87 protein-coding genes and 1 pseudogene (1 of these 88 running past the window's edge) are annotated in these 115,343 nt (G+C 69.6%); 53 read left to right on the plus strand and 35 right to left on the minus strand.

The genetic code is table 11. The features are described from left to right. Positions 1-205: 205 nt before the first annotated feature. From FRAEUI1C_RS10320 to FRAEUI1C_RS10330, 3 genes are all read right to left on the minus strand, one after another. Positions 206-688 carry a DUF456 domain-containing protein gene (locus FRAEUI1C_RS10320; protein ID WP_013423240.1) on the minus strand — a complete coding sequence of 161 codons (483 nt, stop codon included), beginning with the start codon at positions 686-688 and terminating at the stop codon, positions 206-208. A 93-nt stretch (positions 689-781) separates the two neighbouring features. Then, positions 782-2,026 carry an ammonium transporter gene (locus tag FRAEUI1C_RS10325; protein ID WP_013423241.1) on the minus strand — a complete coding sequence of 415 codons (1,245 nt, stop codon included), beginning with the start codon at positions 2,024-2,026 and terminating at the stop codon, positions 782-784. 409 nt (positions 2,027-2,435) lie between these two features. Continuing rightward, the gene (locus FRAEUI1C_RS10330) at positions 2,436-3,608 is read right to left on the minus strand and encodes an ABC transporter substrate-binding protein (RefSeq protein ID WP_232425369.1); all 1,173 of its coding nucleotides are present in this window, start codon (positions 3,606-3,608) and stop codon (positions 2,436-2,438) included. A gap of 578 nt (positions 3,609-4,186) precedes the next feature. On the opposite strand from FRAEUI1C_RS10330, the gene dnaN reads away from it, so the two are divergent. Beyond that, positions 4,187-5,365, plus strand: coding sequence for a DNA polymerase III subunit beta (gene dnaN, locus FRAEUI1C_RS10335; RefSeq protein WP_013423243.1), 1,179 nt, complete (start codon positions 4,187-4,189; stop codon positions 5,363-5,365). Here dnaN and FRAEUI1C_RS10340 read toward each other — a convergent pair. Beyond that, positions 5,362-6,435 carry a LysR family transcriptional regulator gene (locus FRAEUI1C_RS10340; protein ID WP_013423244.1) on the minus strand — a complete coding sequence of 358 codons (1,074 nt, stop codon included), beginning with the start codon at positions 6,433-6,435 and terminating at the stop codon, positions 5,362-5,364. The genes dnaN and FRAEUI1C_RS10340 overlap by 4 nt on opposite strands. A gap of 41 nt (positions 6,436-6,476) precedes the next feature. On the opposite strand from FRAEUI1C_RS10340, the gene FRAEUI1C_RS10345 reads away from it, so the two are divergent. From FRAEUI1C_RS10345 to FRAEUI1C_RS10355, 3 genes are all read left to right on the plus strand, one after another. Beyond that, entirely contained in the window at positions 6,477-7,199 is a 723-nt protein-coding gene (locus tag FRAEUI1C_RS10345; RefSeq protein WP_013423245.1) for a succinate dehydrogenase cytochrome b subunit, read from the plus strand. A 66-nt stretch (positions 7,200-7,265) separates the two neighbouring features. After that, positions 7,266-9,200, plus strand: a complete 1,935-nt coding sequence (locus tag FRAEUI1C_RS10350; RefSeq protein WP_041260568.1) for a fumarate reductase/succinate dehydrogenase flavoprotein subunit — start codon at positions 7,266-7,268, stop codon at positions 9,198-9,200. Further along, the gene (locus tag FRAEUI1C_RS10355; protein WP_013423247.1) at positions 9,197-9,946 is read left to right on the plus strand and encodes a succinate dehydrogenase/fumarate reductase iron-sulfur subunit; all 750 of its coding nucleotides are present in this window, start codon (positions 9,197-9,199) and stop codon (positions 9,944-9,946) included. The genes FRAEUI1C_RS10350 and FRAEUI1C_RS10355 overlap by 4 nt, the downstream gene beginning before the upstream one ends. Before the next feature lie 141 nt (positions 9,947-10,087). Here the strand turns inward: FRAEUI1C_RS10355 and FRAEUI1C_RS10360 are convergent, their stop codons facing one another. Then, positions 10,088-10,597 (minus strand): GNAT family N-acetyltransferase, encoded by a 510-nt coding sequence (locus FRAEUI1C_RS10360; protein WP_013423248.1) that lies wholly within the window; start codon positions 10,595-10,597, stop codon positions 10,088-10,090. A 631-nt stretch (positions 10,598-11,228) separates the two neighbouring features. On the opposite strand from FRAEUI1C_RS10360, the gene FRAEUI1C_RS10365 reads away from it, so the two are divergent. The 10 genes from FRAEUI1C_RS10365 to FRAEUI1C_RS10410 all read left to right on the plus strand — a co-directional run bounded on the left by FRAEUI1C_RS10365 (position 11,229) and on the right by FRAEUI1C_RS10410 (position 23,138). Further along, complete coding sequence (locus FRAEUI1C_RS10365; protein ID WP_013423249.1) at positions 11,229-12,086, plus strand: SCO2525 family SAM-dependent methyltransferase; 858 nt, start codon at positions 11,229-11,231, stop codon at positions 12,084-12,086. 19 nt (positions 12,087-12,105) lie between these two features. Continuing rightward, positions 12,106-13,950, plus strand: a complete 1,845-nt coding sequence (locus tag FRAEUI1C_RS10370; RefSeq protein WP_013423250.1) for an SCO2524 family protein — start codon at positions 12,106-12,108, stop codon at positions 13,948-13,950. 3 nt (positions 13,951-13,953) lie between these two features. Beyond that, on the plus strand, positions 13,954-14,874 hold the full coding sequence (locus FRAEUI1C_RS10375; protein ID WP_013423251.1) for an SCO2523 family variant P-loop protein: 921 nt from the start codon (positions 13,954-13,956) through the stop codon (positions 14,872-14,874). Between the two features lie 35 nt (positions 14,875-14,909). Continuing rightward, on the plus strand, positions 14,910-15,950 hold the full coding sequence (locus FRAEUI1C_RS10380; RefSeq protein ID WP_232425370.1) for an SCO2522 family protein: 1,041 nt from the start codon (positions 14,910-14,912) through the stop codon (positions 15,948-15,950). Next, positions 15,950-17,014 (plus strand): SCO2521 family protein, encoded by a 1,065-nt coding sequence (locus FRAEUI1C_RS10385; protein WP_013423253.1) that lies wholly within the window; start codon positions 15,950-15,952, stop codon positions 17,012-17,014. Before FRAEUI1C_RS10380 ends, FRAEUI1C_RS10385 begins: the two co-directional genes overlap by 1 nt. Before the next feature lie 32 nt (positions 17,015-17,046). After that, the gene (locus FRAEUI1C_RS10390; RefSeq protein WP_157734886.1) at positions 17,047-17,994 is read left to right on the plus strand and encodes a DUF6879 family protein; all 948 of its coding nucleotides are present in this window, start codon (positions 17,047-17,049) and stop codon (positions 17,992-17,994) included. Positions 17,995-18,210: 216 nt separating this feature from the next. Beyond that, complete coding sequence (locus FRAEUI1C_RS36090) at positions 18,211-20,307, plus strand: LCP family protein (protein WP_013423255.1); 2,097 nt, start codon at positions 18,211-18,213, stop codon at positions 20,305-20,307. A 142-nt stretch (positions 20,308-20,449) separates the two neighbouring features. Continuing rightward, entirely contained in the window at positions 20,450-20,764 is a 315-nt protein-coding gene (locus FRAEUI1C_RS10400; protein WP_013423256.1) for a 4a-hydroxytetrahydrobiopterin dehydratase, read from the plus strand. Between the two features lie 254 nt (positions 20,765-21,018). Beyond that, positions 21,019-21,906, plus strand: a complete 888-nt coding sequence (locus FRAEUI1C_RS10405; RefSeq protein WP_013423257.1) for a 3-hydroxybutyryl-CoA dehydrogenase — start codon at positions 21,019-21,021, stop codon at positions 21,904-21,906. Between the two features lie 68 nt (positions 21,907-21,974). Beyond that, positions 21,975-23,138, plus strand: coding sequence for an acyl-CoA dehydrogenase family protein (locus FRAEUI1C_RS10410; protein WP_013423258.1), 1,164 nt, complete (start codon positions 21,975-21,977; stop codon positions 23,136-23,138). 21 nt (positions 23,139-23,159) lie between these two features. Here FRAEUI1C_RS10410 and FRAEUI1C_RS10415 read toward each other — a convergent pair whose 3' ends face one another. Then, positions 23,160-24,812 (minus strand): tyrosine-type recombinase/integrase, encoded by a 1,653-nt coding sequence (locus tag FRAEUI1C_RS10415; RefSeq protein ID WP_013423259.1) that lies wholly within the window; start codon positions 24,810-24,812, stop codon positions 23,160-23,162. Between the two features lie 84 nt (positions 24,813-24,896). Between FRAEUI1C_RS10415 and FRAEUI1C_RS10420 the strand changes: the two genes are divergently transcribed. The 6 genes from FRAEUI1C_RS10420 (at position 24,897) to FRAEUI1C_RS10445 (ending at position 29,450) form a co-directional block, all read left to right on the plus strand. Continuing rightward, a complete protein-coding gene (locus FRAEUI1C_RS10420) occupies positions 24,897-25,274 on the plus strand; it encodes a polymorphic toxin-type HINT domain-containing protein (RefSeq protein ID WP_157734887.1) in 378 nt (125 codons plus the stop codon). Positions 25,275-25,521: 247 nt separating this feature from the next. Then, positions 25,522-25,929: a hypothetical protein gene (locus FRAEUI1C_RS39440; RefSeq protein ID WP_157734888.1), complete on the plus strand. Its 408-nt coding sequence runs from the start codon at positions 25,522-25,524 to the stop codon at positions 25,927-25,929. A 136-nt stretch (positions 25,930-26,065) separates the two neighbouring features. After that, positions 26,066-26,896 carry a hypothetical protein gene (locus tag FRAEUI1C_RS10425; protein WP_041259158.1) on the plus strand — a complete coding sequence of 277 codons (831 nt, stop codon included), beginning with the start codon at positions 26,066-26,068 and terminating at the stop codon, positions 26,894-26,896. A 558-nt stretch (positions 26,897-27,454) separates the two neighbouring features. After that, positions 27,455-28,627 carry a hypothetical protein gene (locus tag FRAEUI1C_RS10430; protein ID WP_013423260.1) on the plus strand — a complete coding sequence of 391 codons (1,173 nt, stop codon included), beginning with the start codon at positions 27,455-27,457 and terminating at the stop codon, positions 28,625-28,627. Beyond that, positions 28,585-28,782, plus strand: coding sequence for a hypothetical protein (locus FRAEUI1C_RS10435; RefSeq protein WP_013423261.1), 198 nt, complete (start codon positions 28,585-28,587; stop codon positions 28,780-28,782). The genes FRAEUI1C_RS10430 and FRAEUI1C_RS10435 overlap by 43 nt, the downstream gene beginning before the upstream one ends. Positions 28,783-29,204: 422 nt before the next feature. Next, positions 29,205-29,450 (plus strand): hypothetical protein, encoded by a 246-nt coding sequence (locus tag FRAEUI1C_RS10445; RefSeq protein ID WP_013423263.1) that lies wholly within the window; start codon positions 29,205-29,207, stop codon positions 29,448-29,450. Between the two features lie 70 nt (positions 29,451-29,520). On the opposite strand, the gene mihF is transcribed toward FRAEUI1C_RS10445, so the two are convergent. Both mihF and FRAEUI1C_RS10455 read right to left on the minus strand, forming a co-directional pair. Further along, positions 29,521-30,453 (minus strand): integration host factor, actinobacterial type, encoded by a 933-nt coding sequence (gene mihF / locus FRAEUI1C_RS42295; protein ID WP_013423264.1) that lies wholly within the window; start codon positions 30,451-30,453, stop codon positions 29,521-29,523. Further along, positions 30,450-31,334 (minus strand): RNA polymerase sigma factor, encoded by an 885-nt coding sequence (locus tag FRAEUI1C_RS10455; protein WP_013423265.1) that lies wholly within the window; start codon positions 31,332-31,334, stop codon positions 30,450-30,452. The genes mihF and FRAEUI1C_RS10455 overlap by 4 nt, the downstream gene beginning before the upstream one ends. Before the next feature lie 204 nt (positions 31,335-31,538). Here FRAEUI1C_RS10455 and FRAEUI1C_RS10460 point away from each other — a divergent pair, with 204 nt between their 5' ends. The 3 genes from FRAEUI1C_RS10460 (at position 31,539) to FRAEUI1C_RS10470 (ending at position 34,170) form a co-directional block, all read left to right on the plus strand. Continuing rightward, positions 31,539-31,769, plus strand: coding sequence for a hypothetical protein (locus tag FRAEUI1C_RS10460; RefSeq protein WP_013423266.1), 231 nt, complete (start codon positions 31,539-31,541; stop codon positions 31,767-31,769). Positions 31,770-32,722: 953 nt separating this feature from the next. After that, positions 32,723-32,920: a hypothetical protein gene (locus tag FRAEUI1C_RS10465; protein WP_013423267.1), complete on the plus strand. Its 198-nt coding sequence runs from the start codon at positions 32,723-32,725 to the stop codon at positions 32,918-32,920. Positions 32,921-33,735: 815 nt separating this feature from the next. Next, positions 33,736-34,170: an HAD family hydrolase gene (locus tag FRAEUI1C_RS10470; protein WP_232425371.1), complete on the plus strand. Its 435-nt coding sequence runs from the start codon at positions 33,736-33,738 to the stop codon at positions 34,168-34,170. A 31-nt stretch (positions 34,171-34,201) separates the two neighbouring features. On the opposite strand, the gene FRAEUI1C_RS10475 is transcribed toward FRAEUI1C_RS10470, so the two are convergent. Next, positions 34,202-35,368, minus strand: coding sequence for a helix-turn-helix domain-containing protein (locus tag FRAEUI1C_RS10475; RefSeq protein WP_049806870.1), 1,167 nt, complete (start codon positions 35,366-35,368; stop codon positions 34,202-34,204). A gap of 595 nt (positions 35,369-35,963) precedes the next feature. Here FRAEUI1C_RS10475 and FRAEUI1C_RS10480 point away from each other — a divergent pair. The 7 genes from FRAEUI1C_RS10480 to FRAEUI1C_RS10510 all read left to right on the plus strand — a co-directional run bounded on the left by FRAEUI1C_RS10480 (position 35,964) and on the right by FRAEUI1C_RS10510 (position 45,615). Next, positions 35,964-36,659, plus strand: coding sequence for a TetR/AcrR family transcriptional regulator (locus FRAEUI1C_RS10480; protein WP_232425372.1), 696 nt, complete (start codon positions 35,964-35,966; stop codon positions 36,657-36,659). Between the two features lie 134 nt (positions 36,660-36,793). Next, the gene (locus FRAEUI1C_RS10485; protein WP_013423270.1) at positions 36,794-37,252 is read left to right on the plus strand and encodes a 2,4'-dihydroxyacetophenone dioxygenase family protein; all 459 of its coding nucleotides are present in this window, start codon (positions 36,794-36,796) and stop codon (positions 37,250-37,252) included. Continuing rightward, positions 37,249-38,439 (plus strand): cytochrome P450, encoded by a 1,191-nt coding sequence (locus tag FRAEUI1C_RS10490; protein WP_013423271.1) that lies wholly within the window; start codon positions 37,249-37,251, stop codon positions 38,437-38,439. The genes FRAEUI1C_RS10485 and FRAEUI1C_RS10490 overlap by 4 nt, the downstream gene beginning before the upstream one ends. A 442-nt stretch (positions 38,440-38,881) precedes the next feature. After that, a complete protein-coding gene (locus tag FRAEUI1C_RS10495) occupies positions 38,882-39,802 on the plus strand; it encodes a metal-dependent hydrolase (protein WP_013423272.1) in 921 nt (306 codons plus the stop codon). 10 nt (positions 39,803-39,812) lie between these two features. Further along, a complete protein-coding gene (locus tag FRAEUI1C_RS10500; RefSeq protein WP_013423273.1) occupies positions 39,813-41,783 on the plus strand; it encodes a flavin-containing monooxygenase in 1,971 nt (656 codons plus the stop codon). Positions 41,784-41,785: 2 nt separating this feature from the next. Continuing rightward, the gene (locus FRAEUI1C_RS10505) at positions 41,786-43,486 is read left to right on the plus strand and encodes an N-acyl-D-amino-acid deacylase family protein (RefSeq protein ID WP_013423274.1); all 1,701 of its coding nucleotides are present in this window, start codon (positions 41,786-41,788) and stop codon (positions 43,484-43,486) included. After that, complete coding sequence (locus FRAEUI1C_RS10510) at positions 43,483-45,615, plus strand: alpha/beta hydrolase fold domain-containing protein (protein ID WP_013423275.1); 2,133 nt, start codon at positions 43,483-43,485, stop codon at positions 45,613-45,615. Before FRAEUI1C_RS10505 ends, FRAEUI1C_RS10510 begins: the two co-directional genes overlap by 4 nt. Positions 45,616-45,808: 193 nt before the next feature. Here FRAEUI1C_RS10510 and FRAEUI1C_RS10515 read toward each other — a convergent pair whose 3' ends face one another. After that, a complete protein-coding gene (locus FRAEUI1C_RS10515; RefSeq protein WP_013423276.1) occupies positions 45,809-46,720 on the minus strand; it encodes an alpha/beta fold hydrolase in 912 nt (303 codons plus the stop codon). A 268-nt stretch (positions 46,721-46,988) separates the two neighbouring features. Here FRAEUI1C_RS10515 and FRAEUI1C_RS10520 point away from each other — a divergent pair, with 268 nt between their 5' ends. Beyond that, the gene (locus FRAEUI1C_RS10520) at positions 46,989-48,014 is read left to right on the plus strand and encodes an alcohol dehydrogenase catalytic domain-containing protein (protein WP_013423277.1); all 1,026 of its coding nucleotides are present in this window, start codon (positions 46,989-46,991) and stop codon (positions 48,012-48,014) included. Between the two features lie 35 nt (positions 48,015-48,049). On the opposite strand, the gene FRAEUI1C_RS10525 is transcribed toward FRAEUI1C_RS10520, so the two are convergent. Both FRAEUI1C_RS10525 and FRAEUI1C_RS10530 read right to left on the minus strand, forming a co-directional pair. Next, entirely contained in the window at positions 48,050-48,247 is a 198-nt protein-coding gene (locus FRAEUI1C_RS10525) for a hypothetical protein (RefSeq protein WP_041259166.1), read from the minus strand. A 273-nt stretch (positions 48,248-48,520) separates the two neighbouring features. Further along, positions 48,521-49,735: a beta-ketoacyl-[acyl-carrier-protein] synthase family protein gene (locus tag FRAEUI1C_RS10530; protein WP_013423278.1), complete on the minus strand. Its 1,215-nt coding sequence runs from the start codon at positions 49,733-49,735 to the stop codon at positions 48,521-48,523. Positions 49,736-50,049: 314 nt separating this feature from the next. On the opposite strand from FRAEUI1C_RS10530, the gene FRAEUI1C_RS38170 reads away from it, so the two are divergent. Beyond that, positions 50,050-50,331 (plus strand): sigma factor-like helix-turn-helix DNA-binding protein, encoded by a 282-nt coding sequence (locus FRAEUI1C_RS38170; RefSeq protein WP_083819480.1) that lies wholly within the window; start codon positions 50,050-50,052, stop codon positions 50,329-50,331. Here FRAEUI1C_RS38170 and FRAEUI1C_RS10535 read toward each other — a convergent pair. The 9 genes from FRAEUI1C_RS10535 to FRAEUI1C_RS10575 all read right to left on the minus strand — a co-directional run bounded on the left by FRAEUI1C_RS10535 (position 50,323) and on the right by FRAEUI1C_RS10575 (position 63,421). Then, a complete protein-coding gene (locus FRAEUI1C_RS10535) occupies positions 50,323-51,213 on the minus strand; it encodes a Crp/Fnr family transcriptional regulator (RefSeq protein WP_232425374.1) in 891 nt (296 codons plus the stop codon). The two genes, FRAEUI1C_RS38170 and FRAEUI1C_RS10535, sit on opposite strands and share 9 nt — an antisense overlap. Beyond that, a complete protein-coding gene (locus tag FRAEUI1C_RS10540) occupies positions 51,213-52,100 on the minus strand; it encodes an RNA polymerase sigma factor (protein WP_083819484.1) in 888 nt (295 codons plus the stop codon). The genes FRAEUI1C_RS10535 and FRAEUI1C_RS10540 overlap by 1 nt, the downstream gene beginning before the upstream one ends. A gap of 728 nt (positions 52,101-52,828) precedes the next feature. After that, positions 52,829-53,725: an alpha/beta hydrolase gene (locus FRAEUI1C_RS10545; protein ID WP_157734889.1), complete on the minus strand. Its 897-nt coding sequence runs from the start codon at positions 53,723-53,725 to the stop codon at positions 52,829-52,831. Positions 53,726-53,790: 65 nt separating this feature from the next. Next, positions 53,791-54,867, minus strand: a complete 1,077-nt coding sequence (locus tag FRAEUI1C_RS36095) for an LCP family protein (protein WP_013423282.1) — start codon at positions 54,865-54,867, stop codon at positions 53,791-53,793. Beyond that, positions 54,864-56,624: a PKD domain-containing protein gene (locus FRAEUI1C_RS41600; RefSeq protein WP_157734890.1), complete on the minus strand. Its 1,761-nt coding sequence runs from the start codon at positions 56,622-56,624 to the stop codon at positions 54,864-54,866. Before FRAEUI1C_RS41600 ends, FRAEUI1C_RS36095 begins: the two co-directional genes overlap by 4 nt. Before the next feature lie 14 nt (positions 56,625-56,638). After that, positions 56,639-59,017, minus strand: a complete 2,379-nt coding sequence (locus FRAEUI1C_RS10560; RefSeq protein WP_013423284.1) for a transglutaminase TgpA family protein — start codon at positions 59,015-59,017, stop codon at positions 56,639-56,641. Between the two features lie 43 nt (positions 59,018-59,060). Next, positions 59,061-60,176 carry a DUF58 domain-containing protein gene (locus FRAEUI1C_RS10565; RefSeq protein WP_013423285.1) on the minus strand — a complete coding sequence of 372 codons (1,116 nt, stop codon included), beginning with the start codon at positions 60,174-60,176 and terminating at the stop codon, positions 59,061-59,063. Continuing rightward, positions 60,173-61,177 (minus strand): AAA family ATPase, encoded by a 1,005-nt coding sequence (locus FRAEUI1C_RS10570; RefSeq protein ID WP_013423286.1) that lies wholly within the window; start codon positions 61,175-61,177, stop codon positions 60,173-60,175. Before FRAEUI1C_RS10570 ends, FRAEUI1C_RS10565 begins: the two co-directional genes overlap by 4 nt. A gap of 315 nt (positions 61,178-61,492) precedes the next feature. Next, positions 61,493-63,421 (minus strand): toll/interleukin-1 receptor domain-containing protein, encoded by a 1,929-nt coding sequence (locus FRAEUI1C_RS10575; protein WP_013423287.1) that lies wholly within the window; start codon positions 63,419-63,421, stop codon positions 61,493-61,495. Positions 63,422-64,128: 707 nt separating this feature from the next. Between FRAEUI1C_RS10575 and FRAEUI1C_RS10580 the strand changes: the two genes are divergently transcribed. Then, positions 64,129-64,500: a hypothetical protein gene (locus FRAEUI1C_RS10580; RefSeq protein WP_013423288.1), complete on the plus strand. Its 372-nt coding sequence runs from the start codon at positions 64,129-64,131 to the stop codon at positions 64,498-64,500. Positions 64,501-64,869: 369 nt separating this feature from the next. On the opposite strand, the gene FRAEUI1C_RS10585 is transcribed toward FRAEUI1C_RS10580, so the two are convergent. Beyond that, positions 64,870-65,244: a hypothetical protein gene (locus FRAEUI1C_RS10585; protein WP_198318740.1), complete on the minus strand. Its 375-nt coding sequence runs from the start codon at positions 65,242-65,244 to the stop codon at positions 64,870-64,872. A 540-nt stretch (positions 65,245-65,784) separates the two neighbouring features. On the opposite strand from FRAEUI1C_RS10585, the gene FRAEUI1C_RS36100 reads away from it, so the two are divergent. Next, positions 65,785-67,095, plus strand: coding sequence for a hypothetical protein (locus FRAEUI1C_RS36100; protein ID WP_232425375.1), 1,311 nt, complete (start codon positions 65,785-65,787; stop codon positions 67,093-67,095). A 219-nt stretch (positions 67,096-67,314) separates the two neighbouring features. Here FRAEUI1C_RS36100 and FRAEUI1C_RS41605 read toward each other — a convergent pair. Further along, a pseudogene (locus FRAEUI1C_RS41605) lies at positions 67,315-67,551 on the minus strand (transposase); the annotation flags it as partial. A 128-nt stretch (positions 67,552-67,679) separates the two neighbouring features. Beyond that, positions 67,680-69,425, minus strand: coding sequence for a lytic transglycosylase domain-containing protein (locus tag FRAEUI1C_RS36105; RefSeq protein ID WP_013423290.1), 1,746 nt, complete (start codon positions 69,423-69,425; stop codon positions 67,680-67,682). An 842-nt stretch (positions 69,426-70,267) separates the two neighbouring features. Between FRAEUI1C_RS36105 and FRAEUI1C_RS10600 the strand changes: the two genes are divergently transcribed. The 7 genes from FRAEUI1C_RS10600 (at position 70,268) to FRAEUI1C_RS36115 (ending at position 88,284) form a co-directional block, all read left to right on the plus strand. Next, positions 70,268-80,218, plus strand: coding sequence for a DNRLRE domain-containing protein (locus FRAEUI1C_RS10600; protein ID WP_013423291.1), 9,951 nt, complete (start codon positions 70,268-70,270; stop codon positions 80,216-80,218). 9 nt (positions 80,219-80,227) lie between these two features. Beyond that, positions 80,228-80,872, plus strand: a complete 645-nt coding sequence (locus FRAEUI1C_RS39450; protein ID WP_157734892.1) for a hypothetical protein — start codon at positions 80,228-80,230, stop codon at positions 80,870-80,872. A gap of 784 nt (positions 80,873-81,656) precedes the next feature. After that, complete coding sequence (locus FRAEUI1C_RS10605; protein ID WP_013423292.1) at positions 81,657-83,093, plus strand: FAD-binding oxidoreductase; 1,437 nt, start codon at positions 81,657-81,659, stop codon at positions 83,091-83,093. Positions 83,094-83,348: 255 nt separating this feature from the next. Continuing rightward, positions 83,349-84,470 (plus strand): hypothetical protein, encoded by a 1,122-nt coding sequence (locus FRAEUI1C_RS10610; protein ID WP_013423293.1) that lies wholly within the window; start codon positions 83,349-83,351, stop codon positions 84,468-84,470. 278 nt (positions 84,471-84,748) lie between these two features. Continuing rightward, positions 84,749-85,891, plus strand: coding sequence for a saccharopine dehydrogenase family protein (locus FRAEUI1C_RS10615; RefSeq protein ID WP_041259171.1), 1,143 nt, complete (start codon positions 84,749-84,751; stop codon positions 85,889-85,891). Positions 85,892-86,270: 379 nt separating this feature from the next. Next, positions 86,271-87,056 (plus strand): phosphatase PAP2 family protein, encoded by a 786-nt coding sequence (locus FRAEUI1C_RS36110; RefSeq protein WP_013423295.1) that lies wholly within the window; start codon positions 86,271-86,273, stop codon positions 87,054-87,056. 94 nt (positions 87,057-87,150) lie between these two features. Continuing rightward, positions 87,151-88,284: a pentapeptide repeat-containing protein gene (locus FRAEUI1C_RS36115; protein ID WP_013423296.1), complete on the plus strand. Its 1,134-nt coding sequence runs from the start codon at positions 87,151-87,153 to the stop codon at positions 88,282-88,284. Between the two features lie 16 nt (positions 88,285-88,300). On the opposite strand, the gene FRAEUI1C_RS39460 is transcribed toward FRAEUI1C_RS36115, so the two are convergent. The 4 genes from FRAEUI1C_RS39460 to FRAEUI1C_RS10635 all read right to left on the minus strand — a co-directional run bounded on the left by FRAEUI1C_RS39460 (position 88,301) and on the right by FRAEUI1C_RS10635 (position 93,760). Next, a complete protein-coding gene (locus FRAEUI1C_RS39460) occupies positions 88,301-88,654 on the minus strand; it encodes a hypothetical protein (protein WP_157734895.1) in 354 nt (117 codons plus the stop codon). Positions 88,655-88,744: 90 nt separating this feature from the next. Then, positions 88,745-90,109, minus strand: a complete 1,365-nt coding sequence (locus FRAEUI1C_RS10630) for an MGMT family protein (RefSeq protein ID WP_013423297.1) — start codon at positions 90,107-90,109, stop codon at positions 88,745-88,747. 52 nt (positions 90,110-90,161) lie between these two features. Next, the gene (locus tag FRAEUI1C_RS36120) at positions 90,162-91,163 is read right to left on the minus strand and encodes a phosphotransferase family protein (protein WP_049806872.1); all 1,002 of its coding nucleotides are present in this window, start codon (positions 91,161-91,163) and stop codon (positions 90,162-90,164) included. Between the two features lie 35 nt (positions 91,164-91,198). Continuing rightward, positions 91,199-93,760 (minus strand): AAA family ATPase, encoded by a 2,562-nt coding sequence (locus FRAEUI1C_RS10635; RefSeq protein WP_083819495.1) that lies wholly within the window; start codon positions 93,758-93,760, stop codon positions 91,199-91,201. Between the two features lie 220 nt (positions 93,761-93,980). Here FRAEUI1C_RS10635 and FRAEUI1C_RS10640 point away from each other — a divergent pair, with 220 nt between their 5' ends. Together FRAEUI1C_RS10640 and FRAEUI1C_RS37165 are read left to right on the plus strand one after the other, a co-directional pair. Further along, positions 93,981-94,349 (plus strand): TraR/DksA family transcriptional regulator, encoded by a 369-nt coding sequence (locus tag FRAEUI1C_RS10640; RefSeq protein ID WP_157734896.1) that lies wholly within the window; start codon positions 93,981-93,983, stop codon positions 94,347-94,349. 208 nt (positions 94,350-94,557) lie between these two features. Then, on the plus strand, positions 94,558-95,358 hold the full coding sequence (locus FRAEUI1C_RS37165) for a metallophosphoesterase family protein (protein WP_013423299.1): 801 nt from the start codon (positions 94,558-94,560) through the stop codon (positions 95,356-95,358). 24 nt (positions 95,359-95,382) lie between these two features. On the opposite strand, the gene FRAEUI1C_RS10650 is transcribed toward FRAEUI1C_RS37165, so the two are convergent. Both FRAEUI1C_RS10650 and FRAEUI1C_RS40905 read right to left on the minus strand, forming a co-directional pair. After that, entirely contained in the window at positions 95,383-96,579 is a 1,197-nt protein-coding gene (locus FRAEUI1C_RS10650; protein WP_232425376.1) for a diacylglycerol/lipid kinase family protein, read from the minus strand. 339 nt (positions 96,580-96,918) lie between these two features. Then, positions 96,919-97,728 (minus strand): nuclear transport factor 2 family protein, encoded by an 810-nt coding sequence (locus FRAEUI1C_RS40905; protein WP_013423301.1) that lies wholly within the window; start codon positions 97,726-97,728, stop codon positions 96,919-96,921. Positions 97,729-97,834: 106 nt separating this feature from the next. On the opposite strand from FRAEUI1C_RS40905, the gene FRAEUI1C_RS10665 reads away from it, so the two are divergent. Beyond that, on the plus strand, positions 97,835-98,434 hold the full coding sequence (locus FRAEUI1C_RS10665; protein WP_013423302.1) for a TetR/AcrR family transcriptional regulator: 600 nt from the start codon (positions 97,835-97,837) through the stop codon (positions 98,432-98,434). A gap of 86 nt (positions 98,435-98,520) precedes the next feature. Here FRAEUI1C_RS10665 and FRAEUI1C_RS10670 read toward each other — a convergent pair whose 3' ends face one another. Then, the gene (locus tag FRAEUI1C_RS10670) at positions 98,521-98,982 is read right to left on the minus strand and encodes a MarR family winged helix-turn-helix transcriptional regulator (RefSeq protein ID WP_013423303.1); all 462 of its coding nucleotides are present in this window, start codon (positions 98,980-98,982) and stop codon (positions 98,521-98,523) included. 64 nt (positions 98,983-99,046) lie between these two features. Here FRAEUI1C_RS10670 and FRAEUI1C_RS10675 point away from each other — a divergent pair, with 64 nt between their 5' ends. Continuing rightward, positions 99,047-99,415 (plus strand): VOC family protein, encoded by a 369-nt coding sequence (locus tag FRAEUI1C_RS10675; RefSeq protein ID WP_013423304.1) that lies wholly within the window; start codon positions 99,047-99,049, stop codon positions 99,413-99,415. Positions 99,416-99,508: 93 nt separating this feature from the next. Beyond that, positions 99,509-100,144, plus strand: coding sequence for a DinB family protein (locus tag FRAEUI1C_RS10680; RefSeq protein ID WP_232425377.1), 636 nt, complete (start codon positions 99,509-99,511; stop codon positions 100,142-100,144). 600 nt (positions 100,145-100,744) lie between these two features. On the opposite strand, the gene FRAEUI1C_RS10690 is transcribed toward FRAEUI1C_RS10680, so the two are convergent. After that, positions 100,745-104,191, minus strand: a complete 3,447-nt coding sequence (locus tag FRAEUI1C_RS10690) for an effector-associated domain EAD1-containing protein (protein WP_013423306.1) — start codon at positions 104,189-104,191, stop codon at positions 100,745-100,747. A 177-nt stretch (positions 104,192-104,368) separates the two neighbouring features. Here FRAEUI1C_RS10690 and FRAEUI1C_RS37520 point away from each other — a divergent pair, with 177 nt between their 5' ends. Continuing rightward, positions 104,369-106,342: a lamin tail domain-containing protein gene (locus FRAEUI1C_RS37520; protein WP_013423307.1), complete on the plus strand. Its 1,974-nt coding sequence runs from the start codon at positions 104,369-104,371 to the stop codon at positions 106,340-106,342. A gap of 114 nt (positions 106,343-106,456) precedes the next feature. On the opposite strand, the gene FRAEUI1C_RS10700 is transcribed toward FRAEUI1C_RS37520, so the two are convergent. Next, entirely contained in the window at positions 106,457-107,155 is a 699-nt protein-coding gene (locus FRAEUI1C_RS10700) for a hypothetical protein (RefSeq protein ID WP_157734897.1), read from the minus strand. Positions 107,156-107,278: 123 nt separating this feature from the next. On the opposite strand from FRAEUI1C_RS10700, the gene FRAEUI1C_RS10705 reads away from it, so the two are divergent. The 5 genes from FRAEUI1C_RS10705 to FRAEUI1C_RS10725 all read left to right on the plus strand — a co-directional run bounded on the left by FRAEUI1C_RS10705 (position 107,279) and on the right by FRAEUI1C_RS10725 (position 112,354). Beyond that, positions 107,279-107,863, plus strand: a complete 585-nt coding sequence (locus tag FRAEUI1C_RS10705) for a dihydrofolate reductase family protein (RefSeq protein ID WP_198318741.1) — start codon at positions 107,279-107,281, stop codon at positions 107,861-107,863. 361 nt (positions 107,864-108,224) lie between these two features. Beyond that, positions 108,225-108,797, plus strand: a complete 573-nt coding sequence (locus tag FRAEUI1C_RS10710; protein ID WP_157734898.1) for a hypothetical protein — start codon at positions 108,225-108,227, stop codon at positions 108,795-108,797. Between the two features lie 984 nt (positions 108,798-109,781). Then, positions 109,782-110,690, plus strand: a complete 909-nt coding sequence (locus tag FRAEUI1C_RS10715; RefSeq protein ID WP_157734899.1) for a hypothetical protein — start codon at positions 109,782-109,784, stop codon at positions 110,688-110,690. A 19-nt stretch (positions 110,691-110,709) separates the two neighbouring features. Continuing rightward, positions 110,710-111,564, plus strand: a complete 855-nt coding sequence (locus FRAEUI1C_RS10720) for a class I SAM-dependent methyltransferase (RefSeq protein ID WP_041259176.1) — start codon at positions 110,710-110,712, stop codon at positions 111,562-111,564. Positions 111,565-111,814: 250 nt separating this feature from the next. Then, entirely contained in the window at positions 111,815-112,354 is a 540-nt protein-coding gene (locus FRAEUI1C_RS10725; protein ID WP_232425378.1) for a dihydrofolate reductase family protein, read from the plus strand. 31 nt (positions 112,355-112,385) lie between these two features. On the opposite strand, the gene FRAEUI1C_RS10730 is transcribed toward FRAEUI1C_RS10725, so the two are convergent. Then, positions 112,386-113,867: an MFS transporter gene (locus tag FRAEUI1C_RS10730; protein ID WP_013423314.1), complete on the minus strand. Its 1,482-nt coding sequence runs from the start codon at positions 113,865-113,867 to the stop codon at positions 112,386-112,388. 102 nt (positions 113,868-113,969) lie between these two features. On the opposite strand from FRAEUI1C_RS10730, the gene FRAEUI1C_RS10735 reads away from it, so the two are divergent. Next, a complete protein-coding gene (locus FRAEUI1C_RS10735; protein ID WP_013423315.1) occupies positions 113,970-114,539 on the plus strand; it encodes a TetR/AcrR family transcriptional regulator in 570 nt (189 codons plus the stop codon). A 179-nt stretch (positions 114,540-114,718) separates the two neighbouring features. Here the strand turns inward: FRAEUI1C_RS10735 and FRAEUI1C_RS10740 are convergent, their stop codons facing one another. Further along, positions 114,719-115,343: the 3' end of a serine/threonine-protein kinase gene (locus FRAEUI1C_RS10740; protein ID WP_198318742.1), read on the minus strand. Its footprint extends 758 nt past the window's final position; only the last 625 of its 1,383 coding nucleotides appear in the window; its start codon lies off the right edge, out of view — the gene reads right to left on this strand; its stop codon occupies positions 114,719-114,721.

Genomic DNA, 115,343 nt, shown 5'->3' on the forward strand with positions numbered 1-115,343 from the left:
GAGCCCGGCTGGACCGGATGCCGAGGTCAGCGACCGGTACGACCCCGACCGGCCCGGCCGGACGATTCTCCGGGCTGCCAGCGGATCCCGCCCGTCGAGGGCGCCGTTCACCGCGGCCGGATGGGTCCCTGGGTGGGGCGTCGACCGTGGGTCTGACGCCTGATGATTATGCCCCGGAATGTCGGGACGGCCCCGGGCGGGTGGCTCAGAGCACGAGGGCGCCGACGAGCCAGGTGAGCGTCGCCAGCACCCCGGCGGTCAGCTCGACGAGCATGCCGATGCCGATGCCGACGAGGGCCGCCCAGGTCGAGGCGAGGGCTTCCTTGGCGTCCTTGAGCCGGACCAGCTCGGCCAGGTAGATGCCGAGCAGGCCGCCGACGATCAGGCCGACCACCGGGATGACGAAGAACCCGACGACCGCGCCGACGGCGCCGATCAGCAGCGTCGTCCAGGGCGCGCCCCGGCCGGCGGTGGCCCGCGCCGGCAGCACGTACTTGGCCACGGTGCCGAGGATGGCGAGCACGACCATCACGGCGAAGAAGACCCACCGCGCCCCGCCGCCGTCGGCGATGGTCCACCACAGGCCGGCGCCGAGGATGATCAGCTGGCCCGGCAGGACCGGCGCGACGATCCCCACCAGCCCGACGAGCATGAGAATGCCGACGACGACCTGCGGACCGACGCTCATCGACAACCTTCCCCGTCCGGCTGGAACGCCGCCGAACCTACCGGTTGCGCCGAGCGCCGGCCAGACCGGCCGAAACCGCCGAGGCGGCCGGGGTCAGAAATCGTAGGCGCGCTCGCCGTGCAGCGCGATGTCCATGCCTTCCTTCTCCTCGTCGACGGACAGCCGCATCCGGACGAACATCCGGATCACCGTGCCGATGACCAGCGTGACGACGAACGAGTAGGTGACCACGGCGGCGACGGCCTCCGCCTGCTTCCCGAGCAGGGTGAACCCGCCGCCGTAGAAGAAGCCGTCCACGCCGCCGGTGTCCGTCGAGCCCCAGAAGCCGATCAGCAGCGCCCCCAGGCTCCCGCCGACCAGGTGCACCGCGCCGACGTCGAGCGCGTCGTCGATGCCGATCTTGCCCTTGATCCCGGTGACGGACGCGCACGCGATGCCGGCGATGAACCCGATGAAGATGGAGCCGACCGGCGTCACGAAGCCCGCGGCCGGGGTGATCGCCACCAGGCCGGCGACGGCACCGGACGCGGCGCCGAGCGTGGTCGCCCGCTTGTCGCGGATCTTCTCCAGCAGGATCCAGCCGAGCAGCGCGCAGGCGGTCGCGGTGTTGGTGTTCATGAACGCGTAGCCGGCGAGCTCGTTGGCCTTCAGCGCGGAGCCCGCGTTGAACCCGAACCAGCCGAACCAGAGCAGCCCGGCGCCGAGCAGCACGAACGGCACGTTGTGCGGCCGGAAGTTGCCGTCCGGCCAGCCCCGGCGCTTGCCGACCACGATCGCGATCGCGAGCGCCGCCGCGCCGGCGTTGGCGTGCACCACGGTCCCGCCGGCGAAGTCCTCGGCGCCGTGCTTGAACAGCCAGCCGGTCGGCGAGAAGACCCAGTGCGCGACCGGGGCGTAGACCAGGACCGACCACAGGATGATGAAGGTCGCGAACGGCCCGAACCGGAACCGGTCCGCCGGGCCGCCGGTGATCAGCGCCGGGGTGATGATGGCGAACATGAGCTGGAACGCGGCGAACACGATCGGCGGGATCGTCTGCGCCGCCGCGCCGGCGTACCCGGGGACCTGCTCGTTCATGTGCTGCAGCCCGGCGAAGTGCAGGCCGCCGAAGTACGCGTTCTGCCCGCCGAACGCGATGCTGTAGGTGCAGGTCACCCACAGCAGGCTCACGATCCCCATACAGAAGAAGTTCTGCATGAGCATGCCGAGGACGTTCTCGACGCGGACCATGCCGCCGTAGAAGAACGCAAGACCGGGCGTCATCACGAGCACCAGTGCGGAGCTGGCGAGCAGCCACGCCGTGTCTCCGGAGTCGATCGCGCCGATGTTGAACGGCATGTCCCGCCTGTCCCTGTGCTGGATCGGAAGCTGGCGGCCTCCTGGGCGGCGCGGTACCAGAGCGGAGCTGGGCACCGGCGGGGGAGAGGCCCAAGGCGGCAGGTTCCGCATCACCCGTTCCGCCGTGGTGTCTCGCGTATTTCCACGGAGTAACGGCGGAGATTTGAGCCTGGTTTGTCTGAACCGTCGGCCCGTGGTGGGACGCAGGGGTGGGCTGGTTGCGCCACGGTCAAATTCCGCCAGCGATCCGCCACTTTCCGTGACGATCGCTCGTGTGTCCCGCGTCACGTCGGCGGGCCGGGCCCCGGAACGGTCGCTGGCTGGTGCCGACTGGTCGCGGTGGCCGCTCGGCCTGCCACGTACCGTCAGCCCATCGTCCCGGATGGCGGGCCCAGGCGCGAGCGCTTGGCTACCTGGAGATCAGCCGGCCGCACTGGGGCATCGGGTCCACCGGCGTGAAGTGCCGGCCGTCGGCGCTGACCTGAACGAAGCTCAGGCAGCGGGTGAGCTTGCCGAAGTCGGCGCGGAAGTCGATCGGCTGCGTCAGCAGCCCGTCGGCCGTGTAGCCGTGTACCGCCCGCAGCGCCGAGATCAGCCCGGCCCTGGTCGGGCAGTCGCCGGACGCCTGCAGGCCGCGCAGCATGATGTCGCCCGAGATCCAGCCGGCGAGCGCGGCCTGCTGGTTCGCGGGCTGGGTCTCCGGGGCGTACTGCGCCATCGCCGCCAGGAACTCGCGATGGGCCGGTTGGTCCGCCTCGAAGGGCAGGAAGTCGACGACGAAGTACGCCCCCGCGATGACCGTCTTGAACAGGTTGAGCATCCGTGCGTCGTAGCCGGCGGGGGACAACGAGACCTTGATGCCCGCCTGGGCGCCGATCGCGGCCAGCACGGACTGGCCGAAGGCGGGGCCCGCGACCGAGCCGACCAGGGTGTCGGCCCCGCTGTCCTTGATCTGCTTGCCCAGGTTGACGTAGTTGATGGGCGAGGTCGCGTCGACGGTCGCCACGACGGGAATGCCCACGGACTTCAGGCTCGCGGTCAGCTCGGCGGCGAAGGCCACCGAGGTCGGGACGAACCGCGAGACGACGATGACGGCCCGGTGTCCGCCGTGGCTGGCGATGAAGTCGCCATAGGTCGACACGGAGCCCGACGCCGCCAGCAGGTTCGAGTAGCTGAACATGTTGTCGTAGACCGTCCACGGCTCCTCCAGGGACGAGCCCACCACCGGGATTCCCTGGCTGTGCAGGTACGCGGCCGAGCCGGTCGCGACCGACGTCGACTCCAACATGGCGAAGACACCGCTGTTGACCAGCGAGGACGCCGCTGCCAGGTTCATCTGGAGGGTCGACTCGTCGTCCTGCCAGCTGTAGGTCACCTTCCGGCCGCGCACCCCGCCGGCGGCGTTCGCCACGCCGAGGCGGGCGTCCACGCCGGCCCGGAACGAGCCGAACAGCGACTCGGCGTTGCCCGAGTTCGGGTAGACCATGCCCAGCTGGATCTGGTCGCGGCTGACCCCCGGCGACGTGCAGCCGCCGTGCCCGGTGTCGGCCTGGCTGGGGGTGGCGCACCCGTCCAGTGCCACGAGCGCGACGAGACAGGCCACGACCGACAGTGCCGCGGCCGGGTGGGGTCGCCGCCACCGTCGGGGCCGATTACCGACCGTGTGGCGACGGGCCGAGGGGACAGGTGGCCGAGCGGCAGAAGACTCGGACGCCGGGGGCTGGGGCAGGTGGACCGGGCTCGTCCTCACGTCACCCACAATGACGACGATTCGGGCCAGGCGGCGCCGATCTGTTGGGCCCGTGTGGTCCGGACGGCGACAAGTGGGATTTGGGTGTTCCTATAGTGGCTTCGCCCAGCGTGTTCCCTGTGATCCAGGAGTGATGAAGGTAGACCGGCGCGGCGGTGAGCAGATCCGTCGATCGCCGCCACCCGCCCGCGCCCGTCGCCGCCGCCCGGTGGCCCCGGCCGGCGCCGGGGGTGGCCCCAGGGTGGTGGTGGCGCAGCGTGGTCGACGACGCCGGTGGCCGACACGGGCGATATACCGGGAATTCGGTTCGTGACGCGGGAGAATCCGACCATGACGGTCAGCATGGTGGCCTCCGGTCGCACGATTTCTGGGGCCACGATTTCCGGGGCCGAGGCCGGGCGAGTCGGCCCATGAGGGTCACGGTGCCGCGGGCGGAGTTCGCGGAGGCCGCGGGGTGGGTGGCCCGCCATCTGCCCGCGCGGATGGCGCCGGGCATCGTGGCGATCGCCGGGATGCGGGTGGACGCGGGGGAGCGGCTGACCCTGTCCGCGTTCGACTACCAGGTCGCGGTGACCGCGACCGTCGAGGCGTCCGCCGCCGTGCCGGGTGGGGCCCTGGTGCCCGGCCGGCTGGTGGCGGACATCATGCGCAGCCTGCCCGACGAGACGGTGCGACTGTCCGTCGACGAGGGCTGGCTGCTCGTCCGCGCGGCCGGAGCCCACTACCGGGTGCCGATCCTGCCGCTGGAGGACTACCCGGCGCTGCCGACCTTCCCGCCGCCGGTCGGTGAGGTGGACACGCTCGGGTTCGCCGCGGCGGTCAACCAGGTCGTCCCGGCCGCCGCGCGTGACGAGACGTTCCCGGTCCTGACCGCGCTGCGCCTCGAGCTCGCCGGCCGTGGCCTCACCCTGGTCGCGACCGACCGCTACCGGCTCGCGGTGCGCACCATCCCCTGGCAGCCCTCGGTACGGGACCCGGAGGCTGTCGCGCACGTCCCGGCCCGGCTGCTCGCCGAACTCGCCCGCATCCCGACCGCCGCGTCGCGGCTCGCGCTCGGCCTCGGCGCCGACGACGACGGCGGCCCCCGGTTCGGGCTGTCGACCGGGGCGCGCCGCATCGTCGTCCGCCTCGTGGACGGGACGTTCCCGCACTACCGGCGGCTCTTCCCCGAGAGCGTCGGGCTCTGCGTCGGCGCACAGATCGCGCCGCTCGCCGCGGCCATCCGCCGCGTCGCCGTCGTCGCCCCGCGTACCGGTCCGGTGGTACGCCTGACGTTCTCGGCCGGCGTCCTCACGGCCGACGTCGGTCCGGACGCGGGCACCACCACGGCGGGCGACTCCGGCCCGCTCAGCCTCGCGGCGGCGACCGACTCGGTGCCGATCGACTACGACGGGCCGGACCTGGTCGCCTGGTACAACCCCACCTACCTGCTCGACGGGCTCGGTGCCGTCGACGGCGACGAGGTGACCATCGGCTTCGCGGCCTCCGACCCGGACGAGGCGGCCCGGCTGCCCGCGATCATCACCGGCAAGGACGACGACGGGTTCCGCTACGTCCTGATGCCGGTCGTCCGCAGCGAGGCCGGTTAGCTGGCCCGCGGAGTCGGTGGATCGGCGACCGCGCCCTCGAGACCAGGCTGGCGGTCGAGGCCCGCGGTCCACATGTGGCCGTCGGCGCCGCGCCGCACCCCCGGCGCCGGGCGGACGCCCGGCGGCAGCATGTCGGCCGCGGCGGCGTTGGCGACGAAGTCGACCAGCGTGGCCCGCAGCTCACGGGCCGCCCGCGGTGGCTCGACGTCGCGCCGGTGCGCCAGCCCGATCGTGCGGTGTAAACCGGGCGCGGCGAACGGCGTCGTCCGCAGCGGCTGCCGGAACGCGACCATGCTCGGGATCACGGCGATGCCCAGGCCCGCCATCACGAACCCGCAGACCGCGTCCATCTCGCCGCCCTCGATCGCGAACGTCGGCTCGAAGCCGGCCGCCCGGCAGGCGCCGACGGTGAAGTCGCGCAGGTCGTAGCCGCGGCGGAACATCACCAGCGGCCGGTCCCGGAGGTCCTCCACCGCCATCTGGGCGGTGCGCACCGGCGGCGGCCCGTCGGGGGAGGAGATGACGACGAGGTCCTCGCGCAGCAGCGGGGCGGTCGCGAGCGCCGGGTCGCTGCCCTGCAGCGGCAGGATGATCAGGGCGAGGTCGAGGGCGCCGACCGCGAGCTCGCCGACCAGGTCGCGCGAGCCGCCCTCCTCGACGAGCAGCTGGATGCCGGGATAACGCTGCCGGAACAACCGCAGCACTTCGGGCAGCATGCCGGTGCACAGGCTCGGGGTGGCGCCGACCCGGACCGTTCCTCGCCGCAGATCGGTCAGTTCCTGAACCTCACGGCGAGCCATGTCGGCGTCCGCGAGGATCTTTCGGGCCAGCGGAAGGAGCGCTTCACCCGCCGCGGTGAGTGTGATATTCCCCCTAGCCCGGTTGAACAGGGGGCTGCCGAGCTCCGTCTCCAGGGCGCGGATTTGCGCGGAGAGTGATGGCTGGGCTACGTGAACGCGCGCGGCGGCCCTCGTGAAGTGCTTTGTCTCGGCCACGGCGACGAAGTAGGCCAGCTGCTGGAGCTGCACACCCGCACCATAGCCCTGGGCTATTGAGACGAGCATCTTCATGTCTTGGACCATTGGCTCGCGGCGCCCGTACGGTCGCCGCCGTGGCAGTAGAGACCGCGGCGACCCGGGTAGGTCGCCCCTCAGCCGTGACGGCCCTGTGGCGGTCGAACATCGGCAAGAAGGCAGTCATGGCCACCACCGGCCTGCTCATGCTGCTCTTCCTCATTGTCCACATGTTGGGCAATCTCAAGATCTTCTTTGGGCGGACGGACTTCGACGCTTACGCCGCCTGGCTGCGCACCATCGGCCACCCGATCCTGCACAACGCCTGGTATCTGTGGATCCAGCGGTTCGGCCTGGTCGTGATCGTCGTCCTGCACGCGGTCAGCGCCTACCAGCTGAGCAAGCGGGACCTGCAGGCCCGGCCCGCGAAGTACGCGCACCGGCTGCGCCCGACCGCGAGCTACGCGACGAACACCATGCGGTTCGGCGGGATCATCCTCGGGCTGTTCATCATCTACCACATCCTCGACCTGACGGCGCTGGTCGCGAACCCGCACGGGGTCGAAGGAAAGCCCTACGACAACGTCGTCGCCGACTTCTCGCCGTCGCACTGGTACATCGCCGTGGCGTACATCGTCGCGATGCTGGCGCTGTGCCTGCACATCGCTCACGGCTTCTGGAGTGCCGCCCGCACGCTTGGCGCCGTCTCCAGTGCCAGCAAGGCGACCGCCTACAAGGCGACGGCCGGCGTGCTGGCGGCCGTGATCACGCTCGGCTTCCTGTCTGTCCCGATCGCGGTCCTCGCAGGGCTGGTGAGGTAGTCAATGTCCACAGAGAACGACTCGGCGGAAGCGGCTCCGGTGAGCATCACCGGTGCCGAGGCGGCGATGCCCTTCACGCTCGGCGAGGACCTGGTCGACAAGGCCGCTCCGGACGGCCCGATCGAGACGCGCTGGAGCCGGCGCAAGTTCGAGGCGAAGCTGGTCAACCCGGCCAACCGCCGCAAGCACAAGGTGATCGTCGTCGGCACCGGCCTGGCCGGCGGCTCGGCCGGCGCGACGCTGGCCGAGCAGGGCTACCACGTCATCCAGTTCTGCTTCCAGGACTCGCCGCGCCGGGCGCACTCGATCGCCGCGCAGGGCGGCATCAACGCGGCCAAGAACTACCGCAACGACGGCGACTCGGTCCGCCGGCTGTTCTACGACACCATCAAGGGCGGTGACTTCCGCGCCCGCGAGTCGAACGTCCACCGGCTCGCCGAGGTCTCGGTCCAGATCATCGACCAGTGCGTCGCCCAGGGCGTCCCGTTCGCCCGCGAGTACTCGGGCCTGCTCGACACCCGGTCGTTCGGCGGCGTGCAGGTGCAGCGCACCTTCTACGCCCGCGGCCAGACGGGCCAGCAGCTGCTGCTCGGCGCCTACCAGGCGCTGTCGCGCCAGATCGACGCCGGCAACGTCGAGATGCACGCCCGCCACGAGATGCTCGACCTGGTCGTCATCGACGGCCGGGCCCGCGGCATCATCGCCCGTGACCTGGTCACCGGCGAGGTCTCGACCTACATGGCCGACGCCGTGGTGCTCGCCTCCGGCGGCTACGGCAACGTGTTCTACCTGTCGACGAACGCCAAGAACTCCAACGCGAGCGCGATCTGGCGGGCGCACAAGCGGGGCGCGTACCTGGCGAACCCCTGCTACACGCAGATCCACCCGACCTGCATCCCGCGCTCCGGCGACTACCAGTCGAAGCTCACCCTGATGTCCGAGTCGCTGCGTAACGACGGCCGGATCTGGGTGCCGAAGGAGACCGGCGACACCCGCAGCCCGGACCTGATCCCCGAGGAGGACCGCGACTACTACCTGGAGCGGATCTACCCGGCGTTCGGCAACCTGGTCCCGCGTGACATCGCCTCGCGTGCCGCCAAGAACGTCTGCGACGAGGGCCGCGGCGTCGGCCCCGGCGGGCTCGGCGTCTACCTGGACTTCGCCGACGCGATCAAGCGGCTCGGCGAGGACAAGGTCCGCGAGAAGTACGGCAACCTGTTCGACATGTACCAGCGGATCACCGGCGAGAACCCGTACAGGGTTCCGATGCGGATCTACCCGGCGATCCACTACACGATGGGCGGGCTCTGGGTCGACTACGACCTGCAGTCCACCATCCCGGGCCTCTTCGTGATCGGCGAGGCGAACTTCTCCGACCACGGCGCGAACCGGCTCGGCGCCTCGGCGCTCATGCAGGGCCTCGCGGACGGCTACTTCGTCCTGCCGCCCATGCTGGGCAACTACCTGGCCTCGACCAAGCTCGCCCCGGTCGACGCGGCGGCCCCCGAGGCCGTCGCGGCGCACACCGAGAGCAGCGAGCGGCTGACGAAGCTGCTCGCGGTGAACGGCGACCGGACGCCCGACTCCTTCCACAAGGAGCTCGGCGACCTGATCTGGGACAACTGCGGCATGGCCCGCAACGACACGGGCCTGCGCAAGGCGCTGGCCCGGATCGCCGAGCTGCGCGAGGAGTTCTGGACCCGGGTCAAGGTTCCCGGCACCGGCGCCGAGCTCAACCAGTCGCTGGAGAAGGCGAACCGCATCGCGGACTTCATCGAGTTCGGCGAGCTGCTGGTCCTCGACGCCCTGCACCGCGCCGAGTCGTGCGGCGGCCACTTCCGCGAGGAGAGCCAGACCCCCGACGGCGAGGCGCTGCGCGACGACGAGAACTTCGCCTACGCGGCCGCCTGGGAGTTCACCGGCGTCGGCAGCCAGCCGGTGCTGCACCGGGAAATCCTCCAGTTCGACGAAGTGCACCTGGCCCAGCGGAGCTACGCATGAAACTCACCCTGCGCATCTGGCGGCAGACCGGCCCGGAGGCCCCGGGCGAGCTCGTCGACTACCAGCTGGACGACGTCAGCCCTGACATGTCGTTCCTGGAGATGCTCGACGTCCTCAACGAGAAGCTCATCCTCGACGGGGCGATCCCGGTCACCTTCGACCACGACTGTCGCGAGGGCATCTGCGGCTCCTGCGGCATGGTGGTCAACGGTGCCCCGCACGGCCCGCAGACCCTGACCACGACCTGTCAGCTGCACATGCGCTCGTTCTCCGACGGCGACACGATCGTGGTCGAGCCGTGGCGGTCGGCGGCGTTCCCCGTGGTCAAGGACCTGATGGTCGACCGGTCGGCGTTCGACCGGATCATCCAGTCCGGCGGCTACGTCAGCGTCTCCACCGGCGCTGCCCCGGAGGCGCACTCCCAGCTGGTGCCGAAGCCGGACGCGGACCTCGCGTTCGAGAACGCGGAGTGCATCGGCTGCGGCGCCTGCGTCGCCGCCTGCCCGAACGGGTCGTCGATGCTGTTCGTCTCGGCGAAGATCTCGCACCTCAACGTGCTGCCCCAGGGCCAGCCGGAGCGGGCGAGCCGGGTGCTGAACATGGTCGAGCAGATGGACGCCGAGGGCTTCGGCGGCTGCACGAACACCGGCGAGTGCACGAACGCGTGCCCCAAGGGCATCCCGCAGTCGAGCATCGCCCGGCTGAACAAGGAGTTCCTGCGCGCCTCCCTCACGGGCAAGCGCTAGTCCCGCACCGCGCCGGGACCGCACAGGTCCTGGCGCCCGCGCGACACACCGGCTGGGCCGGGTCCTCGGACCTGGCCCAGCCGGTCTGCGTTGGAGGCTCCGCCGTAGCCCGATGTGCTGGTCCCGGTGGGCTCGGGCGGGTCAGGCCTCGACGTGGTCGGTGGCGCCCGGCGTCGGCCGTCCGGTCAGTGCCGGGACGGACGCCTCCAGCAGCAGGCGGGACTCGCCCGGGCCCAGGTAGTTCTCCACCTCGCGCAGCAGGGTGAAACCCAGCTTGCGGTAGAGGCCGACGGCCGCCTCGTTCTCGCCGTCGACGGTCAGCCGGACCCGGTCCACCCGGTGGGTGGCCAGCCGCTCGAACGAGGCCCGCATCAGGCGCTCGCCGTAGCCGCGGCCACGCGCCGCCGGCTCCACGCCGAGCCCGAGAATCCAGCCGAGCCCGGCGACCGACCCGGTGACCCCGAACGAGTAGCCGCGCAACACCCCGTGCTCCTCCAGCACCAGCAGGTCGTCCTGGTGCACGTCGGACAGCTGGCGCAGCACGAAGAACGGGTAGGCGAGGCTCCCGAAGATCTTCTGGTCCAGCTCGGCGACCACGGTGATCTCGCTCGGCCGCAGCGCCCGGATCTGGGATGGCGGCGCCCAGGCCACCCGCCCACCCGTGGGAGGGGGCGCCTTCCTATGGTCCGGCTGTGGCCCGTCCGGCCCACCACGGGCGCGTGCCGGGCCGCGGCCGGCTCCGTCCTGAGGCTGCCCCGTCCAACTACTCAGTCTGTCCATTGCGCGGTGTCCCGTTCCCTGCCGACGGCCGAGCTGCCCAGCCGATCACGGTGATCGGCGTGTTACGTACCGTTCCCGGTGCTGGGGTCATCATGAGGCAGATGTCGATTGTGTTTCGGCGATCCGCAAAATTCGCTAACCGAGCTGACGGCGGCCGGCGGTGTCAAAACGTGCCTGACCTGCTGCCGGGGGTCGATCCGGGCTATGCAAGAATGACCCAATCCGGTCGCCCAGAGCGGTGGTCGGCGTGGTCGGTGGCGTTGGGGCATGGGGGGATGTCATCCTGACACCATCAGGATCCAAAATCGTGACCGTCCGTGCACAACACGCGTAGCCTGTTGACGTAGCCTGGGTTGTACGGCCACCGCCGGAAGCCGGGGTGTCGCCCGGAGTCTGCTCCAACTCCGCCGTGGTCCGTGGCGCACTCCCCGCCGGCGGACCTGTTCGTGAAGCGGCGCATGTCAGCTGATCCCTGTCCCCGCAAAACGAGAAGGCAGTTCCCATGTCCACAACGGCGCGAAGCTCGTCCAACGGTCCCGCACGGCCCGCGGAGCGGACAAGCGGCGCCCTGCCGGAGCAGGAGCGGCGCCACTCCGAGCGAGCGGGCGACCTCCTCGGTAATGCCGACTTTCAGTGGGACCGGTTCGACCCGACCGCCTATGTCGACCACAACTACAAGACGTTGCGCGCCGACGACCAGCAGATTCTCGAACGGGTGCGGGACCATTTCGCCACCCACTTCGCGGCGCGCGGTGAGGACCCGCGGGATTCCGGTCTCGTCGGCGCCGATCTCGGCGCTGGGCCGAACCTCTACCCCGCTCTCGCCATGCTGCCCTGGGTCGACCATCTGGAACTCGTCGAGTACTCACCCAGCAACTGCGAATGGCTGCGCGGAGAGGTCAAGGAGTTCGGCCGGAGCTGGGATCCCTTCTGGGAGCTGCTGACCCGGCGGCCCGCGTACGCCGCGGTGGCCGACCCGAGGGCGGAGCTGGCCCGGGTGACCTCGGTGGTGCAGGGCAGCCTGTTCGACCGCCGTCACGAGCGCTGGGACCTGGCGACGATGTTCTTCGTCGCCGAGTCGATCTCGTCTCGCCGGCAGGAGTTCGCGGCCGCCGTCGACGGGTTCGTCGACGCGCTGCGCCCCGGCGCGCCATTCGCCGCGGCCTTCATGGAGAGGTCGACGGGCTACGAGGTCGGCACCGAGCACTTCCCCGCGGTGCCGGTGAGCCTGGAGGACGTCAGGACCCGGCTCTCGGCCCGGACCGAGGTGGTTGTGGAAAGAATCGCGCTGGCGGACAATCCGCTTCGCGAGGGCTACACCGGAATGATCGTCGCGCTCGGCACAAAGACCGCTCGGTAGCAGGGGAAAGGCCAGGACAGTGCGGGTAGAACCGCGGCAGCGCCTGCTGGAGCTGTGGAAAGCGGCTGCCGAGTACTCCTATGAGGCACCCAAGTGGCAATGGGGCGGCCGAGACGCGGAGAACTCCATCAGCGACGCGGAGCAGCTGCTCTGCCTGATGTATCCGGCGTCCATCGTCGACGGTTTCCGGCTTGACCAGCCGGACCACACCGCGTCGGACGTGCTGGAGGCGTTAACCACGCTCGGCGACTCGGTCGAGATCCCGAAGATGCTGGTCCGCCGGCTGGGCGAGTACCTGGAGCGGTACACCAATGCGGACGGGACCCCGACCTTCGCGGGAGGCAGCTACTTCCGGTCCCGCAACTCCAGCGAAGCACTGACCGCGCATCAGCGCTCGCTGGACGTGGTCGACTCGTTCTCCATGTCGATCACCCTGATGCTCGCGGCGATCGGTTTCGTCCGCGGCTTCCGCGCCACCGTCCGGCGCGGCCGGCTGCTCGACGAACTGCGGGCCGTGGAGGAGGCGGCGAGCCTGCGGCTGACCGCCGCGATGGTCGGCCTGATGCGCAGCTTCTCCATCCAGGCCTTCCCGGCCGGCTCGGAACAGGGCGAGGCGCTCGTCCGAACCGCGAACCAGGCCGGAGTGCCGCAGTCCGAGCTGGAGCGGGACCTGCGCAACGCGCTTCGGCAGGTACGAGCCGGCCTGCGCGACCTGAACGTCGGCTCGGGCCGTGGCGAGGTGCTCGACAACGACAACCTGCTGTTCGAGTGCGGCTGGTCCTGGGGTGTGATCGCAGGCTCGCCGGCCGTCGACGTCCTGGAGACACTGCGCCCCTCGATCGCGCAGCCGGAGGGCGTCGCCGAGGACCGTCCGTTCCTGTACTTCACGGTGACCGCTCTCGACGGCCTTGAGGACCTCTTCTCGGCGCGCACCCAGATTCTCAACCTGCTCAACGACGAGCAGCAACGCATCGCGCGGCTGCTGCAGCTGAGGTGGGAGCTGACCCAGCGCTACTGGGGAACGGTCGCCATGTTCGGCGCCGGCCGCTGGCCGCTGGAGGACATCCCGTGGCGGACCACCGACGGCCGCGAGTCCGACTACTACTCGGTCCTGGTGTCCTCCGTCGTCTCCTCTGAGCTGATCCGCCGCCGGGCAGTCGACTCCGAGCTCGGCCGTGTCGGTGAGATCCTGCGCGAGCTCGCCGGCCGTGGCCGCGTCACCCGGCGCGCGGTCACCGACGACCCCGCCATCGACCTGCACGTCTCCGGCGTCGAGCTCAACCTCTACGGCGCGGAGGAGTTCGGCCCGCAGGTCGTCTGGCCGGTGACGGACTTCTCGACCGCCCTGCTCAAGCGCTCCACCAGGCTGGCCACCGTCGCCCGCGGCACCGACCTGCGCAACCGGCTGCTCGACCTGTCCGACGACGTGTGGGACCACCTGGCGGTCCGGCGCATCGCCGGTGGTCCCGGCTCCGGGCTGTGGGACGACCCGGCTCAGGCGTTCTCGGGGGTGGAGAGCCATCACGAGCTGCCGTCCTGGTACCTGACCGAGCGAGTCGCCGAGTGCCTGTGTGTCTCCGCCGGCGCGGTCGAGGCGGAGCCGCTGCGCGGGCCGGGCCTGGTCGCCGACTGTCAGGACCTGCTCAACGAGGCCGACCACCTCTACAACCAGGAACTGCTCTTCGGCTCGATGACGGCCGGGCAGGCGATGCTCAACGAGCTGGAGCTGATCGGTGACCAGCTCGACCGGGCCAAGGAGCTGAGCACGAACCGGCCGGGTACCGCCATCGCGATCCTGAACCAGGTTCTCCTGGAGATCGACCGCCTGGTCGTCGCCCGGCGCCGGGTCACCAGGAGCGGCTGACGCGTGCTGGTGTTCGCGGTCTCGGACAAGGGCGGCACCGGCCGGTCGGTCACCGGCTGTAACGTCGCCTACCGCCTCGCGCTGCGTGGCCATGACGTCTGCTACCTCGACTTCGACTTCGGCTCGCCGACGTCGGGCGCGATCTTCGGTATCGAGATGGCCAGCCATGGCACGGCGTCCGGCGCCGGCCTGCACTCCTACTTCGCCGGGCAGGCCAGCGAGCCCGAGCAGATCGACATCTGGTCCCGGTCGGACCGTCGTGAGCTGCGCCGCCACCCGCTCTCGTCCGGCCGGCTCGTGCTCGTGCCGGGAGACAAGGGTGGCGGGGAGTTCCCGGCGAGCAACGGCCTGGCCGACCAGTGCCGGCGGCTGTTCCTGCGGCTCGACGACGAGTTCGACGTCATCTTCGTCGACCTGAGCGCCGGGCGGTCCTACGCGGCCGAGATGTCGCTGGCGGCCACCGCCAGTGACGCGCTCGCCGCCGTCCGGGCCCGCTGGCTGCTGTTCCACCGCTGGACCCGCCAGCACATCATCGCCGCCGCGGGGCTCGCCTTCGAGGAGAACGGGCTGCTCGACGTCGGCAAGCGCTGCGGCCACGACCGGGTCGAGCTGGAGGACGCGATGCGGTTCGTGCGCACGGCGGTGCTCGACCCCGGCTCGGCCCAGCTGGCCGGCCTGCGCCCCACCCAGGCCGCCTGGCTGCAGGACTGCAACCGTGACCTGCAGGAGCTCGCGGCGAAGCTGGGCGTCGGGCGCACCGCGCTGCTCGCCGAGGTGCCGCTCGACCCGCTGCTGCAGTGGCGCGAACAGCTGATCACCGACAACGACGTGCACCTCGCCGGTGTCGCCAACACCGAGACCACCCAGGCGTTCGACCAGGTCGCCCGCCGCCTGGTCGACGACGTGTTCTGGAGCGGGCTCTGAGCGAGCACGCGCCGGACGGTCTGGTGGCGGGCGGCGTGGACACCGTGTTCCGCGAGACGAGCGCCGAGCCGCGGGTCGAGGCCGTGCCGCTCGCGCACCTGTCGGTCGAGCTCGGCCACCTCTACATGGAGGACCTGACCGCGCCGGACGCCGATCTCGGGGCGCATTTCGCGCGGATCGCGCCCTGGGTCGACCCGCCACGGCTGGCCGCGGTGGCCCGGGTACCGCAGGCCCGGCTGCGGGTGAGCACCTGCCTGCTCATCGACGACTACTTCAGCGCGCCGGGCTCCCCGGCCGACGTGATCGGCCAGCTGGTCACCGCCGCGGCCGGCGCCGGGCTGCGGGTCGACTACGTCGCCCGCGAGTCGGCGTGCGCCACCGCGCCGCGCCCGTCCCGACCGGGCCCGGCGTCGCGGCCGGCCGCCGGCGGCGCGGGTTCGTACCCGGCGGACGACGACGGTGAGGTCTCGCTTGCCGCGCTGGTCGAGGCGGCCCTGGTGGCCGATCCGCCGTTCGGCGCGACCGGCGTGCGTCCCACGCCCGCGCAGATCGGCTGGCTGTCCAACGGCGAGCGGACACCCGGCGCGGACGGCGCCCGCCCGGCCGCCGCGATGGCCGGCGAGACGCCGTGGGCCCCGCCGCGGGAGAACGCGGCGCGCCGGCACTCGGTGTTCGTCGACGTCGAGCTGTGGGACGTGCCGCGCGACGCGCGGGTGTGGTCGTGCCCGATGCTGGCCGGGGTCTGGCAACTGCTGCGGCTCGGGCTGCTGCGGGTCGAGGGGCGCGGCGCCGTGAACCCGGTCCGGATGGATGTCGAGGCGCTGCCGAACCGCTGGGCCGAGCTGCCACCGGTGATCCAGCTGGCCGACCGGGTCGCGCCGTTCTGCGCGTACCGGGCGATGTCCGTGCTGGACTCCCGGTTCTTCCCGGTCGAGCACGCGGTGCGCACGATCCTCGCCCAGGTCGCCACCGACCCCGTGGTCGCCGAGCAGGCGCTGACGCGCGCCGGCCAGGAGGGGACGCCGTTGCCGCGGGCCGTTCCCGACAGGCTTTCGTACGTCTTCCTGGGCTCCTGATGCCGCGGGCCGGCCAGTCGCCCACTCAGGGCGCCGTTCCGGTCGCCCGGGGCGCCGCGCCGGCGCCGGGGCGGCTCGCGGCGCCGGAGCCCGGCCGGCCCTGGCTGCTGCTCGGTGAGGTCCGCACCACGGTGTTGCGCAACTCGGTGCCGATCACCGGGGCGACGGCGCAGGAGGTACTGCGGCTGAAGCCGGCGGGCCGGGTCCGGCTCGCCACCCGGCCGATCGCGTACGCCCGGTCGCCCGAGCTGGTCACCGGGGTGCACTGCCTGCTGGCCTCCGGTCAGCGCCGCCGGGTCGAGACCGTCGGCACGGTGCTGGCCGGCGCGGCCGTCCTCGGGGGGCGGGTGCTCCAGGCCAGCGCCTGGACCGCGGTCGCCACCCGGGACTGGGACTTCCGGCCGCCCTGGTCGGACTTTCTGGCCACTCCCGGTGTCGTGTACGCGTCAGCCAAGGCCGCCCCGGACGACCTCGCCGCCGGCTTCCTGCGGCCCGAAGCGGCGCCCGGCGGCCCGGAGCTCGACCTCGGCGGCGCGGCGGCGGCGGTCCTTGACCAGGTCCAGGGCCATCCGGCGCTCGACCGGGGTCTCGGACTGCGCGCGCAGCGTACCCGGCTGCGCTTCGCGATCCGCGTCGATGACCAGGATGGCCCTATTCGGGCGGATTCCGCGATATTCGCGATTCACGATGATGCGTTGCGTACTATTTCGCTCACCGTGTCGGGTCGTGACCCGGCGCCAGCGGTCCGGCTGTGTGAGGACGTGGCGCTGCACGACTGGCTGCTCACCACCGTCGGCCGCGTCGTCGACGGTGCGCGGGCGGGCGGAACGTCGGGGGAGGAGCTGATACGCCGGTCGCGCCCGGTGGTGACGCATCTGCTGCCGCTGTGGATGCCCGGGGCCCATGTGGCCGAGGAGCTGGCGCCGGTCTGGGCCGGCCTCGACCGCCGTCCCGGATTCAGCCGGCAGTGGACGAGCCTGGTCGACCAGATCAGGGACCAGCTGGCGCTCTCGATGATCGGTCTGCTCAGCCGTGGATGGGAAGGACAGACAGATAGGTTATGAGTTCCGAGGGGTCGCCACCGCGGTTTACGGCAGTGCAGAGCGTGGTCCGACGGGTGATCGTGGCCGCGGCCACCGGGTTTGTCGCTTTTCTCATCACCAACCTCACCGACCAGCCGCTGATCTGGCAGCTCACTCTCTCCGCGTTTCTCGGCGGCGTGGCGCTCGTCGTCCAGTTCCTCATCGATTTCGAGCAGCGGATCGAAGGGGTGGAACGGGGGCTGCGCGAGCACGGCGACCGGATGACGGCGCTGATCGAGCGGCGCATGACCGGGGTCAGCCAGGTGGTCGACCTGTTCGAGCGGACCTCGAACCGCGAGGAGCTGATCGAGTTCTTCCGCAACGCCGTCCAGATCGGCCCCGAGGCGCGGCTGCGCTACGACTTCGCGCACGGCGAGATCCGGCGGATGTCCCGGCTGCTCAAGGAGCTCGGCAACGGGCACGTCTCGTATCCGGCCGAGGAGAACGAGTGGCTGCTCAGCCTGACCAGGGCCGCGCGCGACACCATCGACGCGACCAGCCTCCCGAGCGTCGACGCCGGGACGCAGGGTTATGAGGACGGCTTCTGGGAGAGCGAGCCGGGCCTTCGGTACCTGGAGTCGCAGCAGGACGCGGTCGGCCGGGGGGTGCGGATCCGGCGGATCTTCGTGCTCAACCGCGCGATCACGTCGGATGACCCGTCGTTGCGGGCCGTGTGCCGGCAGCACACGGCGGTCGGCGTCGAGGTCCGCATCCTGCCGTCGGACCTGCTGCCGTCGGTGCCGCCCAGCACGGTGACGGACTTCATCCTGTTCGACAACGAGGTCTGCTACCAGGTGGCCACCATCTCGCGGATGGACCCACGCGGCGACGGCCGGCCGACGATCGTCGGCACCCAGCTGGTCCTTCGCGACGACATGGTCGCGGAGCACCGCCACCACTTCGAGCAGTTCTGGGACGCCGCCCAGACCGTGCCGGACCCGGACGCCCAGCCGACCGCCTGACCGGCCGCCGCCAGGGCCACACCGCGCACGGAGGCGGGCCGCTGACGTGCGGATTGAGACGGCCGTCACCATGTCGCGGCGACCGGCGGTGAGCCGGCCGTAAAAGGCGGTGGGTAGGGTCGAAGTTCTTAACAATTGTCGGGTAGAGATCCCGGGTAGCCGGGCCGCGCGCCTGGTCCCGCCCGGTACCCGTCAGTCGGTCGAGAGGTCGTCCGTGTGAGCGGTCCAGAGGTGCTCTCCGGCGATCAGCCGACGGAGCCGGCGGACGCGCCGCGGACCGCTGAGGCCGCCCAGAAGCCCGCAGCCGCGCAGGAGCTCGTGGCGGTCCAGAAGCCGGTGGCCGCCCAGAAGCCGGTGGTCGCGCCGGAGCGGGAGCCGGCGGGCGACCGCGTCCCGAGCAGGGCCGGCGACCGCGGGCCGGGTGACCCGGGGACCGCCAGGCGCCGGGCCGCGCCGCTCGGCGCCGCCCATCGTGGTGACCCGGCGGGGATCGGCCGGATGTCGCCGCGCGCTCGCCTCGCGCAGCTGGCTGGCGAGCCCGAGCCCGCGCAGGCCGTCCCCGCGCCGCCGCCCACCGGGGCGGACCAGCCGGTGGACGCGCCCGCCACCACGGCACTCCCCAGACCGCGTGACGGCGGACGACCCACGACGGTCGCGGTGGCCGAGAGCGGTGGCGCCGCGGAACCGGCGGCCGTCGCGGCCAGCGAGGCGCCGACGGCGGTGATCGAGCTCGACGGCGGCGGGGAGCTGCCCCCGGAACTGAGCCCACGGCCCGAGGCGGACGGCGGCTCGCCTCGTCGACCGCGAGGCCTCGTCAGGGCGCTGATTGTCGGGCTCGCCGGGATCGTGTCGTGCGCGTTGTTCCTCGTCATCGGGCTCGGCTACGGCGCCACGAAGTACTACGAGACGCAGCTGAGCCGCACCGACCTGAGCGCCGGGCGGGTCGAGGGGACCCGCCCGCCGGCGATCCCGCACGGGCGGGAGACCTGGCTGCTGGTCGGCTCGGACGTGCGCACCGGCGCGGACTCGGCCGAGGTCGGCGGCGCCCGCTCGGACACGATGATGATCGGTTATCTGGGGTCCAACGGCTCGACGACCCTGGTCTCGGTCCCGCGCGACCTCAAGGTGACCATCCCGGCGTTCACCGACTCGAAGGGAAAGCACCACTCGGCGCACACCGACAAGATCAACTCGGCGTTCAACCTCGGCGGCCCGGCGCTGTTGCTGCGGACCCTGGAGAACGTCACCAACGTGCGCATCGACCATTTCGCCGAGATCGACTTCAGCGGCTTCAAGCAGATGAGCGACGTGCTCGGCGGGGTCGAGGTCTGCATGGTCAAGGACCCGTTCAAGGAATACGTCGCCGAGGACGGGAAGACGTCGACCAACCTCAACGACCCGATGTCCGGGTTCCGCGGGCAGGTGGGCGCCAACCTGCTGGAGGGCGACAACGCGTTGGCGTTCGTGCGGCAGCGGCACGGCTTCGCCAACGGCGACTACTCCCGGATCCAGCGTCAGCAGGCGTTTCTCGCGGCGGTCTTCCGGAAGGTCAACAGCGGGAACCTGCTCACCGACCCGGCGAAGCTCGCCGGGTTCCTGAACGCCGTCACCGGCGCGATCACGGTCGACTCCGGCACGAGCCTGACCGATCTGCGGACCCTCGCCGAGCGGCTGCACGCGATGAACGCCGGGCAGGTGCACTTCACCACGATCCCGCTGTCCGGTGCCCAGTCCGCCCCGGTCTACTACGCCCTCTACGACCCGGGCATGGTCCGCGCGTTCATCCAGCAGATCATCGCCGGCGACGACACCGCGCCCGCCGCGGGATCGCCCACGCCGTCGGTGGCGCCGAGCCCGACCGTCGCGCCGAGCCAGATCCGGGTGACCGTGCTCAACGGCAGCCCGACCGGCGGCACCGCCAACAAGGTGGCGACCAAGCTGCGCGCCGCCGGCTACCAGGTGGTCCGCGTCGGCACCAACTCCTCGCGCGCGGTCGCCAGCACCGAGGTGCTCTACCCGCGCAGCCAGGCCGCCGCGGCCAGCCGGCTGCTCGCCGACATCCCCGGGGCCCGCCTGGTCCCGAACACCGAGGACGCCGGCGCTTCCGGCGGAGTCCCGACGACGTCGCCGGCCAGTTCCTCGGCCACCGCCTCGGCCACCAGCGGGATGCTCACCCTGGTCGTCGGCGAGGACCTGGTCACCGGTGACACCTCGGTCATCGCCACGCCGACCGCCGCGGCCCGGACACCGGGCGCCACGGTGCCGTACTACACCCAGGCGCCCGTGTCGGCCGCCGCCGGCTGCGTGAAGTAGCCGCGGGCTGTATCGGCTAGTGGGCGGCGCCGCCGCCGGCCAGTGGTCCCGCGGGCGGGTGGATCCTGGCGGGCGTCGCACTAGGCTGGACAGGGCCGTCCGGCGTGGGCGGCGACCGTCCGGTCACCCCCGAGGAGTCCGCATGGCACGCCCGACGCCGCTGTCCACGGACGAGATCACCGAGGGGCTGCGGGGCCTGCCCGCCTGGGCCCTCGCCGACGGCGCGATCCGGCGCACTGTGACCGCACCGAGCTTTCTCGCCGGCATCGAGCTCGTCCGGCGGGTCGCCGCGGTGGCCGAGGAGATGGATCACCATCCGGATATCGACATCCGGTGGCGACGGGTCACGTTCGCCCTCAGCACCCACGACGCCGGTGGGATCACCGTGCTCGACCTCGAACAGGCCCGGGCCATCGACGGCCTCGCCGCCGCGCTCACCGCTTCCGACGATGCCTGACGCGTCCGACCAGCCTTCCCGGGCGCCACGTTCGGCGGGCGGTGGGATCGCTCGCACCGGATCGCGCGGCCTTCGTAGCGGTTCGCGGTCTAGGGTGGACGAGCGCCAATTTGCACTCGGTACTAATCCGATCTCGTGACGTCCAGCCCATTTAGCTGGACGTCCTACAGTTCGGTTCGTACCAGGAAAAGATGGCGTGTCGGGCCGCCCCTGACACCCGGCAGCTGGGCGGCAATACGGAGAGGGGACTCGTGATGGGCGAGCAGGTGGGCGCCGCCGCGCCGACGGTGCGGCGGCTCGGCGTCATCGGCTGCGGACTGATGGGCTCCGGCATCGTCGAGGTCGCCGCCCGCGCCGGCCTGGACGTGCTGGTACGCGAGATCGACGCGCGCGCCGCCGACGCGGGGCGGGCCCGGCTCGCCAGCTCGCTGGAGCGGGGCGTCACGCGCGGGAAGCTCTCCGCCGAGGACCGGGACGCGGCGCTGGCCCGGATCGCCTTCACCACGGACCTGGGCGACTTCGGCGACCGGCAGCTCGTGGTCGAGGCGATCGCCGAGAACGAGCAGCTCAAGACCGAGATCTTCGCGACGCTCGACAAGGTCGTCGCGGACCCGACGGCGATCTTCGCGTCCAACACCTCCTCCATCCCGATCATGAAGCTGGGCATGGCGACCAGCCGGCCCGAGCAGGTCATCGGGATCCACTTCTTCAACCCCGTTCCGGTGCTGCCGCTCGTGGAACTGGTGCCGTCGCTGCTGACCAGCGAGTCGACGATCGAGACCGCGCGGACGTTCGTCACCGGCCCGCTCGGCAAGCAGGTCATCACCTCGCAGGACCGCGCCGGCTTCATCGTGAACGCGCTGCTCATCCCGTACCTGCTGTCCGCGATCCGGATGTTCGAGTCCGGCTTCGCCTCCGCCGTGGACATCGACAACGGCATGGTGCTGGGCTGCAGCCACCCGATGGGCCCGCTGGCGCTGTGCGACCTCATCGGCCTGGACACGGTGAAGGCGGTCGCCGAGTCGATGTACGACGAGTTCAAGGAGCCGCTGTACTCGTCGCCGCCGCTGCTCGCCCGGATGGTGGACGCGGGACTGGTCGGGAAGAAGGGTGGTCGTGGGTTCCACGACTACCGCGGCTAGCCCGCCGGTAGACCAGGCATCCTGACCAGCCAGCCATCCCGACCAGCAAGGTAGGAAGAAGGCGCACGGTGGACTCCGGTTTCGATCTGTACCGGCTTCCCGAGGAGCACGACGCGCTGCGCGCGGCGGTCCGTGATCTCGTCGAGTCCGAGATCGTCCCGCACGCGGCCGACGTCGACGAGCACGAGCGGTTCCCCCAGGAGGCGCTCGACGCGCTGAACCGGGCCGGGTTCGCCGCCGTCCACGTCCCCACCGAGTACGGCGGCGAGGGCGCCGACTCGGTCGCGACCTGCATCGTGATCGAGGAGGTCGCCCGCGGCTGCGCGTCGAGCTCGCTGATCCCCGCGGTGAACAAGCTCGGCACGATGCCGATCCTGCTCGCCGGGTCGGAGGAGCTGAAGAAACTGGTGCTGCCGTCGATCGCCGCCGGCGAGGCGATGGCCTCCTACGCCCTGTCCGAGCGGGAGGCCGGCTCGGACACGGCGTCGATGCGGGCGCGGGCCAGCCGGGACGGGTCCGACTGGGTCCTCAACGGCACCAAGTGCTGGATCACCAACGCCGGCATCTCGACCTGGTACACCGTCATGGCGGTGACCGAGCCGGACGCGGCCCGCAAGGTCGACGGTGTCTCCGCCTTCGTCGTGCACAAGGACGACCCGGGCTTCGAGGTCGGCTCCAAGGAGCGCAAGCTCGGCATCAAGGGCTCGCCGACCCGCGAGATCCACTTCTCCGACTGCCGGATCCCGGGCGACCGGATCATCGGCGCTCCCGGCAGCGGGCTGCGGACCGCGTTGCGCACCCTTGACCACACCCGGCCGACGATCGGCGCGCAGGCGGTCGGTATCGCCCAGGGGGCGCTGGAGGCGTCGATCGCCTACACGAAGGAGCGCAAGCAGTTCGGCCGGCGGATCGCGGACAACCAGGCCGTACAGTTCATGCTCGCCGACATGGCGATGAAGATCGAAGCAGCCCGTCACCTCGTCTATGTCGCCGCCGCTCGCGCGGAGCGCGGCGAGCCGGATCTGGGCTTCGTCACGGCCGCCGCCAAGTGCTACGCCTCCGACGTCGCCATGTCCGTCACCACCGACGCGGTCCAGCTGTTCGGTGGCGCCGGCTACACCCGCGACTTCCCCGTCGAACGCATGATGCGCGACGCCAAGATCACCCAAATCTACGAGGGCACGAACCAGATACAGAGGGTAGTCATGTCTCGTCAGCTGTTGAAGGGCTGATCAGGCCGCTGTTTACGCTGGTCAGAGGCCCCGGGAGTCGTCTGCGAGGTCGGCGGCCGGGCTGGGTTCGGTGACGCTGGGTATCCGGTTTTGTCCGGCTGCGTCCGGTCGTATCCGGGTGTCTGTGGATTTTCCGTGGATTTCTGCGGCGCTCACGCTCTGTGTGGGTGCCGGTGTGGCAGGGGACTCGTCGGGTTCCTGCTCGGTGGCGAAGGAGGCGTCGATGAGCCGGAGGGCGCGTTGTTCTTCGCCGACGATGCACTTGGCGTAGACGGTGAGCAGCACGCGCACGCTGTGCCCGGCCCATTCGGCGACCTGGGTGGGCGGTACGCCGGCGTTCAGCCAGCGGGACACCGCTGCGTGCCGCAGGTCGTAGGGCCGGCGCGCGAGCGGCGAGGCCGCCTCGGCGGGTGTCAGCGCCTGCTCGCGTGCTCTGCGCCAGACGGTCAGGTAGGTCGACATCCTGATCGGGCCGCCGGTCGTCGACCGGAAGATCCGGCCGTCGGGGGCGATTCCGAACTCCTCGATGTGCCGGCGCAGGAGGGCGACCAGGTCAGGGTGCAGCGGTACTGGCCGGACCTCGCCCTGCTCGCGGTGTTTGAGCTGGCGGGCCTGCCGGGGCTTGTCTGGCTCGTCCGACCAGCGCGGCGAGACCTCGGGATTGTTGCCTTCGAGCGCGGCTTCTCCCCAACCGGTCTCCGGGAGCTGTAGCTGGTTGATGTTCAGCTCGTTCGTCTCGCCGGGTCGGGTCGCCGCGTAGTAGATGCAGGCGAAGAACGCTTCGAGGTCAGGCCGCTCGTCGGCGACGGCGGCGAGCAGTCGCAGTGCCCGCCGGTGGTCGACGACGGCGCGCCGGTCGACGACCACAACTCTGCGTGGGGGCGTCCACTGCGCACCCTGCAGCGGGTTGGATTCGAGGTCGCCCCGGGCGACGGTGAAGTTCAGGACCTGGCCGAAGTACATGCGTCGCGAGCTGATCGTGTTCGGTGCGGCCTGCTTCCCGTCACGGCGGTCGGAGAGCGCCACGAGTGCCGCACGCGCGACATCGGGGTCTGCGAGGTCGGCGATGGGCCTGCTGTGTGCCTCCATCCAGGTGAGTACCGCCGCCCAGGTGTCGGGCGGCTCGTTTTCGACCCGTCGTCCGCTCGGAGTCAAGGTTGACCGTTCTCCGGTCAGGAAGACCCAGCCCGCCAATGCTTCGTGGACCAGATCGGCGAGCGCCTTCGGTGGTCGTTCGTCGAACAGAGCTGGGGTGACCGCTCCCAGGACCGTGGCGATGGTGCGCCTTGTGCCAGGAGCCTGGTGTTCCGCCCACTTCGCGTCGACGTAGTCCCGCGCCACCGCGAGCCAGGTCCGTCCCAGAGCTGGCCCTGGCGCTGGCGCCGGGACCGGACGCGGGATGGCGAGCCACTCGGACAGGGGGAGACCCGTTTCGACGTCGAACGCCTGGCCCTTGCGCACCGCGGTGAGGATCTCCGCATGACGCGACTCGGCGGCCGCCTTCGACGCGAAGGTGCGGGTGTTCGCCCGCGGCCTGCCTGCGACCTGCCAGCGGGTCTGCCAGCTGAAGCCACCCCTCTTGAGCGCGATCTTCTTGACGGACCAGACGCGGACGTCGAACGTCGTACGCCGGTTCTCGTCGTCGGGGCTCACGGCGCTCTGGCGAGGGCTCATCGGGTCGACGGGTCGTGGGTCAGGCTCTCCAGCGAGGCGTTCAGGTCGTCGCGGGCGACCCGGACCTGGCCGTTGGGCAGCTTGATGACCTTCGGTCCGAACGCGATGGTTCACCACGACACCGACCTGTTCGACCTCACGGTCCGGACCTCGCACGGCACAGCGGTCATCCACACCACCGAGCACCATCCGTTCTGGGATGAAACGACCCATATTTCGACCGACGCGGACAGGCTTCGCGCGGGCCATCGCCTTCACACCGATGACGGCACTCTTGCCTCTGTCGTTGCCGTGGTCGTCCTCCCGGGCTCCGCTCCCATGTGGGACCTCACGGTCAACCACACTCACACCTTCTACATCCGCACCGCGAGCACGTACGTCCTGGTACACAATGCCGACCCGGGGATGAAATGCGATCTTCTCCTCGGGGCGGGGCCTAACGCTCGTGAGGGGTGTCTCTAATCAGGGGTGATATAAACGATCCTTTCGTCCGCGATGCCGTGAACGATGCGGGTACCAAGTTCGGGTGCCATACATGCGGCGCCACTGACCCAGGTACCGTGTCAGGAGCTTGGATCCCAGATCATCAGCCGCCGAAAGCTCTCGTACCCGTGGGGATTTACCAAACCGCCTATCTGCACTGTATCTTCTGTGCGCGAATACAAGGTGGCGTGGTCTCCACCGTGGCGAGAGAGGTGGCGGAATTCTGATGGCGAATCTGTTGGCGGCCTCCCGGGCCGAAGTTCATCACGGCTGTCTGGTCGTGCGCCGCAGTGATAGCACAGGCGACCTTTCTGGTTGGGATCCCAGGAATGCGTCCTTTCACAACGCCGGTGACTCTCTCATATTTGGCGTCGCCCCTGCGGTCGACGGTCCGATCAATCTCGAAGTCTGGGACGCGACTCCGCCGACTTCTCACTCTGGTCCGTTCTTCTCGGAAATCGTGGAAGGAGGAACCGGGGACATCGTTATCGAAGATCCGAATGGTGATATCCATATTGTGGTCCCATGGTCCCGGAGTGAATTCGTCCTTGAAGCGTACGTTGACGATGCCAGGTCGCCGAGGGAGATACAGGTGGTCATTGATCCACTTTCGCCGCCGTTCCTAACATCTTGAGAATGACGCTTCGCGTGTAACGCGCGGGGCAATCCCGGTCGACCCCGTCGTCGAACACGGTGCTCGACGACGGCCGGGAAGCGTCATCGAAGGTGTACTCGACCCGTCCGGTCGCACTCGTGCCCGCAGGCGAGGCTTGGCTGGCGGTGAGGCTGTCGGCCGCGTCGTAGGTGAGATCGGTCCTGCGGGCGGCCGCGACCGGGGCACCCGCGCCTACACCTACGACCACGCCGGCCAGCTGACCAACGTCGACTACCACGGCGGCACGGGTGCCAAGCGCCAGCTCGCCTACGACCAACTCGGCCGCGTCACCTCCGACACGCTCACCGGCGCGTCCAGCAGCACTCTGCGCGCCCAGACCTACGCCTACGACTCCGACAACAACCTGACCTCGACCACCATCAGCGGGACCGGGGTCGCCGGCGCCGGGACGCAGAGCTACACCTACGACTGGGCGAACCGGGTCACGTCCTGGACCAACGAGGCGAGCACCACGACCAACTACGGCTGGGACGCGGCTGGGAACCGGACCTCCGCGGGCGGAACCACGGCGACCTACGACGCCCGCAACCGGCTGACCTCCAACGGCTCGACCTCGTACACCTACAGCGCCCGCGGCACTCGAGCCACCGCCACGACCGGGTCGACGGTCACGACGACAACATTCGACGCGTTCGACCGGCTCGTCTCATCGACCACCGGCTCGGCGAGCACCAGCTACACCTACGACGGCCTCGATCGGATCGCCGCACGTACCCACACCGGTGCGGGGTCGTTCAACTTCCTCTACGACGGAGTCCGGAAGGAACCCGCCAAGGACGGGACCTCCAGCCTCGCCCGCGGCCCGGACGGCACACTGCTCGCCACCCCCGCCATCCGGCGGTGCTGGACAGGCGCGCCCACCCATAGCCGGATCACCATCAGATGGTGCCCCGAACCCCTGGGCCGACGTCGGTCCGGAGCTTGATCTCTGACGGCTGGGCCGGCGGCCGGACGGCCTTGTCACGGCCCTCACAGGCGACCTCGTGCCTGGCCTGAGCCGGCGCGCGGTTGGTCTCCAAACCCATCGGTGGCAGCGCGAGAATCGGGTCACGGCCGCGACCGCCGTGAGGCGGGTTGCCCGGCGCCGCTGGCCTGCGGACTCGCGCCTGAGGCCTGCAAGGTGACCGACACCGGGACCGCCACTGGCAGCGACACTCGCCCAGCTCGCCGGTCGCGAGGTCGCCGGCGAGGGCCTCGCTTTCGGTCGCCTACTTCTACAACATCGTCTGATGGTGTTGGGCGAGCCCTGCCTCGCGGTACTTCGTACTTCGACTTCGGCTCTCCGCCGGCGGCGACCTGCCGCGTAGGTCAGCAGTCCGGCCGGGGCTGTCGGATCCACGCCCTACCGTGATCGCCAGGGGCGCGGAGATCAGCCGAGCGGCCCCGCGAATCTTTTCAAGATTTTTTGTCGTTTCGGCTGGCTGCCGCCGACTAAGGGGTGACGCGGTCATCCCGGCCGCCAGGAAAGAAAGGCCCCCCACCGATGACCGAGAGCACCGCCCTTGAGCCCCAGCCGGCTCCCGAACCCGTCCCCGACGTCGTCATCGATGACGACCTGAACCTCGACACCGCGCTGGCGCAGGTCCTGTGGACCGGGCTGTCCGTCGGCGAACTGCTCGACATCGGGTCGCCGGCCCGCGCGTTCCAGGAGGCCGCCGCCGCCATCGTCACTCCCGACCTTGGCCGGTCGCTGACGAGAGGGTTGTACCAGGAGATGGCGGGGCTGAAGGACGCCTTCTCCACCGCCCGGCTGCTCGGGTCCGCGTTCGACGACGCCAAGGCGGTGATGGCGCCGATGCTCGGCCTGAGCGACTACCTGGCGAAGGCGTTCACGCCGGCGAAACCGCTCGGCGACGCGTTCGGGCTCACCGACGTCCAGACGGCGCTGATGAAGCCGTCGGTGGAGACCGGCGCCCTGGGAGTGTCGTTCCTGCCGGACGCCGTGCTGCGTGACGCGTTCCGGTTCGACGACGTCCAGTTGATGCTGACGAAGCCGCTGCTCGACCTCGACGACCTGTGGGTGAAGACGTTCGAGTTCCACCAGATCGGCACGATCCTCGGCTCGTTCAGCGACGTGTGGACCTCGACGCTGTTCGACCAGGTCCACCTCTGGATGGAGGACTTCGAGTCCGGGCCCAGCCGGGCCCGTGCCTGGGCGCGCCGCGCGCTCGCCGCGGTCCGGCGGGCCCGGCGCGCCGCCCGGGAGGGCAGGCCGCGCGAGGTCGAGCGGCTCATCGAGAACTACCTCGACGACGAGGTCAAGGCATACCTGGTCCAGGTCGGCCGGTACGAGGGTGGCGTGGTCGCCGGCTTCGACTACCGGCGTCGCGAGGCGGTGACCGCCGTCGCGATGGCGCTGCTGGCCCTGCCACCGCTGCCCGCCGACAGCGAGGCTGACGCCCAGGCGGTCCTCGCCGACCTTCGCGGGGAGCTGCGACGCCAGCAGAGCGACTTCCGGCCGACCTTCCGCCGGATGCACCGCGGCCAGTTCGTGCAGACCTTCGCCGACCTGCCCGCGTCGTCGGCCGACCAGCTCGCCGAGATCGACCCGATCCCGGCGAGTACGGAGACGACCGGCTCGACCACCTCTCCGGGATGCTCGAGCCCGCCGAAATGGCCGTCATCCAGATGTATGCCGCCAACCTCGGCACCCTGACCTGGACCGAGGCGGCCGTTGCCGCCGGCTACTCCGAGGCCTTCGGCTCGCACGTCCGCCGCAAGCGCAAGACCCTCCTTCCCGAACTCGATCGGCGCGCGGCCGCCCAGGCCCACACCGAGGCCCGCCTTGCGCGTCAGCCTCTCGGCGGATGAACCCCGCCGCCTGCGGTGGTCGGCGGCCCGCCTCGGCGAGCCGCAGACCCCCCACCCACGCCCGGCCGAGACCCCCGCCAGGACACCTGCGGCCCCACGGCCGACCCCTGGACGTCCCCGGCGCGGCCCACCCGGACCGTGCCACCACTCCCGCGAAAGGAGCACCCCCGTGGAGAAGGGAAGCCACCGCAGCGCGATCACCGGCCGGTACGTCACGGCCGCGACGGCGTCCCGCCACCCGCGGACCACCCTCACCGAGCAGGGCTGATCCCCGCGCGGCCGGCACGGGGCCGCTGGCCCCCTGCGGACTCGTGCCTGAGGGCCAGCGAGGCGACCGACATTGGCCAGTCGACACCGGGGCCGGCGCTCGCCCCCAGCTCGCGGGCGGCGTCGCCGGCCGCCGCGGGGCGGAAGAATGCCCTGTGCTCTATCGGATCATCCAGCGCAGACCTGCGGGCGGTACCTACGGGCCCTGGCAACCGGTCACCGACGCGCTGCTCGTCTCTCTCGACCTAGGCGAGAACGAGATCGAGTTCTCGGCTGATGACCGTCGCCTGGCCGCCGACCAGGCGACGCCGTGCGACTGCGACCTCTTCCCGGGCAATCACCGGCACCGGGTGGGGGTGAGTCCGACGAGCCTACGCGGCCCCAGGCCCGCCGACGGCTGAGCGCGCCGGCTGCACCGGCCCCGGCCCGGCGCTACGTTGGCGGTCCGGCAACGCGCATGGCCGCACGCACCTACTGATCGTCCTCGTGGCGGTCGACGTATTCATCGACTACCCGGCTAAGCAGAGCGACAAGGGTCACCCGCTCCTCGTCGGACAGCGGCGCGAGTAGTTCCTCGTTCATCGTCTGGGCACGCGGGACAATTTCCGACTGGGTGCTCTCGCCGCGGCTGGTCAGCCGCAGCACGTTGCGTCGGCCGTCACGTGGGTCGCGGACGCGGCGGATCAGGCCACGTTGGACCAGCCGAGCCACTACGTCCGCAACGGTCGATCGGTCCAGGCAGACGTGCTCTGCGAGGCTGCGCTGGTCCATGTCTGGCGCCGCTCGCAGGCTACTCAACACGGCGAACTGCTGCGGCGTCGTATCGGTCGAAACCGACGCTCCCCACAGCTGGTGAGTGACTTGCTGCAACCGGCGGGCCAGGTGCCCCGGGTCGGCCGGCAGGTAGCCGCCGCCGGGTTCATCGGTGCGCGAAGACCGCCGGTCGTGGTCGTTGCTCACCGAAGCATCGTGGGTACTGGAAGGCATCGATCGCTGAGCCTCGGTTGCCTGCGGCGGCAAGTTTCGCAGGGCGGCCCGTTGCCCGGTTCCGAGGCTGCGCAGGCGGCGAGTCTCTGAGATCCCGAGGCTATCGAGGACTTCTTGGGCCTGGGCGGCGACACGGCTGGGCAGAGCCTCCAGAACCGTCGAGACGCGCAGCCTTCCGATGACAGCGTCGTCCGCCTGGTCGAGCAGCCGCGCGAGGGTGAGGGTGCCCTGGCGTAGCTGGTTCAGGATCTCGCTGGCCTGGTCGCTGAAGGGCTCGCGGTCGTCCCAGTGGACGACAGCGTCAGCGCGGGCGTGGGAGGTACGGCGGCGTAGCTGGACGGCGCCGGGCTCTCCAAGCGAGGACCGTTCGATCAGGTCCCGGGTGATGTCGAGGTTGGAGGGCGGGGGGCTTGTCATGCCATGTCCTCCTTCTGGCGCCGAATCGACTGGCGATGGCGGTAGAGCAGCCCTTCTACGGCCCTGGGGGTCGTGCCATCCGCGAGGATCTGCGCGATCTCCTCGTGGGTGTAGCCATCGGTGACGAGGGCGAGGACGAGCCGGGTGCGCTCGTTCGGAACCCCGGCCAGATGCCGACGGAGACTGTCGAGGGCCAGGACCACGTCCGCGGTTTCAGGGGCCGCGGTGTGGGCGGCGTTGTAGAGGGTCGCTTCGACGCGGCCACCTCGGCGCCAGGCGTTCTGCTCCCGGATCCACATCCGGTAGGTGTTCGCGAAGTCGTAGAGACACGTTCCGATGAAGTAGGTCTTGAGCGTGGCACCGCCTTCCAGCGTCCAGCCGCCACCGACCAGCGCCGAGCGGCGAAACGACTTCAGCGACCGGCACACTGTTTCGCTCGCGAGCTCTTCGACGTCGTCCGGCGTTAGTCGGATGTCTTCGTCGTACTCCGACCGTAGGCCGAGGATGCCGCGTCGCGCGCACTGCGCGAAGATCAACCCCTTGCCGATCCAGGCGAGCATGACCTGCAGCCCGTAGCGCGCGAGCTCATGCTCGAACAACTCGTACTGCGGGCCCTCGAAGCCCGTCAGGGCCAGGTCGTTACGCAGTCTGTGGTCGTCTTCCCGGCGGGGGAGACTCTCGATCTTGCGGGCGAGACTCTCCGCGGCCTGGCGTGCCGCCTTCCCCTGAGGGCCGTCGGACCTCTCAAGCTCAAGGAGGTCCGCAAGCGGCACCGGAGTGGGAATCCGACCAGCGACATCGGATTCCCACGACAAATCACGTTGTAGGGGCGATGTCTCGCCGTCGACAGCATCCGGGCTGGATGCGTCGGGGCGGGGCATAGTCGCGACTCCCTTGGGTGCGGGCTCCTCAACTGCCTGCCTTCGGCAGTTGACGACCCCTCCTAAGTCGGCACCTCTGTCCGACCCCACGGCCGGTTTCAAGATTTTTTCGGAAGGTGGCGATGGTCGCGGGGCCGTGGGTTCGGACGGAGGCGCCGACTTACATCGGCACGACGTTGACCATCCTGTCCCAGGAGATGACTTATGTCTCCCACCGCAGCCGGCTCCCCGGCGCCACAGCCACCCGCCGAATCGACCACCCTCCTGTGGCTCGGGCTGGCGGGAGCGATCTCCGTGATCGCAGCGCTGCTCACGGGGATGCTCGCTCACCCCGACGGGTTCAGCCTCGCCGGCGCCGTGCTCGCGGGCGGAGGCGCCTTCGCGACCTCGCTCGGTCTGGCCATCGCGGTTCTTCAGGCCGCTCGGAAGCTCTAGCGCCCGAGTGGTGGCAGAGCGACGTCCATCGCCACCCCATCTGATTCGCGAGATCCCGCGGACTTATCGAGCGCCAGGGGTGCTGGCCTGGGCGCCAGCGCCACCGGTCCGGAACTCACACGCTGTGACCGCGCTCGCGGTCGGTAGAGTCGATCGCGGAGCAGGTTGGGGGGCACCGGAAAGAAGGATGAACGGTGCGCGCGAGCGTGCTCCAAAACAACTACCTCCTGGCGTTGGCGCTGTGCGCCGCTGTTCCCGCCCGCGCGTGCGGTGGCTGCGGACACGATCAGGCCCGCGCGTCGATTGGTTCGGCATGAGCGCCACGGTCGCTACGTGTCTGCTGGCAGCCGGCTCGCACGGGGCCGTAGCCGGGCTGATCGCCCTGGCAGTCGTCGCGCTGGTGTGCCTCGCTTTTGTCGGCGGCCTGATATGGGTCCTACGAGGGGCCAAGCCTCGGGAACGCCCGGCCATCATTGAGGCCTACGGCGGGGCATGGGCACGCCTTCTACGTCGGCCACCTCGGTCATGAGCGTGCGTCCCGGGCACAACCGTCCGGCTCGACCGCCTCCGACCGACGATCCGGTCGGGGGACCGTCGCACGTTCCCGGCCGGGATCTGGCGGGCGCCCTGGTCCTCGCCGGGGGCGCGCGCCCGTTGCCCTCCCGTCCGGGGGCCCAACGCTCCCCTGGGGGGACTGCACCGTGATCTTGAAACAGACCCAGACTGGGTAACGAGGCAACGCTCTCGCCGCGTCGGTGGGGCTCCCGTGCGCCTCGGCACGGGCGGGCGGCCGGGATTGAGTGGTTGGCATCTAGATGCCTCAGCAGCTAGTTGCCTTCAGGTCGATCGCCAGATTCGTTGACGTCCGGGCTTGGTGATCGATAGGAAGCGAAGCGGGCGCCGCAGGTCGTGACCGATCCCCAAAAGGGGTGGTCTCGATGAAGGAGTTCGCGGTGTCTGACCCTGTCGCTGTTCGGGTCCTGTCGGTCGTGCTGTGCGCGGCGGCTGCGCTCATCGCCGGCCTGATCGCCGGTATCCTCACCGCCGCTGGCGGCGCCCGGCCGGCCCGGGCCGCGCTCGCCGGCGGCGCGGCCGCGGTCGCGGTGATGCCGATCGCGCTGTCCGTCGCCGCGACGCTGCGCGCCGTGTGATCCCCCCGCGTCCGCCCGGTGCGCCGCCCAGCCGGGCCGCGACCGGCCGAAACACGCGCGCCGGGTGTCCGGGTACGCCTGGGCTCGATGGCCGTCTCAGGGCCTCGCGCCGGAACGATCAGTTGCGGGAGCGGGTCCTGGCCGGAGGATGCCGCTGCTTTTCGCGTGACGACGCTTGACCGCAGGCCTCGATGGACGGGTCCTGCAAGATCGGTACTCGCGCTCCGGCGTGTCGTCGCGGCCGGCGGATCGGACCGTGGTCAGACGCCTGGTTCCCAGAAGGGCCGCTTTCGCTGCCTAGGGTGCTCACGCTCATGGTGTCCTCTCGGGCTGCGGTGGCTTGATGTAAACGTCTCGTGGCTTTCGGTCGAATCATCCTGGCGCTTCGGGTCTCGAGGAAGGCCAGTCCTGTCCGCACCGTGTCCGCACTTGGTCGCTAGTCGGTCGCTGCGGACGGCGCGAGGGGGGACGAGACCGATCCGCGATTCGGCTGCGCGGATCGAGGGCGGGTGTGTAGATCGAGGGCGGCAGCGCTGGCCCTCAACGGCCGATCGAGCCAGGCAGGCGCCGACAAGGCGGGGTCCAGGGCAGGATTGAGTCATGGTCGTGGCGGTGGTGTTCGACGTCGGGGAGACGCTGCTGATGACACCCGCGAGTTCGCGGCGTGGGCGGACTGGATTGGCGTGCCCCGGCACACGTTTTCCGCGGTGCTCGGCGCGGTGACGGCGCAGGGCCGGAACAACGCGGAGACGTTCGAGTACTTCCGGCCCGGCTTCGACTTGGCCGCCGAATGACAGCGCCGGGAGGATGCCGGCGTGGGCGAGCAGATCGATGACGGCGATCTTTACCCCGACGTCCGCCCGACGCTCGCCGACCTGCGGGCGCGCGGGCTGTGGGTCGGGGTCGCCGGTAACCAGACCGTGAAGGCCGCCGGCCTGCTGCGCGCTCTGCATCTGCCGGTCGACGCGATCGTCACGTCGGGCGAGTGGGACGTCGCGAAACCCGACCCGGCCTTCTTCGACCGCGTCGCCGCGTTCACGCCCGCGGCCCGCCGTGCCGACATCGTGTACGTCGGCGACCACCGGGACAACGACATCCTCCCCGCCCGCGAGGCCGGGCTTCGGACCGCGATGATCCGTCGTGGGCCGTGGGGCCACCTGTGGGCGAGTGACCCTGAGGTGCTGGATGCGGCTGACTGGCGGGTAGATTCGCTGGCCGAACTGCCGGATCTCCTACGGCCGCGGTCCTAGGAGACCATGGCCGGCCCGCGCATCCATCGGTTCAGTTCTCGCCACCGCAGATCACGGCGCAGAGGCTCCATCGCCGTGGTCGCGAGCAGGCGGCCGACGTCAGGATGGGGTCGGATGTGTTCCGGGGCGATCGTCCGGGCCTCAACGAGGGAGCCGAGCGCCTGGTCGGGTTTCCCGATATCGGCCCAGGCACGGGCGATGTCGACGAAGTAGTGCGACCGCCGTTCCGCGGGGACGTCCTCGGCAGGGCGCCACTGCTCGGAGATCCGCAGCGCACCGCCCGGGTCCTTCGAATCGACCGCGATCGTGATCTGGTGATCCGCACCGTCGACGGCCCGAACAACGTCCCCAGATAGACCGACTCCGGGACCGTCCGGGCAAGGCCGAGGGCCTCCGAGACGTGGGCCTGGGCATCGGCGAGGTTCGCATCGCGGGCGGCGAACACCGCCGCCCGCATGTGCAGCGATCCATAGGCCGCAGAGGCCGTGACACCCGCGCCCGGATCGAGCCGATCCGCGGCCCGGACGAGCATGCGCCGGCCGTCGTCGTGCGCGCCGCTGGCGAAGAACAACTCCGAGCGCACATACGCGGTGGTCGCGATGAGCGTTTCGTCGCCCGACTCCAGCGCCATCGGCGCCATCATCCCGATGATCCGCGCGGACAGATCGACCAGACCCAGCTTGTCCGCGATCGCGTCTGCCGCCCGATAGGACTGCACGAGCATCCCGGCGACCTGCCGGCGCCCCTGCCCCTCGTGACGGCGAAGCGCCTCGTGCAACTCGACGATCAAAGCTGGTAGGACCTGCGCGAGGGTCGCATATCGCGCCTGCAACCGCAGCCAGACGACCTGGCGCACGGCCGCAGACAGCTCGCGCAGGGGGCGGACATCGCAGTCCGACGGTAGATCGTGCCCATCGAGCACCCGACGTAGCGCCTCGATCGGCGCCCCAGACGCCTCCAACCCCTCCGCGGAAGCGTCCCCTTCCACTCTCCGTCCGCCAGCAGTGCGCGCCAGGGCGGCCAGCCGTCCCCCGGCATCGAGCGCCCGGTCCAGCGCCAGGGCCATGTCCCGGCTCGGGTGGCGCCGACCCTGCTCCAAGTCCGCGATGTAGGACTTGCCGCAATGCGCCCGGGTCGCCAACTCCCGCAACGACATCGACCCGCGCAACCGCTTCAGCGCCGGTCCGAAGGTCTCCACCGCTCCATCATCACCTTCCGGCATCCGGGCGGGATAACCCACCCACCACACGCCGACCGCCTGGGCGGTTGATCACCAATGCGCACGATGAGTATCGAAGGGCGCCCGGGGGCGGGCGGCGGCTCGATGCCACAGCCGCGATGCCGGTGACGGGGTCGACTGCGGAGTGTCAGGTCGTCATCGCCGGTCCGCTATGGCCTTTGCACATCGCATTCCGCCGGAACGGGCGGGTGCGCCTCCGTCAAGCGGTCGCGAAGGGGAGTCGGGCGATGGTGTCCCACTGGTAGGTGCGGCCTTCTCGGTGTCGCCGTTCGTAGTCGATCTCGGATGTGCCCCGAACGCCCCGGATCACATCCTCGACCTCGCCCAACGAGCGAGTGCCTATGAGGAGCGGAGCCAGAAGGCTTCCCTCGTACACTGATGACGCAGCTCAACACCCCGGACCGGCGCCGTCCCCGCCAGGACACCTGAACCGGCCAACCATCCAGATCACATCACCCAGGCGACCCGACGAGCCGGCATCCGAGCCCAGCCCGAGCGACGCGGGGCCGTTCCGCCGCCGCGGTTACGTCGCGGACATGGGCCTCTTTCTTGGTTGGGCAACGACGATACTGAGTATGGTTTCGTCGTCCCGTCGGGAGGAGCATCAGTGCGCAGCCACGGGTGGGGTGGCAACCCACCAGCGACCGACAAGGAGGCACGGGAGCGGATCCTCGATGCGACGCGGCGGTGTATCGACGTCGCGACGGGGGCCGTCGGCATCGTTGCGGTCGCGGAGGACCTGGGCGTCACGCGGCAGACGATCTATCGCTATTTCCCGAGCACGGTGGAGCTCCTGCAGGCGGCGATGCTGTCGTCAGTCGAGCCGTTTCTTGATCGCCTCTCGGCCGAGCTCGGCCAGCTGCGGATGGCTCCGGCAGATCTGGTGATCGAGGCGCTGGTCACGACGTTGGACAGCCTGCTCGACGAGCCCTACCTGGCCCTCGTGTTCGAACCTGGCCGGGGCAGTGCTTTCAGCCGCGGAGTGACCTCGCCCAACTCGCGCGCGTTCGGTCGCGCGATCTTGGATCGGCTTCCGCTCGACTGGGCCGCCGAGGGATTCACCGAGGAGTACATGGACGAACTCGTCGAGCACACGCTGCGGATCTTCCAGTCCTTCGTCCTCGACCCGGGGTCGCCCCCACGCAGAGGTGATGATCTACGTCGCTACCTGCGGCGATGGCTCGCGCCCACGATCACTCCGTCCGAGTGTGCAGACCGGTCAGGAGCCCGGGCTCCCGAGAGGTCGTGACCCGGCTCGGCGCCTCCGTTCCCTTGCGAGTGGGCATACAGATTCCTAAACTGTGTACCCAAGGACCGGTCGCCCGGAGAGATCGGTGTATCCCGTCCGGGCGGCACCGACGGCCACGTCGCGAGGGAGACTCCATGTCACTGATCGCAGCCGCCCCACCAGCCCTTCACCGGGGGGAGGACCAGGTTCCCTTCGTCGCGATCGGGGACGGCTCGTTCTTCCGGGTGCTGCTGGTGGACGCGACGAACGGATTATGGATCATCGAGAACCGGTTCGCGGCCGGGTACCGGGTGCAGACACACCGCCACACCGGTCCCGTGTTCGCCTACACGACCTCTGGGGCCTGGAAGTACGAGGAGCAGACGGAGATCAATCGGGCGGGCTCGTTCCTGCTGGAGCCGGCCGGATCGGTCCACACCCTGACCGTGATCGAGGATCAGACCCGGGTGTGGTTCCAGATGTACGGCGTCAACCTGAACCTCGACGCCAGTGGGAATGTCGAGAGCGTGTCCGACGGGCCCGGCAGTCTGGCGGGCTACCGGCTGATGTGTGAGGCCGCCGGCCACGGCGCACCGGAGGTGATCGAGCTGTGAGCACCTCGTCGATCGCCGACCCCGATCTCTATGCCGACGGCGCGCCGCACGCGTTGTTCACCGAGCTGCGGCAGGCCGGTCCGGTGCACTGGGTGGAGATGGGCGGCGAGCCCGGTTACTGGGCCGTGTTACGGCACGCCGATGTCGTGCACGTGGCGAAGGAGCCGCTCCTGTTCTCCGCCGAGGTCGGCGGCATCGTGATCGAGGATCTTCCCCCTGAGCGCCTCGAGCACGCCAAGGGGATGCTGCTCTCGATGGACCCGCCTCGGCACGCCGACTACCGGCGTGAGCTCTGGCCACGCTTCAAGATCAAAGTTGTCGCTACGCTCGAGCACCGGATCCGATCGATCTGCGGCGAGATCCTTGACCGGGCCGCACAGCTGCGGGACGTCGAGTTCGTCCACGACGTGACCGCGACACTTCCGTCCCAGGTCATCGGCGAGCTGATGGGGCTTCCTGAGGACGACTGGCTGAAGATACACGCTATCGCCGAACGCCTCACGAACTCGCAGGACCCCTCCTACGCAGGCGGCGGCGATCCGTTCGTGGACATGGCCGTCTACGCCATCCAGCACGCGCAACAGCGCCGGCAGGAGCCCCCTCGCGACGACCTCACCTCCGTCCTGCTGATGTCGGACTTCAACGGCAAGCCCATGGACGATTTTGCATTCGGGACCTTCTTCGTCCAGCTCGTCACGGCTGGTAACGACACCACCAAGACCATGCTCGCCGCCGGACTGCACGCGCTGCTCGAACATCCGGATCAGCTCGCAGCGTTGCGCGAGAACCGGTCACTGGTTCCCGACGCGGTCGAGGAGATCCTGCGCTGGGCCAATCCGCTGCACTACTTCCGTCGGACGGCGACCGCGGACACCGAGATCGGCGGGCACCCGGTACAGGCGGGCGAAAAAGTCGCGATGATCTACACCTCTGCCAACCGCGACGAGGCGGTGTTCGACGATTCGCAGGCGTTCGACATTCGACGCAACCCGAACCCGCACCTGAGCTTCGGACGCGCCGAGCACTTCTGTCTGGGGGCGCATCTCGCCCGGCTGGAGGCGCGCGTCTTTTTCGACGAGCTTCTCCACCGATTCCCGAAGATCGAGCAAACCGGCCGCGCCGAGCACGTCCGGTCCAATCTCAATAACGCACTGAAATCCTTCCCGGTGCGGCTTACCGCCGCCTGATCCCGGGCGGTAGCGCGGCCGATCCACGCCGCCGCACCTACCCCGTCCCTGCGACCCGTTCTGTGCACCTGCCAGGACCTTCGCGCCGAGGCGCCGGCCGTTTCCGTAGGCGCGACACCGCCACCCGGCGCCTGCGTTCTCGTCCGGTCATGACACGGCTTCTCGGTCGGACGACCATTCGCGACGTCTCATTGGACCCAGGAATCCGCGCTCGTACGGACATGGCCCGGCACCTGGTCGGCAAGAGGCTTGTCCGGGTGCCAGAGGCGGAGGAATGCTGCCGCCGTCCGATAGCAGATGCCCCGGCCTGGCCCGGCATTCGACCGCGCCATGAGCGGGGAGGCGTCGTCTCTTTCCGCCGGCCTGAACCGCTTGACTCGACACGGATACAGACCATACAAACATGAGATATGTATGGTCTCGGCAGTGAGAGGACGGCAGTATGACCGACCTCCAGGTACGACGAATCCCGTTCGACTTCTCGCAGGACGTCTCGTTCGTTTGGAACCCCGCGAACCCGGAGTTCTCCGCGCTGATGAACCTGACATCGTTCATGGCCATCGCGTTCGAGAAGTACATCGTGACCGCCGTACACGCCGCTCAGCCTCGTCTGCGCGGCGAGACAGTGAAGGTGGAGGCTGACAGCTTCCTGCGTCAGGAGGCGCAGCACGCCGCGGCGCACCGGCTGCACGCCAAGGCGCTGATCCGCGCGTACCCGGGACTGGCACAGGTCCTCAACGACCTGATCGCCTCCTATGATGATCTTTTCCAGGCTCGGCCGCTCGAGTTCCACCTCGCCTACGTGGCGGACGTGGAGGCGACGTTCACGGCGTATTTCAAGCTGCTGCTCGACTATGAGCAGGACCTGTTCGCCCCGGGCGACGAGCGGGTGGCGTCGCTGTTCTTGTGGCACTTCGTCGAGGAGGTCGAGCACCGCTCCTCGGCCCTCGCGCTCTACCGCGAGGTCGTCCCCGACCCGCGGTACCGCCTGCGGTGTCTGCCCGCGGTCGTCCGCCACGTCGTCGCGACGGGCCGCATCGCGATCGACGGGTTCAGGAAGCACGTGCCGTTCGAGGACCGTCTGGTCGACTACGGGGGCGCCGGCGGCGGCGCCAGCCTGGGCAGGCTACTGAAGCGGGCGGAGGGACGGATACGCCGGCAGCCGGTCGAGAAGCGGCCGGCGGCTCTCGCCTGTGTCCCTCGCTCGCGGCGGTGGGCGACGACCCGCGCTCTGTGGGCGTCGCAGCGGCCGTCGCACGATCCGGAGCATCAGCCGCTTCCGGTTTTCGCCGACGAGTGGTTCGCCGCCTACGAGCGAGGCACTGACGTGTCCCACTGGTATACCTCCCAATCGGCGCGTTGAGGAGCAGCACATGCAGTTAGCTGGCGACGCTGTCGCGCCCTTCACCGATGATCGCGCGGCGATCGAGGCCGTGCTCCTTGACGTTCACCCCCCCTCGTTGCTGCTGTCGCTGGTCCACCTCACTGGCGATCTCGAGCTGCTGACCGGCCGGTTCCGGCCAAAGGAAAGCGGACTGCGAGTGGTGAACGGCGGGATGGCGGACGAGGACCTGCGGGCCCTGCGGGCGCTGGCCGCCGATGTGCTCGTCGCCCACCGGGAGCGTGGCTACCGGCTGCCGCCACCGCCGACCACGGCGCAGCTGCTGCAGATGATGGAAGCTCAGGTGTGCGGGCCAGTCGGAGCCGAGTACACCGATCTGCTCGTCGGTGAGCTGCACATCGATGGCAGCGATCCCGGTGAGGCGCCGCTGCGGTCGTCGGCGCAGGCGCGCGCCGAGCTCCCCGTCGTCATCGTCGGCTGCGGCGAGTCGGGACTGCTCGCGGGCATCCGCCTGCGGGAGGCGAGTATCCCGTTCATCATCGTCGAGAAGCGCGACGGTGTCGGCGGGACGTGGCGGGCCAACCGCTACCCGGGCTGCCGGGTCGACATCCCCAACCACTTCTACTCGTACTCCTTCGAGGCGTCCGATCACTGGTCGGAGTACTTCGCGCAGCAGCCAGAGCTCCTCGTCTACTTCCAGTCCGTCCTGGATCACCACGGGATCGAGCCGCACGTCCGCTGGAACACCGAGGTGACCGGTGCCCGGTGGCAGGAGGCGACGGGCCGGTGGGAAGTCACCGTGCGCGGGGCGGGCTCCTCGGAACCGGAGATCCTGCAGGCGCGGGCACTGATCACGGCTGTCGGGCAGCTGAGCCGGCCGTCGGTCCCGTCGATCCCGGGAGCCGAGTCCTTCGCTGGGCCGAGCTTTCACACCGCCGACTGGCCCGACGACGTGGACCTCACCGGCGCCCGGGTCGCCGTCGTCGGTGCCGGCGCGAGTGGTTTCCAGCTGGTGCCAACGGTCGCCGACCGCGTCGCGGCGCTCACGGTCTACCAGCGGACCGCACAGTGGATGGCGCCGAATCCCACCTATCACGACGCCGTCAGCCCGGGGGCGCGGTGGGCCATCCGTCATGTCCCGTTCTACGCCCGCTGGTATCGGCTCGGCCTGATGTGGGCGATCGCCGACACGACCGCGGTCGCGTCGCGGATCGACCCTGACTGGGACGGCGGTAACCGGTCGATCAGCGCCGTCAACAACCTCGCCCGGCAGGTGCTCACCGACTGGCTCACCGAGCAGGTGCGCGATCCCGACCTACTGTCAAAGGTCATCCCCGACTATCCGCCCTTCGGCAAGCGCACCCTGCAGGACAACGGCAGCTGGCTGCGCGCGCTGCAGCGCGACAATGTCGAGCTCGTTCGTGACCGCATCGAGCGAATCGAGCCCGGCGCGGTGGTGACTGCGGACGGGATCCGCCGGGAGGCCGACGTCCTGATCTGGGCTACCGGCTTCCGAGTCTCGGAGATCCTCTCGCCGATCCGCGTCGAAGGCCGCGACGGTCGCACTTTGGAGGAGGTGTGGGACGGCAGGCCCGCGGCCCATCTGGGCATGACCGTGCCCGGTTTCCCGAACTTCTTCATGATCTATGGACCGGGCAGCAACGCCGTCTCCGGCGGCAGCGTCATCTTCACTTCCGAGTGCCAGGTCCGGTACATCGTGGGCTGCCTCGACCTGCTCGCCGACGCGCCCGGCTGCGCGATCGAGGTCCGCGGGGAAGTCCACGACGACTACCAGGCACGGACCCAGGCGGAGCTCGACACCCTCGTCTGGTCGCACCCGGCGGTGCGTTCCTACTACAAGAGCGCGGACGGTCGGATCTACACCGTCCTGCCCTGGCGGAGCATCGACTACTGGCACTGGACGCGGCAGCCCGACCCAAGCGACTTCCTGCTCGAACCGACACGGCAGGCAGTGCCGTCCGTGAAATCTGGAGGCAGCTGACGATGAGCAACGACCTGTTAGTCCGAGGCGGCGAGGTCATTGACGGCACCGGTGCCGATCGCCGCCGCGCCGACATTCGTGTCCGCGACGGCCGGATCGTCGAGATCGACGCACGTCTGCGGCCCGACGGCGAGCCGGAGATCGACGCCACGGGCGCCGTCGTCACCCCCGGCTTCATCGACACCCACGCCCACACCGACCCGCAGGTTTTCTGGGACCCGACCCTCGACCCCGAGTCGCTGCACGGCGTCACCACGATGCTGACCGGCAACTGCAGCCTGTCTCTCTATCCGGTCCGGGAGTCGACCCGCGGCGCGCTTGCGGACCTGTTTGCCTACATCGAGGACGTCCCGCGCGACCTGTTCGACGACCACGTCCCGTGGACCTGGGACGACTACGCCGGCTACCGCGACGCCGTGAACGCCCAGGGCAGCGGCATCAACCTGGCGCCGCTCGTCGGCCACAGCCCGCTGCGCCTCTACGTGATGGGCGACGACGCCTGGCACCGCGCCGCCACACCGCAGGAATCGGCCGCGATGGCAGACGTACTCGGCGCCGCCATGGACGCGGGCGCCTGGGGCCTGTCCACGTCCTACCTCGACGTCGACAAGCAGGGCCGGCCGGTCCCGTCCCGCGCGGCCGACGGCGACGAGCTCGACGCGCTCATCGCCGCGATCGGCGACACCGGACGAGGCCTGGTCGAGATGGTCCCTAACCTCCTCGGCGGCAGCGCGGACGCGGAGCTCGAGGACATCGGCCGGCGATGCGGGAAGTACGGCGTCCCGGTGACATGGACGGGCTTCGTCTACCTCGGGGGCGTCACCGACCATTGGCTCGCTCTCACGCGCCGGCTGGGCAGCGAGGGCGTGCGGATGTACCCGCAGCTCTCCCCGAGGACAGTCGACTTCCGGCTGAACTGGGACTCCTCGATGATGTTCATGTCGATGCCCCAGGGTTGGCATCGAATCATCGCCGCCCAGGGCCGCGACGCCAAAGCCGCCCTGCTCACCGACCCCTCCTGGCGGGCGACCGCCCGGGCCGAGTGGGACGCGGTACCGGCCGCCATGTTCCCGCACCGCCACCTCCACAAGGCCCGGTTCATCGAGGTCTTCGGCGACGAGAACCAGCCGTGGTTGGGACGCACCGCAGCGGAACTCGTCGACGAACGCGGCGGTCATCCCTCCGACGTCCTCGCCGACTTCGTGCTCGCCAACGACTGCCGACCCGGGATCGTCGCCATCGGCGTCGCCAACGACGACATCGACGGCATCGCGCGCACTCTTACCGATCCCGACGTACTGCTCAGCTCCTCCGATGCCGGCGCCCACGTCCAGATGCTCTGCGCCTCCGGCGACACCACCCTGCTACTGACCAGGCACGTCCGCGAACGCCACGACCTCACCCTCGAACAGGCCATCCACCAGCTGACCGGACGCCAAGCCGACGTTTTCGGCTTCCACGGCCGTGGCCGTCTCGCACCAGGCGCGGTCGCCGACCTGACGGTGTTCGCCCTCGACGAGCTCGACTACGCCCAGGACGGGTTCATCGCGGACCTGCCGAATGGGGGCCTGCGGCTACGACGCCCCGCCGGCGGCTACCGCGCCACCGTCGTGCGCGGGGTACCCGTTCAGCTTGGCGGCCAGGCCACCGGCGCGCTGCCCGGCCGCGTCATCGCCTCCCACGGCCGCGAGGACGCCCGGTGACCAGCAGCGATTTCCAGGAGCTCGTCGACGTCGTCCGACTGCTTGGGATCAACGATCCCGCCAAGTCGCCGGTTGAGCTGCGCGCTGTGCTCGATGTGGAGGCGCCTCTGCCTGACGGGGCGTTCCGCGAGGAGCTCCTCGACGCGGACGGTGTTCCCGTCACCTGGATCAGCGCCGCCACCGCGCGCGCAGACCGGGTCGTCCTGCATTTCCACGGCGGCGCCTACGTAGGCGGGAACGCCCGTTCACACCGCGGCTTCGCCGCCCGGTTGTCCACGGCAACGGACGCGTCTGTCATCCTCGTCGACTACCGCCTCGCGCCAGAGCATCATTTCCCCGCGGCCTACGACGACGCCGTGATTGCCTACCGCTGGCTAACGGGCCCCTCTGGACGCGCTCTGGCACCGGCCTCGGTCATCGTGAGTGGCGACTCGGCCGGCGGCGGCCTGGCCGCAGCCCTCCTCGCCGGGTTACGGGGGCGCGGGGAACCCGCCCCTGCCGGGGGCGCGCTGCTGTCGCCGTGGACAGATCTGGCGTTGACCGGCCAGTCCCATGCCGCGGTTGGTGGCGCCGACCCGCTGTGCTCGACAGGGATGCTGCGTACCTGTGCGCAGGCCTACCTGGCCGGTGCCGATCCCGAGGATCCCCGAGCGTCCGCGCTGCACGCCGACCTCGCAGGCCTGCCGCCGCTCCTGATCCACGTCGGCGAGGTCGAGGTGCTGCGTGACGACGCGACGCGGCTGGCCGAACGGGCCCGGGCGGCCGGCACCGCAGTCGACCTTCTCGTCGCTGAGGGCATGGTCCACGTATGGCACCTCTTCGCGCAGGAGACGCCCGAGGGACGACGTGACTTCGAGACCCTGACGCGCTGGATCACCGCGCGGTTGGCCTCGACGGCGTTCTCCGGTCAGGGCCCGTCGGCAGCCCGTTCCCGTGCCGCCCACGGCAGCACCGAGATACGACGCGGCTCGGTTCTCGAAGACCCGGCCGCAGGTCCCGACAGCCTCGGTCGGACCCTCACCCGGCGCATCCTGCACCGCATGGCCGAGAACTCCCTCGACACAGCCACCGACACCATGCTCATCCCCGCCCAAGACTTCACCAGCGAGCAGCGGCATCGCGCCGAGATCGCGATGATGCGCCGAACCCCTCAGGTCGTCGGCTGGGGCGGCGAAATACCCACGGCAGGGGACTACACCACCAAAGACCTGCTCGACACCTCGGTACTTCTGGTCCGCGGCGAGGACGGCGCGGCGCGCGCCTTCGTCAACGCCTGCGCGCACCGCGGCGCCAAGGTGGCAACAGGCTGCGGCCACGCCGCCCGTTTCACCTGCCCCTACCACGCATGGTCCTACAGCGGCGACGGACGACTCGTCGGCGTCCCGTCGCGGCAGATGTTCGACCCGACGGTCCTCGAAGCCCGCGGCCTACGCGGACTGGCAGTCGCTGAGACCGCCGGGCTGCTGATCGTCAACCTCGACCCCGACGGCACCGCGGAAGGCACACTCGACGAGATACGCGAAGAGCTGGAGCCATTTCGCTTCGGCCGATACGCCCACGCGGGGACGGTCACGAGTGAGGTCCGCGCGAACTGGAAGCTGACCGTCGACGTCAACTTCGAGGGCTACCACTTCCCGTTCCTGCACCGCACCTCGCTGTCGGTGATCTGCACCAACAACTCGGTGTTCGACGTGTTCGGGCCCCACTGCCGCTGGGCATTCCCATTCCGCGACCTCGCCGAGCTGCGGGACGCGCCCGAGACCGACTGGCCGGCCGCCTTCCGCGGCACCGTCGCCCACGGACTCTTCCCCAGCACGATCCTGTTGGAAGGACCGGGCATCACCCAGATGCTTCGGGTCTACCCGGGCAAAACCCCCGCCGAGAGCGTCCTGCACATCTCGGCCGGCTGGTTCGGTCCCGTCCCGAACGACGACATCCAGCGCGGCGCGATGGCCGGGCTCGACGGTGCGTTGCAGGTCCTGCGCGGCGAGGACCTACCCGCGGCCGAGATGTGCCAGCACGGCGTCACCCACGGCCTCGACACCATCGTCATCGGGCGCAACGAACCCCTGATGGCCCACCTGCACCGCACCTGGGACGGCGCCCTCGCCACCCGAGCATCAAGCTGATGCAGCCCCGCGGGCGAGCGCCACGGTGGACGACGACCACGATCAGGACGGACACAGCAACGCGACCCGAGAGACCCGTCACGGTCACTGGCACGTCCGACGCCAGAAGCATGGCCGCACCCACCGATCTTCAACGAGTTCCGATTGGCAGCGACGGTCGGTGATTCCGCACGACGCGCCGCCAGCCTCCACCTCACGCCGGACAGGAATCGCAGAGGCGGGACAGCAGGGCCTCGGTCACGGCCGCGGGCTGCTCTATCTGAAGAAAATGCCCCGCGGCAGGGATACGAACAACACTGCTCCCGGCCGGAAGCAGCGACGCGACGACGTCCGTGAACCGCATCACGATCGCCCCGTCATCCTGGCCCTGCAGATGCAGCACAGGGTGAAACGGCGTGGCGAGGGTGTACTCGTGCAGCCAGGCATACCGTCCGGACGGGCGCGTGCCGCGCGCCAGCGCACGGTAGTAGCCAACGGCGGCTCGCCGGTGCCGCACCGTGGGCAAGGCTGCGAGCGCGGCGAACAGGTCCGCCCCCGGCGCCCGCCCGGACGGGCCCCACTGCCTCCACAGACGCGGGATGACACGAGGAAGAACTCGTTCAGGCAGCCACGGCGCCTGGAAGAACATCACATACCAGCTGTTACGGGCCTGGCGCAGCATCGGTGCGAGCGGCCGAAGCGCTGCGCCGCGGGCGGTTGCCAACAGCGCGACGTTCGGGACCGACATCGTCACATGCACAGCGAAAGGCGAGTCAGGGTAGGCAAGCAGCGCGTTCACCACAAAAGCCCCCCAGTCGTGCCCGACGACGACCGCCTCACGGCCGCCGCCGAGCTTCTCGTGCAGGTCCAAGACGTCCTGCATGAGTGCGGCAACGTGATAGCTGTTGTCAGGCGCTGGGCCAGTCGGCGCGTACCCACGCATAAAGGGGGCCACCACGCGAAAGCCGCGTTCGGCAAGCCCGGTCGCGACCCGTGCCCAACTCCAGGCCGAGTCGGGAAATCCGTGCAGGCAAAGCACGAGACGCCCGCCGCTCGGGCCCCACGACAGCGCGTGAAGCCGAAGACTCGGCAGGTCGACGGTAATGCTTTCAGGGGGCTGCGTCATCGCCTCTTCCTCGCTACGCCGCGTCGCTGCGCGACCGTGGCCGCACAGGTGCCAGCCGGCTGCGTAACTACGGCGCGATCTCGACCGGCGTGGACCGTAGTCGCGTATGTCGGGCGCAATGCGCCTCGCGACCCCCCGACCGCGAACGCTCACCAATGAGGGCGATACTGACAGAAAATACATAAAGTGTCAAAAGACTCATAAGGGTGCGTCAAGGCCTCGTGCGCGAGGCCGTCTCGCGCACACCCAGTCGGCTAGGAGGCACCTCGTGCGCGCCGTCATTGTCGAATCCGTAGGAACAGTCACTGTGGCTCCGCGACCCGACCCGGTTCTTCCAGGACCCGGCGGCGCGGTCATCGCAGTGTCGGCCTCGGCCATCTGTGGCTCCGACCTGCACTTCTACGACGGCGACTATCCGATCGTCGAGCCGCTCGCGGTCGGGCACGAAGCGATCGGAACCGTCGTAGAGAAAGGCCCGGAAACGCGCCGCTTCGCGATCGGTGACCGCGTGCTGGTCTCAGCCGTCGCCGGCTGCGGCGCCTGTGACGGCTGCGCGACGCAGAACCCGGTCCTGTGTCACGACGGACCACAGATATTTGGCTCCGGCTCACTGGGCGGCGGCCAAGCGGACCTCCTCGCTGTCCCCGCCGCGGACTTCCAGCTCACGCATCTGCCCGAAGACATGGACGTCGAGACCGCCTTGCTGCTCACCGACAATCTCCCCACCGCCTGGGCAGGGGCACTCCGAGCAGATATCCAACCAGGAGCAACGGTCGCCGTCATCGGACTTGGCGCCGTGGGGCTCTGCGCCGTGCGCTGCGCGATCGCCCTGGGAGCCGGCACCGTGCTGGCCATCGACCCCGTCGCCGGCCGCCGGGAACACGCGGTCAAAGCCGGAGCCATCGGGGTCGCCCCGCCCGCCGTCAACGCCGTACTCGAAGCGACGAACGGACGAGGCGTCGCCGCAGTCATCGACGCTGTCGCGACCAACGCCAGCCTCGGCGACGCGATGCTGATGGTGCGGCCCGAAGGCACCGTCAGCGTGATCGGCGCGCATGACCTGAAGCCATTCCCGTTTCCCGCCCTGATGGCCCTGACACGCAGCATCACGCTGCGCTCCACCTTCGCTCCGCCACAGCGAACCTGGTCAGCGCTGATACCGCTGCTGAGGTCCGGGCGCCTCGACGTCAGCGACATCTTCACGCACCAGTTCCCGCTGGAGCGCGCGTCCGACGCGTACGCCGCGATCGCGACCCGAAGCGCGGACTGCGTCAAGGTCCAGTTAGTACCTTGAGATTCGGTATCGGCGAGCACTTCTGCATGGGTGCGTCACTGGCCCGCCGTGAAGCCCGCGTGCTTGTGGAGGAGCTGGCTGCCCGCGCGGGCGGGATACAGCTCGAGAGCGATCCGACGCCGCGCGCATCGTCGCTCGTGCACACCTTCGACCACCTCCCGGTCCACCTCGACGAACAACGCCGAGACCACGCCATGGGCAAACTGTGCCAAAGTTGCGTCAGGCACGCGCACCCAAACGGGCTGAACTCCTCCGCCACCTAAGCCAGCGGCAGGCAGGCCACACTGCACCCCTGCGCCACACGTGTTGCGATCACTAACATTATGGATCAAGCCACTGAGCTGCGAGAAGACCCGCGAGCGTTCACGCAACAGGCGATGACCCGAAGAGAAGCATCAAGTACCCGATGCCGACAAGTGGTTCGTCTTCCCCGCTCGGGCGGTTTGTGTCGTTCACACCCCGACGCTATCTGATGGCTCCGGGCCGGAGCCGTCGCCCGTTGGGGTCTATGCGGCCGTGAAGGCGAGGGTGACGTTGTGGCCGCCGAATCCGAACGAGTTCCCGATGGCCGCGTGGATGTTTTCTCGCCGTGCTTTGTCGGTGACGATGTCGAGTTTGATCGCCGGGTCGAGGCGTTCGAGGTTGCGGGTCGGTGGTATCAGCTTGTGGTGGAGGCTGAGGATCGCGACGATCGCGCCGATAGCGCCGGAGGCACCGAGGAGGTGCCCGGTCATCGACTTCGACGCGGTCACCGCGGCGTGGTTGCCGATGGCCTGGGTGAGTGCCTCGGCTTCCAGGGGGTCACCGACCGGCGTCGAGGTCGCGTGGGCGTGGACCAGCCCGATGTCTGTCGGGGCCAGCCCGGCCGTGCGCAAAGCGATGCTGATGGCCCGGGCCTGCCCGGCGGGGTCGGCGGCGACGATGTCGTGGGCGTCGGACGTCCGTCCGGAGCCAGCGATCGTCGCGTACGCGCGGGCGCCGCGCGCGCGGGCGAACTCGGCGCGTTCTAGGACGACGAGGCCCGCTCCTTCCCCGAGGACGAAACCATCCCGGTTCGCGTCGAACGGCCGGGAGGCGCCCGCGGGGTCATCGTGGCGGGTGGAGAGCGCCTTCATCTGGGCGAACGCCCCCAGCGTCAGGCCGGCGATCGGGGCCTCCGCACCGCCCGCGACGACGATGTCGGCGTCGCCCCGGCGGATCATCTCCATGCCGTCCGCGATCGCCTCCGCTCCGGACGCGCACGCACTCACCGGAGTACGGGCGCCGCCTCGCGCTCCCAGATCGATGCTGACCCAGGCAGCTGGCCCGTTGGCCATCAACATCGTGATGGCATGCGGCGAAAGCTTGCGAGGCCCGGCCTCCATCAGAACCTGCTGCTGGGACAAGGTCGTGCGTACTCCACCGATGCCCGTCCCGATCACCACCGAAAGCCGCTCCGGCTCCACCGCCGGTGTCCCCGCATCCGCCCAGGCCGCCCTGGCGGTCACCACCGCCATCTGCTCGCACCGATCCAACCGGCGTCCCTGGCGGTAGGACAGCGACGCGGCCGGATCGACCGGCAACTGCCCCACGAGACGCACCGGCAGATCGGCAGCCCACGGCTCCTCCACTGTCGAAATGCCAGACTCGCCCGCTGTCAGAGCAGCCCACGAGGAATGTAGATCGGCTCCAACCGGAGTCATCGCACCCATACCGGTAACCACGACTTCGCCGCCCGCCATGTTGCCCCCTCAACACTCAGATCACCAACAGTCGCTGCGAGAACCTCGTGCAACGCTGCCAGGCCATCCCTGGAGGGTCCAGCAGGCCAACCTCACGGGTCACCAACATCCATTTGTGGGTCGCCTACAAATGGATGTTCATCATCGGCCTGAATCGCCGCAATACGCCAGAAGGATGATCTCGCAAGGATCGAGGAGCGAGGTGCGCTAGGAGGGCCTGAACCACGCCCACGGTTACGCGGCCTTGACGCGCTCATGCACGGCAGTCGAGTTATGGCGGCCGACAGGCTTCCGCGAGGGAGCGCCATCAGGTCATCGCGCTGCTTGGCTTGTTGCCGCCCCGTCAGCGGCAGGTGATGGCCTGGACGTTCGACGGCTACACCCCCGCCGAGATCGCCGAGGAGCTGGGGCTGTCGTCCGCGACGGTTCGTGGCTCGCTGCGTAAGGCCCGCAACTACAACCCGGCAGCCACCTGGCGCCCAGCGGCGCGAGAGGGGCCGGCGGGCGATAGGCGCGCCCGGGCGAATCGGAAGCTTGGCCACTGCGCGTGGCGGTCCCCCCGCCCAGCCGCCCGGTTCACCGCTAGGTCACGGTAGGTGCACAGCGCCCGTGGGCCCGGTGCCCTCGGCTGGGCTGCTGGTGGCCTGCTGTCCGCTGTGCGGCTGGCCGAGGCCTGCGGCCTCTCTCAGGGCGGCCAGGTCGAGGATCGCGAACCGTCGGTAGCCGGTTTCGATCACGCCGCGGCTGCGTAGCTCGCGCAGCGCCTTGTGCACGGTGGGGTCTTTGGCGCCGACGAGCGCGGAGAGATCGGCCTGGGTGAGCGGCATGTCGAGCAACCGGGCGCCGTCAGGACGGTCGGACCCGTAGGCCCGGTCCAGTTCGACGAGCACCCGGGCGACCCGGACAGCTACCGAGCAACCGGCGAACTCGACTCGCCTGCGGATGCTGAACCGCGTCTTCGCGACGATGGTCTGGCTGACCGCCGCCGTGGCTGTCGGATCGGCAGCTAGGTAGCTCGCGAGTTCGTCCGAACTGAGCACCTTGGCCCGCACTTGGCTGACCGCGGTGATCGTGGAGCCGCGTGGCTTGCCGTCGATGGCGGAGAACTCGCCGATGAGGTCACCACCGTGGCGTACCGCGAGCAGCGCGACGCCGCCATCGTCGGTCAACGCGGTCACCTTCGCCCAGCCGCTGAGCAGCACGAGGGCGAACGTCGTCTGGTCGCCCTCCCGGATGATCTGGGTACTGGGCGGGAACTCGCGGAACTCGCCGAGCGCGAGCAACCCTCTCCGGGAGTCCGGGGGCAGCCTGCTCAGCAGGGTCCGCTCCGGCCAGCGCACCTGCTGTGCCCGCTCGACGATGGCGTCGGCGCGCTGGTGGGAGGTCCGCTGCCGTAGCCGGACGGCGCCGGGCGCGCCCAGCGAGGAACGTTCGATCATTTCCTGGGTGTCGGCGGCCTCGCGGGTCGGGTTGCTCATCATTGCGATCTCTCCTGACCCTGCACCGTCCTGCGGTGTCGGGAGAGCAGCCCTTCCACGGCCCGGGGAGTGGAGCCGTCAGCGAGGATTTCCGCGATCTCGCTGTGGGTGTAGCCGTCGGTGGCGAGGGCGAGCACGAGCTGGGTGCGCTCGTTCGGGATCTTGCTCAGGAGCCGTCGAACGGTGTCGAGCGCGATGACGATGTCCTCGGGATCGGCCGCCGCGGCCCAGGTCTGGTTGTAGTGGATCGCCTCGGCGTCGCCGTTGCTGTGCCACCTGCGCTGTTCCCGGTTCCACAGCCGGTAGGTGTTGGCGAACTCGTACAGGCAAGTCCCGACGAAGTAGGTCTTGAGGGTGGCGCCTCCTTCCAGGGTCCAGCCACCGTTGACGAGCGCGGCCCGGCGGAAGGCGGGCAACGCCCTGGCTACCGTCTCGAAGGCGAGTTCCTCGACGTCGTCGGGCGTCAGGCGGGTGTCCTCGTCCCGCTCGGAACGCAGCCCGTAGATGCCCTTCTGCGCGCAGTAGAAGAAGATCGTCCCTTTGCCGATCCAGGCGAGCATGACCTGCAGGGCGTAGCGGGAGAGTTCGTGCTGGAACAGGTCGTAGTCGGGCCCCTCGAAGCCCGCCAAGGCTAGGTCGTTGCGGAGCTGGGCGTCGATCGCGCGCCGGGGAAGGCTGTCCAACCGTCGCGCCAGCAGTTCGGCGGCGGCCCGCGCCGCCTTGCCGTTGGGGCTGTCCTCGGACTCCAGGTCGGCCAGCTGCGAGAGCTGTACCGGCACGTCGTGCCCGCCCGCCGCGTTCTCGCCTTCTGCGGGCTCCTGAACACGTTGTAGACGCGATGTCTCGCCGTCAGCGGCATCCAGACTGGATGCGGCGGGGCGGGGCATAGTCGCGACTCCCTGGGGTGCGGGCTCCTCAACTGCCGAGGAGATGCAGTAGACGAACCCTCCTAGGTCGGCGTCTCCGCGCCTCCCCACGGCCACCTTCAAGATTTTTTCGGCGTTGCCGTGAGGAGGTCGTACGTGGGGTTCGACGACGCTCTCGACCTACATCAAGGACGACATCCGACCGACCTGTCCCAGCGGCGAGCGCCCACGGTCCCGACGGAGACGGACGGGCGCCGGACCAGCCCGGGTCAGGGTCATCCGCAGCGCGGCCACGCGGGAGTTTGGCTCAGTGCTACAGCAGCGGGCCGCCAGTTCTCACCGGCGGGCCGCACAGGGTCCGGACTGTGCACAAGCGAGCTTGGGAGGTCCCCCCGGGTAGCGCCTCCCAGACGGTTCGTCGCGTCGCGTCTCGCCGCCACGGCGACCAGCTCCGCGCGTCGAGCGCGCGCCGCTGGCTCACTGGGGGAGTCGTGGCGGAGGCTTCAGGGTGGCCGAAGGAGTCGAATCACCCATGATCAGTTTCAGTGAATGCGGCGAGAGGTCTTTCGGTGCGGGTCACCGGTGCTCACAGTTCCCCGTCGCGAGGAGGGCGAGATCGAAGACTTCACGGAGACCGGTCATGCACGGATGGGCCGCGTCCCCCCTCGTTCGTACACGATCGTCGGCGGCTAGGCGGCCCCGGTGGACTCGAGTCTGTGCAGTCCTGCGCCTGTTAGTCCGCCGCCGGGCTAACAGATCGTGGCGGCGGGCGTCGGGTCGGCCTCGGCCGGGTCCGTCAGGGCTCCCATCGTCGTACGTATGGTCGTCTGGCCCTCCGGGGTCCGGGAGGTGATCAACGAGAAGTCCTCCTGGTAGTCGACAATCGTGAGCGTCACGTCGTGGCAGTGTGCCCGGGCCGCCGCCGCGAAGTCCCGATTGTTGAACCGAAGCGCATCATGGCTGCTCACGATCAGCCGGATGATGAGCTCGGGGCGCTGCGCCAGGACAGTGAAGGGGTTTCCCTGGGCCCAGGCGTCCGGCGCGGTCTGGGGCGTGCCGCCGAAGAACGCCCGTACGCTCGACGACAGCGGGGTGGGGTGAATCTGGCCGGCCGCGTCGAGTGGCCATCCGTAGAAACCGGCGATACCGACGAAGGCTTTCGGCTCGGCGGTGCCGGACACCAGGCAGGCACCGCTCAGCTGCGCGGCATTGAGAGCGGCGACGGCACCTACCATGGCCCCATCGGACCACCCGACCAGCGCGACAGCCTTCGGATCACCGCCGAACCTGCCGGCGAAGGCGCTGGCCGTCCGTACTGCGCAGGCCGCCTGCTCGTAGCCCAGCGGATAGCCGCCTGCGCTGATTCCGGTCCAGTCCACGTTGAACACCACGGCCCCGCTGGCGGCGAGGCCGTCCGCGAAGGTCGCCATGTCCGCGCGGCTCCCGCAGCAGCCGTGCATCAGAACGAAAACGGGCAGCGGGCCGTTTGCGTCCGCCGCAGGGGTGAGGACGTCGAGGGAATAGCCCGGCGAGTACTCGAAGGTCGCGCGCACCATGCCGTGCGGCTCGGTGGCCGGGTGCCACTGCCTGGTGCAGCCGGCCAGGCCGCACAGCGCCAGCACGACGACGCACACAGCGCCCGCCATGCGGCGGCGCGCTGCCACCGGCCGGCGCGCGCCCGTCGACGGCCAGACGCCCGTCGAGGCCGGGCTCACGACGCGTCGCCACGTACGAAGGACTGGAGCATGGTCGTGGCGGCCGGCTGTGTCAGTACCTGGTAAGAGACGCTGCCCCAGTGCAGCGGCTCGAACGGGGACAGGCGCTCCAGGTCGGTCTGGGCACGCTGGGACGGCAGCTGCACCGTCTTGATGCCGTGGGCCTTCGCGACTGTCGTGACAATCCGGGCCAGCTCCGTCCCGGCTAGGTCCTGGTCGACGACCAGATGGTTGCGCACCGCCCAAAGCACCCGCAACAGGGCGAGGGGATCCTTGATCCGCCCGATCTGGCGGAAGATCGTCCGCACCAGCTCCGCTTGCCGGTTGATGCGTTCGACGTCGCCGTCGTTCGTTCCGACCCAGCGCGTCCCGTCGTACTGCTCGTAGAGCCGGGACCGGGCGAACGCGAGGGCCTGCGCCCCGCTGAGGTGCTGGGTTCCCGCGTTGGCGTGAAATCCGGTCACCAGGTCTCGGGCCGGCCGGCCGAACGAGAGGTCCACCCCTCCAAGCAGATCGACGACGGCGACGAGCACCACGAAGTCGACCTGGACGACATGATCGACGTCGATGCCGGTGACCGAGCGGACCGCGGCCAGCAGGCTCTCGGTGCCGAAGCTGTAGGCGGCGCCGAGCTTCTGGACGCCATGGCCCGGCACGGGGGCACGGAGGTCACGCGGGATCTGTAGCAGCGCGCTCGGACCGCCGGGGAGCAGCCGCAGGATCGCGATCGAGTCCGCACGCTGGCCGTCGAGGGTGCCCACATGCTCGGCCGCGCCGGAGCCGAGCGTGTCCCGCCGGTCACTGGCCACGAACAGCACGTAGGTCGGTGAGCGGCCGTGCGGGGGGGCGGACCCGAAATCGATCGCCGTATGGCGCAGCAACGCGGACAGCACGAGCTGGCGCGACTGGGTGGGGAACCCGACGACGGCGACCGTCAGCGCGACCGCCACGGCGCAGAACGCCGCCAGTACTGCCCGTGCGGTCCGTCGCATCACCGTGCGCGCACCTGGCGGCGGCCAGCCGTCTCCCGGCTGGGCCGCCTCGCCGGTCTTCCCGTCCTGGCTGGTCGTCACGTGTTGGACGACGGGTCACAGAAGAGGTTTTCGCAGAAGGTCGGTGAAGGCGTCGTGGGCGGCGGAGGTGGTTGCGTCGGCGGCGGACTCACCGGGTCTGTTGTCTGCCCCTGGTTCGCGTCGAACGGGTGGTTCAGGGTCTTGGCCGGCTCCTCGGTGCCCAGTGTCGGGGGTGGCGCGGCCGGGGACTGCGTCGGCGGCGTGGTCGACGGGGTCGGGGTGGCCGATGGGGCCGATGGGGTGGCCGTCGGGTTGTGGGTCTCGGTGGGCTCCGGCGCGCGGTTGCTTCCCTCGCCGCCGTGCGTGCCGTGCACCACGACGTCGACGTGGAGGACCTTCGTGTCCCCGTTCCCGAGGCGCATCACCGCGTAGATCTGGTAGTCGCCGGGCCGAGCCCACTGGTGGCTGATGTGCTCGCCGGAGAGCTCGGTGCCGTCGCCGAGGTTCCAGTCGACCGAGGCAACGCTCACTCCAGGGCCGTGCACGATCGCGAGGCCCACCTCCTGGCCCGGCTTCGGTTGCGCGTCGGACAGCGCGATCTTCAAGTCGGTGGTGTCCTGGGGTGCGTCACTCGCCGGCGGCGGGGTCGTCGGGGGCGGGGTCGTCGGCGGCGTCGGGGTGGTCGGCGGCTGGGTCGGCTGGCCGCCGGTGGGCGAGCCCGCGCCGCCGACGGGCAGGTATTTCTCGACGGAGTGCACCTGGCCGTCGAGGCGGATGACCCCCGCCTCCGGGCCGTCCGGATTGTTGAAGAAGACGTACTCGCTGCGGGCGAACATGTCGAAGTGGACGCCTGGTGGTACGACCTTCGTGGAGTCGAGCACCCCGTACTGCCCAGGCTGGCCCGTGTCGACGATGTGGACGATGCCCTTGCTGTAGTCGGGGACGAACACGCGCGAGCCGGCCTGCACCGGCCGGCCGAGCTCGTCGCCGCTCGCGCCCAGATCCCGGGCCCGGTCGCAGGTGTGGGTGTGCAGGTCGATCGCCACGACGATGCCGCGGGCGCTCGACGCGGCGTACAGGATGGAGCCGCTCGCGGTCGCCGACAGGGTGACCTTGGCGTCACCGGCCAGGGCCGGGCAGGAGGTCGTCGCGCCGCCCGTTGCGTACCGGGCGGCCAGGCCCGGGTGCGTCGCGACGACCGCCCGGCCACCGACGAGAACCAGCTCGGAGCTCTTCAGCGCCGGGCCGGAACGCTCCACTGACGCGTTCGCGCCCTTGATGCGGATCACCGAACCGGTCTGGCGGTCGAGCGTCCACACGGTGTCGGAGTCGTCGACGACGGAGTCGTCCGCCGACACGCCCGTCGACGGCGGCAGCACCGACGGGCCGGGCTTGAGCGTGGCCGGGTCGAGCGGGTACACGACGCCCGTGCCGTCGTCGACGACGTAGGCCCGGGACTTCCCGACCAGGACGTCGCGCTGCGTCGTGGTGCTGCCGGCGCCCGGTACGTCCTTGACGGTGAAGGTCGCGCCCTGGACGGCCTTGATCGCCGCTGAGCGCGCGTCGATGAAGTAGGCGTCGGTACCTGCCTGCACTACCGCGGAGGACGGCGCGCCGAGGCTGACGGTCGTCACGATCTGCGCCGACGAGCCGTCGACGAGAACAGCGTGGCTGTCGAGCAGCGAGCCCAGCCACGCGCTCGATGCCGGGAAGTCGACGGCCGTGGGCCGCAGCGGGTGGGCCCGTGCCGCGACCGCGACGTACACGCCGCACAGAACCAGGCACAGGGCCGCAGCCAGGGTAGCCGGCCGGCGCATAGCATTCTTCACGGTCAGGCCTCCCGAGCGAGGGAACGGGCTGGCCGCCGGACCGGTCGCTGCTGACGACGCAGCCGAGCCGGCAGCAGCGGGCGCAGGCTCAGCAACGCGCGCAGCCGGTCGGCGACGGCCTCGCCGGAAACCAGCGTCCGGTGCACCTCTGCCTGCAGGTTCCAGGCGTCGACGGCCTCCTGCGCGGTCGGCTCCGCCCCGTGGAACAGCGCCGAGGTCACGATCGCCCCGAGCGGGTCGAGACTGTCCCAGCCGCGGTCCGCCTCGTCCGCGGACGTGTCCCACGCTTCGGTCGGCCGCCGGAAGTGCTCGCGTGCGGCCGCCGCCACGTCGGCGGCGGTATCTCCCGGCTCGATGGACAGGCCCCGTTCGTCGAGCCGGTCGAGCACTTCCTCCCAGGCGCCCATGATCCGGTCCGAGGCCTCGGACCGGCGGTGCCGGACGAGCCTTCGCCGCTTCTTTTCCGCGACGACACCGCCGGCTAGCAGCGTCAGCAGCAGGACGGGCGTGAGCGCCACCAGCAACAGGACCTGCAGGCGGCTCAGCCCGATGAACCGGTCGGACCCGTAGGGCGCCAGGTCGGGCCGGATCACGGGGGGCTCGGGCCGGGCCTGGACGCCTGGCGGGACGGGTCCGTTCTCCGGCCGGTTCAGGGGCGACGGCGGCTGATGGAGGTTGAGCTTGCTTACGTCGGTCGGTTCGAAAGGAACCCAGCCGATGTTCGCGAAGTCGACCTCTGGCCAGGCATGCGCCTCCCTGGACGTCACGTGGAACTCGTTGGGCTCGGCGCTGTCCCGCTCCAGCAGGTACCCGACCGCGATCCGGGTGGGATATCCGAGCGCGCGGGCCAGCAGGGCGAAGGCGGCCGCGTGCTGCTCCGAATGGCCGGACCGCGCCTGCGGGTCGCTGGCGGTCAGCATCTGCTGGATGATCGCGAGTGAGTCGCCGGGCGGGGCGCCGATGTCGTAGGGGAAGTGCGGTCCGCTCAGGTACGACTGGAGCCGCGCGAGCTGGCTGTACGGCGTGTTGACCCGCGCGACGATCGACTTGGCAAGATCCTGCACCCACTGCGGCAGCGGCGCTGCCGTGCTCGGGAGATAGGCGGCGACCGCGGGGCCGGACTCAGGCACCGCCTGCGCGAGGTCCGTGCGGGACGGGGTGACGACCTGCGAGGTGAAGCGGTAGCTCAGCCCCGACTTCCAGGCGTTGGTGAACAGGGTGGCGGAGCTGGGTTCGAACGCGACCGAGACGCCGCCCACCGACGTCGGCCGGTCGATCACGGGCAGGAACGGCCCCTCGAGCTGGTCGATCGTCACGGTGCCGGAGACGGTGGCGCTCGCCCGGGGGTGCGCGCTCGGATCGGTGGGCAACGTCGGCCCGTACGGTTCGAGCTGGGCCGTGTCGAGCCAGCGCGCGCCGTCGAACGTCCCCAGCGTGGCGACGGTGACGCGGTCGACTGGCGGGTGCGTCGGGGTGAGCCGCACGGTGAACAACGACACCGACGGGTCCACCTGCAGCAGCTGGCGTTTGACGTCTTCGAGGGGATTGCGGGCGCTGGTCTGGACCGCGGGCGGCCGGGCGAGGTCGCGCGGGTCCTTGCGGTCCGTGCCAGGCACGATCCCCGTCAGCGAGGCGGCCCAGGCGCAGGCCGCCGCCACGACGCCGATCGCGACCCCCGCAGGCCCGCGGACCCAGATCGGGGACCCGAGGTCCGCCCGCACAGCGATAAGCGTGATCGACAGAGCGGCGAACAGCGTGGCCGGCCACCGCTCGTGCGGGCCGGGCGCCGCGGCCATCGCCAGCGCGATCCCGAGCGCCAGCAGGCAGGGGCCGACCGGCGCCAGCGCGGCCCTTGACCGGAGCGCGAGCCAGCACCCGGCGAAGGTCAGGGCGAAGATCACCATTGCGGGCCCGACGATCAGGTCCGGCGTCGGCGCCATGGGCGTATGCGTGGTGAGTAGCCGTACCCAGACGGTTGCCAGCGCTCGTGGCGGGCTAGCCGTGGCGCCACCCGGCCACCGCCAGCCAATCATGATCGCGAGCGCCACCGCCACGGTGGCGACGAAGCCCGTGGCAATGGCTGAGGCGACGCTTAGGTGCCGGCGGCCCAGCGGGACAGCTGCGGCGAGCACGGCGACCACGACCAGGCAGACCTGCGCCGACGGGCGGTCGAAGGCGGGGGCCATGGTGCGCGCCGCGCAGCCCATGAGGCCCGCGACGAGCACGCACTGAAGCATTCCACTGACAGGCCCGATCTGGCCCGCCCGTGGAACGGGCTGGCGCTGCTCCGCGGTCCCTCGGTCAGGATGCGCTGCGGTCGCGGCCGCCCCCGGGCCCTGCGGGCTCGGCTGCCGCAGCTGCGTCTGCAGCCCGCCGGTCATGACGCCATCCCGGCCAACCGGCGCACCCCTGGATGCCACCGGCCTACCCCCGGACAAGGCCCGGCCAGAAGCGCTTGAAGCTGTCGGCGTCGGGCACGTCGACGACGCGCACCGTGCGGCTGACGGAGGAATGCTCGCGCGGCGCCCCAACTCTGATCAGCCATATTTCGGAAGACCGGTTCGGGAGCAGCTCTGGGGCACCCGTGCGAAATCCGCTAACGATGACCGTCGTCAGCGCCGAAGGCGACGTCACGTCGTAGGTCTGGGGTGCCCCCGATGTGGTGACCCGGGCAAGGAAGTCGAGCATCTTCCCCCGCGCGGCGCTGCCGGGCAGGGCCGCGCAGCGGCTTCGCTCGGTCGTCCAGATCTCGACGGGCTGGCCACGGGTGAGCGCCGCGTCCCCCAGCGCGCCCGCGACTCGGACCGCGTCCTCGAACTGATCGCCTTGATAGGTGTCCGCGGCGGTATCCAGGACCACTATCCCGCGGGGCATCTTTGGCACCAGGTTGAGCCGGATCAGGGGGTAGCCAATCCGGCCGGTCGCGCGCCAGTCGATGAGGCGCGGGTCGTCGCCCGCCACGTACTTCCGCAAGGAGTGCAGCTCCGCGCCCGCCTGCGGGGCGATGTCTGGGGAGCCACCCTCCAGATCGGTCGTTCCGGGCACGTCCAACGCCGGAATCCGGTGCAGGAAGGGGTGCACCAGCATCTCAAGCGCCGGGCCGGACGACCGCGAGAAGCGAATCAGGCCCAGCGGGTCGGTGCACTCGGTCCGCACCGGCTGGAACGTGAGTGGGCCGCGTCGGCGGGCCGGAATCGCGTAGTGCTCCGTGCCGAAACCGCCCGGCCCGATCGGGGCACTGGTGAAGGTCATGCGTTGACCGTTGACGGTCTCGACGATGGTGAGCCGGGGAATCCGCCGTCGCCGACTCAGATTCGTGATCACAATGGTGCCGCGCAGCGCCCCACCCTCGACGACGCGATTGTCCGCGAACTGGCGGGTCACCTCGAAGGGCGCCGGCAGGATCCACCAAGTGCAGGCGGCCACCATCCCAACTATCCCGCTCACCGCGCAGACCAGCAGCTCGGGATAGTCGAGCAGCCACGCGGCGAGGCCCAGCAGCAGCGACGACAAAAGCACGACGCGCCCGGTGGTGGTCATCGGTGTTGCGGGCTTCTGACGGTGCGTAGCACGTCGTCGAGCAGGTCCCGGGCGGTGACACCGGTCTCGGCGACCCCGTAATCGACGAGCATCCGGTGTGTGAGCACGAAGGGCGCGACCTGCTTGATGTGGTCGTCGGTGACGAACGGGCTGCCGTGAGAGATCGCCCAGGACTGCGCCGCCCTCGCCAGCATGACGCCACCGCGCGGGCTGACGCCGAGCCGAAGCAGGCCTTCCCCGCCCTCCTTCTTGCTGACCGACATTCTTCTGGTCTCGCGGAGGATATCGACGATGTAGGCGCGCAGGTTCGGCCGCAGAATCACCCGCCGGGCAGTGTCGATCATTGACTCGATCAGCTGGGTGTGACCACCCTGCAGTTCGTCCGTTGACTCGTCCTCGTTCGCCTCGATGTTGTAGCCGAGGATGGCGGCCTCGTCGCTGACGTCATCCGGGTAGCTAATTGCGATGCGCATCATGAACCGGTCGATTTCGGCTTCCGGGAGGTCGTAGGTACCGGCGAACTCCTTGGGATTCTGGGTGGCCATGACGATGAAGGGCCGCGGCAGGCGGTAGCTGTAGCCACTGTTCGTCACCTGACGCTCCTGCATCGCCTCAAGCAGGGCGGACTGCGTCTTGGGTGAAGCGCGGTTGATCTCGTCCGCGAGGACGATGTTTGAGAAAAGGGGGCCGGGCCGGAATTGTAGCGCCCGGTTCTCGTCCAGGAAGTCGGACCCGGTGATGTCCGTCGGCAGCAGGTCGGGGGTGAACTGGATGCGGCGGACCGTCCCGCCGGCGGAACGCGCCATCGCACGGGCCAGCGAGGTCTTACCGACCCCGGGGATGCCATCGAGAAGGACGTGGCCCTCGGCGGCGAGACAGACAATTGCCATCCGAACGATCTCGGGCGAGCCAAAAAAGGACGTGGATACCAGTCCGACGAGCTCGTCGAAGTCCTGTTTGAACCTGGTGGCCAACTCCCTCGTGACGGTGCCGTAGCTCATGCCGCCACCGCGCGCCGAGCCGTGGCGGTATCCGTCGCCGGGCAGTGCCCGTACTCGAAGTCGAGCGGGTCAAAGTCGCGAAAAGGTAGACGTATCACTGGCAAAGGAGCCCCCGTTTGCTGCACAGCTTCGCGTCGTGCCGACGCTTTGGCCGCCGATCCCGACATACGCCGTGTGTGTGCCGAGGTTAGCAGAACGAGTGGGGCAGCCAGCATGGGACCTCTACACCCGCAACGCGCGGGCCCACGCACCGTTGTTAAGTCCAGAAAAGACGTAGGCGCCGTGGAATCGCATCGGCAGACGCTGATCGCGCGCTCAGTGGATCCTCCAGAGGATGACCTGGCCGCCCGGCGTTCCTGCGGCAAGCACGCGGTTGTCGGGCGAAAAAGCGAGCGCCGACATAGCGGCGACGTCCGGGCCGCCCGGGCGCTGGACCTCCCGCAGCCGCGCCGGCAGGTCCCCGACCGGTAGCTCCCACAGGACGTCGATCCGTCCCATGGCCAGCAGGGCACCGTCGGGCCGGACCGCGAGCGGCCCCGGCCGTACCCCCTCAGTCAGGAGCGCCAGGCGGCGGGCGGAGGGCGCGCCGTCATCCAGCCGCCAGACGTGCGCTGCTGCCCCGTTCGCATCGCCCGTGCCCACCACGAGGAGGCCCCCCGCGAAGGCCAGCCCGGTCACCGGCTCGCCCTCGTCGACAGGCCGTAGCGGCACCAGTGCCTGCAGGTTCGAGACATCCCACAGCGACACCCTGGAGAGGGCCTCGCGCCGGCGACGAGCCGACCGCGCGACGATCCGACCGGCAGCGTCGATCGCCACCCGGTCCCCGACGCCCTGCTTGCCGATGGCCGTCGGATCAGTGATCACCGCGCCGTCCCGCGCCCCCGACGGGTGGACATGCCACACAAGCACTCCCCGGGATCCCGCGGAGACGAGGACGTCACTGTCCGCCGCGAAGGCCAGCGACTCGATATCGCCGGTCGGCTCGCGACCCGTCGCGCGTTCCAGCAAGGCCCACCGGCCGGCGAGGAGTCCCCAGACGACCATCCCGCCCGCGGCCGCGGGCGCGGCGGCGAGCAGGCCGTCCGACGAGAAGGCGACGCCGGTGTGTGGCCGCCGCGCGAGGGGCTGGGCGAGGACGAGCTGTGGGGCGCTCGGGTCGGCGATGTCCCACATCGTTACTGACGGATGATCGTCTACAACGCCCAGCATGCGGGCATCAGGCGAGAACGTGACGGCGCAAATGGCGGACCGCCTGCGCACCTGGCCGGGCCAGATCGTGGCCAGCGTGTCCAGCCGGATGGTGGTGCTGGCGCGCGGAGGCGCCACGGCCCGCTCCACCCGCCGTGGGCCGCTGGCCCGGGCGGGGACGACGGGTGTTCCCCGGAACTGCTGATGCACGAAGGGGCCGGTGGGAGCGGCAGGCGCAGGCCCCAACGGCGGCCGCGGCCGCGTCGGCACCACCGCAGAACCGTGAGCCGGAATCGGAACAACCATTCCCGCTGACTCGCCGGCACGCACGCCGACCGCAGGCGCCTGCGTTGCCGGGACTGACGGTGCCCGAGCAGGTGGCGGCGCCACAACGGGCGACGGCGTTGAAAGGGGCGGTGGCGTCGGACTGGGCGCCTGGTCTGGCGGCAGCAGCGGCGTCTCGCTGGGCGGTGGCCTGGACGCCGACAATGGTTTTTCGTGCTCCAGGCCCGACGCATGACCTGGGAAGCTCGGTTCTGTGGACAGGTCCGGCGAAAGGTCGGCAGCCGGATCGTCGGCAGTGCTCGCCGGCCCCGGGAACGGGGGCGAGCGAACCGGCTGGCTGGTCCCCCGGCGGGCGTTCGCGATCTGATCGTGCAGGTGCAGGATCGCTGTTTCCTTGTCCAGCCCGAACAAGTCGATGGGAACGAACGACTGCAGGTCGCGCCGCAGCGCACAGTCCTCGACCCGGATCGGGATCAGCTTTGTGGTGTGGCCTCGTGGGTCACGCTGGATGACGTTCCGGGGAACCATCAGCTCGAAGTCGTCCAGCTGATATTCCTCGGAGACGATCGCGATGATCCAGCTTGCCCGCTCGATGCCTTCCGAACGCTTGGCCGGGAGCTGGGTGCCCGCCGGGTACCATTCCCCGAACTCGACGCTGTTGCCTTCCTGCAGAATGACCCAGGCGACCCACGACGCCCACTCTTTGTCTGCCGCGACGTAAGAGATGTAGAAGTCCCGACCACCGTTGTCGTGGTCCCTGTCCAGCGCCATGCACCCCCCGGTCTGCTGGCCGATCGCCCCAACTGTAGGAGATCGGCTGGAGGTGCGCCAAGGCTCCGCACACCGACCTCGCGATCCTTACCGCGCTGCGCGACCATGTGTCTGTCCGTGCTCAGGGGTCAAGCTCATCGCGCGTAGTCCCCGCCGCCGGTGCAGTCAGCGGTTCCAGACCGGGCAGCGCGTGACAGCCAGGGTTGATAGCCGAGCCGATGGACGAAGGCGGACGTCCGCGCGGACGTTGGTGGACGGAAAGCCCGAGGCCAGCGGACACCGTGGACGACGGCGGACGCCGTTAGAAGATCGAGATGGAGCCACGGATTGAGTGCTTGCCTGTCACGCTGTATCGCGCGCCGGACGAGTGCCGCGCCCACGCGACGCCGCCCTTCCGGTCGCCTGGGACAAAGTGCGAGCCGTGGACAGGACGTGGATTCGCCCGCGAGCACCGACCGTGGACGGCGAGTGTCCCCAGGTCGCAGCGATGTCGATCTACATCCGCCAAGATCACTCGGATCTACGAAGGCACCAACCAGATCCAGAGAATAGTCATGTCTCGTCAGCTGTTGAAGGGCTGATCAGGCCGCTGTTCACGCTGGTCAGAGGCCTCAGGAGTCGTCTGCGAGGTCGGCGGCCGGGCTGGGCTCGAGCCCACAGCAGATCGCCGCCGCCGCCTGGACGCGGCCACGCTCGCCCGCCCCGAGGTGATCACCGCCGCGGCCCACCGCCTCGGCGCGCTAACAGCGGTTGTCATCGGGACCGCGGCCCGGCGCGCGTCCCACCTGCGGGCGCATCTTCTCCAGGCCGCAGACCGCGGCGAACAGGCCGCGCCACCCGACAGTGCTGGGCCGGCGGTGGCGCTGCGCATCGCCCAGGCGCTGGACCGGCTTGCCCCCGCGCGGGCGACCGCGGCGCGGCTCGGCGCGCGCCACGCCGACTCCCACCACCACCTCGCCGCACCCGACGAGATCACCCCACTGCGCGACGCCGCGGGCGGCCCGTTTGATCAGAGCCTGGAACGACTACGCCTGGCCGCGCACACCCTCGCCCAGCCACCCAACCGGCCCGCGCTCTAGCCGACCAGCCCCCGACCCTGCGGTCACTGGATCAGAGTCAGGGGCCGCGAGCCGCGTAACGACGGGCGTAGCCCGCCCTTGATGCCGGGGCTGGCCCGTCACAGAATTGCGGCGCGGGAATGGGGATCTCCGGAGGCGACTGCTGGAGCCGTCGGCCAGCTCTGACGGCGACGGCGTGGGAGCCAGTCAGCCAGCGTTGTGCATGCCGCACATGCCAGGCGTAAGTCCCGATTCCCATCATCAGAGGAGCACAGGCCCTGGGCCGGCCTGTAGCAGCGATTGCGCGCTGACGCGTCGAGTCCGAGCGTGGAAGAGGCTGGCCCCGGGGCCCCTCCCTGTTCCGTGGCGCAGATCGTCAGCTGGCCAATGCTATTGAAGATCCTGCACCGGCCCGGGTGCTGCTGCTGCCCAGGTGAGCCATCGATGGAGTGTGCTGAAGTCGGTGTCGGTCAGGCCGTGGCGGGCGTCGACTCGGTGGAGCAGCGCCGGTCCTTGATGGTGGGCCGTGACCCAGGTCCGGTCGGTGGTGGTGATCTCATCGTCGATCCAGGCGAACGGGCGGCCGGCGGCCCAGGTGACCAGGGCGCGGGTTTTCCAGTGCAGGCCCTGGCGCTCGTCGTGTGCGTCGAGGTCGGAGGGCTCAGGCCAGGTCACGACGGCCAGTTCGGGCAGCCCGAGGCGCGGGGCGATGTACTCGTTGGCGTCGGCCATCCAGCTCGTGGCCCAGACGAGTTCACCCGGCATGGCTGCCAGCCAGGGCCCGTGATCGGGGTTGATCCTCGTCAGAAGCGGGTTCGCCCGGGATGGCCACTGGTCCGCGACCGAATCCGTAGATCGGATACGCCGCTGTCGGGGCGCCGAAGGGAACGAGGGGCCCGTCTACATCAAGGAAGATCAGCGGCACGCCTCCGAAGCTGTCCACGTCCTCACCATAGGTTTGATCGATGCGCCGGAGCCCCGAGTGATCGGCCGTGGCACGCGCTCCGCCCTGCTCAACCAGACACGCGCTCTGAGGGACGTGATGCCGGCCGCGTCGTCGCGGGCACGCAGCGAAGCCAGGGCAGCCAACGGCGTTCGCGTGGCGCTACCCCTTGACGAGCGGCGTGGGCTGGACCGACGCGCGGGTCGAGACCAGGGGTAGGCGCGAGGCTCTCCATGGTCGCACGGCCTCGTCCGAGGCGCCGTGGTGGGCGAGTCCTCCGGGCTCTTCTGCCGCCGGCCGGCTGACGACTCGCACTCGAAAATTGGTGGAGCGGGCGCCTGGCCCGCTCCATGCTTACCGCGATGACGGTTGAAGCTGAGGACATCGCACCGGATTGGCGCTATGCGTCGTATCGCAGCGTGCGCGGCGCCCTACAACGAGGTCAGGGCAGCGCGGTCGCTTGGCTGCGCGACCACCCCGACGATGCGCAACTGGTCTACGAATGCACCAGCCGGGATACCCGGTGGGACTGGCAGGTCGACGATCGCCGCACCTACCTGGCCCGGCTCCTGCGTGACCTGCGCCTCGACCTGGCCCCGCTGATCACACAACAGCGGGCCTGCGGCCCCTACCGCAGCTGGCCAGACCGGGACCCGACCGACGAGTACAACCAGTTCGATCTCACGGTCGGGACCCTGGAGACGCTGGCCCGCACGGGCAACACACAGGCCCGAGAAGCGCTCCGTGGATACGTCCGCGACGGGGCCCGCTGGGTCGATGCCCTGGAGACCATCAGCTACGAATGGCCCGCCGAGTGGTGGGATGACCTTTGGGAGACCGCCGCCGCCCGCCTCGGCGTCGAGACCCCGCCGAACCTATGGGCCGCCGGCGAGCCATGGGAACGCTGGCGTGGCCGCGACTCCCACTTCGACCGCCTCCTCGACGCCACCCTGCCCACCCGTCACGACTACCCGGCCACACAAAACGATCTTGCTGTGGCGTCCGACGCTGACCTGGTCACCCTCCTACGCACGCCGCACACCGATCGAGGCACCGTCGCAGCGGTGTTGCGGCAGATTCGACGCCGAGGTAAGCCCGTTCCGGAACTGCTCGACCTGGTCGAACACCTGGCGCCCCTCGGGTCGTCGACCCTGGTCCGCGCGCTGCACCCACTCGGCCGCCTGGTGGCCCCGCCCGCCCGAACCTGGGCCGCTGACCCCACCCACCCCCTCTTCCGCTACGCCCCCGACCTCCTGGCCGACCACGGCGACGAGCAGGACATCCCGACGCTCCTGACCGCGCTCGACGGTCTCGCGGACCAGTGGTGCGGCTGGGACCAACTGACCGCGGGCATCGCGCGGATCCTCAGCGGCCTGCCACCGACCGCGCACGGGGAGATCCGCACTCAGCTGGTCCGCCGGCTCCGCTCGCTGACCGACGCCTCGCCGCATTCGTACGAACGAGCCAGCTACCTTCGCAGCCTGCTTCTCCTCGACCAACCGGACACGATGAACACCCTGGCGATCTACCTGCTCGACTGCGAGCCAGAAGTAAGGCGGATAGCCGCCGAGAACGCCCCGCTCACCTCGGAAGCCCGGCGCTGGCTGACCGAGCTGCGCGACGACCCCATCGAGGACCACGACGTCAAGCACACCGCAGCACGCAGACTGTGACCGTCCGACCAACCAAGACCCGCACAGCCATACATCCGGCCCATCCCATGGCTGGCTGGCAACCGCCGTACCCGCAGCGAGACTCCGACCTCAACCTTCAGGGGAGCTGCCACCAAGCCGGAGGCGGCTTGGGCCTCGCGACGCACCGGTCATGGATCGCCGGCGGCTCGCGGGACTGCCTCGGTAACGGTGGTTCCGGCTGATTTCGGCGGACGGCCAGCGGTCACGGAATGTGATCGACATGGCGTCGATTACGGGCTTCGTGCGGACGGCCCACCGGGCGCGGCCGGTCCCGGTCGGGTCCAGGCTGCGGGTGACAAGGTACAGGCATTTGAGCGCGGCCTGGTCGGATAGGAAATGCCCGCGGGTGCGGACCGCCCGGCGGTAGCGGGCGTTGAGTGACTCGATCGCGTTCGTCGAGCACAGGACCCGGCGTATTTCCGCGTCGTAGTCAAGGGTAGCGCCGAAACCGGGATGACTCGGACCGCGACGCGAGGGAGACCGGCGGGTCGTGGGGCCGGGTTTGGCTGCGGGCGCGCGGGTGGAGGCGGGCGCGGCGTGATCCGGCAGGTGAGGTTCGGCGGTCATAGTGCCGTGGGCGTCACGGTCGGGCGTGGGCTCGGGCTGGGGGTGGGGCTGGCTGTCGGGGTGGGGCTGGTGGTTGGGGTAGGGGTGTTGGTGGCGGCCGGGATGGTCGCGGCGGGTCGGGTGATGTTGGTGATGGTGAGGGTGGTGAGGGTTTGGGTGGGGCAGCCGGGTGGGGTGGTGGTGAGGGTCAGGGTGATGGTGGTGGTGTGGCCGGGGTCGGTGAGTTGGTCGAGGCGGAGCTGGGTGAGCAGGACGGGTAGGGCGTCGCTGGGTTTGAGGGGTAGCGGCCGGTCGGTGTCGGCGAGGGTCTGGCCGGTGGGGTTGCGGGCGAGGGTGTGGAGGGTGATGGTTCCGTCGGGGTCTGTGCCGGTGGGGGTGGTGTAGCGGCCGGTGAGGTTGAGGGTGGTCGTGGTGAGGGTGGCGGTGAGGCTGCCGGTCGTGATCGTGAGGGTGTTGCAGGCGGCTGCGGTTGGGGAGGCGGCTGAGGTCGCGGGGGCGGTGCCGATCGGGGTGAGGGCGAACACGGGGTAGGGGCTGGCTTCGCTGGTCTGTGCATCGCCCTCGGTCGGACCGGTGGCGGCGGTTGGTGGGGTGATGGGGGTGGGTGGTGTGGTGGTGTAGCCGGTGGTCCAGGCGAGCACGGCGCGGACGTAGGCGTCCGACGGGTTGTAGGCGCGGATCGCCGCGCTGAGCTGGGCCGGGTTGGTCAGGTCGCGGTGGTGGGCGCAGAGGTAGCCGCTGGCGGTGAGGGCTGCGTCGTGGATGTTGTTCGGGTCCTTGCGCCCGTCGGCGTTGCCGTCGCGTCCCGCGCCGCTCCAGGTGGAGGGCAGGAACTGCAGCGGGCCCACGGCGCGGTCAAAGATCGTGTCGCCGTCGAGAGCGCCGTGGTCGGTGTCGAGGATCCGTGCGAAGCCGCCGCCGCCCGTGAGGCGGGGGCCCAGGATGGTGGGGGAGACCGTGCCGTTGGGGCTGATCTGGCGGCCGGTGGCGTTGCCGGACTCGACTTTGCCGATCCCGGCGAGCAGTTGCCAGCGCAGGTGACACCCCGGGAGCTCGCCGGCGAGGGCCGTCGCGGCCTGCTGGTAGGCGGCGAGGACCGGGGCGGGGATCCGGCGATCGGCGGTCGTGAGGGTGACCAGGTCGCTGGGTGCGTTGGCTGGTGCGGCCGCGGCGGTGGCGAGTGCGCCGGTAGGTGGCTGGTCGTCCTCGCCAGTCGCTGGTCCGCTCGGGTTGAGGGAGGGCATGGGGTAGTTGGTCGCGGTAGTCGGGGGCGTGGTCCTGGAGGTGGCCGCAGCGTCGTTGCCGGACGGTGCGACAGTGAAGATCAGTAGGAGGGCGATCGCGGGAAGGCCGAGAGTGGGTAGGCCGATGATCTGGGCTCTGCGGATGGTCCGTTTCTTGGAGGGGGTCAGCGGCTTGCGGTGGCGGCCGGGTGGCTTCCCGCTGCTGTTCGGCGAGACGTGCCGGCCGGTTTTCTTCTTCGTCTTGCGGCGCCGGTTGTGGGCGGCGGCCGGGTCCGCGGGTGGCGGTGGTTTGGCTGGGTGGGGCGGGGTGTTGTCGCTGGGGAGGTCGTCTGGGCCAGCGACGAGGGTGTCGGTAAGAGGAGCATGATCGCGGATCGGTCTGGGGTCGCCGCGGGTCTGGGCGTCCGCCAGTTCGGCTTCGGGCGAAGACGTGGTTTCGGGCGCCGTGGTGGCCGAGAGCTCGCTGGTCGGGCGGCTGCGCCGTCTCACGTTCGTCACCGTTCCTTCTGAGCCTTCGCGAAAGCAGAACAGGCCTGGGCGCGGCGCTGGAGCACGCTGGTTTTCGGGCATGCGGAAGCGCCAGCAAGGGCCCGGGAACCAGCTAGCCCGTCAAAGACGTGCCGAAATCCTCACGGCTGACGCCGTGAGGTGATGTGAGCTACCTCGGCTTCGTCGTTCGACGGTGACAGCGAGCCCTTACCAGTCCGCTGACTACCGAAGGCGACCGGTGACGATCCGCACCGGGTGCGAACCATGGAGGGCGCGGGGGAATTGCCGGCGAGTGGGTGAATACGTGTCCGGAGTACACGGTCGCCCATGGTGCCACGTCGTCGGCCTTGTGCCACATGGAACGCGCAGAAATCTTCAGATCTGGACAACTGCGCAGGTAGCCAGCTTGAAGTAGATCTATGTCGAGCGTTCGGGTGGGGCGGATGGCGCCAGTGACATCGGCGCGCGTCGGGGATGAATCAAACATCTACTTGCCTGTAGCTGTAACTGTCCGTGTTGCTCCTGAGGGTCTGTAAGGCGATTTCTGCTACAGGGTTGTGTGTCTCCTATGGTTGGTGGCATGCTGGCGCCCGCCACTTGACGTGGTGTGCGCCAGTCCTTGAGTCGGAACGTTCTCGGCCCTGGGTCTGGTGGGTCGTGCGTGTACGACGCTGTCCGCGCATCGTTTTCTCCTGGCTCCTTATCTGGTCTCTTTGTGCTGCCCTGAAAGGCATCGGCGTTCGTCGCCGGGCTGGTTGTCAAGGGCAGGTCGCCGGCGCGGGCAAGGCTGCCCAGGCTGGTCTCTCGTCGTTCGGCGTTGCCCTGTTCACGTCTTGTTCGGGAGCCTTTTGATGACCGGCCGGCACCGTCCCGCTTCCAGTCGCCTTCTGTCCTTCGGGCTTCTCTCGTTCGGCCGGCGCAGGTGGCGGCGTGACGCCCGGGTCCGCCGGGTGGCGCCGCTGCTGGCGGTGCTGCTCGTGGTCGTCGGCCTAGTCGTGCTGGACGCGCCGGCCAAACCGAAGGCGGTGCCGATCGCGGATCAGAACCCGTTCCGCGGCTCGGACAAGCTGCCGGGTTCGTCGTCGGGTAGCGCGGCGGGGAAGGTCAGCCTGGTCCCGACGAGCGCGACGCAGGGCACGGCGAAGGCAGGCCCGGCGACGCTGAAGGGCAAGGCTCCCGTGGTAGCGGGGGCAGTGGCGTCGACGGGAGCGACGATCACGCCGCTGAAACAGGTTCCGTTCACCCCGCAGAAACCGTCAGCGGATGAGGCGGCGAGGGCGGCTTCCACGCCGCGGGGCGCGCAGCTCGGGCCGTCTCGGCCTCAGGCGGTGACGCGGCCTGACGCGAGCGGCGAGATGAAGCCGCAGGCTGGCCGGGTCGAGGTTCCGGGGCTGCGGACGGCGTCGTCGGAGGTGTTCCACAACCCGGACGGGACCTACACGTCCGAGGAGTCGATGGGCGCGGACCGGTTCAAGGATTCGAAGGGGAACTGGGTCGGGATCGACACGTCGCTGGTCGCCGGCGACAAGGGCCGGCTGCGCGCGAAGTCGACGCAGTCCGGCCTGGAGGTCGCGCCGAAGGCGAACGACGCCGAGCTGGGCAGCATCGACCTGGGTGGCGGCCTGTCGTTCGGTTTCGGGATCGCGCAGGCCGCGGGGGTGGCGGCCAAGATCGACGGGTCGAAGGCGACGTTCGCGAGTGTTCGTGATCAGGCGGATGTCGAGCTGGGGCCGACCGCGGACGGCATGAAGGAAGTTCTTGTGCTGCGCTCGGCGCAGGCGCCGACGACGTGGGTGTACCCGCTGACGCTGTCCGGTCTGACCGCGAGACTGAGCGATGGCGGTGATGTCGAGCTGGCCGACAAGGCCGGCACGGTGCGGGCGCTGATCCCGCACGGTTGGATGGCCGACTCGAGGCCGACCACAGCGGACGGCTTTCAGGCCTGGTCAGATGGCGTGACCTACAGCCTGATCACGCTGGCGAACGGTCAGCAGGCACTGCAGATGGACCTCGACAAGGCCTGGCTGACCGCGCCGGACCGCGTGTTCCCGGTGAATGTCGACCCGAGCGTGTCGACGCTGTTGACGGGAGAGGACGACACCTACGTCTCGTCGGCCAATCCGTCCGCGAACTACTCCGCGCTGGCGGACATCAAGGCCGGGTACTACTCGCCGACCAACGACATCGTGCATGGGTACCTGAGTTTCCCAGGCAGTGACCCGCTGACGAACGCGACGGTGACGAACGCGCACGTCAAGATTTTCAACTGGTTCTCCGCCAGCGGGTGCACGGCCCACCCGGTGAGCCTGCGGTCGGTGGCGTTCGGCTGGAACGGCACGAACATGACCTGGCCGGGCGCGACGCTCGGCGGTGAGGTCGCCAACAAGTCGTTCGCCGATGACGGCAGCTCGTCGTGCGGCGGGTCCTGGGAGTTCATCGGGGACTACGACACCCGGCTGAGCAACTTGGTGAACACCTGGACCCACGACCCGACTGCCAACTTCGGCCTCGGGCTGACGACGTCGGACACCGACACCCAGTGGCTGAAGTCGTTCTACTCCAACGACTGCTGGTGCAACCCGGCGACCCCGGATTCGGACTACCGGCCGCGCCTCGAGCTGGAGTGGACGCCCTACGGCGCGTCCTACTCGTTCCCGTCCGGGACGCCGGCGTGGTCGGTGCCGCCGACGACGACCGCTCCGGGGCAGATCACGGTCCGGCTGACGAACACCGGCCAGGCGACGTGGACGGCCGGTGCCGGTTATGCGCTGTCGTACCACATCTTCGATGCGACGAACACGTTCGAGTTGATTCACCAGGGCCTGCAGACGCCGATCCCGACGACGGTGGCGTCGGACCAGTCCGTGGACGTGAACGCGTCGGTGGATCTGTCCAGTCTGTCGTCGGGTAACTACACGATCCGCTGGGACATGGAGCAAACCGGCACCTCCTGGTTCTCCGGCCAGGGCGTCGGCGAGCTCGCCACCCCGGTGAGCGTCGCCGCCGGAGTGAACCAGTCGCCCTACATCGTCGGGGTCTCTCCGATCTCCGGGTCCGAGGTTCCCTCGACGCAGCCGACGCTGGGTGTGCTCGCGCTCGACCCGGACAACGACCCGCTCACCTACCAGTTCCAGCTGTGTACCGGGACGGACGCGAACTCGGGCACCTGCCAGTCCTCAGGCTGGACCTCGTGGCCGATCTGGACTCCACCGACACCGTTGACCTGGGGACAGCTCTATTACTGGCGCGTCCAGGTCTCTGACGGCACGTCGCAAAGCCTGTGGTCGTCGCCGCTGGTCCTGGAGCCGGTGAACTACAACGCGACGGTCGGTGCTGACTACGGGGCGAACACCTACGCGCCCGCCGTCGCCGGGGTCAATCCGCTCACGCAGAACTTCACGACCCAGGTCACGGACGCGTCAGTGCAGGGTGCGGGTCCGGCGTTGTCGGTGGCGCGTACCTACAACTCGAAGAGCACGACCGACGGCCTGTTCGGCACCGGCTGGACCAGCGCCTACGACGTGACCGCCGGCGCGGCCACCTCCGGTCCCGGGAACGTCCAGGTCCGCAACGGCGACGGCCGAACAACCCTGTTCGGTCGCAACGGCGACGGTACCTACCAGCCGGAACACGGCTACTATTCGTCGCTTCAGGCGTCCGAACCGCGGGTGGCATCGTTCACCGCCGCGAACTCGACCAGCTCCCTGGGCGCGACGGACACCGGCGAGACCTGGCAGGCACTGGCCGGCACGTGGGGCATCTCGAACAACTCCGCTTACCTCGCGTCCGCCGGAATTTTCAAGTCGGTGGCGGTCGTACCGGCGCCCGCGGACGGCACGATCCAGTTCTCCACCCCGACGACGCAGTCGCGGCTCGGCATCGCGTTCCGCGTCCAGGACGCGGACAACATGTGGATGCTCTACGAGAACGGAACGTCGCTGGTCCTGGCGAAACGCTCCGGCGGCCTAGAGACCACCGTCAAGACGGTCACGGGCGTCTGCTGCGCGACGACGGACACCTATGGCGTCCGGATGGTCGGCAGCACCCTGCAGATGCTGCGCAACGGCGCTGTCGTCGGCACCGCGACCGACACCGCGTTCTCCACCGTGACGAAGGCCGGCCTGTACGCCCAGTCGACCGGCACCGGCCGGATCGACGGCCTGACCATTACGCCTGAGGGACATCGGGCGACGTTCACCGGCGCGAACAGCGCCACCAGCCTCGGGGCCAGCGACGACGGCGAGGCCTTCACCGGCCTGGCCGGCACCTGGGGTATCAGCGGCAACAGCGCCTACCTCGCGACGGCGGGCGGCTCCGGGCACAACCTGACCACTGTCAGCGGTGCCGCCGACGGCACGATCACCTTCACCGAGCCTGTCGCCCAGGCCGGGGTCGGCGTCGCGTTCCGCGCTGCTGACGTCGACAACTACTGGCGCCTGGTCGCACAGCCAGCGTCGAACAGCTGGCAGTTGGTCAAACGCGTCGCGGGTGTCGACATTGTGGTCGCGACGGCGGCCAGTGGCTGCTGTACCGCGGCCGACGTGCTCAGCATCATCACCTCCGGCACGTCGATCGCAGTGCTGCGCAACGGCACCCAGATCCTCTCAACCCACGATCCGGCCCTGCTGTTCGCCAGCCGCGCGGGCCCGTACGCCGATGCCGCCGGTACCGGCCGGATCGACACCTTCACCACCACCGCCGCCACCGAGCTCACCGAGAAGGGCGGCACCGCATCCACGTTCCGCTCCGACGGCAAGCTGGTCGCCACCACCGACCCCGCCGGCAACCGGGTCGCCCTCGCCTACGACGCCAACTCCCGGCTCACCACAGCCACGAACACCACGTCCGGCCGGGCGCTGACCTTCACCTGGACCACCGACAACACCCACATCGCCCAGGTCGCCACACCCTCGGTCGCGGCGAACGGCGGGGCACTGACCTGGAAGTACAGCTACACCTCCGGCCGGCTGACCGGGGTGACCACACCGGGCCTCACGACTGGCGGGTCAACCTACAGCTACAGCTCATCCGGCCAGCTGAACCAGATCACACTGCCCGAGAACACCCTCGACACCAAGGTCGGCTACAACTCCGACGGCACCGTCGCCTGGCGCGAGGACGGCCTCGGAAACCGCACCACCTACGCGGTGACCGCGACCAGCCCGAACATCGTCGTGCGCACCACCGACCCGGCCGGCACCAACACCGACTGGACCTACTCGGTCTACGGACAGCTGCTGTCCAAGACGGGCCCTACCGGCACGAAGACGTTCACCTACAACGACGACGGGTTCCTCGCCCAGGCCACCGACGAGAACGGCAACGTCACCAACTACCAGACCGATGGCCACGGCAACGTCCTGGCGCGCACGGTCGTGCGGTACTCCGACGCGTCGGGCACCTGGCCGGTCACCGACTACTACGACTACTACAACGGCCCGCCCGGCGACCCCCGCGACGACCTGATCGTCGCCCACCGCGACGGCCGCTCCGCCGCACCGACCGACGATGCCTACAAGACGACCTACGGCTACGACCCCGTCGGGAATCTGCTCTCGACGACCAGCCCGCCGACCGCCGCGTTCCCCGGCGGCACCACAACCAGCTCCAGCTACACCGTCGGCGCCGAGACCGCCGTCGGCGGAGGAACAGAACCCGCGGGCCTGCTCGCCTCGACGACGGATGCCCGCGGGAAGGTCACGACCTACGGCTACGACTCCAAGGGCGACCTGCGCCACGACCAGGACCCCGCCGGCCTGATCCACGACTACACGACCGACGAGATCGGCCGCCGGCTCACGTCCAAGGAAACCTCGGACACCTACCCCTCCGGGCTGACGACGACCTACACCTACACGAAGCTCTCCCAGGTCGCGACCGTCACCGAACCCGGCGTGGCCAACCCGATCACCAGCACGACCCACACCCGGGTCACGACGAACACCTACGACAACAACGGCAACCTCACCCAGGCCGTCGTCTCCGACTCCACCGGCGGCGACACCGCCCGCACCACCACCTACACCTACGACGCCGACGACCGGCCGCTATCCACCACCGCCGCCTCCGGCACCGCGGCCGCCGCGACCAACGCGCAGACCTACGACGCCAACGGCAACGTCGCGACGACGACCGACCCGAACGGCACCGTCACGGCCTATACCTACACCCCGCTCAACGAGCTCGCGACGACAACGCTGAAGGACTTCGTCGACGACCCGGTCGCGGGCACGTCACCCCGGGACCTGGTCCTCGAGTCGCGGGCCTACGACCCCGCCGGGCGGCTCGCATCCGTCACCGACGCGCTCGGGCGCACGACCAACTACACCTACTGGCTCGACGGCAAGCTCCACCAGGTCACCCTCACCGGCTACCACAACCCCGACTTCGCCACCGGCGACCTGTCCGCCACGACACGGAACATCGTCCTCGAAGACCACTCCTACGACGGCGCCGGCAACGAGACCAGCACCGTCACCGGCGGCGGGCTGACCACCGCCACCGCCAGCTACGACCAGGCCGGCAACGCGACCGGCACCGCGCTCGACCCGGCTGGCGTCCACCGCACCACGGCGCTGTCCTACGACGCGAACGGCGACCCCACCGCGATCGAGACCGGCGCCGCCGGCACGTCGACGACCGAACGCACCGAGTACGGCTACGACAACGCCTCCCGACTCACCTCGACGACCGTCTTCGGCGACGGCGTCGCCCGCTACACCACCGCGCTAACCCGCGACCAGCGCGGCTATACGACGACGCTCGTCGACCCGCGCGGCTACACCCCGGGCGCCGCGTTCGACCCGGCCTTCACGACCCATGTCACGACCAACGCGGCCGGCGGGGTCGGCCAGGTGACCGCCCCGTCGGTACAGGTCGAGGAGAACGGCAACACGGCCAGCGCCGCGACCCCGACGGGGACGGTCGGCTACGACACGTTCGGCGAGGTCACCCAGAGCCGCGACGCCCGCAACCTGACCACAACCACGACCTACGACGCGCTCGGCCGGCCCACCCAGGTCAGCTACCCGTCGTACACGCCACCCGGCGGGTCCGCGTCGACTCCGTCCGAGTCGTTCACCTACGACGACAACGGCAACGTCCTCACCCACGTCGACACCCGCGGCCAGACGACGACCGCCGTCTACGACATGCGCAACCGGGTCGTCTCCGTCACGGATCCGCAGGTCGACGGGCTGCCGGCCCCCGGAGTAAGTCGCGCGATCTACGACGACGCGAACAACCTGGTCACGACCGTCGACCAGGTCGGTGCCTGGTTGTTCTACGCCTACGACGACCTCGACCGCCCTTGGGCGACGACCAGCACCGAACGCACCCCGAGTGCCACCTTCTCCACCTACTACGGCTATGACGACGCCGGCGACCTCAACAAGATCCTCCGCCCGACGAACGTCGGCGCCGGGGCCGCCGCGACGGCCGACTACAACGGTGCCGGCGAGCTCATCGCCACCCACGACGAGGCAGGCAAGACCACCACCTACACCTACGACCTCGCCGGCCGGCTCGCCTCGGGCACCGACCCGCTCGGCCGCAAGACGACCTACACCTACGACCGGGCCGGCCGCCAGACAGGCGCCGCCCAGTTCTCGAACACCAACGCCCAGCTGCGAAGCCTGTCCATCGGCTACGACGCGGCGGGCAACGTCACCTCCCAGACCGACCCGAACGGCAACACCACCACCGACGCCTACGACGCCCTCGACCAGCTCCGCTCGATCACGGTCCCCGTCGCGGCCGGCAGTTCGATCACGACGTCGGCGGGTTACGACACCGCCGGGAACCGCACCCGGCTGACCGACGGCAACGGCAACGCCACGATCACCACGTTCAACAGCCTTGGCCTGCCTGAGAAGACGATCGAGCCATCGACCACCGCCTACCCGAACCTCACCGACCGCACCTGGACCACCTCCTACGACACCGGCGGCCTGCCGGTCACCGAGGTCGAGCCCGGCGGTGTCACCCGCACCTCCACCTACAACGCACTCGGCCAGCTAATCGGCGAGTCCGGCACCGGGACGGGCGTGGCCTCGGCGTCCCGGACCCTGGCCTACGACCTGGCCGGGAACCTGACCAACGAGGACTCGCCGTCCGCCTCCGAGGAGTTCTCCTACGACGACCGCGACCTGCACACCGGCTCCCACGGCACCGAAGGCGACGCATCACTCCAGTACAACGCCGACGGCCTGCTGACCTCACGCGGCAACGGTGGCCTCACCACTGGGTACACCTACGACACCCGCGGCAACCTCGCCACCGTCACCGGCGCCGGCACCCCCGGGACCCGGACCTACAGCTATGACGACGCCGACCAGCTGACCTCGATCGACTACGCCACGGGCAGCAGCGGCGCGGTCGAGAGCTACGGCTACGACCAGCTCGGCCGCACCACCTCCGACACCCTCACCGCACCCGGCGGGACGCTGCGTTCGCAGACCTACGGCTACGACAACAACGACAACCTGACCGCGACGACGATTGCGCCCGCCGGAGTCGCCGGCGCCGGCTCCCAGTCCTACGGCTACGACCAGGCCGACCGGCTGACGTCGTGGACCAGCCAGGCGGGCAGCACTACGGCCTACGGCTGGGACGCTGCCGGTAACCGGACGTCGGTTGGTGGCGTCACCGCGACGTTCGACGCCCGTAACCGCCTGCTGAACGATGGCGCCGCCAGCTACACCTACACCGCCCGCGGCACTCTCGCCTCGACCACCGCCGGTTCCAACACGACCACCGACACGTTCAACGCCCTCGACCAACTCACCTCGGTGGCCAGCGGGTCGACGACCACCACCTACGAGTACGACGGGCTAGGCAGAGCCTCATGGCGTAACAGCAGCCAGGCCTTCACCTACGACGACCTGACCAACGAACCCGCCTTCCACGACGGCACCCTCTACGCCTACGACCCCACCGGAAAGCTCATCGGCGCCGACACCGGCAGCGCCGGCCTCGCCACCCTCACCAACCCCCACGGCGACACCACCGCAGCCTTCACCACCACCGGCACCCTCACCGACACCCGCGCCTACGACCCCTTCGGCACCCCCACCACCACCGGCACCAGCCACCTCGAAATCGGCTACCAAGGCGGCTGGTCGGACCCCACCACCAGCCAACTCAACGCCGACACCCGCTGGTACACCCCCACCACCGGCACCTTCACCGCCCGCGACTCCACCCCGCTGCCCTGGACCGGCACCGCCGCCGACAACCGCTACACCTACGCCGCTGCGAACCCGCTGCTCAACAGCGACCCCACCGGCCGGCGGTCGGGTCCCTCCTGGGAAACCAGGGTTTTGAGGGCTGCCGCCACCGAACTCAGGTCAGGCGAGGCCGACGAAGAAGCCGGCGAAGAAGGCGGTGGAGCCACGAGCTACGCCGTCAGCCGGGAAGCTGGCTACGGCCTTGCCTGCGCGGTCTTCTGCCCACACAACGAGCCAGACGCGAACGCGGGCGCCGCACTCGGCGCCGCGGTCGGCACAGCCGGTAATGACAACGGGGCCAAGCTCGGCGCCGCGATCGGTTCCGCCGCGCAGACCACGACCAAGACGAAGACGTCGAAGTCGTCGCAGTCGGCCAGCAGCACACCGACAAGGACCAAGACGTCCAAGTCATCCAAGCCGGCCCGCAGCCCCGCGAGACAGCAACCCACCTACCCCGACCCGAACGACGTCGTCCACGGCACCCTGCACGTCAACCCCGACGCCAACCACGGCGTCGGCAACAACGGCACCATCCCCAAGCCGACCGACGTGCCCCAGACCTACTCCAACCCCCTCGACGCCAATCTGGGCCCGTCCACTGACGAGACCGCGGGCCTGCAGTACACCGCCTCCGACTCCGACTGCCACAACGCGGGCCTCGCCCACTGCATCGGCGACGATCCCGTCAACCCACCCACCCAAACCGGCGGCGCAGGTTCAGGCCAGGGCACGGGCCAGGGCGGTGATGGCACGCCACCACCGGACGAATACCTCGGCGATGAGAGCCAGAACTCCTGTGCCGTCGGTGGACAAAGTTTCACCGCCTCCACCGAGGTCCTGATCGCCGACGGCACCACCAAGCCGATCAGCCAGATCCACCCAGGCGACCGGGTCCAGGCCACCGACCCGACCACCGGCAAGACCGCCCCTCAGACCGTCACCAACGTCTGGGTCAACCACGACACCGACCTGCTCGACCTCACCATCCAAACCGCCACTGGCACCTCGACCATCCACACCACCGAACACCACCCCATCTGGAACGACACCACCCACACCTGGACCGACGCCAACGAGCTCCACCCCGGCGACCACCTCCACACCGACAACGGCACCCCAGCCACCGTCACCGCCACCGTCGTCATCCCCGCCAGCGGCGACATGTGGGACCTCACCATCGCCAACACCCACACCTTCTATGTCGTCACTACCGGGACCGATATCCTCGTGCACAACGCATCCTCGTGCACGAGCGGCTCCAATCCGGCAGCGAGGACAGGACAGCAAGTCCACAAGGATTTCTCGACCATCTTGAATGGATATGGGGATGTCGGCTATGAAGGCGAGTTCAAGCTCCCTAGCGGTCTTCGACCGGACGGCGCCTTCACGGACCCTGCGACCGGTGTGCGGGTCCCGGTGGAACTGAAACCGGACACCCGAAGCCAGATCCGAAGAGGTCTGGGCGAGCTGAGAGTCTACGAGCAGGAAATGGGAGTCCCGTCGGGCTCTGGCCAGCTTTGGGTATACCGGGTAAATCCACAAACGGGCGCCGCGAGCTTCCAGAGGGTTCGGTGATCGGAACTGATGGTCGAAGAACTCAGGATTGTCGCGAAGGTCGTATCAGACCTGCTCGTGAAAGAGTGTGAGTTTACGAAGAAAGGGAATCTCTTTCTTAGACGGGATAGCGGTCTCCTTCGTACTGCCGTAGTGTCGCGCTCGAAGTGGTCTCATCCAGGCTCCTTCGGTTTCGATGTCTCACTCAATCTGGGTATCGCCGGGCTGAGTTCTTCATCGGCCGCTCGGAGCGAGTGGGTCGTGTCCGCTTCGCTAAACAAGATTCACCGAATGCGGACAAAATCCACGGTCGGCCTCGAGATCAGTGGAGATCCTGACGAAGATGCCGGCACCTGCTCGGAGCTGTCCGACGTGCTGCGGTCCGTAAGCAGTGAGTTTCTTCTAAGATCGAGTGGGCCGGCCGACCTTATCGACTTGGTTTGCAATGGTGTAGCCGACTTCAAACGACTCGACCTCTGGCCCTGGAATGAACTCCCGCGTCTCGAACTCGCTTGCGTCTACCTTGAGTTCATTGGTGAGACACAGGCTGCTGCAGAACTGCAGACCAAAGCTGGTGAGGTAGCGGCGTCCAGTGGTGTCGACTACTTCCCATCAAGACTACAGAAGAACATTATCAAAGCCGCGGAGATGCGCGCTACAGCACTTGGTCGCTGAGCCTTGTCCATCATCGCCTCCGGCTGGGCCGGACCGGCCAATGCCTCGGTGAGATGGAAAAGGCTCACTGGGCCCTTTCCGTTTGGGTTTTCCTAGTACTGCAGCTCCAGTGATCGCCCTGTGGTCTGATCCCGGACGGGCGGTGTGGCGGGGGACGTGAGGCGGCCACCGCGTGGTTCTTTGTGTCGTCCGGCGCGCGATGCCACCCTTCCGGCGCTTGGGACAAAGTGCGAGCCGTGGACAGGATGTGGATTCGCCCGCGAGCACCGACCCTGGACGGCGAGTGTCCCCAGGTCACAGCGATGTCGATCTATATCCGCCAAGATCACCCAAATCTACGAGGGCACCAACCAGGTCCAGCGGGTAGTGATGTCGCGCCAGCTGCTGAAGAGCTGAGCTGGCTGCTGTTTCTGCTGGTCAGGCGGAGGCGGCTGCGGACCACCACGGTCGTCGACACGCCGTTCGAAGGGTTCGGTGAAGAGCGGCCTGTCGGCTGCGCCAGGAACCGGGCGAGATCGGCGAACCCACGACGCCGATCTTCCCGCGGGCCCTGCTCCTGCCGCCAAGCCATGAGGATGTCTGAGAAGGGCCAGGTCGGGTAGCTCGTACACGAGCCGAGAAGATGTCGCCTTCTGTGCCGGTCTCCGGTATCAGACTCGCCCACCGTGGTCACACATTGTCGCGACATCGGTACGTGTTGCGGCGAGTCGATCATGGTGTCGCCCTGGAGAGGGGTGAGCTGCGCCGGCCGGTGGAGGCGGCGGGCGCTGGGGAGGGGTATTCCATGTCGGCACAGGTGCTCACGCTGGAAGGCGAGCGGCAGACACTCTCGGACGAGACCGTCGAGGAGATCCGCGCGATCTTCCGGGGGGCGGTTCTGACCGCGGACGACGTCGGGTACGACGAGGCGCGGATCATCCAGAACGCCATGCTCGACCGCAGACCAGGTCTCATCGTCCGGTGCACCGGGACCGCCGACGTCGTCGACGCTGTCAAGATGGCCACGGAGCGGAACCTTCTTGTCGCCGTCCGGGGCGGCGGCCACAGCATTGCCGGGAGCTGCACGGCCGACGACGCTCTGATGATCGACCTTTCGGTCATGCGGGGTGTCTGGGTGGACCCGGAACGGCGGCGTGTGCGGGTCGCGGGTGGTGCGACCTGGGGCGACGTCGACCGTGAGACGCAGTTGCATGGGCTCGCGGTACCTGGCGGGGTCGTGTCGACCACGGGTGTGGCTGGTCTGACGCTCGGGGGAGGAATCGGCTGGCTGCACCGCAAGTACGGGTTGGCGTGCGATGCGCTGCGCGCGGCCGATGTCGTGACAGTCCGTGGCGACATTGTGCGGTGCAGCGCGTCCGAGCACGAGGACCTGTTCTGGGCGCTACGTGGCGGGGGCGGCAACTTTGGCGTGGTGGTGTCCTTCGAGTTCGAGGCCTATCCGCTCGGTCCTGTCGTCTGGAACGGCATGGTCGTCTACCCGATTGACGCCGCCGCCGAAGTACTCCCGCGCTGGCGAGACTGGACGTCCACCGTCCCCGACGAAGTCACCAGCCGCGCCATGTTCTGGACGCTGCCAGCGGTGCCGCCATTTCCGCCCTCCGTTCACAACCGCGACGTGTTCATGATGGCTGCCTTGTACGCGGGTGACCCGGACGAGGGCCGACGGGCGTGTAGGGAGTTGGGCGAGTTCGGCAGGCCCCTCGCCGACATGAGCCAGGCCCTGTCGTATCGGACGGCGCAGTCCGCCCTCGACCCCCTCTTCCCGAAGGGTGAGTTGCAGAGCTACTGGAAGTCCGTCTATCTGGACCGACTAGACGAGGAAACGACCGGGTTCGTTGTCCGCGTCGGCCAGGACCGCCCGTCCCCGAAGACCTTGGTGCACGCGCCTCTCATGGGCGGCGCCATGTCGCGGGTCGGGGCGACGGAAACCGCGTTCGGCGATCGCGGCGCCCGATACATACTGAGCCTCGACGGAAACTGGCTGGACCCAGCCGACAACGACGTGAACATCCGCTGGGTGCGCGATGCCTACCATGAGGCCGTCACACTGCGGGCCGCGTCAGGCACTTACCTCAACTTCGGCGGCGACGCCGATCTCGATGACGACGACCGGGTGCGGGCCTGGGGACGCAACGTCGAACGCCTTCGGCAAGTGAAGCGCAGCTACGACCCGGAAAACCGCCTCCGGCTCAACCCCAACATTCCCCCCGCCGAAAACTGAGCCCAGGCGACGAGGATCGCCTCGCTGGCCGCTGGCCTGCCGTGGCCACGGATCTGCTCCGAGCCGAAGCGGCCACACGCGCCTCGGGTGCCGGCGGTCATCTGAGGTGGAGGCTAATGTCCCCGTATGCGCGCTAAGGCTGGCGGTTCGTGGGTGGCGGTTGGACTGCTTGTCCCCTTGCTCTGCCTCGGGGCGGGTTGTGCGGCGCGTGGCGTCGGCGTTGATGGGACCGCCGTCCCGTCCCAGGCGGCCACGGTGCCGGCTTCCACCACCGCGTTGCCGCCTGGCGCGGCTTCGGCTCTGCCCACGTCCATGGGCCCGTCGCCGAGCCCGTCCGTGTCGCCGAGCGTTACTCGCCTGCCCGGTGCCGCCGCCTCGACTCAGCCCGGTGCCGCCGTCGGCGGCGGTCTGGTTGCCGGCAACCCTGCGGGGAGGGCGGCGGTCCCGGCCGCGGCGGCCGCCGTCGACACCTCGCACCCGACCCGGGTCGTCGGCAGCGGCACGCCGGCGAGCTGCACCTCGGCCGCCGTGGTGGCCGCCGTCGCCGCCGGCGGGATCATCACCTTCAGCTGCGGCCCGAATCCGGTCATCATCACGATGACCGCCACCGCCAGGGTGGTCAACGCGGCGTCTCCCCAGGTGGTCATCGACGGCGGCGGTCTGGTGACTCTCAACGGCGCGGGCCACCGTCGCATTCTTTACCTGGACACCTGTGACAAGGCCCAGGGCTGGACCACCTCGCACTGCGACGACCAGGAAACGCCGAGCCTAACCGTGCAGAACCTGACCTTCGCGAATGGCAACTCGACCGGCGACACGGCCGAGGGCGGCGGTGGCGGCGCGATCCTGGTGCGCGGCGGCCAGTTCCGGATTGTGCATTCGGCGTTCGTCACCAACACCTGCGACCCGGCCGGCCCCGACCTCGGCGGCGCCGCGATCCGTGTGCTCGACCAGTACCAGGACCGCCCCGTATACGTCGTCAACAGCACCTTCACCGGCGGCTCGTGTTCCAACGGCGGCGCGCTGAGCAGCATCGGCGTCTCCTGGACGGTGCTCAACAGCGTCTTCCGGAACAACAAGGCCATCGGCCGCGGCGCGAACCCGGCGAGCTCCGGCACGCCCGGAGGTGGCAGCGGTGGCGCCATCTACAACGACGGCAACCAGATGGCGCTGCGGATCGCGGGCAGCATCCTCGAGAACAACAGCGCGGTCGAGGGCGGCGGCGCCGTCTTCTTCGTCAGCAACAACAAGACCGGCACCCTCACGATCGAGAACTCGACCCTGCGCGGCAACCCGAGCGCGGGCTTCGAGACCAGCCCGGGCATCTACTTCAACAGCTCGGGCAAGCCGTCCGTCTCCACCTCGACGATCTCCTGACGCCCATCCAGCGTGCGGCGTTGTCGCACCAGGTGGTCGAGGCGGGACACCGCGGGCAGGGCGAGCTGCTCCTAGCGCTGTTGCCAGCACCACCATCGCTATGCGCAGTGAGTGCCACCCATGAGTCGTGACGAGCCTGACCGTCGTCGGCTTCTCCTCATCGGTGGGCCCATCGCGTAGATATGGGGCCCGGGCCGGGGCGAGCGGCAGGGTCCGATCCTCGGTGCGGGGGCGAGTCGGAGTCGCTCCCGCGTCCGGGGGCCGTACCGTTTGTGGGCATGGGCGGACGCATTGTGGTGTTCGGCGCCACCGGCTACACCGGCCGGCTCGTGACCGCCGAGCTGGTCGCGGCGGGGCACCGTCCGGTGGTCGCGGGGCGTGACCGGGCGCGGGTCGACGCGCTGCGTGCCCGCCACGATGACCTGCCCGGCGCTCTGGCCGACGCGGCCGACCCCGACTCGGTGCGCCGGCTGGTCGAGCCTGGCGACGTCCTGGTCGCCACGGTGGGCCCGTTTTCGAGGTTCGGCCGGCCCGCCGTCGACGCAGCGATCGCGGCCGGGGCGCACTACCTGGACAGCAGCGGCGAGGCCGATTTCCTGCGCCAGGTGTACGAGGACGCGGGCCCACGGGCCGAACGCGCCGGCGTCGTGCTGCTTCCGGCGTCCGGGTTCGACTGCGTGCCCGGCAATCTGGCCGGCGCGCTCGCGCTACGGGATGCCGGCGAGGAGGCCCGGCGGGTCGATGTCGCCTACCAGGTCGTCCCCCCGGGCGGGCGGCTGCACCGGCTCGGAATCAGCAGCGGGACGAGGGCGACGATGCTGGCGTCCGCCTTCAGCCCGGTCGAGATGCTGCGGGCCGGCCGGCTCGTCACCCTTCCTTTCGGGCGCGAGGTACGGACCTTTCGACAGGACAGGTCGGTCTTGACCGGGGTGCTGTGGGCGGGAACCGAGGCGCGCACGCTGCCCCGGCTTGCGCCGCGGCTCACCGAGGCCGCGACCTACATGGTCGCGGGCGGCAGGCCGGCCCGGCTGGCGCGGGCCGCGTCCTACCCGCTCGCGGCGCTGTCCCGGCTGCGCGTCTTCACCCGGCTGGCGGGCGTGGCGGCGGCGCCGGCGCTGCGGGTCACGGGACGCGGGCCGGATCCGGCGGCCCAGGACGCGACCAGCACCGTCGTGCTCGCCACCGTGGCCGACGCCTCCGGGCGACAACTGGCCACGGTCCGTCTGGAGGGTGTGGATCCCTACGTCTTCACCGGCCGGATCATGGCCTGGATCGCTGGCCAGCTGGCGTCCGGCGCGGTGACCGGGCACGGCGCGCTCGGCCCGGTGGAAGCCTTCGGCGTCGACGGGCTCGAACCCGCCGTCGCGGCGGCCGGCCTACGCCGCGTGGGCCTGCCTGGAGTCAGCTCCGGATCCAGTTAGTCGGCCGGCTGCGGACAGAAGCTGGCCAGGTCGCCCGCGAGGGCGACCGTAACCCGCACCGGGGCAGTGGACGGCGGTGATCGTGGCGGGGAGACCCCTTGGCACGGCAGTCCCGCGTGCGATGACCCCGGCTTGAGTCAGAATCCCGGCCGCTCGCTGTCGCGGGACCTTTCGGGATGGTGCCGCACTACTGTCGGTGGAGTGAACGGAATGTGTACGGCCATGGCCCGCCGTCTGTTGCCGCCGTCGTCCCAGGCACTGGACGCCGCACCGCGCCCTGTCCGCCGGGGACCTATCTGCGCCCGCCGCCGTGCCTGGCATGGCTGAGCTGGCAGGACCGTCGAGAGCGCCCGGTCCTCGCCGGGTATCGCCGCGGCAGGTGTGGGCCTGGCTGTCGTTCGAGAACGCCACGGCGAGTCGCAGCCGCTTCCTGACGGTGCATCTCGCCCTCGAGACACTCCTCATCATCGTCGGCTTCCAGCTGTATTCGATCATCGCCGACCACGCGCCCCGCCACGCCCAGCAGGCACTGGGCCGCACCGACCGGGTCCTGCGGGCCGAGCGTGCGGTCCACCTGTCCCCGGAATTGTGGGTGAACACGTGGTGGGCGCGGTCGCATCTTCGCGAAGCGGTCGGGAACTACTATTACGACGGTCCGCACTTCATCGTGACCGCCTTGGTGCTGACGCTGTTGTTGGTGCTACGCCCCAACCAGTACCGGCTGTACCGGGACATTCTCTTCGTGGCGAGCCTGCTCGCGCTGGTCGTCTTCTGGCTCTGCCCGGTCGGACCGCCGCGGCTGCTGCCGTCGGCCGAGTTCGTCGACACGGTCGCGAGGGTGCGGACGTTCGGCGCAGGAGGACAGCATGGGATCACCTCAGCGGAGAATCCCTTCGCCGCAATGCCGTCGCTGCACGTCGGATGGGCGCTGTGGGTCGCGATGGCGAGTCGCGCGCTGACGGATAACCGATGGCTGCGTGCGCTCGCGTGGTGCTATCCAGCCCTCACCACCTTCGTCGTGATGGCGACGGGAAATCATCTTCTGGCGGACGCTGCCGCTGCCGCGATTCTCCTGCCGCTGTCGAGCGCGTTGGTGCGTGTCGCCCTCGGCGCGAGAGAAACGACGTTCCGCGAGCCCGCCCGGCGCGAGGTCGCCAGCGAGTGAAGGCCGCCCTGCCGGCGCTCGATGGCCTGGTGGCCTGGTGGTCAACCCCCGTCGGCGCGTTCGGAAGATCGATCGCGGCTGCGATGATCGACCGATGAGGTGGATTACTGACGACTTCCGTGTCGGCTACAGCCAGTACTACCTGTGCGATTACAACGTGATCCCCGAGAGTGTGGGCCTGAATCAGGCCTTTCAGGGGAACACACTCGTCGGGGCGGGTGGCGGTCACCTGGCCGTGGTCTGCGGGACCCACTACGGGCGGATCAGGATTACCGTCGAGGTCCGCGACGACGAACCCGCCGCTGCCTTCGACGGCTGGGCCATGGCCGTAGACGTCAGCCATCACAGCAATACGGGCCGGACCTGGCTCGGCGACATGGACACGGGCGGGCCGCCCGAGCTGGGGAACCTGACGCCTGGCGGCCCTGGTTGGTACCGGGTTCGCGTGCGGGCGAGGGGACGCGACGCCGCGCGGGCCGCGGGTAGCACCGGCTTCGACGCTGACCCGCCGATCGAGGAACACGCGGTGAGCATCTGGCCGGCGCTGCCCGCGCCCGACCTTGTCCACCGCTCCGAGGACGAGATCGCCGGCGGCCCGCGGCCAGCCCCCAGCGGTCCTCTACCCGCCTTCTACCCGGAATGCCGGCCAGGCTGGGCGTCGGCGCCCGCGAGCGACGAGCCCACGGAACTGGTACCGCAACGCGTCGAGAAGATCATCGATTGGACCATCGCCCACTACCCCGGGGCCCAGCTTGTTGGCGCGCTCCTCGCCGGCCGGGATCTGGCATTCGCCGACTTCATGGCGGCTCGCCTCACCGGCGCGGATCTGACCGGCTCGATACTCATCAAGACGAAGCTCACCGCTACCGACCTCGCCGGGGCGCGTCTGTCTCAGGCCAACCTCGACGGCGCGGACCTCGCCAACGCCAACCTGACAGGCGCCCGGCTCGACGACGCCATCCTGACCGGCGTCCATCTCAGCGAAGGCCGCCTCGTCGATGCGGTCCTCACGCGCGCGAACCTCCACCGGGCCGATCTCGTCGGTGCGGACCTCACCGGCGCAGACCTGACCGGGGCGCGACTCGACGGCGTCCGCTGGTCGGACTCCCCGGACTGGCCGGAGACGACCCACTGGCCGTCTCCAACGCTGGCCCGGCACATCCGGGCCCATTCCGATGCGTCCCCGATCAGACCTACCGACTTCACCGTCCGCTCCCTCACCCTCTGACAGCGGAGATCCCACCTCACGGACCACCGGCACACGCGCCGGCGGGGCTGTCGGGACTGTCTCGGTAACGGCTCTGCCGCGCTTTCGACTCTGTGGCACATTCGGTGGCCACATTCAGTGATCGCGTGGCGCACAGCCGCCGTCTCGCTTTCGTGTTTGTTTGCAGCTTTCCGAGGCAACATGGCGGCGGCTGCTCGACCTTGCGAACGACTGCGAGGTAGCAGACTTCACCCGCTTTGGCCTTCGCCCGCAGCGCTAACGCACCGTCACCATCGAAAGTGGAACAGAGCCGTTCGTGCAACTGATCCCCGGTGGCCCCGGCGTCGGCGAGAAGAACGTCCAGCTCTTCGTTGTAGGCCGGGGTGCCCACGGTGAAGGGCTACCAGCGTGCTCGTGGCTCCCTCGTGATCCGGGAGGGCGGATCCGTCTCTGTAGATCAGGTTCGGTCCGTCTCCTACTGTTAGGAGGCTCGACGGAGGAGGTTAGCGACGTCTGTGAGACTGAGACGGACCGAGGGGTCGGCGGTGCCGTTGGTGAAGGTGATTCCTTCCGATTCGAGGACCTGTTGAGGTGTGTCGGCGCGGCTGGGATCTGGCCACTTGAAATCCGCGGCGACCGTTCCGTCGGCGTCTAGGACGCGCCACCGATTCTGGCAGGACGGGCAGGTGGCGATGTGCTGGCCGAGTGGTTGGGCTTTGGTGGCGACTACTTGCGCGAGATCGCCGTAGGTTGTCCAGCGTCCGGCGGGCAGGGCATCGAGGCACGCGTGCAGGTCGGACCAGTCGCGTCTGCTCTGTCCCGGGACGGCCTCGGCGAGGTCCGCCAGGCTGTGTCCTGCTTCGACCTCCCACCAGATAGGTCCGCGCACCGATTCGGGCGCCGATCCGGTTGCCTGGGCGAGGATGTGCAGGACCAGCCTGGTGGGCGTCCAGATCCCACCGTCGGCCTCCCAGCGCAGCGGGCCCTTAGGATCGTTCTGCCAGGCGGCCCGGCCGCGTGACGGCTCCTGTTGTATCCACTGGTCGAGTTTGGCCCGCTGCGCGGCCGGCACAGCCGAGAGCGTGAGTCGGAGTGTGGTGCCGTCGGCGAGTGTTTCCGCGTCAATGAGCCGCCGTACGGCCGAGGCCGCCCGGGAACGCTGGACCTCCTTCTGGCTAACGCGTTCAGCGTCGGCCCGCGCCATCGGGCTGAGGGTGAATTCCTCGGCACCCGTCGTTGGCCACAATCGGTTGAAGCCCGCGAGGAAACCGTCGTCCGAGCGCCACGCGGCGACCTCGACCAATTCGACAATCAGATCGAACTGCGAGAGCCAGACGGCCGTGTTGGTGACCTGCCGTGGGAACGCGCCGGCGATCAGCATGATCCTGGGCTTACGCAGAAGCTCTGGGTCGAGCTCACCTCCGCCGAGATGTTCGAGCAGCAGTGCCCGAGCGGAGTCCCGGTCGGTCGGGTTTCCCCGCCTCGTGAGCCAGGTCGCGTGCGCGTCGGCGAGCGTGTCCAGCGTGAAGCCCGAGACCATCGCCGCATAGTTGATCGCCTGTAAATGGGTGTCCCCGGGTGCGGCGTCGCGTTTGAGCTCGACGACGACGAGCCGGCCGGCGGTACTAAGCCCGAGAATGTCGAGCCGGTCCCGGGCGCGGAGACCGTCGCTGCCGGTCCACTGGTCGTATTCGCTGGTCACCACCATCACGTCGTCGCCGAGGATTGCGGGATTGGCGAGCACCCACTCCTGCAGGTCGGCCCGCTCGCTCAGCCCGGCCTCAGCCAGCGAGACTGCGGGCAGCGCCGTCGCCTTGGCGCCATTGACCTTGAACAGCAATGTCATCGCTGACCTCCAGCCTGCGCCAGCCGGACAGACATTCGGCCTCTGATCCCGCTCACCTGGACCGAACGCAACCTTCAACGGTTGCATGGTCGGGGGCGCGACTGGATTTCCAGACGGCGTGGGCTGTCCGGACCTTGGCAGTGAGTTTGTCGACGAGCGCGGCCTCAGCGTCTGGAGGCTCGGTGCCGGCGGCGATCAGTTTGGCGTAGCGGACGGAGTCGACGACGGCCGACTTCACCCGTTCGTGCGCCAGATAGGTCGCCAGATCAGCGCGCCATTCGACCGCAGCCCCGGCGGGCACGGCGGCGAGCCAGGCCGCCTGGGCGGCTTCTTCCTCGTCAGCTTGGTAGCCCATCTTGTGAAGGTGGACGGCCAGGTCGTAGACCGGGTCGCCCCACAGCGCGAGCTCCCAGTCGAGGAAGTAAGTGACGTCGACGTCGACGATCATGTTCTTGCGGTGGATGTCGGTGTGGAGTAGCCGGAACGGCCTGGGGGAGAGGGTTTGCCAGCGTTCGAGGACCGGCCCGAGCGGATCCGCCGGAAAGCCGAGACCGTCGAACAGCTCGCCGAACTCGCCGAGAAACCGGGCGTGCACGCTGGCCGTGATGTCTGACAGCCGGTTCGCGAAGGAGGCAGTGTCACCGTCGAGCGGCCAATCGGCAGGAAGCGCCGGCAACTGCTCCAACGGCACCCGACCGAGCTGGGCGAACAGCTCTCCGACGTCCCCGACGACGTGCCCCGGCACGGGCTTGCCGCGCGGCGCCACCGCGTCGAGCACATCTCCGTCGATCCATTCGACTACCTGGTAAACCGGCTCGACGCTGCTATGCACCAGCCTGGGCACCCGGGCGATCACCGGGTCAATCGCCCGAACGACGTCAGCCTCGGGCCAGATCGTCAGGTCCATGGTGTCGGCGCCAGGAATCGGGATGCGAACGACGACCGACCCCGCGGGCGTCTCGATGCGGACGTTGTGGTTGTAGAAGCCGGCGCTGCGATCGGTACTGGCCAGTGCGATCCGGTACAGCCCGTCCGGGTCGCTGGTCTTCGCCACGGGGGCATCGTCAGCCGGCGTGGGCTCGGCGCGTGTCATCGGGATGCCTCGCCGAGGCCGAGCAGGTCGCGGGCGAACACGTCGATACGGCCCTTCAAATCGTCGAGCGTGGTCAGCGGCTGGATGGAGGGTTCGGCGCGCTGGCAGGCTTCCGTCACGTCTTCATCGTCGATTCCCAGGTTCCGCAGCGCGATGCCGGCGGCCAGCACCAGAGTCGGATAGACCTCCGCCGCTTCCAGCTCGCTGACCGCCCACCGCACGGAGGCCTGCGCAAGATCGAGCTGGCCGCGACGCGCCTCCAACGCCGCCCGATACAGCCTGGCGCGGGCAAGGCCTGAACGGTAGCTCGCCCGGGTGAGCGCTTCGACCGCGTCGCCGAACGCGGCTTCCGCGTCACCAAAGCGGCCAAGCCGCAGCGACGCGACCGCGATCGCCGTGTGGCACTTACCCAGCTCGTGCTGGGCACCGATCTCGGTCTGCACCTCGATAGCGGCCCGAGCCTCAGCGATTGCGAGCTCCGCGTCCGAAAAGGCGAGCAGCTCCGCCCGATTGGTCTTGATGTTCGCGTTGCCGAGGTACGACCGGGCCGTCTGGTAGTGGTCCGTCGCTTCGTAGAGGAGCCGGAGTGAAGCGTCGAAGTCAAAGGCGAACCGGTGCGCGAGGTGACGGAGCCGCGCCACGTCGCCTCGGGCCTCCGGGTGGCGGCGTTCCGCGATGACGTCGAGTTCGGTCGCGAAACGCTCGGCGTCGAGGAAGCGGCCCTGGCACATGTGCAGGTCAGCGGCCCACAGACCAGCGCCCATCCTGGCGGTGTCGTCGTCGCCGCTCCACACCAGGTTGTAGATCTCCAACGCGGCCGAGGTCTGCCCCGCGATCCGCCGCGCCTGACCAGCCGCGACCGCGAGCCGGGCGCCAACGGGCGTACTCGCGTCCCAGGTCTGGTCAGGAGTCAGCTCTAACGCCTGGTCGGCCTCACCGCGGCGCAGGACGGTCTCGACGTCCAGAACCCGGGCCGTTTCCGTCAGCTCGGGCGTGACCCTGACCGGGTTGTCGCGCAGGAAGTCGCGCAGGTCGGCCAGCACTCCGCCGGCCGCGCCGTCGGCGCCACCACGGACCGCGACCTCGACCAGGTCGAGCAGGTCGGTCCCGGACACTTCGCCGACCTGCAGCGCATGGAAGACCATCTCCCGGAAGGCAACGGGGTCAGCCAGCATCCGCCCGTCGACGGTCCGGGATGCTTCCTGGCCGGTGACGCCGCCGCTCTCTGGATCCTCGAAGGCCCGCGCGGCCCAAGCAGCATGCACAAGCCGGTGTAGCTCCAGCCGAGCCGGTTCGGAAAGACGGTCGCGCAGCGCCGCTGCCATGAGCTGGTGGAAACGCAGCTGGTCGCCCGCCGGGTAGACGAACGAGTACGACGAGATCGACTCCCACGCGGTCACATGTCCCGGCAGCTGCAACGCAGCCGTCAACGCCCGGAAGATCTCCACGCCGAAGATCCGCGCCACACCGAGAACCTCCAGCGTCCGCACCTCGTCAGATGCGACGTGCTGAAGGAAACGCTGAAGGATCTCCCGCTGGTTCGCCGCTGCCTGTGCCAAGCGTGGGCCCGTCGCGTCGCCTTCCGGGAGAGGGCCACCTGTGTCGACCGCGAGATGCAGATAGAAAGGAAGGCCTGCGCTCGCAGCCGCCAGCCGCTGCAACTCGCGTTCCTCCACGATTCCAGACGATCCGAGCAGCGCCAGCCGCGCCTGCATCGGCAGCCCGTCGACCGGACAGGTGCGGATAAGCCCGTGCCAGTCGGTGTCGTACACGTCCCACCGCAGCGGCTCCCGGCCGGCGATCACGACGAGGCCGCGGTCCAGCTGGGCGACCAGGTCACGCAGCCAGACGTCGGCGAGCTGAGTGCGCCCCGACCGGGTCGGCGCCGGGACCAGCGCCTCGTAGGTGTCGATCGTCAGCACATAGGGACGGGCAGCTGAGGCGTCCCGAAGATCCTCGGCGAACAGGTACGTGACCGCGTCGACGATCTCGGCGTTGGGCAGGTCGTCAAGCGACGACAACGTCTCGTCATGCCGGATACGAAAGCGGCGCCGGGCATCGGTCGTCACCTTCTCCGCGGCCTTCAGGAGACCGAGACCGGTCCCGAACACCGGCAGCCCAGCCACCGAGTCGATGATCTCTGTGAGGATGCCGCTCTCCTCGACAAACGGCAGCGTCTCCCTGCTGATCCTCAAGTGCGGATGGATTCGCTGCCACAGCACGGCGTAGGCGATGTCGAAACGGTCGAACCGCACGCCCTGGCCGCCGAACTCGGCCCGCAAGACCGCGAGCGCGTCCTCCTGCTGACGCATCGCCGGCACCTGAAGGTCCAGCGTCGCGGTCCGCCAGCCCTTCGGCGCCCGAACCCGCAGTTCCCGCAGCAGCCGGGACTTCCCGATCCCGCCGACACCGGTCACGTTCAGGATTCGGGGAGCTGGACTGGCAGCGCCGGTGCGGAGCCGTTCGATTTCCTCCTCGAACGCCGCCAGCAGCGGCTCACGATCCACGAACTCCCGCTGCAACGCCGCCACGCGACGAAAACGCGGCGCGATCGCCATCCCCGACCTCCGACAGCCGATGCCCGATCGACAGCGTGATGTGGCGATCGCCCTCCGCATCCAATCACCCTGCCCGGCTCGCGTCGGCCAAACCGTGCAATTCGGACTGACGCACCCGATAGGTCCACGCGGATGTCGCCAGCGGTGGCTGAGCCTCGGGCGATCCGAGATCGCGGCCGTGGGGATGACACCTGCGCGAGATGTACCAGATCATGTGCACGTGCCTGAACAGATTCCCGATCACCTCGACTTCGTCGGCCGCGGCTGGCATCCCCTCCTGACCCGCCTGCACGAGCAGCTGGTCGCTGTCAGCCCCAGTTACAGCGTCCAGCAGGTCAAGGAGAAGTACGGCACCCTGCGCATTCACCTCTACACCGGAATGCTGCGCCACCTGAACCTGGGGAACACCGACTGGCCGGACCCCGATCAGGCAGCCCGCTACAAGGACGAGGACGACGCGGCTCGCGCCCTCGTCCATGCCGCCGAGCAGGAGTCAGCCAGAACCTGCGAGGCCTGCGGCAATCCAGGCGTGCCCCGGGACCGCGCCTGGATCAAGACCCTCTGCGACGACTGCGCCGGCCACCGCTGAATTCGTCGGTCGCTCGATGCGGCCAAGGCCCCGTGCCGGATCGTGGCTGGCCGCCGCCAGCGCCCGTTTCGCGCGTAAACCTCCCGTGCGGAGGCACCAAGGAGATGCGGACCGGCAGCGCCAGCCGTAGCCGATCCTGATCCGGGCGCGCTGCGACGCGGCCGGTGTCCCAGGCGCGACGTGGAGCCGAAACGGGAAGGTGCAACTGGTGACCGTACGGATCGCGCAGATCTCCGATCTGCATTTCGGCCGTACCGCCGCTGCAATCGCGGAGAACCTCCTGGCTGACCTACGCGACCTCGACGCCACCCTCGTCGCGGTGTGCGGTGACCTCACCCAACGGGCAAAGGACACGGAGTTCCAAGCGGCTCGCGCCTTTCTAGGCAGGCTTCCGGCTCCGGCGCTGGTCGTGCCCGGCAACCATGACCTGCCCGTCTGGCCAATTTGGACGCGCATAGCCCGGCCGTGGCACCCGTGGCGACGACAGTTTGGTGCCAACCCGGCCGACGTGACCACCCACAGCGGCGATGGGCTGACCGCGGTCGGGCTCAACACGGCTCGCCGGTCGAGCCTGCACGTCGACTGGTCGCGGGGCCGGGTCAACGACCGGCAGGTCGCGGCGGCGCTCCGGGTGTTCGAGGAGTCGCCGCGGGGCGATCTGCGGGTGCTCGTCGCGCATCACCCGTTCCTGCTCGAACCGCGGGCTGGCGGCCACGGCCTGGTCGGCAGGTCCGACCTCGCGCTTCGGCAGCTGCACCAACGGGCGGATCTGCTGCTCGGCGGCCATCTTCACCTCGCCTACAGCGGGGTGGCCGACGGCCTGGTCGTGGCGCAGTCCGGCACGACGCTGTCGAACCGGCTGCGGGGCGAGCCGAACAGCTACAACCTCATCGAGGCTGACGGTGACCAGCTCACCGTCGAGACCCGGCAGTGGAACGGTGACCGTTTCGACACCTACGAACGTTCGACCTACGCCCGGCACGACCTCGACTGGAGCCGGACCCCGTAAGCGCGGGTCCACTACCGCTGCGGTCTACGCGCCCTGCTTTCCGGCGGCGACGCGGATCAGCCCGCGGACCGTGCCCCGTACTCCCGGCCGGAGCACCCGCACTCCGGGCGCGTGCAGCGGTACTCGCACCCGCAGCGCGCCGGGAAGGGAACGGAACAGCAGCGGCGGCGCGAGGCTGAGCGCCTCGCCGTCCACCCCGATGCTGACCGGCTGGGCGGAATCGACCCGAAACGTCGGGCTTTCCCAGCGCTGAAGGCCTCGGAACCGATCGATGGCACCTACCGGCTCAAGCGCGAGGAGGGCGGCGAGGTCACGGGCACCGCCGACGCTCAGGGCCACGAGACCAAGTCGACCCCTGTCGAGCCGGGAGCGGATGCCGAGGCCACCGAGGCTGTGCAGGTGGTAGGAGTTGTTCGAGACCAGCAGGACGTCCGCGTTCGACTGGACGCGACCGTCCGGGCCGAGGAACCGCAGGTCCGACGGGGCGTGATCAGGGCCGAGGAGCTCGGGCAGCTTGGCCGCCGCCGTACCCACCTTGGCGTCCCGGTAACTGTCGGCCTGGATGATCTCCGCGTACGCCCCGAGCGAGACGTTGTTGACGAAGACCCGCTCTCCGACCTGGCCGAGGTCGATGTGCCGTTCGATCGCCGCCTCGAACCCGTCCAGTGCTCCGGCGACGTCGGCCCGGTCAAGGCCCAGATCGAGAGCGAAGTGGTTGCGCGTGCCGGCCGGAACGCAGACGAAGGCCAGGCCGCGCCGCCGGACCACGTCGGCGACGAGACCCAGCGACCCGTCACCACCGGCCATGCCGATGACATCGGCCCCGTCGTCGGCCGCTTCCTCGGCCAGCGCGCGCAGGTCGGCGTCGGGAGTGAGAACGACGACCCTGACGCCGCGCGCGGCCGCCTCATTGACGAGGTCATGCTGTTCCGCCGCGCCCCCGCCGGACCGGGGGTTCAGCAGCAGGACGCCGTGGCGGGCCGGTCGGACGATGGCCCCTTTCGGCCGGTGACGGCCGAAGGCGGCACGCGCACCGCCCTGCGACGCGGCCAGCAGCCCCACCGTGACCAGTGTGCTCAGGACGCCGACCGCGCCGGCGAAGGCGAGCAGTCCACCGAGGGCCGCGACGGCCACGGCAGCGGCCGTGGCCCGCCCGAGCCCCCGTCCGACGAGCGCCGTCCAGCCCGCTGTCGTCGCCACGGACACGGCGACGACCGCCACGGGCAGGGCGATCGGCCGGTCGGCCAATCGGACCAGTACCACGGCTACCGCCCCGGCGAAGCAGGCGAGCGCGCCGCAGGCGGCTGCCCGGCGGCGCCGAGAGACCTGCTGCTTCCTGGGGCGATCGTGAGCGAGGTGAGCGCGACCGTCAGAAAGCTCCGGTTGCGACGCCGATTCGATCGACGGCTGCCCTCTCCGACCGGTCATCCGGATATGGTCACCGACCCCGCTCGGCTCGGCAACGGCAGCCGGACACCGAACTCTCCCTCTAGTCGCCCGCACCCTGCCGACGAGATGTCGGCGGCCGCCCGCCGATTCGCGCCGCTGAGGTTGCCCGACCTACCGGGCCTGTCCCAGGGCGGTCCTCGCCGCCAGGACGTTCACGTAGTCGCGCAGGTGGGCGATCTTCCCGTTGTGGACGGTGAGCACGATGATGTTGGGGAGGGTGAACTCGCCGGTGGCTGTGCTGGTCCCGACGGCTTCCTGCTCGGCGACGATCGTCGCCGGGTCGCTGGTGTCGTGGACGGCGAGGCTGCGATAGCGCTCGTACTTCAGCGGGTTGGCCTTCCATCCGCCGGCGATCCAGCTCACGATCGCGTCCCGGCCCTCGATGCGCGATGGTACGCCGGGCGCCGTGAACGGAAACTCATGGACGGCGTCGAGGGCGTACAGGCCGCTCATCTCCTCGACAGACTGGCTGACGGCGGCTTGGCGTAGAAGCTCCAGAACCTGGCGCGGGCCGCGGTCCTGCCCACCGAGAGCCGTGCGCCTGGCGGTCACCTTGCGGTGGCTGATCTTCCAGCCGTCGGGCTGGCGGGTGACGATGTCGTCGTAGACGACGCTTCCGGCCGTGCCGCCCGCCGTGATGCCGATGCCCTTGGACTGGACCCGTGCCGAGTGGTCGCCCGTCGGGGTGATCACGATGTTGGTGACGTGGTGGCCGACCGGGTTGGCGTCGCCCGCCGCGAGCGCGGCCTCGCGGATGGCCGCGGGCCCATGGAGCGAGCCGTAGTCAAGGTCCTCCACGTCGTAGATGACGTCCTCCGTGAACAGCTCACCGGCCTGGTCCAGCCGGCCGGCGTCGGTGAGGTGGCCGTGCAGGTTGATCAGGTCGTGGATGTCGGTTCGGTCCTGTTCCGACAGCGTCATCGGGATGTCCTCCAGGGTGCGGGAGTCTCCGCGCCAGTAAGGTGAGGCACGGTCCGGTTAGTGGAGACCGTAGCGGACTGTGTCCCCGGTTAGCAAGGGTGTGAGGATGACGCTGGCAGGCGACGACTCGCGGTCACGGGCTGGGCGTCCGAGGCGCGCGGACGCCCAGCGCAACTACGAGCAGCTGGTCGAGCAGGCGCGGCGCGCGTTCGCCGAGTTCGGTGTGGACGCCTCCCTGGACGAGATCGCCCGCCGTGCCGGGGTGGCCAGCGGAACGCTCTACCGGCATTTCCCGACCCGACTGGACCTGGTCGAGGCTGTGCTCGCTGAGCAGATAGCCGAGCTGCTCGCCCTCGGCCGGGGGCTGCTGAGCGCCGAGGACGAGCTTGATGCGCTGTCCACCTGGCTGCGGGCCACGCTCCTGCACGCCCTGACCTACCGGGGACTCTCGGCCGCGGTGATGAACTCGGCGCTCGACCGCGAGCACGCCCTGGTCGCGACCTGGCACGCGCAGCTGTTCGAGGTCGGGGGCGAGCTGCTCGCGCGAGCGCGGCGCCGCGGCGTGGTCGTCGCCGACGCGGACGCCGCCGACCTGATGAAGCTGATAGGCGCCATCGCCTGGGCCGCCCAGGACAGCCCCGACAGCTCAGCCCAGGCCGATCGCCTGCTCGCCCTGCTTCTGAACGGACTCCGAGCCCGACGATGACCTCGGCCGGCGCCCTCGATCGCGGATTCGGGTACGCCGGCCCAGTGCCGAGCAGGGACGCGGCGAAGTCGGGCATTCCGGCGCGGTTACGGCGCCGATGAGGGCGGTTCGGTCAGTGAGGCAATGCAGGTGGTGAGCAGGCGCCGCATCTGCGCTTGCTCACCGGTGTCCAGATTGGCCAGCATGTCCTGCTCGACGCGGCGAACCGCGGCGCTGGCCACCTTGAGCTGGCGGCGCCCGCGGTCGGTCAGCTCGGTCGGCAGAACCCTTCCGACGGGTGCCTGTTCTGGGCGGACGACGAGTCCCTGGCGTTCGAGGGCCTGCAGGAGCACGTTCATCGACTGCCGAGTGACGAACGTTCCGCGGGCAAGCTCGGAGTTCGACAGGCCCGGCCGCTGGGCGAGCAGCTCCAGGCAGGCGTAGTGGGTGATCGTCATGCCGAGCGGCCGCAGGACGGCCTCCATCGCGGAGTGCAGGGCGCTCGCGGCCGCCTTCAGCATGTACCCCAGCGAGGTGTCCAGCTCGATTCCCGGCCCACCTTGACTCATGTCAGTAGTCTGACATACCTTCCTGCATGTCAGAAGACTGACATCGGACGAGGAGGCAAGAATCGTGGCCGTCACGGGACCCGACTTCGTTTCACTGCAGGTGCGCGACCTGGAGCGTTCCGCCGCTTTCTACGAGCGGTACCTGGGGCTGAAGCGCTCCGCCGCGGCACCGCCGCACGCCGTCGTGTTCGAGACCAAGCCGATCGCGTTCGCCGTCCGCGACGTCGTCGCGGGCGTCGACCTGGACGCGGTCGCGCGGCCGGGCCTGGGAATGGCGCTGTGGCTGCACGCCCCCGACGCGCAGGACATCCACGACGCCCTCGCCGCCGCCGGCGCGACGATCGTCTCAGCGCCCGTCGACGGGCCGTTCGGCCGCACTTTCACGTTCGCCGACCCGGACGGCTACCAGGTGACCCTCCACGACCGCGGCTGAGCCGGGCCTCCCGGTCCTCGGCGCGGCAGGACCTCCGAGCACGCTCTCGGTCGAACTCGGGCCTGGGCAAGGGGGCTGCGTACGATGTGGCTCATGACCGGGAAAAGAGCCGGCACGCTGCTCGAGGTGATGAACCCAATCGAGCGTTTCACCCTCTCTCGCGCCTGGGAGGACCTGACCGATGACGAGTTCTCCTGGGAGCCATTCACGACGACCTGGAGTATTCGCCGGCAGGGTCAGTGCTCGACCCGGAACCCGTTCGGAGCCGGAGAATGGGTAGCCGACTTCGAGATCCCTGAGCCAGTACCGGTCCCGATGACGACCATCGCCTGGCTGTATTGGCACATAGGATCACTGCCCGACCGTCTGTGCGCCATCGATTTCTTGGGCGGGTCGCACACGATGGCCAGCGGCTGGACGTCTCCGTACCTTTCCCATCATCCGATCTTCACCAGTGCTGCCGAGGCGGTCACCGCGTTGCGGGACGGCTGGCAAAGGCTCCGCGAGGCGATTGAGCGGGCGGATGACGACCAACTCGAAGTGACGACCGCTGGGTACACGTATGCCCCGGAGCCGCCAAGAGGCGGCGTGTGCGTTGCCGGCCCGCCGGGTCCCGCCCACCCGGCCACGCACTTCATCGCGGGGGCGCTCAACGAGGTAGGTCATCACGGTACTCAGATCGGCGCTCTGCGCGATCTTCACGCGTGGCGACAGACCGACCGCCACTGACCCAACCTCACCAACCGGATTGGTGTGGCCTCACCAGTTCGCGTATCTGCTGGTCGTCGTCTCCGGTCAGCAGATCGGCCACCGCGCGGATACGTCCGGGCCCGCAGGAGCGGCACGGTGGCTGCGCTGGACGTACGGCGGTGATCCTCACCTGGAGGTCGATGTACCGGACGCTGTCTATCCGCCGGAGTTGTTCGCGCGGCTCCTGCACGGCGCTGGTCTCGCCGTGCTGTCCACCATTGGTTGCAACCGGCGTTACTCGCGATCGCGAAAGACGCCAACGTCCCGATCGCTGTCGACGTCCAGACCGTCACGGGGGTCGACGACACCTACAGCCAGCCATGGCTGAACGCGGCGGACATCCTTTTCTGCTCCGCCGAACGCCTCGTGACCGAACCCGCCTCCTTCGCGGTGGCTGCCCTCGCGCGGTTCCCGCCGGCTGCGCGGTCGGAACCCCTGGAGCCGCGGTCCAGATCACCGACCAACGCGTCACCGACCTGCTCCGACGCCGTCCCTGACACCTGCCGCGAGCGCGCGTCTCGTGAGAACACGACCTTCGCGTTCTCGTGCTTGAACGACCGGAGGCGCCTTCGATCCCGATCAGCCTTCGCGGGTGCTGATGATCGCGTCAGCAATGGTGCGTATGACGTCTGGGCTCACGTCGGAGATGACAGCGAGAGGCAGACGGGTCCAATCGCCGCGGCTTAGCGCTTCTCCGAGAAGATGTTCAGCCCGCTGAGGGTTGCCGGCCTGCGCGAGGGCTCCCGCCACATCGGCCAACGCCCGGGCCTGGCACTGGGGGTCGGCGATGTCGCGGGCGAGTCGCTCGGCGTGCGAGTGCTCACCGGCCCGGGCGAGCGCTCCCGCCACATCGGCCAGCGCCTGCGCCTGGAGTTCCGGAAAGACGATGTCGCGGGCGAGTTGCTCGGCCTGGGCATGCTCACCCGTCTGGGCGAGGGCCTCCGCCACCTCGGCCAGCGCCTGCGCCTGTGCCTGGGAGTTCGGGTCCGTGATGTCGGTGGCGACCTGCTCGGCGCGGGCGTGCTCACCGGCTCGGGCAAGCGCACCCGCCAACCCGGCCAGCGTCCACGCCTGGTGAAGCGGGTCGGTGATGTCGCGGGCGATCTGCTCGGCCGCGGCGGCGAGCTGCTCGGCGCGGGCATGCTCACCGATCCGGGCGAGCGCACCCGCCACCTCGGCCAGCGCCCGCGCCCGGGAGCCCGGGTCGGTGATGTCGGCGGCGATCTGCTCGGCATGGGCGTGCTGCCCGGCCCGGGCAAGGGCGACAGCCACACTGGCGAACGCCCAGGCCTGGGAGTCGGGGTCGGTGATGTCGCGGGCGATCTGCTCGGCCGCGGCGGCGACCTGCTTCGCGCGGCCATGCTCACCTGCCTGGGCAAGCCCGCCCGCGACGTCCGCCAGCGACTCGGCCTGGCGGGACCGGTCAGTGATGCTGTGGGCGACCTGTTCGGCATGGGTGTGTTCACCGGCGTTCGCCAGTGCGCCCGCCACCTCGGCCAGCGCCCAGGCCTGGGAGTCGAGGTCGGTGGTGTCGCGGGCGGCCTGCTCGGCTAGCCCGGCGACCTGCTCGGCGGGGCCATGCTCACCGGCCCGGGCAAGCGCGCCCGCGATCCCGGCCAGTGCCCGCGCGTGCATGTGCGGGTGGGTGATGTCGCGGGCGATCTGCTCGGCCGCGGCCGCGAGCTGCTCGGCGTGGTCATGCGCACCGGCCCGGGCAAACGCGCCCGCCGCCTCGGCCAGCGCCCGCGCCTGGGCGCCCGGGTCGGCGATGCGGTGGGCGACCTGCTCGGCGTGGTCATGCGCACCGACCTGCGCAAGCGCTCCGACCACCTCGACCAACGCCGGGGCCTGGTAGGGCAGCTCGGCAATGCCGTAGGCAACCTGTTCGGCACGGTCAGGCTCACCGGCCCGGGCGAGGGCACCAGCCGCGGCCGTCAGCGCCAAGGCCTGTATGGACGGTTGGGCGATGTCGCGGGCGACCTGTTCGGCAGCGGCGGCGACCTGCCCGGCCCAGGCCTGCTCACCGGCCTGGACGAGGGCACCGGTCACGTCGGCCAGAGCCCGGGCCTGGGAATAGGGGTGGGTGGTGCTGAGGGCGGCCTGTTCGGCCGTGGCGGCGACCTGCCTGGCTCGGGCCTGCTCACCGGCCCGAGCCAGGGCACCAGCTACACCGGCCAGCGCACCGGCCCGGATGTCCGGGTTGGTGATGTCGCGAGTGACCTGCTCGGCGCGGTCAGGCTCGCCGGCCTGGGCAAGGGCCCCCGCTACCTCGACCAGCGCCTTGGCCTGCGCGTACGGCTCGGTGATGCCGCGGGCGATCCGCTCGGCGTGGGCATCTTCGCCGGTCTGGGCGAGGGCTCCAGCCACCTCGACCAGCGCCAGGTCCTGAAAGTGCGGGTTCGTGATGGCGCGGGCGAGCTGTTCGGCGCGGGCGGTGTGGCCGAGTCGGGCCCAGACAGCGGGGAGACGGGTGGGAATGTTGCTGTTGCGGGCCGCGATGCGTTGGCGGTGCACGGCGAGTCGGGCCATCAGCCGCAGGTCTGGGGATGGCTGGGTGAGGATGCTGTTCTGGGCGTCGGTGATCTCGGCGAGGGCGGCGGTGTCGCCGCCGGTGAGGTCGAGCATCCGGTCGTGTCGTGTCTGGTCGGTGGCGCAGTCAACGGCGCGGGCCAGCTCGCCGGTGTCGAGGAGCAGCCGGTAGTAGCCGCGCAGCAGGTATTCCGGGGTGTGCCGCGGCCACTTCTGTTGCCAGTAGCCGTGCGCCCAGGTGTGGAGCTTCTCCCGGTAGGCAGCCAGCCTTTTCGATCCGTAGGCGCGGACGGACTCCTGGGCGAGTTCCTCATGACCGAGCAGGTATACCCTCGACCCGCCCGCCGAGTTCCACCGCGCGGCTCGGCTGGAGAAGCTACGACCGGAGACCGTCGACAGCAGCCGTTCGATGTCCCATTCAGTGGCATCGAGATCGCCGGCGAGTTCCTCGAGATCACGGCCGGAGAGACCGCCGCCGGCGGCGGTCACGAGCCCCAACAGGTCCCGTTCCAACGGGCCGCCGGTCCGCAGCCGTTCCAGATCGGACCGCATATCCGCGCGGATCGTCGTGGCGAAGTCAGAGCGCTCCAGCACCTGAACGATGTTCCGGTCACTGAGCGGATGGCCGGCGGGCACGTCGTCCGGGAGGGGTGGGTTCGGTCGGCCCGCGACCACCACCCGCGCTCCGTCCGGCGGGTTCGCCGGCAGCAGACCGGCGATACTGCGTGCTCCCGGCCCCGTCACGCCCCGATCCTCGTCGAGCCCGTCAACGACCAGCACCAGCCGTTGCCCACGAGCCTTGCAGTGCGCCGCGGCCTCCGCGAAGAACTTGAACCACAGCCGCTCCGCGCGACCCGGATCCTGGAACGGGGGCACCGACTCCCCGACGATGTCGGCGAGCTGCTCGGTCACGATCTCGACAAACGCCGCGCGGTCACTGTTTCCCGCATACCGGGCAGTGATGAAGAACGACACCACCCGCACCCCCGGCGGGGGAGCAAGCACAAACGACGACATCAAGGCCGACTTACCCGTCCACGCCGCCGCCCGCCACCACAGATACCGCCGGCCATTGGAATCATCAGGGGCGGTACAGAACTCGGCCAGCCGCGCCAGTTCCCCCTCACGGCCTACCAGCCGCGGCGGCGCGATCTGCCGCACCTGCTCCACATACGCCGACCGGCCCAGCGGGCCCGAGCCCGGCCCAGCCGCATCTCCGGCGAACAGCGCCTCACGAGCTGGCCCCGCCGCGGCGAAGACCGGGTTCTCAGGAAACTGTTCGGCGGCTTCGGCCAGCAGCCGCTCCGCGCCGGCAGCCGCGACGCCCTGCTTGAGCAGGTCCGCGACCGCCCTCCAGAACACCCGCGAACTCTGCGCTCCCCACGGCACATCAGGCACGCGAACCCCGGCGTTCGTGACCACCTGTCGCGCCGACAGCGGATCGGCGTACACCTCAGCGAGCGCCTCGACCTGCTCGCTGGTCAGCCCCGCACTCATGCCACCCCCCGGCAGCCCGAGCCCACCCAGACGATACGACTCGCAGCATCCCACCAGGCGGCCCACGTCCGCGCCGCCGTGACTGGCTGACGTACGCGTGGCGTTCCAGTGGCCAGTAGGTGACGTTCCGCTGGAGTACGCGCCGCCGCCGAGGTTCTGCCGGCAGAGTGCGGCCCCGTGCCTATTTTTCGCCCGCGTGTCAGCGTCGCCTCGGTGTGCGCCGGGGCACTGACCCTCTCTGGATTCGCCGTCGCCGGGGTGCTCGCCGCACAGCCCGCGGCCGCCGCCGACCCGGCCGGTTATCAGAACGTCCGGATCAACGAGGTCACCTCGTCGAACAACGACACAGTGGAGCTGTACAACGCCGGTTCGGCCTCGGTGAGTATCAGCGGCTGGAAGATGTCCGACGACAGCTTCTCGCCGCAGTCGTTCAGCCCCTCGGCCAGCACGATCCCGGCCGGCGGCTTCGTCACGTTCAACTCGCCCAAGGGGCTCGGCGACGCGGACAAGCTGGTGATCTATACGCCCGGCGGGACGGTGGTCGACCGGGTCGAGTGGGCCACCGACAAGGCGAAGCCGGCGATGGCGCGCTGCGGTGGCGACGGCACCGGCGCGTGGGTGACCACGACGACGGCGGCCACGTTCGGCGCCGCGAACGCGGCCGGCTGCCCCTCGTCGATTCCGGCGGCGAGCCGGGTGCGGATCAACGAGGTGACCTCAGACGGCTCCGACACCGTGGAGCTCTACAACGGTGGAACGAGCGCGGTCAGCGTCGGGTCGTGGAAGTACGTCGACGGCGACACCAGCCACTCCGCGGCGACGATCTCGTCCTCCTCGCCAAGCGCGACCAGCATCCCCGCGGGGGGCTACGTCACGTTCAACTCGACCATCGGCCTGGGGGACAACGACTCGGTGTTCCTGCTGGACAGCAGCGGCAACACGATCGACTCGGTGACCTGGGCGACCGACGGCGCGAAGCCGTCCGATGAGCGCTGCGCGAACGGTTCTGGCTGGTTCCAGACCGCCACGACCGCGACCTTCGGCGGCGCGAACTCCTGCACGGGCTCCGGCGGCGGTACCGGTGGCGGCACCGGTCAGCTGCTGGGCGGCGGCGGCGCGCTCACCAGCGGCTGCACCCCCGAGGCCCCCACCGGCACGGGCTCCAGCCCGGCGGGCACCCTGGCCTGGCCGGGTGGCCTCGACGTCACGATCGCCGACAACGTCTGCGCGTTCATCACGTCGACCGGTCCCGAGGGCCGCGATCTGAGCGGGCTGGCGTTCGATCCGGCGAACCCCTCCGTGCTGTGGGCGGCCAAGAACAAGAACTGGCTGTTCAAGCTGGTCAAGAGCAGCGGCAAGTGGATCCCGGACCCTTCGTGGAGCGCGACCGGGAAGCAGCTGCATTTCACAGGCGGCACCGGCCAGCCGGACACGGAGGGCCTGACGGTTGGCGCGAACGGCCACGTCTACGTGACGTCCGAGCGTGACAACGCCGCGAACACGGTCCCCAAGGACACGATCATGGAGTTCAACCCCGCGGCGGCCGGCTCGACGCTGACGCCGCTGCACCAGTGGGACATGACCTCGCAGTTCCCGCAGCTCAACACCGGTAGCAGCGCCGACGCCAACCTGGGCTTCGAGGGCGTCGGCTACGTGCCGGACAGCTGGCTGACGGCGAACGGCTGGAAGGACCCGCTCACCGGCGCCGCCTACAACCCGGCGAACTACCCGCTGCACGGTTCGGGCCTGTTCTTCGCCGGCCTGGAATGGGACGGCACGCTGCACGTATACGGACTGAACTCCGACGGCACGTTCACCACGTTCGGCGCGGTGGCGACCGGGAAGGCCTCCGTGATGGACGTGCTGTTCGACGCCGGAACGCAGCGCGTCATCGCGATCTGCGACAACACCTGCGGCGAGACGCACACCCTCCTGAAGGTCGACGCCAGCGGCGTGATCGTCCCGGACGTGACCTACACGAACCCGGCCGTCATGCCGATCGACAACCTCGAGGGCTTCGCGCTCGCGCCGACCGCGACCTGCGTCAACGGTTTCCGCGAGGCGGTCTGGTCCGACGACGGCATCTACGGCTTCGGTGCCGGCACATCCTCCTCCGGACACGCCCTCTACAGCGGCACCTTCCCCTGCTGAAGGTCCACGACTGGATAGCGACGAAGCTCCTGGCGGGCAGGCTCACGATCCTGAACGAGCCCCACCTGCCAGGAGCTTCGTCATCAGCGGGCTCTCCGCAGGTTCTATCCGTGGTCAGCCGAGGTTGACGCCGATGATGACGGCGACCGCGCCCAGAACGAGGAGGAGCACCCAGACGAGGATGAGATTGCCGGTCACGTCGTAGTAGTGCTCCTCGGCGGCCACGCGGCCACGCTGGATGGCGGCGTCGTCGCGCGGGTGGGAGCGCTGCCACGTGCGCCAGTCGCCGCCGACGCTGACCCCGCCGGCGCCCAGCCGCCGCAGGGCCTCCGCCTGGGGGATGGCACGCAGGAAGGCGCCGTCGATGGTGACGCCGTCGCGGGCACGCGACGCGATGAAGCCGAGCGGCGGGGGGAGGGGCGTCGGGTTGTCCCCGGTGTGCAGGCGCAGGGGTGGCAGTCGGACCGGCAGGGCGAACGCCAGCACGAGGGTCGGTGGCCTGGGGTCGATGCCGCCTCGCGGAAGTCCGCAGAGTCTGGTCGCCAGGTAGGGGATCAGAAGGCCGTCCGCGGCGATTTGCGGATAGGCCTGCCAGTCGGGGGACTCTCGCCTTTCGGTGGTCCGGTACACCGGCACCGCGACGACCTCGTCGAGGCCGATCTCGATGCGCCTCGCGCCGAAATAGGACGGCAGCCGGAGCCGCAGCCGGTCGGGGTAGAGCTCGATCGCCGCTTGTCGCCCCCAGTAGATGTCCAGCGGGATCACGCTCGGCCGGCCCTGGACCGGGCCCAAACTAGCTGGGCGTTCTGTCACGGTGAAGGAGGGTATGCCTTCTCGCCCCCGGCGGTGATCCCGCGGCCCGAGCGCTATCGTCCGGACGTCCGCTTGCAAGTCGCAGCCACGTGGGGGCTCATGGTGTCGGATACGACCTGCCACATGTCGATCTCGCTGGACGGCTTCGTCGCCGGGCCGGACCAGAGCAGGCAGGACCCACTGGGGAAGCGGGGGCGAGAGCTGCACGGCTGGCACATGGGGGATCCGCGCGCCAACGACGCCGACAGGACCGCGACCGAGTGGCTCATGCGTCCCCGGGGCGCGTATGTGATGGGGCGGAACATGTTCGGCCCGATCCGCGGGGAATGGGACGAGGACTGGTCTGGCTGGTGGGGACCCGAACCGCCGTATCACGCACCGGTCTTCGTGCTGACCCATCACCGCCATGATCCGATCCCGATGGACGGGGGGACGACGTTCCATTTCGTCACGGACGGCTTCGAGGCGGCCTACTCCGCGGCACGTGAGGCCGCCGGGGGCAAAGGGGTGGACATCGCCGGTGGCGCGTCCACCGTTCGACAGGCGCTGACCGCCGGCGTGATCGACGAGCTCACTCTCGACATCGCGCCCGTCCTGCTCGGTTCAGGCGAGCGCATCTTCGACGGTGTTGAGTCCTTCGGCTTCGAGCCCGCCGAGGTGCTTCACTCCCCGCTGACCACCCACATCCGCTACCGCCGCGCCAGCTGACTCCGCCGCCGACTCGCCCACCGTCCCGACATCGGTCCCGGCGAGGAGCGTGGCTCGCCGCCGTCGCTCATCGGACATCGCGAGAACGGAAAGGATGGCCGGCGACTACGGTTCGTGCGTCGATGGACGCGACGGGGCGACTGGGACCGGTCGGGAGGCGGATGTGTCGGCAGGCAGAACAGGTCGACGCATCCGCGCATGGTCAGCCGTCCTCGGAGCGGCGACGGTGACGATGCTCGCGAGTTGCGCCGGCGGAGCGCAGCCTGCCGGCCAAGCGGCCACGACGACGCCGGCAGCGGCCGCCGCGACGACGGTTCCGGCCGGGACAACGCCAACCAAGGCACGTTCGGGCGCAGCCGTGGTGGCCACCCGGCTGATCAATTTGGCCCCGGTCGACCAGCGCGGCCACGCGACGAGTGGCTGGTCCATCGACCGGAACGACGACGATCCCAACGCCCCGATCGACTGCGGTGACACCAGCCAGGCATATCCCTCGCCTGCCGCCGCCAGCGGAGACATCTACAGCTGCGCGCCGAGCGCCGCCGAGGCGGACGCCTGCTGGCCGACAGCCCAGGCCCGCCAGATGCTCTGCCTGCGCGACCCGTACTCGCCCGTCCTCACCGCCCTGACGGCTCAGGCGCTCGTCGCCAAGGTCTCCGCGCCCAGGGATCCCGTCCCGCTCGGCCTGCGCCTGGCCAACGGTGATCAGTGTCGGCTCCGTGACGGCGGTGCTTGGGGATCCCCGCCGCAGCATCCGGACTATGTCGGCTACTACTCCTGTGCCTCGCACGGCATCGTCTGGGCGCCCCAGGAATCGTCCACCGGCGGCATCGACCGGACCACCAAGCGCTGGACCGTCCTGGTCGGCGGCGAGACCGGCCCGCTCACCACCGTCGCCGTCACCGACGCCTCCTTCGTCACCACCGCTGCCTGACCCAGCACTGAGCCTGGACTAGGCAGGCTGTCACCGGGAGCGCGGATCTCGCTCAGAGTTGGTGGCAGATTCGTCGGACCGGCATAGAGACGGACCGAGCCACAACGAGGGTTCGGGCGCCTGGGAGAGGTCGGTGAACGCGCCCGCACCATGCGGGGGTTCTCGCGGCCGCGTCGTCTCAGCGCGTCAGATTGTCGATCTCTTGGCCCGGCTGGATAGCGAGACCCCGCTGCCTGCGGCGAGGCGCCGAGGTGCCAGGCAGTCACCCTCCCCGGTGATCGTGTCCGGCGCTGTCTCGTAGCCACCAGAGGGCGAAAACAGCGATCGTTGTTTGGCCCTTCGGTGGTCGCGCGCGGGGCTGTGCCGTGGCCACAGCCGTTGGACCATTTCACCAGGTCACACCGGCGTCGATCTATAGCAGGTCAGATCACCCAGATCCACGAAAGCGCAAATCGGATCCAGCGCGTAGTGACGTCGCGTCAGTTCCGGATGGGCTGACGGCCCGCTGTTTTTAATGGTCAGAGGCCTGAGGCGTCATCTGGGAGGTCGACGGCAGGGCTGGATCGGTGACTTTGGGTTTCCGGTTTAGTCCGGCTGTGTCCTGTCTCCATGGCGGACCGATGCTCCACTCAACTACCGCCTACTGAATAACCCGACACTGACGAAGTGGGCAGCACCTAATCTGCTAGGCCTCCGGTCGGTCCGACCGAACGCGGATGTGGTTGTGTTCTCGAACAGTGAGGTTCCGACCACGCGGGCGGCATGTCACTAGTACTGTGGCTCCGATGTGGCCCACCGTTCTGTCTGGAAGGGGCCAGTTGGTGTTGGACAGCGATCTTGTCAGGTGACGGCAGCACCCCGTGGTCGGGGTTCTCTGACACGTGGCTCCTCGGTTTTCGCCGTATCTACGCCATCTTTGTTGTCCGTGGGAATCGCGACCCACACCGGACCGCTGCCCGCAGTCCGTGGGCCATGCTCCGTTTGATGTCGTTGTCCTATGGCCCCGGGCTGCTCACCGTCGCGGTGTTGTGGACGACGGTTGGGGGCACCGGAGATCTATCCGGTGCCGACCTGCTGCTATTCGCATTGCTGGGCACGGTGAACGGCGGCATGCTCGGCGCGGCCTCGCTGGCCTGGACCTTTCCGCTGAGGCGGCTTGACACCATTGACGACCTTATCCGGAGCAGCACCCACCGTGAACGCATCATCTCCCCGGTTCTTCGTGGATACGGAATCTGGCAAGCCGCCCCGCCCGTCGTGGCGGCGGCGATCCCTGTCGTTATCCTGCTCGCGCGCGGCGACTTTGCCGCCCGAAATGTCGCGATCGCCGTCAACCTTGCGTGGAGCATGTCATTTCTCGGGAACGTTGGCTACTGGCTGATAGTCCCGCCGATCATGGTTATCTTCATGCGCAGGTGCACGGACCTCAGTCTTCGTTGGAATGACCCGGCCCGTACGCCAGGGGTCCGGACGCTCTCGGAAGGCTATGCTTACTCGGCTATCTTCCTCGCGCTCGGAGCGCTCGCCGTCACGTTACCCGGCCTTTTTGTAAGTGCACGGCTATTCGCCGGGTACCTGCCTTACCTGTATGGCCTGCTGCTTGGGTTGTCGCTGTGGGTCGGCGCTTTCACGCAGTTCATGATATTCACGATCACCCGACGTTTCCGCCTCTCGGTGATGGATGCGCTGGTTGAGGGTGACGCATACCAGCTGTCCGAGGCGCGCGCCATGGAGGAGATATTCGAGAAAGTGCGGGTGAGCGAGAACTCGCCGAGTACGCGCGCCGCATATGACATGTTGGCAGAGGCGCCCAGCCTCCCATATGGAACTGGCCTCATCGTCCAGTACGCAACCGCCATCCTCGGGTCCGTGGTCGGCTTCCTGCTACAATAGCGCCGACAGAACGGAGATCATGGTGCCAAATCGCGACGAGAACAAAAGGGCGGTTCTTCGGTACTACGACCGCACGGAGTCACGACTGGGCTACCTGTATCTGCTTCGCGGAACGAAGCACTTCGGCTGGTACGAGGCCGGCGATTCCGGATGGCGATTCTCGCCAGCGATGCGCCGCATGGAGCGCCAACTCGGTCAGCGTCTCGGTCTGGAGGCCGATTCCCGGGTGCTCGACGCAGGTTGCGGTATGGGTGACGTCGCACGTACGCTGGCGGCCGATTTTGGCCTGGATATCACCGGAATAGACATTCTTGATTTTAACCTCGTCGAGGCCCGGCGCCGAAGCGAGAGAGCCGGTCTCGCCAACCGCACCCGATTCATTGAATGTGACTACCACGACCTCTCCCGGTTCGAGGACGGCGAGTTCGACGGGGTCTACACGATGGAGACGTTTGTGCACGCCGCCGATGCCGAGCGGGCGTTGGCCGAGTTCCACCGGGTTCTGCGTCCCGGCGGGCGGCTCGTCATGTTCGAGTACTCGCGGACGCCAAACGAGTGTTTGCTGCCGGCGGCGCGGGCAGCATTCGACGCCGTGTGTGAACTGGGCGCGATGCCGGCCTGGCACCGCCTCAACCACGGTGATCTCGAAAACCTGCTCGAATCGGCGTCGTTCAAGGTCGAGTCGGTGGAAGACGTGACGGCCCGGATGCTGCCGATGCTGCGTCTGTTCGCGGTCCTCGGTCGCTTTCCCTATGCGCTCGCCCGGCGGCTGGGCAAGACGGAGAAGGCCGTCAACGCGATGAGCGGTGTGGAGATGTGGAAGCACCAGGAGGCCTGGCGCTACAACATCTACACGGCCACGGAGCGCACGTAGCCCTCCTTCGGCTTTTGCCGACCAGACAGGCCTGGCACGGTCGCCAGTTGGCTGCCAAGGGAGGGTGAGACGGTGCGACCGTCACGATCAGATTTGCGCTTGTAGCGGTACGTGTCGATTTTTCCGCCTGGGATCACCCAGATCCACCGATGAGAAGCGGTGGCGGGGGCGGTCTGACTACGGTCTGGCAGGTGCCTGCGACCGCTGCGAGGGTGAGCAACCTATGAGACCGCTTCGATACTCGATCAACGTGACTCTCGACGGCTGTTGCGATCATCGGGTGGGGATCGCGGACGAGGAGTCGCATCGCTATTGGGCCGCGAGCCTGGAGCGGGCCGATTCCCTTCTCTTCGGCCGGGTGACCTACGAGATGATGGAGGAGGCCTGGCGGCGGCCGACGACGGGAACGTGGCCTGACTGGATGGCTGACTGGATGATCCCCTTCGCCCAGACGATCGATGCGGCGAAGAAGTACGTCGTGTCGAGCACCCTGGACCGGGTCGACTGGAACGCTGAGCTCGTGCGGGGTGATCTGGGGGAGGCCGTCGCGCGGCTCAAGCGGGAGCCTGGCAGCGGCCTGTTCGTGGGAGGCGTGACCCTCCCGCTGGCCCTGGCGGATCTGGGACTGATCGACGAGTACGAGTTCGTCGTGCTGCCCGTCGTGGCGGGCCACGGGCCGACGTTGTTCGCCGGCCTGAGCGAGCGGCTCGAGCTGAAGCTGGTCGGACGCCAGGAATTCCGGTCGGGGGCGGTCGCACTGCGATACGAGCCCAGCCGCACGAGCTCCTGACGCTCACCGGACTCAGCCTCGACGCGGGCGGTCACGAGCGGGCGCCGGCTGACGCGTCGCTCGGCCCGCTGGCTCGCCGGGGCGGCTGGACGATGGCCAGGGCAAGCAGCAGCGCGCAGGCGCAGAACCCTGTGGCCAGGGTGAAGCCCGCGGCGATCCCCTGCACGAGGACCCGTCGGGAGGTGTCGTCGGTGGCGAGGTGCGCGGCGGCGTGCCGTGAGGCAACACCGAAGGCGGTGACGAGGACCGCGACGCCCACCGAGCTTCCGGTCCGCTGCGTGGTCTGGAGCAGGCCCGATGCGGCGCCGGAGTCCTCACGGGGCACGTCCGCGAGGATCATCATGTTGAGGGGCATGAAGCACAGGCCGATGCCGATGCCGAACAACAGCATCGGTCCCAGGATGCCGGAGACGTAGCCGCTTCCCGCCGAGATCCGGCTGAGCCAGGCCATGGCCGCGGTGATCAGTACGGTGCCGGCGATCGTGCTGGGCTTGGGACCGATGCGCGACACGAGGCGTGGCGCGGCGCGGGAGCTGGCGATCTGGGTGAGAGCCATCGGCAGCACGGCCAGGCCCGCGCGAAGTGGGCCCATGCCGAGCGCCTCCTGGAGGAGCTGGCTGAGGAAATAGATAGTGCCGGCCAGTGCGGCGCCGAGCAGGAACATGTTCGCGAGGCCGATCGCCCGGTTGCGGTCGGTGAACAGCCGCAGGGGCATGATCGGATGTGTGGCGCGGCTCTGCCAGCCGACGAAGGCCGCGAGGAGCACGGCGGCGGCGACGAACGCGCCGAGCGCCCGGCCGTCCGCCCAGCCGGTGCCGGCGACGCGGACGAAGGCGTAGGTGAGCGAGCCCATGCCGAGGGTGGCGGTGAGTGCCCCGAGCACGTCGATGCGGCCGGGATGCCGCTCGGGCTCGGCGAGGAAGCGTGGGGCGACGAAGAGGATCGCGGTCCCGAACGGGACGTTGATGAACATCACCCACCGCCAGGACAGCTCGGCGGTCAGTACGCCGCCGAGGACGTATCCGATGGTGACGCCGGCGCCGGCCGCGGCGGAGAAGGCGCCGAGTGCCCGGTTGCGCGCCTGTCCCGGCGGGAAGGTGGCGGCGATCAGGGACAGGGTCCCGGGTGCGGCGAGCGCGGCGCCCGCGCCCTGGAGCGCCCGGGTGGCCAGCAGCCAGCCGCTGGTGGTGGCGAAACCGCCCGCGAGCGAGGCGACGGTGAACAGCGCGATGCCGGCGACGAGCATCCGCCGCCGGCCAAGGACGTCACCCAGCCGGCCGCCGGCCAGCAGCAGCCCGCCGAAGACGAGGGTGTACAGGCTGGGTACCCAGGCCAGGCCGATGGCGGAGAAGTGCAGGCCGCGCTGGATGCTGGGCAGTGCCACGTTCACGATCGAGGCGTCCACGATCAGCATGAGCTGACACGAGACGATGATCGCCAGCGCGACGCCGGGCCGTTCGGTCGGTCGCGCGTCGTCGGCTGTCCGGGGCAGGGCCTGCGCGGAGCTGGACATCTAGACTCCCGTAAGTGGGGGATCTCCCTGGTTGCCGTTGAGGGACGATACGGGGAGACTCCCCACTTAGGCAAGCGGCTGAGCCGGGATCGGAGGAGGGTCATGACCAGCGATCGGCCGATGCGTGCCGACGCCCGGCGCAACTACGAGCGCCTGCTCGCCGCCGCGGCGGAGGTGTTCGCCAAAGAAGGGACGAACGCGGCGCTCGACGACGTCGCCCGGTACGCCGGCATCGGCAACGCGACGCTCTACCGGCACTTCCCGACCAGACAGGACCTTGTCGAGGCGTTGCTCACCGACCGCTACGACGACCTTCGGGCGACCGCCGAGCGACTTCTCGCCGACCGGGATCCGCGGGCCGCGCTGATCACGTGGCTGCGTTCCTTCATCACCCACATGACCACGTACCGCGGCCTCGCCGCCTCGGTCATGACCGTCCTGCGCGACCCGGAGACGGAACTCTCCGCCTCCTGCAAGGGTATGCAGGCCGCGGCCGCGACGCTCCTCGCCCACGCCCAGGAAAGCGCTGTCATTCGCCCCGACCTGACCGTGGATGAGTTGCTCCGCCTCACCAACGGCGTCGCCATCGCCGCCGAAGGGAACCCCGACGAAACAGCGCGCCTCCTCCGCCTCCTGACCGAAGGTCTGTATCACGGATGTGATAGCGCGTGACGTGGGGAGCGCGGTCGCACCGCCGGCCGGCCGGCCGCTGGTGCTTCTGACCTATCCCTGGCATATGCGGGGCGACGTGCCGACGCTCGCCGGTGACCCCGTCGAGGTGGGCGCGGTGATCGAGCTCCCGGCGGTACCCGTGTTCGAGCCGGAGGGGTTCGCCCGTCCGGCCCACCGGCTCAACCGACGTCGATCTGGACGAAGAGCTCGCCGTCCTGGCCGTACCAGTCGCCGCCGACAATGGCCGGCTTCCGGTAGGGCGTGACGGCAATGAGGCAGTCGCCAGACTTGTGACAGATTGCGATATTCTCGCCCGTCTTCGGGGGATACACGGCGGCGACGCCGGGAAACTCTCGCAGCCATTCGAGAACCGGTCGCAGCTGGGTTCCGCACTCGGCGACGCAGCGCGAGGATGCCGCGTAGGTCACGCGCGCTTTTCCCTCGGTGAGCCTTGTCACGGACCGTCGACTGAAGCCGGGGGGAGCCTTCATCGCCTGGGCGACGCGCAGGTTGGCGCGGTAGGCGTCGGCTGTCGCGTCCGAGTGGCCGTTCTTGTGCAACACGTACCCAACCGTCGCCGCCCCCGCGGCGAGGACCAGCACCGCCGCGATGATCGCTGTGCGCAGGCCGGGAGTCAGCCGGGGGGAGCGGGTCGCTGCGGGAGGCCGGAGGGCGGTGGGTGGGCCCACCGGCGGCTCCCCGGTGACGCGCGGCGGTGCCGGTTGGGTCGCGGCCCCGCGCCGGCCCCCGGCGAGGGGCAGGAGTATCTCCCGGAGCTGATCGGCGGTGGGTCGCCGCGCGGGC

The sequence above is a fragment of the Pseudofrankia inefficax genome, from assembly GCF_000166135.1.
GTDB lineage: Bacteria > Actinomycetota > Actinomycetes > Frankiales > Frankiaceae > Pseudofrankia > Pseudofrankia inefficax.

Coding starts and splice junctions, on each gene's coding strand:
- FRAEUI1C_RS10320 (WP_013423240.1), bottom strand. CDS start 688: ATGAGCGTCGGTCCGCAGGTCGTCGTCGGCATTCTCATGCTCGTCGGG.
- FRAEUI1C_RS10325 (WP_013423241.1), bottom strand. CDS start 2,026: ATGCCGTTCAACATCGGCGCGATCGACTCCGGAGACACGGCGTGGCTG.
- dnaN (WP_013423243.1), top strand. CDS start 4,187: ATGAGGGTCACGGTGCCGCGGGCGGAGTTCGCGGAGGCCGCGGGGTGG.
- FRAEUI1C_RS10340 (WP_013423244.1), bottom strand. CDS start 6,435: ATGAAGATGCTCGTCTCAATAGCCCAGGGCTATGGTGCGGGTGTGCAG.
- FRAEUI1C_RS10350 (WP_041260568.1), top strand. CDS start 7,266: ATGCCCTTCACGCTCGGCGAGGACCTGGTCGACAAGGCCGCTCCGGAC.
- FRAEUI1C_RS10355 (WP_013423247.1), top strand. CDS start 9,197: ATGAAACTCACCCTGCGCATCTGGCGGCAGACCGGCCCGGAGGCCCCG.
- FRAEUI1C_RS10365 (WP_013423249.1), top strand. CDS start 11,229: ATGTCCACAACGGCGCGAAGCTCGTCCAACGGTCCCGCACGGCCCGCG.
- FRAEUI1C_RS10385 (WP_013423253.1), top strand. CDS start 15,950: ATGCCGCGGGCCGGCCAGTCGCCCACTCAGGGCGCCGTTCCGGTCGCC.
- FRAEUI1C_RS10400 (WP_013423256.1), top strand. CDS start 20,450: ATGGCACGCCCGACGCCGCTGTCCACGGACGAGATCACCGAGGGGCTG.
- FRAEUI1C_RS10405 (WP_013423257.1), top strand. CDS start 21,019: ATGGGCGAGCAGGTGGGCGCCGCCGCGCCGACGGTGCGGCGGCTCGGC.
- FRAEUI1C_RS10415 (WP_013423259.1), bottom strand. CDS start 24,812: ATGAGCCCTCGCCAGAGCGCCGTGAGCCCCGACGACGAGAACCGGCGT.
- FRAEUI1C_RS10420 (WP_157734887.1), top strand. CDS start 24,897: ATGACCTTCGGTCCGAACGCGATGGTTCACCACGACACCGACCTGTTC.
- FRAEUI1C_RS39440 (WP_157734888.1), top strand. CDS start 25,522: ATGGCGAATCTGTTGGCGGCCTCCCGGGCCGAAGTTCATCACGGCTGT.
- FRAEUI1C_RS10430 (WP_013423260.1), top strand. CDS start 27,455: ATGACCGAGAGCACCGCCCTTGAGCCCCAGCCGGCTCCCGAACCCGTC.
- FRAEUI1C_RS10435 (WP_013423261.1), top strand. CDS start 28,585: ATGGCCGTCATCCAGATGTATGCCGCCAACCTCGGCACCCTGACCTGG.
- mihF (WP_013423264.1), bottom strand. CDS start 30,453: ATGACAAGCCCCCCGCCCTCCAACCTCGACATCACCCGGGACCTGATC.
- FRAEUI1C_RS10455 (WP_013423265.1), bottom strand. CDS start 31,334: ATGCCCCGCCCCGACGCATCCAGCCCGGATGCTGTCGACGGCGAGACA.
- FRAEUI1C_RS10460 (WP_013423266.1), top strand. CDS start 31,539: ATGTCTCCCACCGCAGCCGGCTCCCCGGCGCCACAGCCACCCGCCGAA.
- FRAEUI1C_RS10485 (WP_013423270.1), top strand. CDS start 36,794: ATGTCACTGATCGCAGCCGCCCCACCAGCCCTTCACCGGGGGGAGGAC.
- FRAEUI1C_RS10495 (WP_013423272.1), top strand. CDS start 38,882: ATGACCGACCTCCAGGTACGACGAATCCCGTTCGACTTCTCGCAGGAC.
- FRAEUI1C_RS10500 (WP_013423273.1), top strand. CDS start 39,813: ATGCAGTTAGCTGGCGACGCTGTCGCGCCCTTCACCGATGATCGCGCG.
- FRAEUI1C_RS10505 (WP_013423274.1), top strand. CDS start 41,786: ATGAGCAACGACCTGTTAGTCCGAGGCGGCGAGGTCATTGACGGCACC.
- FRAEUI1C_RS10515 (WP_013423276.1), bottom strand. CDS start 46,720: ATGACGCAGCCCCCTGAAAGCATTACCGTCGACCTGCCGAGTCTTCGG.
- FRAEUI1C_RS10530 (WP_013423278.1), bottom strand. CDS start 49,735: ATGGCGGGCGGCGAAGTCGTGGTTACCGGTATGGGTGCGATGACTCCG.
- FRAEUI1C_RS10535 (WP_232425374.1), bottom strand. CDS start 51,213: ATGAGCAACCCGACCCGCGAGGCCGCCGACACCCAGGAAATGATCGAA.
- FRAEUI1C_RS10540 (WP_083819484.1), bottom strand. CDS start 52,100: ATGCCCCGCCCCGCCGCATCCAGTCTGGATGCCGCTGACGGCGAGACA.
- FRAEUI1C_RS10545 (WP_157734889.1), bottom strand. CDS start 53,725: ATGGCGGGCGCTGTGTGCGTCGTCGTGCTGGCGCTGTGCGGCCTGGCC.
- FRAEUI1C_RS41600 (WP_157734890.1), bottom strand. CDS start 56,624: ATGCGCCGGCCGGCTACCCTGGCTGCGGCCCTGTGCCTGGTTCTGTGC.
- FRAEUI1C_RS10560 (WP_013423284.1), bottom strand. CDS start 59,017: ATGACCGGCGGGCTGCAGACGCAGCTGCGGCAGCCGAGCCCGCAGGGC.
- FRAEUI1C_RS10565 (WP_013423285.1), bottom strand. CDS start 60,176: ATGACCACCACCGGGCGCGTCGTGCTTTTGTCGTCGCTGCTGCTGGGC.
- FRAEUI1C_RS10570 (WP_013423286.1), bottom strand. CDS start 61,177: ATGAGCTACGGCACCGTCACGAGGGAGTTGGCCACCAGGTTCAAACAG.
- FRAEUI1C_RS10575 (WP_013423287.1), bottom strand. CDS start 63,421: ATGGCGCTGGACAGGGACCACGACAACGGTGGTCGGGACTTCTACATC.
- FRAEUI1C_RS10585 (WP_198318740.1), bottom strand. CDS start 65,244: ATGCCGGGTGAACTCGTCTGGGCCACGAGCTGGATGGCCGACGCCAAC.
- FRAEUI1C_RS36100 (WP_232425375.1), top strand. CDS start 65,785: ATGACGGTTGAAGCTGAGGACATCGCACCGGATTGGCGCTATGCGTCG.
- FRAEUI1C_RS10600 (WP_013423291.1), top strand. CDS start 70,268: ATGACCGGCCGGCACCGTCCCGCTTCCAGTCGCCTTCTGTCCTTCGGG.
- FRAEUI1C_RS39450 (WP_157734892.1), top strand. CDS start 80,228: ATGGTCGAAGAACTCAGGATTGTCGCGAAGGTCGTATCAGACCTGCTC.
- FRAEUI1C_RS10605 (WP_013423292.1), top strand. CDS start 81,657: ATGTCGGCACAGGTGCTCACGCTGGAAGGCGAGCGGCAGACACTCTCG.
- FRAEUI1C_RS10615 (WP_041259171.1), top strand. CDS start 84,749: ATGGGCGGACGCATTGTGGTGTTCGGCGCCACCGGCTACACCGGCCGG.
- FRAEUI1C_RS36115 (WP_013423296.1), top strand. CDS start 87,151: ATGAGGTGGATTACTGACGACTTCCGTGTCGGCTACAGCCAGTACTAC.
- FRAEUI1C_RS10630 (WP_013423297.1), bottom strand. CDS start 90,109: ATGACATTGCTGTTCAAGGTCAATGGCGCCAAGGCGACGGCGCTGCCC.
- FRAEUI1C_RS10635 (WP_083819495.1), bottom strand. CDS start 93,760: ATGGCGATCGCGCCGCGTTTTCGTCGCGTGGCGGCGTTGCAGCGGGAG.
- FRAEUI1C_RS40905 (WP_013423301.1), bottom strand. CDS start 97,728: ATGACGCTGTCGGAACAGGACCGAACCGACATCCACGACCTGATCAAC.
- FRAEUI1C_RS10665 (WP_013423302.1), top strand. CDS start 97,835: ATGACGCTGGCAGGCGACGACTCGCGGTCACGGGCTGGGCGTCCGAGG.
- FRAEUI1C_RS10670 (WP_013423303.1), bottom strand. CDS start 98,982: ATGAGTCAAGGTGGGCCGGGAATCGAGCTGGACACCTCGCTGGGGTAC.
- FRAEUI1C_RS10680 (WP_232425377.1), top strand. CDS start 99,509: ATGACCGGGAAAAGAGCCGGCACGCTGCTCGAGGTGATGAACCCAATC.
- FRAEUI1C_RS10690 (WP_013423306.1), bottom strand. CDS start 104,191: ATGAGTGCGGGGCTGACCAGCGAGCAGGTCGAGGCGCTCGCTGAGGTG.
- FRAEUI1C_RS10705 (WP_198318741.1), top strand. CDS start 107,279: ATGTCGATCTCGCTGGACGGCTTCGTCGCCGGGCCGGACCAGAGCAGG.
- FRAEUI1C_RS10715 (WP_157734899.1), top strand. CDS start 109,782: ATGTCGTTGTCCTATGGCCCCGGGCTGCTCACCGTCGCGGTGTTGTGG.
- FRAEUI1C_RS10720 (WP_041259176.1), top strand. CDS start 110,710: ATGGTGCCAAATCGCGACGAGAACAAAAGGGCGGTTCTTCGGTACTAC.
- FRAEUI1C_RS10730 (WP_013423314.1), bottom strand. CDS start 113,867: ATGTCCAGCTCCGCGCAGGCCCTGCCCCGGACAGCCGACGACGCGCGA.
- FRAEUI1C_RS10735 (WP_013423315.1), top strand. CDS start 113,970: ATGACCAGCGATCGGCCGATGCGTGCCGACGCCCGGCGCAACTACGAG.